107 protein-coding genes (1 of these 107 running past the window's edge) are annotated in these 115343 nt (G+C 35.4%); 57 read left to right on the top strand and 50 right to left on the bottom strand.

What is annotated here, in order from left to right; all coding sequences use genetic code 11:
• Together ICJ84_RS11030 and ICJ84_RS11025 are read right to left on the bottom strand one after the other, a co-directional pair.
• A protein-coding gene (locus tag ICJ84_RS11030) for a glyceraldehyde-3-phosphate dehydrogenase (protein WP_188216454.1) crosses the window boundary here: on the bottom strand, positions 1 to 621 show its 5' end (the start). Its footprint begins 828 nt before the window's first position; 621 of the gene's 1449 nt are visible here — the first part of the coding sequence; its start codon is at positions 619 to 621; its stop codon lies off the left edge, out of view.
• A 140-nt stretch (positions 622 to 761) separates the two neighbouring features.
• Positions 762 to 2165 carry a trypsin-like peptidase domain-containing protein gene (locus ICJ84_RS11025; protein WP_188216453.1) on the bottom strand — a complete coding sequence of 468 codons (1404 nt, stop codon included), beginning with the start codon at positions 2163 to 2165 and terminating at the stop codon, positions 762 to 764.
• A gap of 239 nt (positions 2166 to 2404) precedes the next feature.
• Here ICJ84_RS11025 and dapF point away from each other — a divergent pair, with 239 nt between their 5' ends.
• The 5 genes from dapF to ICJ84_RS11000 all read left to right on the top strand — a co-directional run bounded on the left by dapF (position 2405) and on the right by ICJ84_RS11000 (position 6440).
• Positions 2405 to 3178: a diaminopimelate epimerase gene (dapF, locus tag ICJ84_RS11020; protein WP_188216452.1), complete on the top strand. Its 774-nt coding sequence runs from the start codon at positions 2405 to 2407 to the stop codon at positions 3176 to 3178.
• Complete coding sequence (locus ICJ84_RS11015) at positions 3175 to 3699, top strand: GNAT family N-acetyltransferase (protein WP_188216451.1); 525 nt, start codon at positions 3175 to 3177, stop codon at positions 3697 to 3699. Before dapF ends, ICJ84_RS11015 begins: the two co-directional genes overlap by 4 nt.
• Entirely contained in the window at positions 3700 to 4743 is a 1044-nt protein-coding gene (gene mltG, locus ICJ84_RS11010; RefSeq protein ID WP_188216450.1) for an endolytic transglycosylase MltG, read from the top strand. It begins immediately after the preceding gene.
• 14 nt (positions 4744 to 4757) lie between these two features.
• Positions 4758 to 5669, top strand: coding sequence for a DUF2279 domain-containing protein (locus ICJ84_RS11005; protein ID WP_188216479.1), 912 nt, complete (start codon positions 4758 to 4760; stop codon positions 5667 to 5669).
• A 111-nt stretch (positions 5670 to 5780) separates the two neighbouring features.
• Positions 5781 to 6440, top strand: coding sequence for a peptidoglycan-binding protein LysM (locus tag ICJ84_RS11000; RefSeq protein WP_188216449.1), 660 nt, complete (start codon positions 5781 to 5783; stop codon positions 6438 to 6440).
• A 9-nt stretch (positions 6441 to 6449) separates the two neighbouring features.
• Here the strand turns inward: ICJ84_RS11000 and ICJ84_RS10995 are convergent, their stop codons facing one another.
• Genes ICJ84_RS10995 through dnaA form a run of 3 tightly spaced genes read right to left on the bottom strand, consistent with a single transcriptional unit; the run spans position 6450 to position 9057 of the window.
• Positions 6450 to 7106 (bottom strand): SAM-dependent methyltransferase, encoded by a 657-nt coding sequence (locus tag ICJ84_RS10995; RefSeq protein WP_194408557.1) that lies wholly within the window; start codon positions 7104 to 7106, stop codon positions 6450 to 6452.
• A 58-nt stretch (positions 7107 to 7164) separates the two neighbouring features.
• A complete protein-coding gene (locus ICJ84_RS10990) occupies positions 7165 to 7617 on the bottom strand; it encodes a low molecular weight protein-tyrosine-phosphatase (RefSeq protein WP_188216447.1) in 453 nt (150 codons plus the stop codon).
• A 12-nt stretch (positions 7618 to 7629) separates the two neighbouring features.
• Positions 7630 to 9057 carry a chromosomal replication initiator protein DnaA gene (gene dnaA, locus ICJ84_RS10985; RefSeq protein ID WP_188216446.1) on the bottom strand — a complete coding sequence of 476 codons (1428 nt, stop codon included), beginning with the start codon at positions 9055 to 9057 and terminating at the stop codon, positions 7630 to 7632.
• Between the two features lie 184 nt (positions 9058 to 9241).
• On the opposite strand from dnaA, the gene ICJ84_RS10980 reads away from it, so the two are divergent.
• Positions 9242 to 9640 (top strand): acyl-CoA thioesterase, encoded by a 399-nt coding sequence (locus ICJ84_RS10980; RefSeq protein WP_188216445.1) that lies wholly within the window; start codon positions 9242 to 9244, stop codon positions 9638 to 9640.
• Between the two features lies 1 nt (position 9641).
• Here ICJ84_RS10980 and ICJ84_RS10975 read toward each other — a convergent pair whose 3' ends face one another.
• Genes ICJ84_RS10975 through ICJ84_RS10960 form a run of 4 tightly spaced genes read right to left on the bottom strand, consistent with a single transcriptional unit; the run spans position 9642 to position 12323 of the window.
• Complete coding sequence (locus ICJ84_RS10975; protein WP_188216444.1) at positions 9642 to 10250, bottom strand: IMPACT family protein; 609 nt, start codon at positions 10248 to 10250, stop codon at positions 9642 to 9644.
• Positions 10251 to 10255: 5 nt separating this feature from the next.
• Complete coding sequence (locus ICJ84_RS10970; protein ID WP_188216443.1) at positions 10256 to 10867, bottom strand: HAD family hydrolase; 612 nt, start codon at positions 10865 to 10867, stop codon at positions 10256 to 10258.
• A complete protein-coding gene (ribD, locus tag ICJ84_RS10965) occupies positions 10860 to 11864 on the bottom strand; it encodes a bifunctional diaminohydroxyphosphoribosylaminopyrimidine deaminase/5-amino-6-(5-phosphoribosylamino)uracil reductase RibD (protein WP_188216442.1) in 1005 nt (334 codons plus the stop codon). The genes ICJ84_RS10970 and ribD overlap by 8 nt, the downstream gene beginning before the upstream one ends.
• Before the next feature lie 6 nt (positions 11865 to 11870).
• A complete protein-coding gene (locus tag ICJ84_RS10960) occupies positions 11871 to 12323 on the bottom strand; it encodes a hypothetical protein (RefSeq protein ID WP_188216441.1) in 453 nt (150 codons plus the stop codon).
• Between the two features lie 157 nt (positions 12324 to 12480).
• Here ICJ84_RS10960 and prmC point away from each other — a divergent pair, with 157 nt between their 5' ends.
• The 4 genes from prmC to ICJ84_RS10940 all read left to right on the top strand — a co-directional run bounded on the left by prmC (position 12481) and on the right by ICJ84_RS10940 (position 17003).
• Positions 12481 to 13344 (top strand): peptide chain release factor N(5)-glutamine methyltransferase, encoded by an 864-nt coding sequence (gene prmC / locus ICJ84_RS10955; protein WP_188216440.1) that lies wholly within the window; start codon positions 12481 to 12483, stop codon positions 13342 to 13344.
• A gap of 10 nt (positions 13345 to 13354) precedes the next feature.
• Complete coding sequence (ligA, locus tag ICJ84_RS10950; RefSeq protein ID WP_188216439.1) at positions 13355 to 15355, top strand: NAD-dependent DNA ligase LigA; 2001 nt, start codon at positions 13355 to 13357, stop codon at positions 15353 to 15355.
• 128 nt (positions 15356 to 15483) lie between these two features.
• Positions 15484 to 16149, top strand: a complete 666-nt coding sequence (locus ICJ84_RS10945) for a hypothetical protein (protein WP_188216438.1) — start codon at positions 15484 to 15486, stop codon at positions 16147 to 16149.
• Between the two features lie 116 nt (positions 16150 to 16265).
• Positions 16266 to 17003: a hypothetical protein gene (locus ICJ84_RS10940; protein WP_188216437.1), complete on the top strand. Its 738-nt coding sequence runs from the start codon at positions 16266 to 16268 to the stop codon at positions 17001 to 17003.
• Here ICJ84_RS10940 and ICJ84_RS10935 read toward each other — a convergent pair.
• A complete protein-coding gene (locus tag ICJ84_RS10935; RefSeq protein ID WP_188216436.1) occupies positions 17000 to 17917 on the bottom strand; it encodes a bifunctional metallophosphatase/5'-nucleotidase in 918 nt (305 codons plus the stop codon). The genes ICJ84_RS10940 and ICJ84_RS10935 overlap by 4 nt on opposite strands.
• 9 nt (positions 17918 to 17926) lie before the next feature.
• Entirely contained in the window at positions 17927 to 18643 is a 717-nt protein-coding gene (locus tag ICJ84_RS10930) for a 5'-nucleotidase C-terminal domain-containing protein (RefSeq protein WP_241748740.1), read from the bottom strand.
• 103 nt (positions 18644 to 18746) lie between these two features.
• Here ICJ84_RS10930 and ICJ84_RS10925 point away from each other — a divergent pair, with 103 nt between their 5' ends.
• The 14 genes from ICJ84_RS10925 to ICJ84_RS10860 all read left to right on the top strand — a co-directional run bounded on the left by ICJ84_RS10925 (position 18747) and on the right by ICJ84_RS10860 (position 32189).
• Positions 18747 to 19265, top strand: coding sequence for a DUF6913 domain-containing protein (locus ICJ84_RS10925; protein ID WP_188216434.1), 519 nt, complete (start codon positions 18747 to 18749; stop codon positions 19263 to 19265).
• 2 nt (positions 19266 to 19267) lie between these two features.
• Positions 19268 to 20146: a 4-hydroxy-tetrahydrodipicolinate synthase gene (gene dapA / locus ICJ84_RS10920; protein WP_188216433.1), complete on the top strand. Its 879-nt coding sequence runs from the start codon at positions 19268 to 19270 to the stop codon at positions 20144 to 20146.
• Position 20147: 1 nt separating this feature from the next.
• The gene (locus ICJ84_RS10915; RefSeq protein WP_188216432.1) at positions 20148 to 21071 is read left to right on the top strand and encodes an ion channel; all 924 of its coding nucleotides are present in this window, start codon (positions 20148 to 20150) and stop codon (positions 21069 to 21071) included.
• 191 nt (positions 21072 to 21262) lie between these two features.
• Positions 21263 to 22072 carry an outer membrane protein assembly factor BamD gene (locus ICJ84_RS10910; RefSeq protein WP_188216431.1) on the top strand — a complete coding sequence of 270 codons (810 nt, stop codon included), beginning with the start codon at positions 21263 to 21265 and terminating at the stop codon, positions 22070 to 22072.
• Between the two features lie 25 nt (positions 22073 to 22097).
• Positions 22098 to 22424, top strand: coding sequence for a DNA-directed RNA polymerase subunit omega (locus ICJ84_RS10905; protein WP_188216430.1), 327 nt, complete (start codon positions 22098 to 22100; stop codon positions 22422 to 22424).
• Between the two features lie 11 nt (positions 22425 to 22435).
• Complete coding sequence (gene coaBC, locus ICJ84_RS10900; RefSeq protein WP_188216429.1) at positions 22436 to 23647, top strand: bifunctional phosphopantothenoylcysteine decarboxylase/phosphopantothenate--cysteine ligase CoaBC; 1212 nt, start codon at positions 22436 to 22438, stop codon at positions 23645 to 23647.
• The gene (porD, locus tag ICJ84_RS10895) at positions 23640 to 24527 is read left to right on the top strand and encodes a type IX secretion system protein PorD (protein ID WP_188216428.1); all 888 of its coding nucleotides are present in this window, start codon (positions 23640 to 23642) and stop codon (positions 24525 to 24527) included. Before coaBC ends, porD begins: the two co-directional genes overlap by 8 nt.
• Before the next feature lie 65 nt (positions 24528 to 24592).
• On the top strand, positions 24593 to 26245 hold the full coding sequence (gene recN / locus ICJ84_RS10890) for a DNA repair protein RecN (protein ID WP_188216427.1): 1653 nt from the start codon (positions 24593 to 24595) through the stop codon (positions 26243 to 26245).
• 55 nt (positions 26246 to 26300) lie between these two features.
• Positions 26301 to 27119, top strand: coding sequence for an enoyl-ACP reductase FabI (locus tag ICJ84_RS10885; RefSeq protein WP_188216426.1), 819 nt, complete (start codon positions 26301 to 26303; stop codon positions 27117 to 27119).
• Positions 27120 to 27288: 169 nt separating this feature from the next.
• On the top strand, positions 27289 to 28299 hold the full coding sequence (locus tag ICJ84_RS10880) for a glycosyltransferase (RefSeq protein ID WP_188216425.1): 1011 nt from the start codon (positions 27289 to 27291) through the stop codon (positions 28297 to 28299).
• The gene (locus ICJ84_RS10875; protein WP_188216424.1) at positions 28293 to 29261 is read left to right on the top strand and encodes a CdaR family protein; all 969 of its coding nucleotides are present in this window, start codon (positions 28293 to 28295) and stop codon (positions 29259 to 29261) included. Before ICJ84_RS10880 ends, ICJ84_RS10875 begins: the two co-directional genes overlap by 7 nt.
• Positions 29258 to 29842 carry a dephospho-CoA kinase gene (gene coaE / locus ICJ84_RS10870; RefSeq protein ID WP_188216423.1) on the top strand — a complete coding sequence of 195 codons (585 nt, stop codon included), beginning with the start codon at positions 29258 to 29260 and terminating at the stop codon, positions 29840 to 29842. The genes ICJ84_RS10875 and coaE overlap by 4 nt, the downstream gene beginning before the upstream one ends.
• Positions 29843 to 29910: 68 nt before the next feature.
• Positions 29911 to 31482: a sensor histidine kinase gene (locus ICJ84_RS10865; RefSeq protein ID WP_188216422.1), complete on the top strand. Its 1572-nt coding sequence runs from the start codon at positions 29911 to 29913 to the stop codon at positions 31480 to 31482.
• Between the two features lie 2 nt (positions 31483 to 31484).
• Positions 31485 to 32189, top strand: a complete 705-nt coding sequence (locus ICJ84_RS10860; RefSeq protein WP_188216421.1) for a response regulator transcription factor — start codon at positions 31485 to 31487, stop codon at positions 32187 to 32189.
• 55 nt (positions 32190 to 32244) lie between these two features.
• On the opposite strand, the gene ICJ84_RS10855 is transcribed toward ICJ84_RS10860, so the two are convergent.
• The 5 genes from ICJ84_RS10855 to ICJ84_RS10835 form a co-directional block, all read right to left on the bottom strand.
• Positions 32245 to 32904, bottom strand: a complete 660-nt coding sequence (locus tag ICJ84_RS10855) for an alpha/beta hydrolase (protein ID WP_188216420.1) — start codon at positions 32902 to 32904, stop codon at positions 32245 to 32247.
• 1 nt (position 32905) lies between these two features.
• Complete coding sequence (locus tag ICJ84_RS10850) at positions 32906 to 33235, bottom strand: hypothetical protein (protein WP_188216419.1); 330 nt, start codon at positions 33233 to 33235, stop codon at positions 32906 to 32908.
• 7 nt (positions 33236 to 33242) lie between these two features.
• Positions 33243 to 34496 carry a dihydroorotase gene (locus tag ICJ84_RS10845; RefSeq protein ID WP_188216418.1) on the bottom strand — a complete coding sequence of 418 codons (1254 nt, stop codon included), beginning with the start codon at positions 34494 to 34496 and terminating at the stop codon, positions 33243 to 33245.
• A complete protein-coding gene (locus tag ICJ84_RS10840) occupies positions 34493 to 36418 on the bottom strand; it encodes a BatA domain-containing protein (RefSeq protein ID WP_188216417.1) in 1926 nt (641 codons plus the stop codon). Before ICJ84_RS10840 ends, ICJ84_RS10845 begins: the two co-directional genes overlap by 4 nt.
• A 78-nt stretch (positions 36419 to 36496) precedes the next feature.
• Positions 36497 to 37504 carry a glycosyltransferase family 2 protein gene (locus ICJ84_RS10835; RefSeq protein WP_188216416.1) on the bottom strand — a complete coding sequence of 336 codons (1008 nt, stop codon included), beginning with the start codon at positions 37502 to 37504 and terminating at the stop codon, positions 36497 to 36499.
• Positions 37505 to 37611: 107 nt separating this feature from the next.
• On the opposite strand from ICJ84_RS10835, the gene ICJ84_RS10830 reads away from it, so the two are divergent.
• Positions 37612 to 39504, top strand: coding sequence for a M61 family metallopeptidase (locus ICJ84_RS10830; RefSeq protein WP_188216415.1), 1893 nt, complete (start codon positions 37612 to 37614; stop codon positions 39502 to 39504).
• 53 nt (positions 39505 to 39557) lie between these two features.
• On the opposite strand, the gene ICJ84_RS10825 is transcribed toward ICJ84_RS10830, so the two are convergent.
• The 4 genes from ICJ84_RS10825 to ICJ84_RS10810 form a co-directional block, all read right to left on the bottom strand.
• Entirely contained in the window at positions 39558 to 41276 is a 1719-nt protein-coding gene (locus ICJ84_RS10825; protein ID WP_241748739.1) for a cytochrome-c peroxidase, read from the bottom strand.
• A 99-nt stretch (positions 41277 to 41375) separates the two neighbouring features.
• Complete coding sequence (locus ICJ84_RS10820; protein WP_188216413.1) at positions 41376 to 42845, bottom strand: PhoX family protein; 1470 nt, start codon at positions 42843 to 42845, stop codon at positions 41376 to 41378.
• Positions 42846 to 43156: 311 nt separating this feature from the next.
• Positions 43157 to 44653 (bottom strand): S10 family peptidase, encoded by a 1497-nt coding sequence (locus tag ICJ84_RS10815; protein WP_188216412.1) that lies wholly within the window; start codon positions 44651 to 44653, stop codon positions 43157 to 43159.
• A 32-nt stretch (positions 44654 to 44685) separates the two neighbouring features.
• Positions 44686 to 45450, bottom strand: a complete 765-nt coding sequence (locus ICJ84_RS10810) for a TIGR02757 family protein (RefSeq protein WP_188216411.1) — start codon at positions 45448 to 45450, stop codon at positions 44686 to 44688.
• A 219-nt stretch (positions 45451 to 45669) separates the two neighbouring features.
• Between ICJ84_RS10810 and ICJ84_RS10805 the strand changes: the two genes are divergently transcribed.
• On the top strand, positions 45670 to 46482 hold the full coding sequence (locus ICJ84_RS10805) for a hypothetical protein (protein ID WP_188216410.1): 813 nt from the start codon (positions 45670 to 45672) through the stop codon (positions 46480 to 46482).
• A gap of 82 nt (positions 46483 to 46564) precedes the next feature.
• On the opposite strand, the gene ICJ84_RS10800 is transcribed toward ICJ84_RS10805, so the two are convergent.
• Positions 46565 to 47230 carry an ABC transporter ATP-binding protein gene (locus tag ICJ84_RS10800; protein WP_188216409.1) on the bottom strand — a complete coding sequence of 222 codons (666 nt, stop codon included), beginning with the start codon at positions 47228 to 47230 and terminating at the stop codon, positions 46565 to 46567.
• A gap of 116 nt (positions 47231 to 47346) precedes the next feature.
• Between ICJ84_RS10800 and folE the strand changes: the two genes are divergently transcribed.
• From folE to ICJ84_RS10785, 3 genes are read left to right on the top strand one after another with little or no spacing between them, the layout of a single operon-like run.
• Positions 47347 to 47934, top strand: a complete 588-nt coding sequence (gene folE / locus ICJ84_RS10795; protein WP_188216408.1) for a GTP cyclohydrolase I FolE — start codon at positions 47347 to 47349, stop codon at positions 47932 to 47934.
• 41 nt (positions 47935 to 47975) lie between these two features.
• On the top strand, positions 47976 to 48404 hold the full coding sequence (locus ICJ84_RS10790) for a hypothetical protein (protein ID WP_188216407.1): 429 nt from the start codon (positions 47976 to 47978) through the stop codon (positions 48402 to 48404).
• Between the two features lie 27 nt (positions 48405 to 48431).
• The gene (locus ICJ84_RS10785; RefSeq protein ID WP_188216406.1) at positions 48432 to 48701 is read left to right on the top strand and encodes a hypothetical protein; all 270 of its coding nucleotides are present in this window, start codon (positions 48432 to 48434) and stop codon (positions 48699 to 48701) included.
• 45 nt (positions 48702 to 48746) lie between these two features.
• On the opposite strand, the gene ICJ84_RS10780 is transcribed toward ICJ84_RS10785, so the two are convergent.
• The 8 genes from ICJ84_RS10780 to ICJ84_RS10745 all read right to left on the bottom strand — a co-directional run bounded on the left by ICJ84_RS10780 (position 48747) and on the right by ICJ84_RS10745 (position 56537).
• A complete protein-coding gene (locus ICJ84_RS10780; RefSeq protein WP_188216405.1) occupies positions 48747 to 51002 on the bottom strand; it encodes a TonB-dependent receptor in 2256 nt (751 codons plus the stop codon).
• 85 nt (positions 51003 to 51087) lie between these two features.
• On the bottom strand, positions 51088 to 51396 hold the full coding sequence (locus ICJ84_RS10775) for a hypothetical protein (RefSeq protein ID WP_188216404.1): 309 nt from the start codon (positions 51394 to 51396) through the stop codon (positions 51088 to 51090).
• Positions 51397 to 51422: 26 nt separating this feature from the next.
• Complete coding sequence (locus ICJ84_RS10770; RefSeq protein WP_241748738.1) at positions 51423 to 51935, bottom strand: DUF6787 family protein; 513 nt, start codon at positions 51933 to 51935, stop codon at positions 51423 to 51425.
• A gap of 18 nt (positions 51936 to 51953) precedes the next feature.
• Positions 51954 to 52394, bottom strand: coding sequence for a DUF6146 family protein (locus ICJ84_RS10765; protein WP_188216403.1), 441 nt, complete (start codon positions 52392 to 52394; stop codon positions 51954 to 51956).
• A gap of 150 nt (positions 52395 to 52544) precedes the next feature.
• On the bottom strand, positions 52545 to 53183 hold the full coding sequence (locus ICJ84_RS10760; protein ID WP_188216402.1) for a DUF937 domain-containing protein: 639 nt from the start codon (positions 53181 to 53183) through the stop codon (positions 52545 to 52547).
• 113 nt (positions 53184 to 53296) lie between these two features.
• Positions 53297 to 54247, bottom strand: coding sequence for a D-2-hydroxyacid dehydrogenase (locus ICJ84_RS10755; RefSeq protein WP_188216401.1), 951 nt, complete (start codon positions 54245 to 54247; stop codon positions 53297 to 53299).
• Between the two features lie 82 nt (positions 54248 to 54329).
• The gene (gene serC, locus ICJ84_RS10750) at positions 54330 to 55394 is read right to left on the bottom strand and encodes a 3-phosphoserine/phosphohydroxythreonine transaminase (RefSeq protein WP_188216400.1); all 1065 of its coding nucleotides are present in this window, start codon (positions 55392 to 55394) and stop codon (positions 54330 to 54332) included.
• Positions 55395 to 55478: 84 nt separating this feature from the next.
• Complete coding sequence (locus tag ICJ84_RS10745) at positions 55479 to 56537, bottom strand: acyl-CoA reductase (RefSeq protein ID WP_188216399.1); 1059 nt, start codon at positions 56535 to 56537, stop codon at positions 55479 to 55481.
• A 185-nt stretch (positions 56538 to 56722) separates the two neighbouring features.
• On the opposite strand from ICJ84_RS10745, the gene ICJ84_RS10740 reads away from it, so the two are divergent.
• On the top strand, positions 56723 to 57076 hold the full coding sequence (locus tag ICJ84_RS10740; protein WP_188216398.1) for a 4Fe-4S dicluster domain-containing protein: 354 nt from the start codon (positions 56723 to 56725) through the stop codon (positions 57074 to 57076).
• 73 nt (positions 57077 to 57149) lie between these two features.
• On the opposite strand, the gene ICJ84_RS10735 is transcribed toward ICJ84_RS10740, so the two are convergent.
• A complete protein-coding gene (locus tag ICJ84_RS10735; RefSeq protein WP_188216397.1) occupies positions 57150 to 59840 on the bottom strand; it encodes a TonB-dependent receptor in 2691 nt (896 codons plus the stop codon).
• Positions 59841 to 60147: 307 nt separating this feature from the next.
• On the opposite strand from ICJ84_RS10735, the gene ychF reads away from it, so the two are divergent.
• Complete coding sequence (ychF, locus tag ICJ84_RS10730; RefSeq protein ID WP_188216396.1) at positions 60148 to 61242, top strand: redox-regulated ATPase YchF; 1095 nt, start codon at positions 60148 to 60150, stop codon at positions 61240 to 61242.
• Positions 61243 to 61334: 92 nt separating this feature from the next.
• On the opposite strand, the gene ICJ84_RS10725 is transcribed toward ychF, so the two are convergent.
• Positions 61335 to 63248, bottom strand: a complete 1914-nt coding sequence (locus ICJ84_RS10725; RefSeq protein ID WP_188216395.1) for a peptide-N-glycosidase F-related protein — start codon at positions 63246 to 63248, stop codon at positions 61335 to 61337.
• Positions 63249 to 63287: 39 nt separating this feature from the next.
• Positions 63288 to 64574 (bottom strand): transglutaminase domain-containing protein, encoded by a 1287-nt coding sequence (locus ICJ84_RS10720; protein WP_188216394.1) that lies wholly within the window; start codon positions 64572 to 64574, stop codon positions 63288 to 63290.
• A gap of 289 nt (positions 64575 to 64863) precedes the next feature.
• Here ICJ84_RS10720 and ICJ84_RS10715 point away from each other — a divergent pair, with 289 nt between their 5' ends.
• The 3 genes from ICJ84_RS10715 to ICJ84_RS10705 all read left to right on the top strand — a co-directional run bounded on the left by ICJ84_RS10715 (position 64864) and on the right by ICJ84_RS10705 (position 70656).
• The gene (locus ICJ84_RS10715) at positions 64864 to 65769 is read left to right on the top strand and encodes a DMT family transporter (protein WP_188216393.1); all 906 of its coding nucleotides are present in this window, start codon (positions 64864 to 64866) and stop codon (positions 65767 to 65769) included.
• Positions 65770 to 65893: 124 nt separating this feature from the next.
• On the top strand, positions 65894 to 67744 hold the full coding sequence (locus tag ICJ84_RS10710; RefSeq protein WP_188216392.1) for a DNA topoisomerase IV subunit B: 1851 nt from the start codon (positions 65894 to 65896) through the stop codon (positions 67742 to 67744).
• Between the two features lie 314 nt (positions 67745 to 68058).
• Positions 68059 to 70656 (top strand): DNA gyrase/topoisomerase IV subunit A, encoded by a 2598-nt coding sequence (locus ICJ84_RS10705; RefSeq protein ID WP_188216391.1) that lies wholly within the window; start codon positions 68059 to 68061, stop codon positions 70654 to 70656.
• Here ICJ84_RS10705 and ICJ84_RS10700 read toward each other — a convergent pair.
• The gene (locus ICJ84_RS10700; RefSeq protein ID WP_188216390.1) at positions 70653 to 71450 is read right to left on the bottom strand and encodes a TerC family protein; all 798 of its coding nucleotides are present in this window, start codon (positions 71448 to 71450) and stop codon (positions 70653 to 70655) included. The two genes, ICJ84_RS10705 and ICJ84_RS10700, sit on opposite strands and share 4 nt — an antisense overlap.
• Positions 71451 to 71562: 112 nt before the next feature.
• Here ICJ84_RS10700 and bshC point away from each other — a divergent pair, with 112 nt between their 5' ends.
• The 5 genes from bshC to ICJ84_RS10675 all read left to right on the top strand — a co-directional run bounded on the left by bshC (position 71563) and on the right by ICJ84_RS10675 (position 78597).
• Positions 71563 to 73164, top strand: a complete 1602-nt coding sequence (bshC, locus tag ICJ84_RS10695; RefSeq protein WP_188216389.1) for a bacillithiol biosynthesis cysteine-adding enzyme BshC — start codon at positions 71563 to 71565, stop codon at positions 73162 to 73164.
• A 9-nt stretch (positions 73165 to 73173) separates the two neighbouring features.
• On the top strand, positions 73174 to 74547 hold the full coding sequence (locus ICJ84_RS10690) for a pyridoxal phosphate-dependent decarboxylase family protein (protein ID WP_188216388.1): 1374 nt from the start codon (positions 73174 to 73176) through the stop codon (positions 74545 to 74547).
• Between the two features lie 60 nt (positions 74548 to 74607).
• A complete protein-coding gene (gene guaA / locus ICJ84_RS10685) occupies positions 74608 to 76143 on the top strand; it encodes a glutamine-hydrolyzing GMP synthase (protein ID WP_188216387.1) in 1536 nt (511 codons plus the stop codon).
• Between the two features lie 276 nt (positions 76144 to 76419).
• Positions 76420 to 78342, top strand: a complete 1923-nt coding sequence (locus ICJ84_RS10680; protein WP_188216386.1) for a PBP1 and LysM peptidoglycan-binding domain-containing protein — start codon at positions 76420 to 76422, stop codon at positions 78340 to 78342.
• Between the two features lie 24 nt (positions 78343 to 78366).
• A complete protein-coding gene (locus ICJ84_RS10675) occupies positions 78367 to 78597 on the top strand; it encodes a DUF3820 family protein (protein WP_188216385.1) in 231 nt (76 codons plus the stop codon).
• Here ICJ84_RS10675 and ICJ84_RS10670 read toward each other — a convergent pair.
• A complete protein-coding gene (locus ICJ84_RS10670; protein WP_188216384.1) occupies positions 78587 to 78982 on the bottom strand; it encodes a hypothetical protein in 396 nt (131 codons plus the stop codon). The two genes, ICJ84_RS10675 and ICJ84_RS10670, sit on opposite strands and share 11 nt — an antisense overlap.
• Before the next feature lie 314 nt (positions 78983 to 79296).
• Between ICJ84_RS10670 and ICJ84_RS10665 the strand changes: the two genes are divergently transcribed.
• The 3 genes from ICJ84_RS10665 (at position 79297) to ICJ84_RS10655 (ending at position 83720) form a co-directional block, all read left to right on the top strand.
• Entirely contained in the window at positions 79297 to 80937 is a 1641-nt protein-coding gene (locus tag ICJ84_RS10665) for a CTP synthase (RefSeq protein WP_188216383.1), read from the top strand.
• Between the two features lie 77 nt (positions 80938 to 81014).
• Positions 81015 to 82910, top strand: coding sequence for a membrane protein insertase YidC (yidC, locus tag ICJ84_RS10660; RefSeq protein ID WP_188216382.1), 1896 nt, complete (start codon positions 81015 to 81017; stop codon positions 82908 to 82910).
• A gap of 138 nt (positions 82911 to 83048) precedes the next feature.
• The gene (locus ICJ84_RS10655) at positions 83049 to 83720 is read left to right on the top strand and encodes a toxin-antitoxin system YwqK family antitoxin (RefSeq protein WP_188216381.1); all 672 of its coding nucleotides are present in this window, start codon (positions 83049 to 83051) and stop codon (positions 83718 to 83720) included.
• 72 nt (positions 83721 to 83792) lie between these two features.
• On the opposite strand, the gene ICJ84_RS10650 is transcribed toward ICJ84_RS10655, so the two are convergent.
• Positions 83793 to 84767, bottom strand: a complete 975-nt coding sequence (locus ICJ84_RS10650) for a fasciclin domain-containing protein (protein ID WP_188216380.1) — start codon at positions 84765 to 84767, stop codon at positions 83793 to 83795.
• 235 nt (positions 84768 to 85002) lie between these two features.
• Between ICJ84_RS10650 and mnmA the strand changes: the two genes are divergently transcribed.
• The 6 genes from mnmA (at position 85003) to ICJ84_RS10620 (ending at position 91328) form a co-directional block, all read left to right on the top strand.
• On the top strand, positions 85003 to 86190 hold the full coding sequence (gene mnmA / locus ICJ84_RS10645) for a tRNA 2-thiouridine(34) synthase MnmA (RefSeq protein WP_188216379.1): 1188 nt from the start codon (positions 85003 to 85005) through the stop codon (positions 86188 to 86190).
• Between the two features lie 26 nt (positions 86191 to 86216).
• The gene (locus ICJ84_RS10640; protein WP_188216378.1) at positions 86217 to 87821 is read left to right on the top strand and encodes a S8 family serine peptidase; all 1605 of its coding nucleotides are present in this window, start codon (positions 86217 to 86219) and stop codon (positions 87819 to 87821) included.
• Positions 87821 to 88762: an NAD(P)H-dependent flavin oxidoreductase gene (locus ICJ84_RS10635; RefSeq protein WP_188216377.1), complete on the top strand. Its 942-nt coding sequence runs from the start codon at positions 87821 to 87823 to the stop codon at positions 88760 to 88762. Before ICJ84_RS10640 ends, ICJ84_RS10635 begins: the two co-directional genes overlap by 1 nt.
• Positions 88763 to 89038: 276 nt before the next feature.
• Positions 89039 to 90415 carry an MATE family efflux transporter gene (locus tag ICJ84_RS10630; RefSeq protein ID WP_188216376.1) on the top strand — a complete coding sequence of 459 codons (1377 nt, stop codon included), beginning with the start codon at positions 89039 to 89041 and terminating at the stop codon, positions 90413 to 90415.
• A gap of 9 nt (positions 90416 to 90424) precedes the next feature.
• On the top strand, positions 90425 to 90652 hold the full coding sequence (locus tag ICJ84_RS10625; RefSeq protein WP_188216375.1) for a hypothetical protein: 228 nt from the start codon (positions 90425 to 90427) through the stop codon (positions 90650 to 90652).
• Between the two features lie 100 nt (positions 90653 to 90752).
• A complete protein-coding gene (locus ICJ84_RS10620; RefSeq protein WP_188216374.1) occupies positions 90753 to 91328 on the top strand; it encodes a phosphatase PAP2 family protein in 576 nt (191 codons plus the stop codon).
• Here the strand turns inward: ICJ84_RS10620 and meaB are convergent.
• Both meaB and ICJ84_RS10610 read right to left on the bottom strand, forming a co-directional pair.
• A complete protein-coding gene (meaB, locus tag ICJ84_RS10615; RefSeq protein ID WP_188216373.1) occupies positions 91325 to 92407 on the bottom strand; it encodes a methylmalonyl Co-A mutase-associated GTPase MeaB in 1083 nt (360 codons plus the stop codon). The two genes, ICJ84_RS10620 and meaB, sit on opposite strands and share 4 nt — an antisense overlap.
• Before the next feature lie 52 nt (positions 92408 to 92459).
• A complete protein-coding gene (locus tag ICJ84_RS10610) occupies positions 92460 to 93017 on the bottom strand; it encodes a DUF2911 domain-containing protein (protein WP_317173664.1) in 558 nt (185 codons plus the stop codon).
• 190 nt (positions 93018 to 93207) lie between these two features.
• Here ICJ84_RS10610 and ICJ84_RS10605 point away from each other — a divergent pair, with 190 nt between their 5' ends.
• From ICJ84_RS10605 to ICJ84_RS10595, 3 genes are read left to right on the top strand one after another with little or no spacing between them, the layout of a single operon-like run.
• On the top strand, positions 93208 to 93759 hold the full coding sequence (locus tag ICJ84_RS10605) for an RNA polymerase sigma factor (protein ID WP_188216371.1): 552 nt from the start codon (positions 93208 to 93210) through the stop codon (positions 93757 to 93759).
• Positions 93743 to 94324 carry a hypothetical protein gene (locus ICJ84_RS10600; RefSeq protein ID WP_188216370.1) on the top strand — a complete coding sequence of 194 codons (582 nt, stop codon included), beginning with the start codon at positions 93743 to 93745 and terminating at the stop codon, positions 94322 to 94324. The genes ICJ84_RS10605 and ICJ84_RS10600 overlap by 17 nt, the downstream gene beginning before the upstream one ends.
• Before the next feature lie 10 nt (positions 94325 to 94334).
• A complete protein-coding gene (locus ICJ84_RS10595) occupies positions 94335 to 95837 on the top strand; it encodes a DUF4097 family beta strand repeat-containing protein (protein WP_188216369.1) in 1503 nt (500 codons plus the stop codon).
• A 7-nt stretch (positions 95838 to 95844) separates the two neighbouring features.
• On the opposite strand, the gene miaA is transcribed toward ICJ84_RS10595, so the two are convergent.
• From miaA to ICJ84_RS10565, 6 genes are all read right to left on the bottom strand, one after another.
• Entirely contained in the window at positions 95845 to 96753 is a 909-nt protein-coding gene (miaA, locus tag ICJ84_RS10590; protein WP_188216368.1) for a tRNA (adenosine(37)-N6)-dimethylallyltransferase MiaA, read from the bottom strand.
• A complete protein-coding gene (locus tag ICJ84_RS10585) occupies positions 96746 to 97603 on the bottom strand; it encodes an ion transporter (protein ID WP_188216367.1) in 858 nt (285 codons plus the stop codon). Before ICJ84_RS10585 ends, miaA begins: the two co-directional genes overlap by 8 nt.
• Positions 97604 to 97638: 35 nt before the next feature.
• Entirely contained in the window at positions 97639 to 99003 is a 1365-nt protein-coding gene (locus ICJ84_RS10580) for an exonuclease domain-containing protein (protein WP_188216366.1), read from the bottom strand.
• Between the two features lie 31 nt (positions 99004 to 99034).
• Positions 99035 to 99703, bottom strand: a complete 669-nt coding sequence (locus ICJ84_RS10575) for a YggS family pyridoxal phosphate-dependent enzyme (RefSeq protein WP_188216365.1) — start codon at positions 99701 to 99703, stop codon at positions 99035 to 99037.
• An 18-nt stretch (positions 99704 to 99721) separates the two neighbouring features.
• Positions 99722 to 100612 (bottom strand): 3-hydroxybutyryl-CoA dehydrogenase, encoded by an 891-nt coding sequence (locus ICJ84_RS10570; protein ID WP_188216364.1) that lies wholly within the window; start codon positions 100610 to 100612, stop codon positions 99722 to 99724.
• An 87-nt stretch (positions 100613 to 100699) separates the two neighbouring features.
• A complete protein-coding gene (locus ICJ84_RS10565) occupies positions 100700 to 101659 on the bottom strand; it encodes a Gfo/Idh/MocA family protein (protein WP_188216363.1) in 960 nt (319 codons plus the stop codon).
• Positions 101660 to 101820: 161 nt separating this feature from the next.
• Between ICJ84_RS10565 and ICJ84_RS10560 the strand changes: the two genes are divergently transcribed.
• Complete coding sequence (locus ICJ84_RS10560) at positions 101821 to 102462, top strand: protein-L-isoaspartate(D-aspartate) O-methyltransferase (RefSeq protein WP_188216362.1); 642 nt, start codon at positions 101821 to 101823, stop codon at positions 102460 to 102462.
• Here ICJ84_RS10560 and ICJ84_RS10555 read toward each other — a convergent pair.
• From ICJ84_RS10555 to ICJ84_RS10535, 5 genes are all read right to left on the bottom strand, one after another.
• Positions 102459 to 102842, bottom strand: a complete 384-nt coding sequence (locus ICJ84_RS10555) for a YybH family protein (RefSeq protein WP_188216361.1) — start codon at positions 102840 to 102842, stop codon at positions 102459 to 102461. The two genes, ICJ84_RS10560 and ICJ84_RS10555, sit on opposite strands and share 4 nt — an antisense overlap.
• A gap of 70 nt (positions 102843 to 102912) precedes the next feature.
• Positions 102913 to 104712, bottom strand: a complete 1800-nt coding sequence (locus tag ICJ84_RS10550) for a Xaa-Pro dipeptidyl-peptidase (protein WP_241748737.1) — start codon at positions 104710 to 104712, stop codon at positions 102913 to 102915.
• Positions 104713 to 104754: 42 nt separating this feature from the next.
• The gene (locus tag ICJ84_RS10545; RefSeq protein ID WP_188216359.1) at positions 104755 to 105309 is read right to left on the bottom strand and encodes a hypothetical protein; all 555 of its coding nucleotides are present in this window, start codon (positions 105307 to 105309) and stop codon (positions 104755 to 104757) included.
• Between the two features lie 93 nt (positions 105310 to 105402).
• Positions 105403 to 105861, bottom strand: a complete 459-nt coding sequence (smpB, locus tag ICJ84_RS10540) for an SsrA-binding protein SmpB (RefSeq protein WP_188216358.1) — start codon at positions 105859 to 105861, stop codon at positions 105403 to 105405.
• Positions 105862 to 105974: 113 nt separating this feature from the next.
• Positions 105975 to 106184 carry a dodecin gene (locus tag ICJ84_RS10535; RefSeq protein ID WP_188216357.1) on the bottom strand — a complete coding sequence of 70 codons (210 nt, stop codon included), beginning with the start codon at positions 106182 to 106184 and terminating at the stop codon, positions 105975 to 105977.
• Between the two features lie 272 nt (positions 106185 to 106456).
• Here ICJ84_RS10535 and lpdA point away from each other — a divergent pair, with 272 nt between their 5' ends.
• The 5 genes from lpdA to ICJ84_RS10510 all read left to right on the top strand — a co-directional run bounded on the left by lpdA (position 106457) and on the right by ICJ84_RS10510 (position 112506).
• A complete protein-coding gene (gene lpdA / locus ICJ84_RS10530) occupies positions 106457 to 107857 on the top strand; it encodes a dihydrolipoyl dehydrogenase (RefSeq protein ID WP_188216356.1) in 1401 nt (466 codons plus the stop codon).
• A 259-nt stretch (positions 107858 to 108116) separates the two neighbouring features.
• Entirely contained in the window at positions 108117 to 108683 is a 567-nt protein-coding gene (locus ICJ84_RS10525; protein ID WP_188216355.1) for an RNA polymerase sigma factor, read from the top strand.
• 224 nt (positions 108684 to 108907) lie between these two features.
• Complete coding sequence (locus ICJ84_RS10520) at positions 108908 to 109735, top strand: mechanosensitive ion channel family protein (RefSeq protein ID WP_188216354.1); 828 nt, start codon at positions 108908 to 108910, stop codon at positions 109733 to 109735.
• Between the two features lie 137 nt (positions 109736 to 109872).
• Positions 109873 to 110787, top strand: coding sequence for a DMT family transporter (locus ICJ84_RS10515; RefSeq protein ID WP_188216353.1), 915 nt, complete (start codon positions 109873 to 109875; stop codon positions 110785 to 110787).
• A gap of 228 nt (positions 110788 to 111015) precedes the next feature.
• Positions 111016 to 112506, top strand: coding sequence for an MFS transporter (locus tag ICJ84_RS10510; RefSeq protein WP_188216352.1), 1491 nt, complete (start codon positions 111016 to 111018; stop codon positions 112504 to 112506).
• A 234-nt stretch (positions 112507 to 112740) separates the two neighbouring features.
• Here the strand turns inward: ICJ84_RS10510 and ICJ84_RS10505 are convergent, their stop codons facing one another.
• Both ICJ84_RS10505 and ICJ84_RS10500 read right to left on the bottom strand, forming a co-directional pair.
• Complete coding sequence (locus ICJ84_RS10505; RefSeq protein WP_188216351.1) at positions 112741 to 113529, bottom strand: S1/P1 nuclease; 789 nt, start codon at positions 113527 to 113529, stop codon at positions 112741 to 112743.
• A gap of 15 nt (positions 113530 to 113544) precedes the next feature.
• On the bottom strand, positions 113545 to 114858 hold the full coding sequence (locus tag ICJ84_RS10500; protein WP_188216350.1) for a voltage-gated chloride channel family protein: 1314 nt from the start codon (positions 114856 to 114858) through the stop codon (positions 113545 to 113547).
• Between the last annotated feature and the right edge of the window lie 485 nt (positions 114859 to 115343).

The raw sequence follows: 115343 nt of genomic DNA, 5'->3' as shown, positions 1-115343 counted from the left end.
GCCATTAATATTTAAAGCGTTTTTGGCTACATCAACTGATACAGTTCCTGAAAATTCTCCGTGAACCGAATCGTTACGCAAAAGTGCTGCTCTTTTTTCTAAAACCTGAGCATCAATAGCACCGCGCGTTACAATCGCTCTTAATCTCAACTGACTACCTTTTCCGGTACGAGCCATGATTTCGCGAGCTACCAAACGCCCAATTCTACCAAATCCGTAAAGAATAACATCTTTAGGAAGCAGTGAGCTGTTTTTATTCGCATCTTTTAATTTGTCGACAATAAAGCTGCTTGCGTTATTGTATTTGGTATCTTCTAAATGATATTCATAGGTTAATTTGCCTATGTCTAGTTTAGCAGGGGCAATGTCTAACGATTTAATCGCCTGAGCAATTTCAACAGAGTCGAAAATAGAGATGGGTTTTTGAACAAATTTACCTGCGTATTCATGCAGATTTAAAATTTGACTCACGTTTCTGTCGATTAGTTGGTTGCGAAAAAGAACAAGTTCTATGGACTTGTCGTACCATAAGTCACTAACGATTTTAATGAATTCTACAGTGGCTCTTCTACGGTCTGCTTGAAAGGCTAATTCCTTTTCATAGTTTTTGTTAAAAGACATCTTTGAGATAGTTTAGTTTTATAAATGTTTTGGCAAAAGTATCATATTTCAAACGTTTTCGTAGGCTATTTTAACAAAAAAATAACCTCTTAAAAAAGACTTTTTAAGAGGCTAAATGACAATTATTATTCGAGTACTTTTTATCTAAAGTTGTAACGTTCTTTTTCACCTTTAGAATTGATTAATTCAATTCGAAGCGGTTCGTAAGACGATCTGTTTTTAATGGCTTCCTGAGCGTCATCCACCGAATTAATTTTTACGTCGTTAATAGAGGTGATAATGGCACCTTCTTCAACGCCATTTTTCTTCCAATAAGCTTCATATTCTTTGTTTAACTCAATAATTTTAACGCCATTTGAAGCGTTTAACGATTTTAAATCTTCTCTTTTGGCATTTTTCACCATCCCTACTAAAGGCAGATTTAAGGTTTCATTTCTGGTTAATTTAACTTTTACCGTTTTAAGGTCGCCGTTTCTTGAAATTTTAAGCTCAACGACATCATCTACTCGTTTAGCACCGATATGTCCGGTTAAATCAGAGAACTTAGAAACTTTAATGCGGTCAATTTCTTTGATGATGTCTCCTTCTTTAATTCCTGCTATGTCTGCTCCGGAATCTTCAACAACGCTGGCTACATAAATACCTTCGGTGTCGTTAACTCCTAACTCCTCGGCAGCAGTACTGTTTAAAGCACCTCCGGAAATTCCAAGAATACCGTTTTGAACATAGCCATATTCCATAATATCTTCAATAACCCGTCTGGCAATATTACTAGGTACAGCAAAGGAATACCCTATGTAAGATCCGGTTTGAGATGAAATTGCAGTGTTAATACCTATTAATTCTCCATTTGTATTAACTAAAGCACCTCCTGAGTTTCCTGGGTTTACAGCGGCATCAGTTTGGATAAACGATTGGGTGGAATTACCCGATAAATCTCTGGCTTTCGCAGAAATGATTCCTGCAGTAACCGTAGAGGTTAAATTAAATGGATTACCAACAGCTAGTACCCACTCGCCAATTCTGGCTTGATCAGAATCTGCAAAAGTGACATATGGTAAGTCTTCTTCGGCATCAATTTTTAGTAAAGCAATGTCGGTTTTTGGGTCGGTTCCCACAATTTCGGCATCATAAGTTTTATTGTTATTTAGTGTGACTGTAAGTTTGTCAGAGTTGTTAATCACGTGATTATTGGTAATGATATATCCGTCAGAGTTAATAATAACTCCCGAGCCAGTTCCCATTTGAGCGCGTTGCGGACTTCTTCCTAAAAGCAAATCCTGAAAGGTCATTTGTCCGCTACTAATGGTAACGTTTTTAACGTGAACTACTGCATTAACAGCATTTTCTGCCGCGATGGTTAAATCAGGAGCTTCAGCAGCACTGTTGAATACATTGCTAATATTACTTGTAGGTAAAAATGATGGATTAGAGTCTGCTGTGATTTCAATTTTGTTTTCAGGCTCTAAAAAAAGTTTGTAAGCACCAAGAGTTAAAGCGCCTCCTAATGCCGAAACTAGTACTAATGAGAAAATCTTCTTCATAATGATCCTTTATGTTTAATTATTGTTTTTATTTGAAGTCTTCTTTATTTAAAATTCTCAGGATTTTAATACTTGTTCTGAGATTTAAATAAACAAGCTGTTAAAATTTTATTTTAAGAACGATTAAAATTAATTATTTATTGAGTTCCTTTTTTGGTTTTAACGATTTTTAACGTCAATTTTAACGCGTGTTTAACACGTGAAAAAACGGTTAATTATTCCTATATTTGCCCTCTATTATGCAACAGACTTTTTATAAATATCAAGGAACAGGAAACGATTTTGTGATGATTGATAATCGTCAGCAAACGTTCGACAAAAATGATACCAAACGCATCGCATTTTTATGTGACAGACGTTTTGGCATAGGTGCAGACGGATTAATTTTATTGGAAAACCATCCTGATTTAGATTTCAAGATGGTTTATTATAACGCCGATGGAAATGAAAGCACCATGTGTGGGAACGGTGGGCGTTGTTTAGTGGCTTTTGCTAAAGACTTGGGAGTTATAAAAGAACATGCTGTTTTTGAGGCCATTGACGGGTTGCATCATGCCGAAATTAATAATGGGATTGTAAAACTTCAGATGATGGATGTTGATACTGTGGAACAATACGAAAACCACATGTTTTTAAACACAGGATCGCCACATCATGTTCAGTTTGAAGAAAAAATAGAAGACTTCGATATTAAAACTAAAGGCGCTAAAATTCGTTATGGAGCTCCTTATAATCAAGAAGGAACGAATGTTAACTTTGTAAGTAAGGTTAACAACGATACATTTAGAGTGAGAACTTACGAGCGTGGCGTAGAAGATGAAACCTTGTCTTGTGGAACCGGTGTAACAGCCGTTGCTATAGCTATGAATAGGTTAAAGGAAACTGATGAAACCTTAGTTAACTTAAATGTTGAAGGTGGGAAGCTACAGGTAAGTTTCGATATAGATAATGGCGTCTATAAAAACGTTTGGCTTATTGGGCCGGCAACCTACGTTTTCAAAGGAACGATATGATTACCCTAAAAGGAGAACATATTTATTTACGAGCACTGGAACCAGAGGATTTAGAATTTATTCATGCCATTGAAAATGACGAATCCATCTGGGAAGTCAGCTGTACACAAACCCCGTATTCCAAATATTTAATCAAGCAGTATTTAGAGCAGGCTCATAAAGATATTTTTGAGGTGAAGCAGTTGCGTCTGGTTATCTGTAATTATGATAATGCCGCTTTAGGGTTAATAGATTTGTTCGACTTCGATTTTAAAAACAAACGTGCCGGTGTTGGTATTCTGGTTAAAGAATTAAAAGATCGCTCTAAAGGCATCGGTAGTGAAGCCTTAAATCTTTTGGTAAATTATTGCTTTACTCATTTAGATTTACATCAGTTATACTGTAATATTTCAGAAGATAACGAAGCAAGCATTAAACTTTTTTCCAAACAAGGGTTTAAAGAAGTAGGGCTTAAAAAAGACTGGATTCATTTTAATGGATCTTTTAAAAACGAATATTTATTTCAGCTTATTAATATTTAAATGTACATAAAAAAAATACTTGTTGCCATAGCCTTACTCGGTTTAGTTGGTGCTGCATACTTTGCTTACTTTGTTTACAATGCGATGTTAAAACCTAACACAGCGTTTAATAATGATACCGCTTATATTTATGTGCGTACCAACGGAAATTATCAGGAAGTTAGAGAACAATTAGAGCCTTTACTTGAAGATATTGAATCTTTTGATGTGTTGGCGAAGCAAAAAAAGTATACTACGAATCTAAAAGCAGGTCGTTTTGCGATAAAGAAGGGGATGAGTAATAACGATATCATCAACTCAATACGAAGCAAGAATCTACCTGTTACTTTATCTTTTAACAATCAGGAGAGTTTAGAAAAGTTAGCGGGACGCATCAGTTCACAAATTGAAGCCGATAGTGTTTCTCTTGTAGAAGCTATGAATGATGCTTTATTTTTAACTGAAAATAAATTCAGTCCTGCGACTGCTTTAGGTATGTATATTCCAAATAGTTATGAGTTTTTCTGGAATTCTTCAGCGAAATTGTTCAGAGAACGTATGCTTACCGAGTATAACCGTTTCTGGAATGATTCGCGTAAAGCAAAAGCCAAAACTATTGGCTTATCGCAAGCTGAAGTGATGACCTTAGCATCTATTGTTTACGAAGAATCAAAACAAGCTAGTGAGCAACCAAGAATTGCGGGCGTTTATATGAACAGACTGCGCATTGGGATGCCATTACAGGCCGACCCGACGTTGAAGTTTGCAGCATATCAGTTACCGGAGTATAAAAATACAGTGATTAAGCGCGTACTAAATGTACACAAGGAAATAGATTCACCATATAATACTTATAAAAATGCAGGATTGCCACCAGGATTGATTGCTATGCCTGATATTTCGGCCATTGATGCCGTTTTAAATTATGAAAAGCATCAATATTTATATTTTGCTGCCGATGCTCAGCGTTTAGGGTTTCATAAGTTTGCCAAAACCTTATCACAACATAATGCCAACGCCAGAGAATATCAGCGTTATTTATCCTCTCAAGGCATCAATAAATAGAGTATTTATATATGATGAAACACAAAAGGCTAACATATATTATACTATTTATATTTGTTAGCCTTTTTTCATTTTCGCAATCTGCGACAGAACGGTTTCTTACTCCAAGTGATACACTTCATAAGTCAAGAAGAAATGCTGTAGTTATAAGTGAAGCTACTTTAGCAGGAATAGCACTGGTTGGGTTGAATCAATTGTGGTATGCCGATTATGAGCAGTCAAAATTTCACACCATTAACGATAATAACGAATGGCTTCAAATGGATAAAATGGGACATGCGTTTACAGCTTATCAAATGGGGAAGTTTGGAGCAGGCCTGTTAAACTGGAGCGGTGTGAGTGAAAAGCAGCAGTTAATTTATGGTTCTACTTTAGGTTTCGGGTTTCTAACCGCAGTTGAGGTTCTCGATGGTTTTTCTAAAGAATGGGGCTTTTCTTGGGGAGATATTATCGCCAATGCTTCCGGAACAGGATTGTATGTTGGTCAGCAACTACTTTGGAATGAGCAACGTATACTGTTAAAGTTTTCTTATCATGAAACAATGTTTGCCCAGCAACGTTCTGATAAGCTGGGAGAAGGTTTTTTCGAACGGATTTTAAAAGATTATAACGGACAAACGTATTGGTTAAGCCTAAATTTAAGTTCATTTTTAAAAGAAAAAAAGATTCCAAAATGGTTGAATGTAGCTTTTGGATATGGAGCCGAAGGGATGCTTTCCGGCATTTCAAATAAAAATAATCTCGATTTACCAAGTTACGATAGGTATCGTCAGTTCTATTTAAGTCTTGATGTAGACCTAAGTAAAATAAAAACAAATTCGAGTTTGTTACAAACTGTATTCGAGGTTTTTAACACTGTAAAACTACCTTTTCCTACAATAGAAATTAATCGAAATGGGTGTGCATTTCATCTATTCTACATCTAAAAAAAGTAGATAAACGATTAATTTTGAAATAATTAATAAAATTTATAATTTTGCACGCTGAATTTTCAAGCTCATCAGGTAGATGATACCGAGCTGAAGAAATTTAAGTTTATGAGAAAAAGTATTGCAACTTTTATTGCCCTAAGTGTTACAATATGTATTCTATTGTCCTTATCGTTTACAACAGATGAAACGGTAAATTTAGGTAAATACTCAACAGAAGGCTTAGAGTTAAATTATACTGTGAGTCTGGACGAAAGCATTAAAGATAATGTTTTGGCGTCAAATGATGTGAACAAAACGTTTTCTCCTTTTTTAGGGAAATCTTTTGTAGGATTTAAAGAAGCCGTTGGTTTTAAAGAGTCTGGCGGCGATTATTTTACAGTGAATACCCTTGGGTATTTAGGTAAATATCAATTTGGAAAAGGTACATTGAAATTATTAGGAATTAATAATCCTAACAAGTTTTTAAAGAATCCAGAGTTGCAGGAGCGTGCGTTTATCGCTAATGCCGAGCGTAACAAATGGGTACTTCGTAGAGACATTAAGAATTTTGTTGGAAAACGAATTAATGGTGTTTTAGTTACCGAATCAGGTATTTTAGCAGCGGCACATTTAGCTGGGCCTGGAAGTGTAAAGAAGTATTTGCGAAGCTATGGCTTGGATAACTTCGAAGACGGTTATGGTACAAATGTAGAGTACTATATGAAAAAGTTTTCGGGTTACGATACCTCTTCGTTAAAACCTAACAAGAAAGCAAAAGCAATTTAAAGCTTATTATTAGCTTTTATGAATTATGAATATCGTAGGTCTTTTATGAAGGTCTACGATATTTTTTTTCCAGCTGGCTGCCGATTGGGTTTTAATAAACTCGGTGTCTAAAGTAATATCGCAGGCCACACAAATTTGTGTGTTATTGTCCAGAATATTACATAAATCCTCCAACATTTTATTGTTTCGGTATGGTGTTTCAATAAACAACTGCGACTGATTATAATCGAATGATAAACGCTCTAAACGTTTAATTTCACTTTTACGTTCACCTTTGTCGATAGGCAAGTAGCCATTAAAGGCGAAACTTTGTCCATTCATTCCAGAGGCCATAACCGACATTAAAATAGATGAAGGACCTACCAATGGAACAACTTTAATATTGTGCCTGTGTGCCAAATTTACAATGTCAGCTCCAGGGTCAGCAACGCCGGGACATCCGGCCTCCGATAATAGTCCAATATTAATTCCGTTAAGGCAAGGTTCTATAAACGTTGGTAAATCGGCAGGGTCTGTAAATTTGTTTAAGTGAAACATCTTTAAACCAGGCTGCGATTTTTTCGGAGTTATTTTTTTGATGAAGCGTCTCGCTGTTTTATCGTTTTCAACAATAAACGTGTTTGTTTGCTCTATAACACGCTTTACAGTTTGTGGTAAAACATCCATAGGATCATTGTCGCCTAATGTGGTTGGAATTAAATATAAAACGCCTTTGGTATTCACTTTAATTTAGTTTTTTTGCTATTATAGAACAGGCTTCATCAAGCATATTATATACGTTTTCGAAACCTTCGTTTCCTCCGTAGTAAGGGTCCGGAACAGGGTGATTTTGGTTTGGGTAAGTTTCGTTAAGTATGAATTCAACCTTTGCTTTGTCGTCTTCATTACGTGCTAAAGATAACACATTTTGATAATTCGATTCATCCATAACATAGATATAATCAAAACTGTCGAAATCTGAAACTACAAATTGTCGTGCTTTTAAATTTGAAATATCTAATCCGTATTTTCTGGCTACAGCTATAGAGCGTTGGTCAGGTTGACTGCCGGAATGGTAATTAGCCGTTCCGGCGGAGTCTACTGTAAAGTTGTTTTGAGGAAGTTTGGATTTTAAAATCCCCTCGGCTAATGGTGAACGGCAAATATTACCTAAACAAACCATTAATATTTTAGTCATTTAAAAAGGTTTTTAAACAGACAGTTTCTTTGTAATATCATCGACATATTTTTTGAATTGTTTATCTGTCGATGTTAAATTATCTACGGTTTTACAAGCGTGTAATACGGTTGCGTGATCGCGTTTCCCGATTTGAGAACCAATACTTGCCAACGATGCTTTTGTGAATTTCTTTGCAAAAAACATAGCTAATTGTCTTGCCTGGACAATGTGACGTTTTCTCGTTTTAGATTGTAAGGTGCTTACATCCATCTGGAAGTAATCTGAAACCACTTTTTGAATGTAATCGATAGATACTTCTCGTTTGGTATTCTTAACGAATTTTTCAACAACAATGCGAGCTAAATCTAAAGTAACTTCTTTTTTGTTGAAAGAAGATTGAGCAATTAAAGATATGATTGCTCCCTCAAGCTCACGTACATTCGATTTAATATTCTTCGCTACGTAATCTATAATATCGTCTGGCATATCCACACCATCACGATATAATTTATTTTTCACGATAGAAACACGCGTTTCAAAATCCGGTGTTTGTAATTCTGCCGAAAGTCCCCATTTGAAACGAGATAATAAACGTTGTTCAATATCCTGCATATCAACCGGTGCTTTATCACTCGTTAAAATAACCTGCTTTCCGTTTTGGTGTAAGTGGTTAAAGATATGGAAGAATACATCCTGTGTTCCTGTTTTACCAGAAAGGAATTGAACGTCATCAATAATTAATACGTCAATAATCTGATAGAAGTGAATAAAATCATTTCTGTTATTCTTCTTAACCGAATCAATATATTGTTGTGTAAATTTCTCAGCCGAAATGTATAATACGGTTTTTTCAGGATACTTATCTTTAATGTCTACACCAATAGCGTGTACAAGGTGGGTTTTACCTAAACCAACACCTCCAAAAATAAGTAAAGGGTTAAACGAAGTTCCTCCGGGTTTAGCAGCTACCGCTAATCCGGCACTTCTAGCTAAACGATTAGAATCACCTTCTAAAAAGTTTTCAAAACTATAATTAGGATTTAATTGCGATTCAATCTTAACGTTTCTAATCCCTGGAATTACGAACGGATTGCGTAACTCTGGGTTTTTGTTCTTTAAAGGAATATCAACTTCCTGTGATTTTACAGCACTACGATTCGAACTTGGAATCTTCTCAGTAAACGGTTGCTTGTTGCCATAGGTGTTTTCCATTTTAATAATGTAAACCAGCTTGGCTTTTTCTCCCAACTCTTTAGTTAAAGATACTTTTAAAATCTTAACATAGTGTTCTTCAAGCCATTCATAAAAAAACTTACTTGGGACTTGAATACTCAGGGCATTGTCAGTGAGTTTAACTGCGATGATAGGTTCAAACCATGTTTTGTAAGCTTGCGGTTGGATGTTATCCTTTATGAATTCTAGACAATTATTCCATACCGTTTGCGCAGTTTTACTCATTGTTTATTTCGTGGGTTTTAGTAGTTTTGTGATCGAGAAAAAAACTTTCTCTTGTTGTTCTTTGGCTCGGCAAATATGTGAACAAAAATCTTAAAAAAAAAATCAAAAGGGTATTGAATTTTTCCAAAAAATTACTCATGTTCGAGCCTTTGCCGAAACTACAAAAAAATATTTAATAATCCTTATGAAAATCGACGAAATACAAATTAGAGTGCGATATGGCGAAACCGACCAAATGGGAGTCGTTTATCACGGAAATTACGCACTATATCTAGAGATGGGACGCATTGAATGGCTCAGGAAACTTGGGATTTCTTATAAGTCTATGGAAGAAAATGGTGTCATGCTTCCTGTGGTTTCAATGACTGTAAACTTTAAAAAATCAGCGTGTTATGATGATGTAATTAATGTAAAAACTCAAGTTGTAAAAACCCCGACAGCAAAAATTGAATTTGATTATGAAATTACAAATGAAGCTGGTGAACTTTTAACAACGGCGAGCACGACTTTAGTGTTTATAGACATGAAAACTAACCGTCCAATGCGTGCTCCACAATACATTTTAGACGCTATTAAGAAGTAGTCTAAATTTCTTTTATTTTTATTTCAAAAAGATGATCGAAGGTGTTAAAAACAGATTCGGCTTCGGTCTTCCTAACCGAGATGGTTATTTGACAATCTAATTCCAATTTTTGATGCGTGATATTTAAGTTTTTTTCCTTAATAACACGCATCACTGTGTTCATGTTTTTATAATCAAAAGTGATAAGAAAATCGACGTTGATGGTTTTTTCGATAATGGTTGCTTCGTCAAGTGTCATTTGTGCAGTGGTGCGATATGCACTTATTAAACCGCCGACCCCTAATTTAACCCCGCCAAAATAGCGAACAACTACAATTAAAGTGTTGGTAACGTCAAAGGATTGTATTTGTCCGTAAATTGGCATACCAGCTGAATTACTCGGTTCGCCGTCGTCGTTAGCTCGGTAACTTATGTTTTCTGTGCCTATTTGGTAGGCGTAGCACCAGTGTCTGGCAGAATGGTGTTCTTTTTTTAAAGCTTCAATATGCGTTTTAATCTCGTCGTCGTTTAAAACCGGATAGGCATAACCGAAAAACTTGCTGTTTTTGTCTTTGTATAATATGCCTTCGACAGGGGCTTTTATGGTTTTGTATAAATCTGAGTGGTCCAAATCAATTAAAATAAATTGGCTTTTGTTTTAAATAAGGTGGTTACATCCTCGGCTTCGGGGTTGATATTCCATGTTTTTATGCCTAAAGCTTCAGCGGTCTTGCAATTATCTGTATTATCGTCAATAAAAACACATTCATTTGCTTTAAGATTGTTTTGACTTAATACAAATTCGAAAATGTCTTGATTAGGTTTTCTTAACTGAATTTCATGAGATAGGTAAAACTGATTGAAACAGGTTTTGAAATCTTCAAAAAATGGTACGTGTTTTTTAATCCAATCGATATGTAAATCGTTTGTATTGCTCAACAGGATGAGATTGTATCTCTCTTCTTCTTTTAATCGCTGAAGGAACTCTAAGCGATGTTTTGGGAAATCTTTCAGCATGTAATTCCAGATATCAACAAGCTCTTCGTTGGATAAATGTGGAAAATTGTCGCTGTAAAATTCGATAAGTTCTTCGGTTGAAATTAAGCCTTGTTCGTAAAAACTGTTGAAGGCGAGCATTTCTTCAGAAAAAGCGTCGATTTTAAATTTTTCTAAGGCATGTTTTAAGTTGCCTTCAATATCTAGGTTAATGAATACATTCCCGAAATCGAAAATCAGGGTTTTAATCATTGGTGTATATTTTTAAGGTATCGTTAATAATGGTATTTTCAAATGTTAATCGCTCTGAAAGCTGTGGTGCTTTAGTCCCGCTTTTAAATATGGTGTTTCCGGTGAATACACGTGCTTCGTCCCAGAAATTCTCATCAATGAAGGTTTGAAGGGTTTTTGCGCCGCCTTCAATAATAATGGAGGTGATGTTTTCTTTGTAGAGTAATTCACAAATTTGTTGCGCTACATTACTAGAAAAATCAATATCCTTTTTAGTTATGGTAATGTTTTTTGCTTCGGTATTAAAAACCGACAAGTCTTTCGAGAGTTTGTTTTCAGCATCTATAACTACGCGAATCGGATGTTGTCCGGTCCAGTTTCTGGTCGTTAAACTCGGGTTGTCCTGTAAAACCGTATTCGTGCCAACAAAAATAGCCTGTTCTTCGGAGCGCCATTTATGAACCAGCTGTCTGGAAAAAGTGTTTGTAATCCAAACTGGTTTTTGTTCTTCCTTTGTTTTCGGAGCGATGTAGCCATCAGCAGACTCGGCCCATTTTAAAATAATGTAAGGACGTTTTTTATTATGAAAGGTGAAAAAACGCTTATGGTGAGCTTTACATTCATTTTCTAAAACACCCACCGTAACATTGCATCCAGCTATCTTTAATTTTTCAATCCCTTTGCCAGCGACTAACACATTATCGTCTAAACAGCCAATTACCACATTAGGGATTTGGTGTTTGATAATTAAATCGCTGCAAGGCGGAGTTTTGCCGTAATGCGAACAAGGTTCCAACGTTACATAAATAGTAGCTTCTTTTAAAAGAGTTTTATCTTTTACTGAATTGATGGCATTAACTTCGGCATGATTACCACCATAAGCACTCGTGAATCCTTCTCCAATAATTTTATTGTTACAAACAATCACACTGCCAACCATGGGGTTTGGTCGGGTAGAGCCTAAACCGTTTTTGGCGATTTCAATGCAGCGTTTTATATAGTATTCGTGGGTATTCAAAAGTGGTTATTTAATTTTTATCTCGTCGGTTTTGTCTAAATTATAAGTATATGAAAATCCAAACACTTTATAGGTAATGTCTCCTTTGTATTGCACCTTTACTTTTCTACTGAATAAACTACCTAAAAGTCCGCTCAGGCTTTTATCGCTAAAAAGACTGTCTGTTGGAATTTCGGCTCGTAAGGGAATGGAGAATTCTTTTTCGGCCGGAACATCAAAGCGCTCGGCAGATACCTTGCCCATTTCATTGTCGTTTACAAAAATCTTGATGGCGTCGGTTTCTAAAGCGCCTCCAATAATATTCGGATTTAAAAATAAGGCTTCAGCTTTTAATATGATGTGTTTTGAAGTAGATTCTGTAACGTGTATGTTTTCAACTCTTAAGAATTCAGGTTTTTCTTTTACAGAACAGCTTGAAAAGGTGGTTAATATTGTTGATAAGATTATAAGGCGTTTCATGGTCTTTTTTTCAGGATTTAAGTATCTTCACTTGCGCAAAATTAACATTTTAAAGTTAGTAAAGGACTATGGTTACGGTGTTAAATAACCTGTTGATATTATTGGATTTAACCCTGTAAGTAGTCGTTTTTCAACTTGCACAGTGTATTTTTAAACTATGAAATTAAAAGAAATACAACAGCAGTTTCATCTGGAATTAGATGCGATTTACGGAAAAGAAGAGGTTGATAGCTTCTTTTTTCTGTTGATAGAATCGTTTTATAATGTCTCCAGAATTAAACTGGCGATGGATACTGATTTTGCAGTTGAAAACTATTCATCCATGTTTGATGCTTTAGAGCAGTTAAAAGACGAACAACCGATTCAATACATTTTAGGGGAAACGGAATTTTACGGATTGTCATTTAAAGTGAATCCTTATACATTGATTCCTCGCCCTGAAACAGAAGAATTGGTGGAGTGGATTGTGAACCATCAGCCTAAAACCAATTCTGCCGAATTAAATATTCTGGATATTGGTACGGGGAGTGGCTGCATTGCTATTTCGTTAGCTAAACATATACCGAATGCCAAGGTTTATGCTTTAGATGTGAGCGAAGGTGCTTTAAAAATGGCTAAACAGAATGCTGAGTTGAATGATGTTTCAATAGAATTTATTGAGGCTAATATTTTAAAGCCTGAAACCTGGAGCGACACTTTTAAAAATTTAAAATTTAGTGTTATTGTGTCGAATCCACCATATGTACGAGAACAGGAAAAGCAGTTGATGAAACCTAATGTGTTAAATAATGAACCGCATTTAGCGTTGTTTGTAAAAGATGAGAATCCGTTACTGTTTTACAAAGCGATTGCGCAATATGCTGTTATAAATTTGGAACGCGGTGGTGCTTTGTTTTTTGAGATTAATGAATTTTTAGGTCGAGAGATGATTCATTTATTAACAGCTAACAATTTTGTAAATATTCAATTAAAACAAGATATCTTCAAGAAAGATAGAATGATAAAAGGAGAAAAGCATTAGATAATTACTTATGAGTGCAGAACAGCAAATAAAGAAACTTAGAGACGAGTTAAACATACATAATCACAATTACTACGTATTAGATAATCCTACCATTTCAGATTTTGAGTTTGATGCTATGCTGAAAGAACTTCAGGAGCTGGAAGCTAAACACCCTGAGTTTTTTGATGCAAATTCGCCAACGCAACGTGTGGGCGGAGCGGTGACAAAAAATTTTGAAACCGTTGCGCATGAGTATCGTATGTATTCTCTGGATAATTCGTATTCTATAGAAGATTTGCAGGATTGGGAAAACCGTATTAAAAAGTTGGTGGATGGTGATCTTCAATATACTTGTGAGTTAAAATATGATGGTGCTTCGATTAGTTTGACTTATGTAGAAGGTAAATTGATTAAAGCAGTAACCCGTGGCGATGGGTTTCAAGGCGACAATGTAATAGCTAATGTGCGTACTATAAAATCGGTGCCTTTGCAGTTAAAAGGGGATTATCCGTCTAAATTCGATATTCGTGGTGAAATTGTTTTGCCATTTGACGGTTTTAATAAAATGAATGAAGAGCGTATTGAGATAGGAGAAGAACCCTATCGAAATCCTAGAAATACAGCTTCAGGTAGTTTGAAGCTTCAGGACAGTGCGGAAGTAGCTAAACGTCCGTTGGAATGTTTACTGTATAATTTAACCGGAACCAATTTAGGAGTTGCCTCTCAGTTTGAAGGTTTGGAAAAAGCGAGACAATGGGGCTTTAAAGTGCCAGGAGCAGCAAAACTTACCAATTCTTTAGAAGAAGTTTTAGAATTTATTAATTACTGGAACGAAGAACGTCATAATTTACCGTACGAAACCGATGGTGTTGTTATTAAGGTAAACAGTTTGCAACAGCAGGAAGAATTAGGGTATACTGCAAAAGCGCCGCGTTGGGCAATAGCTTATAAGTTTAAAGCTGAGCAAGTGTCTACGCGATTGAATAGTATAACCTATCAAGTTGGGCGAACCGGAGCGATTACTCCTGTGGCTAATTTAGAGCCGGTGGAATTAGCAGGAACTACAGTTAAGCGTGCATCGTTGCACAATGCAGACCAGATTGAAAAACTGGATATTCGAGTTGGAGACGAAGTGTATGTAGAGAAGGGGGGAGAAATTATTCCTAAAATTTTAGGGGTAGATTTATCGATGCGTTCTTCTGAATCAGTGCCGACACAGTATATTACGCATTGTCCGGAATGTCAAACCGAGTTGGTGAGACAGGAGGGTGAAGCTCAGCATTACTGTCCGAATTATAATGGTTGTACGCCACAAATCATCGGGCGTATTCAGCATTATATCTCCAGAAAAGCTATGGATATTGAAGGTTTAGGAGCAGAAACGGTGACTTTGTTGGTTAAAGCGGGTCTTATTGGTAATTATTCAGATTTATATGAATTAACCAAAGAACAGGTTATTCCGTTAGAACGTATGGCGGAAAAGAGTGCTGATAATTTAATTAACGGTATTGAAGCTTCAAAACAAATTCCTTTTGAACGGGTGTTGTATGCTTTAGGTATTCGATATGTGGGAGAAACGGTCGCTAAAAAACTGGCTAAGCATTATAAAAGTATCGATGCGATTGCTAAGGCAACTCAAGAAGAACTGATTAATGTTGATGAAATTGGTGTAAAAATAGCTGAAAGTGTTCTGGCATTTTTTGCTTCCGAAGACAATCTTCAAATAATTAATAGATTGAAATCTTTTGGAGTACAATTGGAAATTTCGGCTGAAGAACTTCAGGGACAAACCGATCTTTTAAAAGGGCAGAGTATTGTCGTTTCCGGAGTTTTTGAAATGGTTTCAAGAGATGAATTGAAGAAACTTATTGAGGATAATGGGGGGAAAGTGAGTAGTTCTATATCTTCTAAAACAAGTTTTTTAGTGGCCGGTGATAAAATGGGACCAAGTAAATTAAAAAAGGCGGAAAGCTTGAATATAGTGATTAAAACCGAGTCTGAATTCTTACAAATGATAGGTGTAAATTGATTTTTATCGATAAAAAGTACTTTTTTACCGTCTAATTGCATTATTTGTTTATATTTGCTTTTAAGAATTTGATTGCTATCATGCTTAAATCGAAAATATTAGAGGGTTTGGTTATATTAATTTACATTTTGTTTGTACTCTTTCAGGTTACAGGTCGTGATGAATTGGCGCATTATGCTAGCTCGTTAATCCTGCCAGCCATTGCAGTTGTTTACTTTGTTAAGGTGAAAAACAAATCTTTATTTTTTTCTTTGTTTTTAGTCTTGTATTCTGTTTCTGAACTGTTAGTATTTGGGGAAGATATAGTATTATATAAGAGAATAGATTATTATTTAGGTAACAGTCTTTATATATTGGCCTATACTTGTTTATTGATTGAAATTTGTAAATCAATCAGTATTAAACAGCTTATAAGGCACTATTTTATTCATATATTGGTCTTGTCTGTATTGAGTGTTTATATTGTTTATGTTTTGCAGAATATTGTAAAACCTTTTGTATCGGTAACTAATGAGTATTATGTAGAACTAGTTTACAATATGGTGTTGTTATCTTTGTTGTCTACAGCCCTGTTAGGGTATTTTTATAAGGACAATGTCAAGTCGTTGTATTTGTTTTTAGGGGTTTTATGCGTGGTCTTTGCAGAAGTGATGTGGGTGGCTTATACTTATGTAGCAGAACGAAACTTACTTAATTTATTATCAACTACATTGTACTTGGTTGGTTTCTACTTCTTTTATCTGCAATCCAAATTGTTAGACGTGAAACGAGAAGAATTAAATATGGTATCTTAAATAGATTTTCTCTTTAATATTTAAAATATTGAGGTATTTCATCGATTAAGTGTTTGTTTTTTCGTATGAAATGTAAAATTTCATTAAGTTTGGTATAACCTACTTATGAAATCACCATGAAAAACTGGATTGCAAATATCAGCGATAAAGTCTTTGTGTTGGCTTTGTCGTTATTAATAGCTGTAAGTTTTATAGCGGTCATGACGTCGAGTACTTCGCTCATGACTTATAGCTTACTGTTGTTTATACCTTTATTTTTAATACTCTACTTTTCGAAATACAAATATTTAACGTTCAGTTTTATTGCATTTTTGCTCTTTTCTTTTTTAGGTGATGCCTCTTGTTTGTTCTTTGAAGACGATGCGTTAATTAAAGCGTCCAGTGTTTTTTATTTTTTAGGCTTCATGTATTTGTTGATAATGGTTTTGCCGAAGTTTAAATTATCGGAAGTGCAGTCTTTAGTTGGAGGATATTTAATAGGTGTATTTTCTATTGTATTGTTTTTTTTATTTCAGATTTATCAAGTATTACAAGACTTGGTTAATAGTATTATCGAATTGCAGTTGTTCGGAGCAAAAAGCCTTAGCTTAGTTTTGTTGGGCTTTATTTCATTCGGAGTTTACTTGAATACACAAACTAAAAAATCGGGACAATTTTTAATAGCAACAGTTAGCTTGTCGTTTTCTGTAGCTTTAAATTACGTAAGCCTTTATTATGTGCATCATTTAGAATTTGTAGTTATTGAACGTCTTTTATACGCGACAGCTCTATACTTTTTGTTTAAGTATACAACTACTAATGAAGAAGATGTTTCATTAGGGAGTGCTTTTAACAGAAATAATGTTTTGGTTTAAACGATTATAGAAGTTCCGTTAGCCGATTTATTTTTATCACAGTCAAAATAAAAATCTATTCTCCCCAGGTTAATTCCCCAATAGCCAACTTGGTTAACCAGCATATTTTGTCCTTCATTATTTTTAACTACTGTTGGTTTGGGTAAAAAAGTATGTGTATGTCCGCCAATAATTAAATCGATGTCTTTGGTAAGTTCAGCTACTTTTAAATCACATAAATGATCTGGTTTTTCCTTATAAAAATATCCCAAGTGTGATAAGCAGATAACCAAATCGCAGTGTTGCTCGGTTTTTAAAATGCGCGTCATTTCTTGAGCAGTTTCAATAGGATCTAGATATTTTGTTTCTTTATAGTTATCGCTATCTACAAGTCCTTTCAATTTAATACCTAGGCCGAAAATTCCGATTTTTATACCATCAATCATAAAAACTTTATAAGGTTTGGTATGTGTGTCCATTATCGTATTTGAAAAATCGTAATTAGAACAAATAAAATCAAATTTGGCATGGGGTAGTTGCGCATAAAGTCCGTCGATACCATTGTCGAAATCGTGATTCCCAAGAGTTGCAGCATCATATTTTAGCATGCTCATGAGTTTGAATTCCAGTTCACCTCCATAATAATTAAAATAGGGAGTCCCTTGAAAAATATCACCGGCATCCAGTAATAGAGTATTCGGGTTTTCTTTTCTGATGGATTCAACTAAACTTGCACGTCGGGCAACACCACCCATATTCGGGTATTTACCGTCCTCAGGACCAAACGGATCGATATGGCTATGCACATCATTGGTGTGAAGTATGGTAATTTGTTTTGTGTTTGGTTTTCTTATAAACGATTGAAGTCCGACACCGCCTAAAGTTATTAACGCTGTGGTAGTCGAAGCTTGTTGAATAAAATCTCTACGTTTCATAATAGGTGCTTAAAGGGTGAGTTGCGTGAATCGGTCGTCAATGCTTGGGCTAATAGTGTCAACTTTTTTTAAGTAGTCAATTAAAGCATTTCTTACTTTGTAGTTAAGTTTGTATAGACTATCGTTTGGTTTAAAAAAAGTCATATTATCACCACCATTATATAAATAATCGTGTGTGGCGACATAATAGATTTTGTTTTGGTCTATAGGTTGGTTCTTAATCGTGGCGTTTATAATTTGGTAATCCTGATCTACGGTTAATTTAAGTTTTGAGAATGGATGGGCTTTTTTTGCTTTGCATAAATACTGTATCATGGTGTTTATTTGTGAAGCATTCATAGCAACTACATAAATAGTATTTTCAAAAGGCATGAGCTCAAAAGCAGTTCTAGTAGTTATATCGCCTTTTGACACAATAGTACGTACACCTCCGTAACTAAGTAAAACCATATCGATATCTTTTCCGGTTCGACTTTTAAAAACAGGATTAGCTTGTTCGTAAATCATATCAGCCATTAAGTTTCCTATAGGGGTGTTAAGCTGTCCGTCATCTCTGGAATACGTACCTGCCGAATATGCTAAAACACTATCTAAATCTCGATTAATATGAGCTCGGAATGGAGCTATGAAGCTATCAATTTTCTGTATTTCGCTTAGAGTATCAGAGATTGGTATTAGCTTACCTTCAATTTTTTTTAGATGGTATTCCGGTTGTTTGCAACTCAAAAAAAGTGATATATATAACAAATAAATTAAAAATGTAAACCTCATAGTTTTAGTAGATGTTTTGAATCTAGTTTTGTTACCTTTGCGCAAATTTTAAAGATAAATGATTTTAAAAGGTTTTAAAGAAAAATCTAATAAAAAGTACTTAAACAAACTGTTAAATGAACGACAGGGTAGGGTTGATGATAGTAAAATTGAAAGTTTAGGTATTATCTTTAATTATGATGAGGCGGAGAACTTCGAGCAATTTAGAATCTTGGCCGATAAACTAAATGTGCGCCCTGATAGGTTGAAAATCATCGCTTTTTCACAGCGAGAAATAGAATTACAAAGTACTTGGGATGTTTGTTATAATTTTAAAGATTTTGGTTGGAAGGGGTCAGTGAATAATTCAGAATTACAGGCTTTTATAAAAACAGAGTTTGATGCTCTTGTAAGCTTTTACAGCAAAGATGTTTTAGAATTAAAATTGATGACTGCCTTATCGAAAGCAAAATTTAAAATAGGTGTTTTGCAAAACGATGAGCGTTTAAACGATTTAATTATTAAAACCAAAATGAATGAATTTGATGTATTTAAAAATGAGCTTTTTAAATACTTAACTATATTAAATAAAATTTAAAAATGAATAGTAAGTTTCTAGGAACTGGAGTTGCTTTGGTTACGCCGTTTAAAACAGATTTAAGTGTGGACCATGAGGCTTTGATTAATATCGTGAATTTCAATATTGAAAATGGTGTTGAGTATCTTGTAATTTGTGGAACAACTGGAGAAGTTGTTACATTAACAAAAGAAGAGAAGAAGGAAGTTGTTGAAACGGTAGTTAAAGCAAATAATGGTCGCGTGCCTATGGTTTTAGGTATTGGCGGAAATAACACAGCTCAGGTTGTAGAAGAAATAAAGTCGACTGATTTAAGTGAAATGGATGCTATTTTATCGGTATCGCCATATTATAGTAAGCCAACTCAGGAAGGTATTTACCAGCACTTTAAAGCCGTTGCTGAAGCTTGCCCGATTGATGTGATTCTTTACAATGTACCAGGACGTACCTCTAAAAATATGGATGTGTCTACAACCCTACGTTTAGCTAACGATTTTGCTAATGTGGTAGCCGTTAAAGAAGCTGGAAATAATATAGCTCAATATTATGAGTTACTAAAAAACAGTCCAGAAGATTTTGCTATTATTTCAGGTGACGACGACTTAGCTTTAGGTGTGGTTTTAGCAGGTGGAGCGGGAGTGATTTCTGTAATTGGTCAAGGATTTCCTAAAGAATTTTCAGAAATGATTCGCTTAGGATTGGCAGGAAATGCTAAAGATGCTTTTAAACTTCATTATAAATTAATGGATGTTATTGGATATATTTTTGAAGAAAATAATCCAGCAGGAATTAAAGGTGTTTTTGAAGCTTTAGGCCTTTGTCAAGACACGGTAAGATTGCCATTAGTACCAGCATCTGATGCGTTAAAAGCTAAAGTAAAATTGTTTTTAGCAAACTGTTAATGTGATACATAAAATAAAAGATCCGGGAGTAGGGAATGCCTCTGTGCAGGATGCCAAACGTATGCTTAATCCTGATGGATCTTTTAATTTAAAATATCAGAATAAACCACGAAAATTTTCCGAAGCGTATCATTTTTTGGTAAATATTTCGTGGTTTTATTTTTTCAGCCTATCCTTTTTGGTAGGCTTTTTAATTAATGCCGTTTTTGCTTTAATTTATCTTGTAATCGGCATCGAAGAAATTACAGCTTTATCAGGTAGCCCTGTTCAGGATTTTTTCAATGCTTTTTTCTTTAGTACACAAACCTTCACTACGGTTGGTTATGGGGCGCTAGCACCACAAGGATTGTTGAGTGGTATGGTAGCGTCTATAGAATCCTTTTTAGGGTTAATGTTGTTTGCCTTTGTAACCGGTTTAATTTACGGTCGGTTTTCTAAGCCACGATCGGCAGTCAGGTTTAGTGACCATTTAATTCTTCGTGATTTTAAAGATCATCGTGCCATCATGTTTAGGCTGGTTAACGATAGAAAATCGGTGATGATTCAGCCTAAAATTTCGGTAACATTAATGCTTTCACAACCTAATAATTCAGGTGTTTACGAGAATAATTTTTATTTGTTAAATCTCGAGCGTGATGCCATAGATTATTTACCAACGACATGGACAGTTGTTCATGAATTGGATGAAGAAAGTCCGCTATTTCATTATTCCAACGAAGAGATTAAAAATCTACATGGAGAATTAATTATTATGATAAGTTATTACGACGAATCTTTCAATCAGGAAGTTCATAAAATTCATTCCTACGATCTAAAGAACACTCAGGTAGATTTCAAGTTTGTTAAGGCTCAAAATTTTAATAGTGAAGGTACTCTAATTTTGGATTATGACCTTTTTGATGTTATAGAACCATACAAAAGTTAAATATTACTTAATCCTTGTGGTTCCTTTAAAGCTTCAAGTATTTTAGCGTTAAATAATATTTTTTAAATCCATATTATTAACTTAATTTTGCATCTTGTTTTAAAACAATGAAATGTGCATATTTACAATAAATTAAATATGTTTATGTTATGCATATAAGATTTGATAATAAAAACAGGTAATAACAACAAATGAAAAGATTTCTTTATTTATTATTAACAATCACAATTTTAAGCTCTTGTAGCGAATATCAGAAAACCTTAAAGTCTGAAGATATTGCGGCAAAGTATAAAATGGGAGAAGAACTTTATAACGAAGGTAAGTATGCCAAAGCTAACAGGTTGTTTGAACCGCTTATTGCAAGTTATAGAGGAAAACCTCAGGCTGAAAAATTAATGTATTTATATTCTAAATCGTTATACGAAATAGGAGATTACTATACAGCAGGATATCAGTTAGAGCGTTTTGCAACAAGCTACCCAAAAAGTGAGAAGTTAGAAGAAACCTCTTATTTAGCAGCAAAAAGTTATTATATGAGATCGCCTGTTTACTCTAAAGATCAAAAAGAGACAAAAGAAGCGATTGATAAATTACAGGCCTTTATTAACCAGTTTCCAAAATCGGAGTATTTATCGGCGGCTAACGAATTGGTGAAAGAGTTGGATTTTAAATTAGAAAAGAAGGCGTTTGAAATCGCGAAACAATATAACACGATTTCAGATTACGAAGCATCAATCAAATCATTTGATAATTTTGTAATTGATTTTCCTGGGTCGTCGTTAAGAGAAGAAGCGTTTTATTACAGATTAGATTCTGCTTATAAATTAGCGATTAATAGTTTTGATTATAAAAGAGGAACTTTAATTCCATTAAAGAAACCTCGTTTAGAACAAGCGAAAGAATATTGCGAGTCCTTTAAACAATCGTATGCTGCTTCAGAACACATTGAAGATGTAAACGAAATTGGAGTTGTAATAGATGAAGAGATAAAAAAGTTATAGCATAAAAAGTTAAATTATAAAGACGATGGATTTAAAGAAAACCAATGCTCCTGTTAATACCATTACGTACGACAGAAACCAAATTGACGAGCCAACAGGCAACATTTATGAGTCAATTTCTATCATTGCAAGACGTGCTGAGCAAATTAACACAGAGATTAAAAAAGAGCTTATCGATAAGTTAGAAGAGTTTGCAACTTATAACGATAGCTTAGAAGAGATCTTTGAGAACAAGGAGCAAATTGAGGTGTCTAAATTTTACGAAAAATTACCAAAACCTCATGCTTTAGCCGTTCAAGAATGGTTAACAGATAAAGTTTATTTTAGAAACACTGAGGAAGATAATCAGTAAACGTTTTTAAAATGTCAATATTAAGCGGCAAGAACATACTATTGGGAATTAGTGGTGGTATTGCCGCTTACAAAACAGCTTCTTTAGTAAGGTTATTTATAAAATCGGGTGCTAACGTAAAAGTCGTTATGACGCCATCTGCAAAAGATTTTATCACCCCGTTAACCTTATCTACACTTTCAAAACATCCGGTTTATTCATCATTCACTCATGACGACGACGACAATGCCGTTTGGAACAATCATGTCGATTTAGGCCTTTGGGCCGATTTGTTTATTATTGCGCCAGCCACAGCCAATACTTTGTCTAAAATGGCCAATGGTGTTTGCGATAATCTTTTGTTAGCAACGTATTTGTCGGCTAAATGTCCGGTGTATTTTGCGCCAGCGATGGATTTGGATATGTATAAACATGAAAGTACCTTGCGTTCTTTCAAAGTTTTGAAATCTTACGGAAATATTATGATTCCGGCCACCAGTGGCGAACTAGCCAGTGGGCTGGTAGGTGAAGGTCGTATGGCAGAGCCGGAAGATATTCTATCTTTTGTAGAAAATGACATTCTCAATCAATTACCACTTCGAGGGAAAAAAGTTTTAATCACAGCAGGTCCAACCTACGAGGCTATCGATCCGGTACGTTTTATAGGCAATCATTCCAGTGGGAAAATGGGCTTCGAAATCGCAAAATCTGCAGCTAATTTTGGAGCAGAAGTCATTTTGGTTTCCGGGCCAACCAGCCAAAATGTATCACATAGCTTAATTCAGGTGATACCGGTTGTTAGTGCGCAAGACATGTATAATGCTGTGCATGAATATTACGAAACTGTTGATATTGCGATATGTTCGGCAGCAGTAGCCGATTATAAGCCAAAAGATGTGGCTTCTCAGAAAATAAAAAAGAGCGATGCTACGTTAACATTAGAGTTAGAAAAAACTCAAGATATTTTAGCATCCTTAGGAAAAGCGAAATCCAAGCAGTTTCTTGTAGGCTTTGCTTTAGAAACCAATAACGAATTGGAAAACGCAAAAGACAAGCTAAAAAGAAAGAATTTAAATTTAATTGTTTTAAATTCGTTAAACGATAAAGGTGCCGGTTTCAAAAGTGATACTAATAAAGTCACTTTTATAGATGATGAATATACTGTTGAAGAACATCAGTTAAAATCGAAAGCAGAAGTAGCTAAAGATTTAATACATAAAATTTTAAAACAAATTAATGCGTAACATTCTAGTCGTTTTAATATTCAGTTTAAGTGTTTTTGGGTTTGCTCAAGAATTAAATTGTAATGTTGTTGTTAATGCGCAACAAACCGGAAATGAAAACTTCCCCATCTTTAAAACGTTAGAAAAGCAATTAAACGAGTTTGTAAATAACACGAAGTGGACGGATAAGACCTTCGCGTTACAGGAGCGCATCGATTGTAGTTTCATTATTAATGTTACGAGTTATAGCGGTGAAGCATTTCAGGCCTCGTTACAAATTCAATCGTCAAGACCAGTTTACGGGTCGTCATTCAGTACTCCCATTTATAACTTTAATGATAAGGATTTCAACTTCCGATATCTTGAATACCAGAATCTGATTTTTAATCCAACACAATATCAGTCTAACTTAGTATCTGTTATTGCATTTCATGTGTATATGGTTTTAGGTTTAGACGCCGATTCCTTTGCTGAAAATGGCGGTGATCCGTATTTTAAGCAAGCGCAAATTATTACTAATTATTCGCAGCAGGAAAACTATAAAGGCTGGAAGGTTGAAGATGGTTTACAAAGTCGCTTTGCGTTAATCGATAATTTGTTATCACCAACATTTAAAGAATACCGTCAGGTGATGTACGATTACCACAGACAAGGTTTGGATGTGATGAGTGATAATGCAAAATCAGGAAAAGAAGAAGTAGCAACGTCTTTAACAAAGTTTAAAACGATGAATTCTCGCCGTCCGAATTCATTTTTGTTGCGTACGTTTTTCGATGCTAAAGCTGACGAAATTGCACAAATTTTTAGCGACGGACCTAATGTAAATATTACAGCTGTTAAAGAAACGCTTCAAAAAGTAGCGCCGACTTACAACAGCAAATGGCAAAATATAAAGTTTTAAACCTGCCTTAGTTTTAGCCTTTTCATTATCTTTAAATTCATAATTCTAAATCGTATTTAAAAGTTTTGCTAACATCACTTTCAATAAAAAATTACGCATTAATCGATCAGTTAAACGTTAATTTTAACGATGGTTTTTCAATTATTACGGGTGAAACCGGTGCCGGGAAATCTATTCTTTTGGGAGGTTTATCATTAATTCTAGGGAAACGCGCCGATTTAAGCAGTTTAAAAGATACCTCTGTCAAATGCGTTATCGAAGCGGTTTTTAATATTTCAAATTACAATTTAAAAGCCTTATTTGAAGCTGAAGATTTTGATTATGACGAGCAAACCATTATTCGTCGTGAAATTTTACCATCAGGTAAATCCAGAGCCTTTGTTAATGATTCTCCAGTCAACTTGAGTAGTCTACAGCTGTTGGGAGAGCGTTTAATCGATATTCATTCACAACATCAAACGATGGCTTTAACAACTGATGAATTTCAGTTTCAGGTGATTGATGCGTTGGCAAATAACGAAGAAACACTTCAGCAGTATACTTCAGAATTAAAAGTGTATAAAACTTTAAAAAAAGAATTAAAATCGCTTTTAGAGTTTCAGGCCGATGCCATTAAAGAGCACGATTACAATAGCTTTTTATTGAATGAATTGGTTGAAGCCAATTTGGTTGATGGTGAATTGGAAAGCTTGGAAGAAGAGTATGAGAGCCTGAATAATGTTGAAAGTATAAAAGACAAACTGGGAGAGGCTTATCAGTTGCTGACAGATGAACAAATAGGAGCGATTTCAACCTTAACGGCTTTAAAAAATACACTTCAAAAACTAACGACTTATTCTTCAAAATACGAAGATTTATATAACAGAATAAATAGTAGTTTAATTGAATTGGACGATGTTTATAGAGAAGTTGATGTGCTTCAGGATACTTTAGAGGCAGACCCAAATCGCCTAGAGGTTGTTGATGCTAAATTGCGATTACTTCATAACCTAATGCAAAAACACGTTGTAGAAACGGTTGCAGAACTTATTGAGATTAAGAATCAGTTAGAAGAAAAAGTTTCGGTTACTGAAAACTTAGACGAGTCCATTCAAAACAAAGAGAGTCAAATTGACGCACAAGCCAAAACTTTAGATGCTATTGCTAAAACCATCAATGATAAGCGCTCTAAAGTTATACCAGAATTAAAAGCGCAGTTAGAATCCATTTTGGGTGGTTTAGGTATGCCTAATGCGCAGTTTAATATCGAAGTGAGCCTTCAAAAGGAGTATTTAACCAACGGAAAAGACAACTTATCGTTTCTTTTTTCAGCGAATAAAGGCGGAAATTATAACGAATTGAAAAAGGCAGCATCCGGTGGAGAGTTATCCAGAATTATGCTGGCTATTAAATCCGTTTTGGCAAAATACATTCAGTTACCAACCATCATGTTTGACGAAATTGATACCGGAGTTTCTGGAGAGATTTCAAATAAAATGGGGGATATTATGTTAGAAATGAGTAAGTCTATGCAGGTATTTGCTATTACGCATTTACCACAGGTGGCCGCTAAAGGACACTCGCATTTTAAAGTGTATAAGGAAGATAAAGACGAGGTGACACACTCCAATTTAGTGAAGCTTAAGCACGACGAGCGCATTGTAGAAATCGCCCAAATGTTGGGCGGTGTAGAAATGTCTTCATCTGCTATTGCACATGCCAAAGAATTATTGAATTAATTAGTATCTTTGTCCACCAATTAGAAAAAAAGAAAACAATATAATAACCAAGAAAATGTCTTATAATTTATTAAAAGGAAAAAAAGGAATCATTTTTGGAGCGTTAGACTCAAATTCGATTGCATGGAAAACTGCAGAACGTGTTCATGAAGAAGGTGGACAATTCGTTTTAACTAATGCCCCTGTAGCTATGCGTATGGGACAAATTAACGAGTTAGCTGAAAAAACTGGTTCTCAAGTAATTCCTGCCGATGCTACTTCGGTTGAAGACTTACAAAAGTTGGTAGAGCAATCTATGGAGATTTTAGGCGGAAAAATAGATTTCGTACTTCACTCTATTGGTATGTCAATTAACGTACGTAAAGGTAACCACTATACAAACCAAAATTACGACTGGACACAAAAAGGAACCGATGTTTCTGCCATGTCTTTCCATAAAGTTATGCAAACGCTTTATAAGGCTGATGCTATGAACGAGTGGGGTAGTATTGTAGCTTTAAGTTATATGGCTGCACAACGTGTATTCCCAGATTATAACGATATGGCCGATAACAAAGCATACTTAGAAAGTATCGCGCGTAGTTTCGGGTATTTCTTTGGTCGCGATAAAAAAGTACGTGTAAACACCATTTCTCAGTCGCCAACGCCAACTACTGCAGGTAGCGGTGTTAAAGGTTTCGACGGATTTATCGCTTACGCAGATAAAATGTCGCCTCTAGGTAACGCAACAGCTTTAGACTGTGCTAATTACTGTGTTACTTTATTTAGTGATCTTACAAAACGTGTAACCTTACAAAACCTTTACAACGATGGAGGTTTCAGTAACATGGGGGTAAGTGATGCGGTAATGAGCACTTTCGTAGGAGAAGAATAAAAATTGATTTTTTTATATAACAAGAGCCACCTTTTTTAAGGTGGCTTTTTTGTTAGGAATCGTTACATTTGTTATAAAATAATTTGGGCGTTACCACGCTTAAGCGTGGTCGGGCTTTCCGCGCTACACGGTAGCTTGCTTTAATCCCTAACGCAAAACACAAACATTGATGCAATTACAGTTTTCCTTTATTATACCTGTTTATAACCGTCCGGATGAGACGAAGGAACTTTTACAAAGTTTTGAAGCTTTAACAACAAGTATGCCTTTTGAAATTGTAATAGTAGAAGATGGATCGTCAATATCTTCAGAAGCCGTTGTCGACAGTTTTAAAGATAAACTGGATATATCTTATTATTTTAAGGAAAATTCAGGACCCGGAGATTCCCGCAATTACGGGATGCGCAAAGCCAAAGGAAATTACTTTATCATTTTAGATTCCGATTGTATTTTACCACCACACTATTTAACAGAAGTAGAAAAGAGTTTAACCGAAAACTATGTCGATTGTTTTGGCGGCCCCGATGCCGCTCATCAATCGTTTACCAATTTACAAAAGGCCATAAATTTTTCGATGACATCATTTATTACCACAGGTGGTATTCGTGGAAATAAAAAAAGTGTCGATACATTTCAGCCTCGTAGCTTTAATATGGGGATTTCTAAAGCCGCTTTTGAAGCTTCAAAAGGTTTTGGATATATTCATCCAGGTGAAGATCCCGATTTGTCCATTCGTTTATGGAATTTAGGTTTTAAAACCAAATTGATTCTCGAAGCTTATGTGTATCATAAACGCAGAATTTCATGGAAAAAATTTTATATTCAGGTTAATAAATTTGGAATGGTACGTCCGATTTTAAATGTCTGGCATCCACAAACCAAAAAGTTGATGTATTGGTTTCCTACGGTGTTTACTTTAGGTTTAGCCTCCAGTTTAATTCTGTTGTTATTCGGGGTAACCATATTTTTTCAGCTTTATTTATTTTACTTTAGTCTAGCATTTATTACTGCATTAATATCAACAAAGAATATTGTGGTTTCCATATTGAGCTTAATAGCCATTTCCGTGCAATTTTTTGGCTACGGTTATGGCTTTTTAAAATCGACATTGGCCATAGATGTTTTGAATAAAAATCCGGAAGTTCATTTCCCTAAACTGTTCTTTAAACCGACATGCTAAGAGAACTTAAATCTAAAATATTAGCCTCAATAAAAAGCAAACGTCTTAACGTATTTGTGTTGTTTTTACTGTCGGCCTTTATTATTTTAATGTTCACCAAACTGTCAAAAGATTATACAAATACATTATCTTTTGGTATAAAAAAGGTGAATGTATTGGATGAAGATGTGATTTTAAACGATTCAATACATTTAGATGTTACTTTAAAAACGCATGGTTTTAAGTGGCTGAAATACTATTTTTCAAATCCAGAAATTACGGTTGATTTTCATAAAGACGTTTACAAAAAAGATTCTGTGTTTGTCTGGCACAAAACAGTAGCTTATTTGCAAAACACGCAGTTTGGGAGTCAGGTTGATGTGCTTAACATTTCACCAGATACTTTGGTTTTCAGATACGATAAGAATATGGTCAAGAAAGTTCCTGTGGTTTTACAGTCTGATATCAAATTTAGTCCGGGATACGACAGGGCTTCTGAATTTAAATTGAAACCCGATTCTATTACTATCATCGGTCCGGAGGTTAAGGTATCGAAAATTCATTTTATAGAAACAGAATCTTTAACTTTAAAAGATGTTAGAGCAGATGTTTTACAACGTGTTAAATTAAAGTTACCGGAGAGTAAGCAGAACCGTCAGGATTTAAAGTTTTCAGCAGTTCAAACGCTATTGAATGTTAAAGTAGATAAGTTTACCGAAGGGATTTTAAAAATTCCGGTACAGCTCGTCAACGTACCTGAGGATGTCACTTTAAAGTTCTTTCCAAAAGAAGTTAATGTAGTGTATTATGTGAGTTTAAGTGATTTTAATACCGTCACTGCGAAAGATTTTAAAGTGGTTTGCGACTTTAGTAAAATCGTTAATAATCAGTTTTTTTTAGTGCCGGAAGTAGCGCAGTATCCTGAAACGGTTAAAAATGTAAAAATCAATCAAAAACGAATCGAGTTTATAATTACAAAATGAAGGTAGTCGGTCTTACAGGTGGAATAGGTAGTGGAAAAACTACCGTAGCAAAAGCATTTGAAGCTTTGGGTATTCCGGTATATATCGCCGATCTGGAAGCTAAAAAGCTCATGGTGACTTCAGAAGTTATCAAAACAAAGCTTGTTGAATTGTTTGGAGAGGAAGTTTATCTAGATAATGAATTAAATAAGCCGTTTATAGCGAATATCATTTTTAATGATAAAACCTACTTGCAGAAAATGAATGCCATCGTACATCCAGAAGTTCATAAACATTTTGATGCCTGGAAATTAAAACAGAAAGCACCTTATGTGATTAAGGAAGTGGCGATTTTGTTTGAAAATGGAGGAAATAAGCAATGTGATTTGGTGATTACCGTAACGGCTCCGTTAGAGTTGCGTATAGAGCGTTTGTTAAAGCGCGATAATACCACAAAAGAAAAAATTGAAGCCATTATGAAAAATCAGTGGAGCGACGAAGATAAAATAGCTTTGTCTGATTTTGTGGTAAACAATGTAAATTTAGAAAAAACTAAAGCGCAAGTTGTGAGAATACACGAGCAAATTGTGAATGCTTTATAATTTTAACATTTTTGTTAATGTAAGGTTAAAACCAATAATTCTAAATGTTAAAATGTTAAATTTGGATGATGAGTAAGAGAATATTTGTCCTGTTAATACTTTTAATGACCCTGTCTTTAGTAGGTATTATTTTCGTTCAGGCATATTACATTAACGGATCGTTAAAAACCGAAAAGGCCCGTTTTAGATTTACAGTAATTGGGGATGTCACTAATGTGGCAAACACGTTATCAAGAGAAGAAGTAGCAAAATACTATAATGAATATCAAAGTCTGGATAAAGAAAAAAAATCAGACTCGGCTACAGTATCTCAGCTATTAATTTATCAGCAAAATAATAGCACTAAGGAAACGCTTATTTATAAAAGTAGTATTCTCGAGGAAAATTATAAATTAACATCAACGCTCTTTGACATTGGTTTAGATAGTCTAGATATAAAAAATATCATTGGGACGTCTTCAACTGAAATTTATAGAAATGATGATTTAACCGATAAGGATTTTAAGGAAAATCCTATAAAAAGTATTATGGAAAGCGGAGCTATGCCAGATGCACAGTTTTTATTGTTTGAAAAATCATTTAAAGCATTACAAAAATCGACACCTATACATAAACGTGTATCAGAAAATGAAATTCGAGATTTGTTGACCAAAGCATTTCAAGAAGATAGTATTAATCTGGATTTTGAATTTGCTATTTACGATAGAGATTTAGCGACAAAAGTGCAAAGTGACGGTTTTGAGTATGATAAAGAGTCAAATTTTTCGGCTGGAATTTTTCCAGATGAAGGTGATAAAACACGTTACAGGTTGCTTGTGAATTTTAAGAATGATAAAAAGTTTATATTATCTTCTATGTTAAGGATGATTTTATTATCATTTCTTTTCACAATAATTATTATGATTACTTATGGTGGTGCTTTATACCAATTAATAAAGCAGCGTAAAATATCTGAAATTAAAACAGATTTCATTAATAATATGACGCATGAGTTTAAAACGCCCATTGCGACCATAAATTTAGCATTAGATGCTATTAGAAATCCTAAAATTATTGAAGATAAAGAGAAGGTCGTGCGTTATCTGGGCATGATTAAAGAAGAGAATAAGCGCATGCACGCCCAGGTAGAAAATGTATTGAGAATATCTAAACTAGAGAAAAACGAACTGAATATTAGTAAAGAAAGGTTAAATTTACATGACTTAATAGAAGATGCTATTACGCATGTAGAGTTAATTGTTGAAGACAGAAAAGGGTATATTAAAACCTTTTTAAATGCCGAAAAAACATCGGTCTTAGCCAACGAATCACACTTTACTAATGTAATTGTTAATATGCTGGATAATGCTGTGAAGTATTCTCCGGAAGCACCAGAGATAGAGGTGTATACAGAAAATGTTGGAACTAACATTTTATTAAAAATAAAAGATCATGGTAGCGGAATGAGTAAAGCTGCCGTAAAACGTGTGTTCGAAAAATTTTATAGAGAACACACCGGAAATATACATAACGTTAAAGGTCACGGGTTAGGTTTAGCTTATGTGAAACGTATTGTAGAAGACCATCAAGGTCATGTTTCTGTAGAAAGTGAAAAAGAAAAGGGAAGTATATTTACCATAAAGCTTCCGCTAATATCATAAATATGGAAGAGCAAAAGAAAAGAATATTACTAGTAGAAGACGATCCTAACTTTGGAACCGTTCTAAAGGATTATTTAATGATGAATGACTACGATGTCACTCATGCTAAAAACGGTATGGAAGGCTTCGAAAAGTTCAAAAAAGACGATTTCGATTTATGTATTTTAGATGTAATGATGCCTTATAAAGATGGCTTTACATTGGCTAAAGAAATACGAGAAAAGAATAGCGATATTCCTATTGTTTTCTTAACGGCTAAAACCATGAAAGAAGACGTTTTAAAAGGCTATAAAGTAGGAGCAGACGATTACTTAAACAAACCGTTTGACAGTGAAGTGCTTTTAATGAAAATTAAAGCAATCATGCAACGTAAGGCTACCGAAACCATTTCAGATAGTAAGCAATTTGAATTTAAAATTGGTAAATTCGATTTAAATTCAAAGCTACGTTTTTTACGTTATAATGGCGGAGAACCGGTGAAGCTATCACCTAAAGAAAATGAGTTGTTACGTTTGCTAGCTTTACATGAAAACGATTTGATGCCTCGCGAATTAGCTTTGACCAAAATATGGAGAGACGATAATTACTTTACCTCTCGTAGTATGGATGTTTATATTGCGAAGTTACGTAAGTATTTAAAGCAGGATGAAAAAGTAGAAATCTTGAACATCCATGGTGAAGGTTTCCGATTGGTAATAAATGACTAATTGTTTAGTTGTTTTATGATAGAAAAAAAATCCAGCTTTAAGCTGGATTTTTTTTCTATAAAATGAGGTTTTTCAACCAGTCTTTGAATTCAAAAAAGTTTTGTGGTGCTATACCATGGCCCACAGGAAACTCCGAATATTTATGCTTAATATTTAGAGCATTTAAAAGAGAAGGCGTTTGTCTGGCCCATTCGACAGGAATCACCTGGTCGACACTACCATGCGAACAGTAAAAATTCAGATTCGAATAATCGGTTTCATGAATCGATTCCGGTAAAATATCTTTATTAATGTAACCACTTAAAGCAATAATGTTTTTTACCTTTTCCGGGTAGGTTAGAGCTACGGCATAACTTAAAATACTACCCTGACTAAAACCTAAAAGCGTTACATTGTTTTTATCAACTGGATAGGCTTCAAGAGCTTCATCAATAAATTTGGCAATTAAATCTCGTGATTGAACAGCTTGTATATTATCGTTCCATTTGCCTTTTTCAGCATCAAAATTAATCGCATACCAGGCATTTCCGTAAGGCTGTAACTCGTAAGGTGCTTTTACAGAAATAATAAATAATTCCTCTGGTAATTCTGAAGCAAATGAAAATAAATCATTTTCATCACTACCATAACCATGCATCATAATTAGTAATGGTGCATTTTCAGATAATGAGGAAGGCCTAGTGATGTGGTATAAAGAAAGATCTGTATTTGTCATATTATCGGCCAATATTAGCAAACCATTCTTGAAATTTTTCTCCAACATACGGTAATGGTTTTAATTTACCTTGTAAAATATTGATGAAAGAATATAACCAGGATACCGCCGAAATCAGCCAGAAAATATAGCCTAGCGTACCATTTAAATATTTATCGGTTATTTGAGCAATAAAGAGCATGATGATAAGTCCTAGCATTTGACGATTATAAAATGCAGTGTAAGCATTTTTTTTATCAGCATTCATAATGATAGCGATGATTAATCCAACGAAGGTAATATGGCTGATAATTGCCATTGTTTTTCCGTTTTGTATTGTCGTGTTATCCATGGTCGTATTATTTTAAAGCGATAATATTATTGGCAATGATACCGTAAACCTGACCTTTTAAGGTTTCATTTTCAAAAATAGCGTTGTTTGATTTTGAAACCATATCGGCTTTAGAAAACACATATTCAGTATTCGGGTTGAATAAAGTCGCATCTAAAGGATTTCCAACTGAAATTGAATGTTCTGAAATGCCAAATCGACCTTTACCTTGCGTTAATAGTTTAACGGTTTGTTCAGTGTTGAACAATGTTTGTAAAGCTCCGAAGGCAGATTCTAAACCAATTGTACCATAAGCAGCATGATCAAACTCTACCTTTTTATGTTCGACGTCTAAAGGGTTGTGGTCGCTGGTTACCATATCGATGGTGCCATCAACCAAACCTGCTTTAAGGGCGTCACAATCAGTTTGCGTACGTAAAGGCGGCAAAACTTTAAAATGCGTATTGAAGTCGGTTAAGGCTTCATCTGTAAAGTATAAGTTGTGAATAGCCACGCTACAGGTAACGTCTAAACCTTTAGCTTTGGCTTCACGAATCAATTCCACTGATTTTTGAGTAGAAATGGTAGGAATATGTAATTTACCTCCGGTATATTCCAATAAAAATAGATCGCGTACTATTTGTAATTCTTCTGCTAAAGCTGGAATACCTTTCAAACCTAATTTGGTACTGATGATATGTTCGTTCATAACCCCATGACCAACAACTTTATTTTCCTGAGGAAATGAAAATACTAATCCGTTGAAATTCGATGCATACTGCAAAGCAATTTTCATTAAGTTCGGATTAGAAATCGATTTTTTATAGTCGTAAAACGCTACCGCACCAGCCGTATTCATGTCGAATAATTCGGCTAAATCCACACCTTTACTTTCTACGGTTAATGCGCCAACTGGTAATAAAGAGGTAGCTTGGTTTGCTGCTTTGGCTTTTGCAAACGTAACATCGGCATTACAGTCAATCACCGGATTGGTATTCGCGTTCATCGCTACTGCGGTAAAACCCGAAGCGGCCGCTGTTTTTAGTCCGTTTTCAATGGTGTCGCGTTCTTCAAAACCAGGTTCGCCAAAACACACGCTGCTATCAAACCAGCCCTGTGAAACATGCAGGTTATCTAAGGTTATTTCTTGGTAATTTCCGGGATTTGTAAGGTTACTTTCAATCTTGGTAATGACACCATTTTCAACTAATATATCCTGAGTTGTATTGTGAAACTCGCTTTGAGGATCTATAATGGTGGCAGATTTTATAAGTATGTTCATTTAAAGTATTTTAAGATGCCCATTTCGATAATCAAAAATGCTAGTGCAAAAATAACAAACCATTTCCATAAGGCGTTAACTTTTGTATCACTTTTTATGCTATCGAATATTTCGGTTATCGAATTACTTATAGTGATGTGTTTTGCAGATGCTAAGGTCATGTAAGTCAGATTACTTTCGCTACGATCGTAGTTGTAGCTTACTTTTTTAAGAGTTTCTTTTTTATTCATCACCCTATAAATATGGGCAATATCTGGTGTTTCTGAAGTTGATATAGCCACTTTAGAATTGAAATATTGCTGTTTAGGAATGATGTTGATGTCGTCTTTCACCAACGATAAAATAGCATCTTGTTGTAAGGTGGTCGCCACATCAAATGTATTATCTTTGCCAATGGTGTAATACAATTTTGGAAGTTGTAAGCTAAATTTTCCAATATTATACAAGGTTGGAACAATTAAAGGCGAACTTTTAAAATTCGAGATGTCTTTATTCAACGCCGAAGTGAACACGTAAGCTGTTTTGTTTTGATATAGGAATGGTTTGCTATCTTCAAATTGTAAAACAGACGAAGCATTATTTGAGGAAATATCATAGAAGCTTTCCGTTTTAGGGTACTGAAAATTATTCACCTGTTTTTCAAAAACACCACTATTGTATAGTGGATGTGCATAGCTGATGGTGGTAATCCGTTTTTCAGCTTTAGTAACTGAATGAAAACTAGAACCGTAATTTCCCAATAAAGCATTATATGAATTGATATTAGCTTCATCAGAGGGGATGATTAATAATGAACCACCTTGATTGGTAAACGATTTCAATGCAGCAACCAAAGCATTCGGAATGTCTTTTAATTCATTTAACACAATGAGTTGTTGTTGCTCAATATCGTTATAATTTAACTGTTTTTCCAAAACCGAAGAGTAAATGAATTCATCTTCGGTATAGATGCGTTTTAAAAAGTCGTCGTCACTAGCATTAATACATAAAACCTTAATTTTAGAGGTGTCGTTAATATTAAAGTATAAGGTGTTATCGAATTGTAGACTGGCATCATCAATTGTAATTTTTCCATTGATGATTTCATTCGCCGGAAGCGAAAAGGTGGTTTCAGCTATATCTTCTAAGGACACTGAAGTTTTCGCTATTAATTTATCATCATTAAATAACGAAACAGGTAAGTTTTCTATAGTCTCACCGCTGTTCGTTAATAAAACTTTTAATATGATTGTTGTGGCACTACTTTCCGAAATATAAGCCGAATCTATAGCTACATTGTTACCGTTTACGGGATTCAGTTTAACTAAATGAATGGTTGTTAGACTATCTGTTTCAGGAGTGAAAGCTGATTCACTTCGCTGATAATCTGATACAAACACCAAATGCTTTAAAATGCCCTTTTGCTTGCTAAATAAGGTTTTACTTTTAAGCAAAGCAGCATCGAGCGTTAAATTGTTGGCGGTATAGTCTAATTGCAATAAATCGTTTTTAACGGCTTTAATGTTGGTGTTTCTAAATGTATTATTGTTAGTTAAAATCGACACGGTTTCATCTTCCGGGACATTGCTAATCACATCCTGAACAGCACGTTTTAAAAGTTCACCGTTATTGCCTTTAGCCTGCATACTAAAAGAATTATCTAAATAAATAACGGTTTCTTTTTTTGTGTTAAAATTATCGTAGTTCGATGTAAAAGGCTGTGCAAATGCCAGTACGATACAAGCTAAAAGTAGGAGTCTGGCAAATAATACTAGCCATTTTTTTATTTGTGAACTTTTACGGGTTTCAATGGTAACGCGTTTTAAAAAGGCGACATTGGTAAATTCAACTTTTTGAAATTTTCGAAGTTGAAATAAATGAATGATAATAGGGATGAGCAGTAAAAATAAAGCGTAAAGAAGTTCGGGGTGTTTAAACTGCATACTTGTCTATATAGATTGAAAAGTACATAAAAGTACATGAATTTTTTGTAATTGAAAATTCAGGAAGCGAAAACTAAATTAGCAAAAGAAAAAATAGTCGGTCATTGGAAACATGTTTTGGTTTTTGAAGTAGGCTTTTATTTTAATTTGCGCGTTAGGGTTAGCCACCGTTACAATACTTTGTGGCTGATTTATAGCTTCTAAATGTCTGAATGGTTTCATTTCCTGATCGTAAATGTGTTTACCTATTTTATTAGGGTTATCGCAAATCCATTCAAACGGAATATTGTTTTTAATAAGCGTTTTAGCTACGGTTTTTCCTTTCCACCCAGCACCCCAAACCACTAGAGGTCTGGTTTTATCGTAATCCAACTCTAAGAAATAATGCATTTTAATATCTAAAAAGGTGTTTTCGGCGTAATTATCATGTGTTCTTGAGGTTCTTGTTTGGTAATCACGCCAGTAATGCAGGAGTTTATCACACGGAATAATTTTATAATTGTTTTTATAAAATCGGAAGGTTAAATCGTAATCTTCAGGATAACGTCTGGGATTAAAACCATCACAGGCATCGAAATCCTCGCGATGTATCATCCAGCAAGGCGAGGGAATTACACATTCTTTATAAATTTCAGTATAATTAGTTCCGGTTTTTGTGAGATTGTTAAGCCAGGTTTCATATTTACTATAGCCGTCGCTAATGCCTTGTTGTGAAAAATAATTCACCAAACCCGTTGCCACATGTTGTTTGCCGTGTTTTAAAAGGTTATTCAGTAAAATTTCAAGTTTATTTTTCGGCATGATATCATCACTATCCATACGCGTGATATAATCACCAGAACTTTTACTATATCCCAATTGTAAAGCATCAATTATACCGCTTCCAGAATTTTTAAAAAGTTTGATTCTGGCATCTCTTTCAGCAAACGATTTAACCAGATTATAGCTGCCATCAGTAGAACTATCGTCGATAATAAGTAGCTCCCAGTTAGAATATGTCTGATTTATTACAGACTCAATGCAATTTGTAAGGTATTGTTCTGTATTTTTGAAAGGCGTTAATATACTTATTAGTGGCTTATACATGCGGCGAATATACGTAAAACATCATTTTAACAAAACCTTATGAGCTTAATGTGTAACAGAAATAGTAATTTGGACGTCACGTTTAAAAAATCAAAAAAATCAACTTAATGAATACAAAACCTATTGCCGCGCTATTTGCGGGTATTTTGATGGCTAGTTGTGGTACTTCAAAAAATTCAAGTAACGATTTAGCAGTAAACACTCCAATTGAAACATTTATAAATTTATCACATATTGTAAACGATAAAGCGCCAGTAACCATTAATCCGGGACGTTTTACTAATGAAACGGTAACGTATAGATTGCCTCGAGTTGTACAGGGAACTTATTCCGTAAGTGATTTTGGGAAATATGTAGATGATTTTAAGGCGTTCGATTACGATGGTAATGAAATGCCGGTTGAAAAAGCAGACGTGAATACCTGGACGATAACCAATGCAAAAAAGTTAGATAAGATTACGTATCTCGTTAATGATACTTTCGATATTGAAGAAGTAGGAGGGATTGGTGGAGAACAACCATTTTCACCTGCAGGAACCAATATAGAACAAACAAACGATGTGTTGAATTTACACGGCTTCATCGGGTATTTCGATTCATTAAAAAATAACCAATATAAGTTAGATGTTACGGCGCCTTCAAACTTTACAAGAAGTTCAGCGTTACAAGAAGTAGCTTCTAAAACCAGTGAAGACGGACGTTTTGTAACAACAAGTTATTTTGCAACGCGTTATTTTGATATTACTGATAACCCAATGTTTTATGGGAACTTAACGGTTGAAGAATTTCAGGTAGGCGATATTAAAATAGTATTGAGTGTATATTCGCCAAACAAAGTGCATTCGGCAGCATCTTTAAAAGATGCGATGTATAAAATGATGAAGGCACAAAAAGCGTTTTTAGGTGATATCAATTCTACACCTCGTTACGATATTTTCTTGTATTTATCTGAAGGGTTACCCGAATCTCCAAAAGGTTATGGGGCATTAGAACACCACACGTCGACTGTAGTGGTTTTACCGGAAGCATCAAGCGACGAAGAGTTAGCCGAAAGCATGGTAGATGTGGTGTCACACGAGTTTTTCCATATTGTAACTCCGTTAAGTGTACACTCTGAAGATGTGCATTATTTCGATTATAACAATCCAACGTTTTCAAAGCATTTATGGATGTATGAAGGCGTAACTGAGTATTTTGCAACCTTATTTCAAGTGAATCAAGATTTAGTAAGTGAAGCTGATTTTTATAATAAAATCATCCAGAAAATTCAAGGGGCTAAAAATATGGATGATGCTATGAGTTTTACCATTATGAGTGAAAATGTGCTAAAAGACCCGTATAAAGATCAGTACCTAAACGTGTACCAAAAAGGCGCTTTAATTGGTATGTGTATCGATATTATTTTACGAGAAGAAAGCAACGGACAGCGTGGAATTTTATCACTAATGAAAGAATTATCGAGTAAATATGGGAAAGATAAACCGTTTGAAGATGATAAATTAATAGATGAGATTGTCGCTATGACTTATCCATCGTTACGTGCATTTTTCGACACTCATGTTATTGGAGATACTCCAATTAATTACAACGACTATTTTAACAAAGTAGGTTTAGAAATTGGAGAAGGTCGTATTGAAACCAACTATGTATTTAATGGTGGTGCTTTAATTTTTGCTGCCGACCCTCAAGCAGGTAAAATATTTTTCAGTGAGGCTGTAAAAGATAACAGTTTCTGGAATGATAATGGTGTACAACCTGGAGATGTATTAAAAGCCGTTAGCGGAACTGAAATGACGATGCAAAATGCTAATCAATTACTACAATTAATGTTTAGCTGGAATCCAGGACAAGCCATTGATGTGACTTTAGAAAGAAATGGCGAGGATGTTGAGCTTAAAACAACCACAACACAATCGTATACTTTTGGTGAAGGTATTATTGAAAAACCAGATGCTACTGAAGCACAAAAGAAACTTCGTGAAGCCTGGTTAAAAGGATAATTTTAAAATAAATTAATATAAAAGCCTGATAAAATTTATCAGGCTTTTTGTTTTTAGATGGATGATGGGGTGTTTTCCTTTTCGTCAGTAAGACTATTTAAAAAGGCAATTATATCCTTAATTTCGCTAGAAGTTAGATTTAAAGCATCGGGAGGTAGGGTCTGATTTTCCAATGCAATACCCAATCCTGCACCACCGCCTTTGTTGTAAAAGTCAAGGACTTCCTCTAGAGTGTTAAAAACACCGTTATGCATGTATGGGGCCGTTTTCGCGACATTTCTTACGGTAGTGGTCTTAAAAAAGTGTTTACGTTCCGGTGTATGAAACAAATCATATCGTCCTAAATCATCATCTATTTCTACGTTAATAGAATCATTGGTTTTAGGAACACCAATCAATTCCATTTCGGTTTCCTTAAATGTTGTAGGTACGGTTCCGTTAAACAAGGGCGCAAAATGACAAGTTGTACATTTCGCTTTTCCGGTAAATAAGTTAAATCCGTTAATTTCAGAGGTCGTTAACGTGTTATCTAAATCGTTTATGTTATTATCGAATTTAGAATTAAACGGCGCCAGACTACGAATAAAGCTTGCAATAGCATGCCTGATATGTTCTTGGTTTATAGAGTCGTTAAAGGTTGTTTTAAAAGTTTCAACATACCAAGTATTATGTTTAATGGTGTTTTCAAAAGCTTCTAAATCGCTATGAAACTCATTTTCATTATTGATAACCGAAACAATTTGTCCTTCCAGACTTCCAGAGCGATTGTCGTAGAAAAAACCTTTTTGCAATCCGGCATAAAGCAGGGTAGGGCTGTTTCTGGTCACGCCTTTTGAAATGGTTAAACCATCGGAATAGCCTTTTTCAGGAATATGGCATGTGGCGCAACTTATCGTTTTTGATGCTGACAGTTCGGTTTCAAAAAACAGCTTTTTACCTAAGTTTATTTTAACCTCCGTTAGGCTATCGTTGTAATCGGAAAAATGGTTGAGGTTAAACGTGTTTTTTGAGAATAAAGACGTAGCGTCGTTATTTATAGCTTTAGTAAACGGAAATTTCACCTTCCAGTCGCTTACGGTTTTATTCCAAAGTTTGAGATTGTTATGTGTGTTATTTTTAATGAAGGCGTAACGGTTAAAGCTATTAAACTCGCCGGTCAGTGCGTTAAGGGCTTTTTCAATAGCCTGTTCCCATGCTTTATAAAGGGTCTGATCATTAAATTCATCTTTATAAATGTCTAAATATGCTTTTAAAGCTGAATAGGTGATTTGACCTTCAGAAAGTGAATGCTCTAAAACCGGAGAATCGAAACCTGTAATTCCGGTTAAAGCGGTTCTGATAATTTGGTCTCTAATCATCCACAATACATGATAGGGCTTGATGTAATTAAAATTCAGATTCTTTTCAATAAGCTCTAATCTGCTTTTTGTTTTTATAGCATGGTCGGTTATCGTTTTAATGCCAGGTGCATCGGTAAAAATTTCTTCTTCTAAAACCTGAAATCCGGTGGGATTGTTAATTTTTATATCGGTGGCATCTTCTTCTTCAATCTTTAAAATATTGGGCTGATTTAAAAATTTATAATTTTCAGAATCGACAAAAGCCAAAACAGGTTCGGCCTTTTTAAAATGTAATCTGGCTTGTAAATAATGTTTTTCTAAATCTTTTGCGTTTTCTGATTTAGATAAACTATCTAAATAGTTTATTGTTAGTAATAATTCATTTGAAAATGTCTTTTGAAGTATTTCGTTTTTATGTTCTTCCTTGTTCAAGTAAGCCGTTTTTTGCTCTTGTAAACAGGAAGTTAATAACAGGGAAAAGAGGCCTATGAAAACGTAAGCCTCTTTTTTAAATATAAATTTCATAGGATGTTATCGCTTTAAGCCTTGAATTACGTACAGCATACTACCTTCGTTTGAAGCAGGATTTGGGTTTGCTAAAGGATCTGTAAAGTTAGCATCTGTCCAACCGTGGTTTTGAGTAATTAATAAAAAGGTTCTGTCTACACCAACCGTTTCAGAAATGTCAATCATACCGGTGATTTCCCAATCATTGCTTGTAGACCCATAACCTGCACTAGCAGCCAATTCCTGATCACACTCTAAAACTGTTTTAAGGTTTTTAGAAACAATGTTGTATTCGTATAATTGCGCAAAGTGACTTTTTGCAGGAGTATCAGGGTATCCGTTAGGATCCTCTTGGATATACACATAGTTTTCAGTAACTACTAAGTTATCAGGGCTGTGGAATTCTTTGGCTTTACCGTCTAAAATATCTCCATCTAATACACAAGTAATAGTTCCAGATAACGGATTGTTTTCATCTAAAATAACATGATAGATTCTTCCGTAAAAAGATCCCTTATTAAGTAAAGCATCTTTTTTTCTTCCAGTTACAGCAAAGAAAAACTCTCTATTATTTTCCACAGAACCTTTTCTCCAGTCAATATCTTCAACTCGTGAAAAGCCCATAATGCCTTTAGCTCTAGATTCTGTTTCTAGTTCATCAAGGGTTCTTTCACTGTATTCTTCGAAAGTAATATCGTAAGACACACCTTCTTTCATATCCATTTCGTAGTTAATACCTTCGGTAAGTACTTTTAAACCGTAAAGGTTACCATTTTCTAAATCAGCATGTTCGCCAACATACATCGCTAATTGACCAGAAGGGATGTTGTTATCGCTGGTATCATCGCCAATTAAAACCACCGTTTTTCCAGGGAATGCATTTTTATGCATGGCAACGGCATTTTCTGTAGACCATTGCCCTAAAGCAGGTAATAAGTTAGCCATTGAAGCTTCGCTGGCATCTTTAAAAGGATTTGTAACGAATACACCTTTAGAAGCACCACCCCATTCACCTCCAGAAAGGTATAATGGCCCAAACCCATGCTCTTCAGGAGTGATTAAAGATCCAGAACATTGTGCCGTATTTGCCGTAGCAGCAGCGTTTAAGATATATTCTCCGTGAACTGGTTTGAAGGTTTCGTCTAATGTTATTCTTGCGATTGAATAATCGGCTTCTATATTATTGATAAGTGTAAATGTTCCGTCTTCGTTTTTCATCAAAGCAGCGCCATCGGCCATACTTCCGTAAACGAAATTAGGAGACTCAACTAAAACATCTTCTGAAGATAAAATAGGATAAACAGATAGGTTTTTGAATCCTGGTTTTAACTTTAAAAAGTTTGGTGTTACTGAGTGAGCCTGTAATGTGACTTTGTTTCCTTTTAGAGGCATTGAAGCATTGGCTGTAGTTAAAGCTTCTTCCTGAGTTGTTAAATCGTTGTTGCAACTGAAAAGTGAGGTAGCTACAACCGACGCAAGGACTAATTTTTTCATTGGTTTTATGTTTGATTAATTAACAATGTAAAATTATGTCGATAATAGTTTGACCATGTTAATTGTACATTGGCTTTAAATGAAGATTTGGTTAATGCAGTGTTACCAATGTAAATTAATCTTCAACATTTAAAAATGATTTTTATTTTTTTGTGATTGATTGATTGATTGATTGATTGATTGATTGATTGATTGATTGATTGATTGATTGATTGATTGATTGATTGATTTTGATGTTTTTTTAAATAAAAAAGCGATTGATAATTTGGGCTTATCAATCGCTTTAATGATTTCGTAAATATATATGTTTATTAATCTACTTCGTATTTAGCAGCTTTTCCATTAGACAGAGAGTTACTTATAAACTCACGTAAATCGTCGTTTGCCGTTTTTAAGTCTTCATTTCTAATGTACATCATATGGCCGCTTCGGTAACCTTTAAAAGAAAAACGGTCTTTCATTTTTCCACTAGGATCAATTTGCCACATAGTGTATTTTGCTCCGAAATAGGTTGTTGCACCATCATAATACCCCGATTGCACCAATACTTTTAAATACGGATTTTGCGCCATGGCTTGTCTTAAACCATCTCTGGTGTTATCGTTGGTGTTGTCCCAAGGATGCACATCGCCAAACATATTGTATTTAACATCAGTTTTAAATTTAAGATGTTCTCTAATGTAATAATTAATAGCAGGCGTAAAGGCATGATTCCACGTGGTTAACTCTGGACTGTAGTCAGGCCTAATGCCAATGTCTTTTTTGTCTAAACCAAGGTACCTGGAATCTAAACGACCGATAATATGTCCGCTTTCATCACGTAACAAGTCTTTCCAAAAGAAATTTGTAGGTACATCTAAGTTATTCTGAAGAATAGCTGTTTTGCTTAATCCTGTATATTTAGCGTATTGCTCTGCGATACTGTTTTTCTCAGTTTCTGAAATAAATCCACCTTTGGCAATAGCTGGTATTAGTTTGTTGATTGCAAAATCTTCAACCTCAGGTAACACTTCTAATAAATCTTTTTGCTGTAAATCTGAAGGTAATTTATCATGATACCAAGCTGTCGCCGCATAATATGGAACGTTAAGTGCCGAGTATTCCGGTTGACCTGTGTTGTATTGTTTGTAATCGGCAGGTGAAACCATAATCACACCATTTAAGTACATCCACTGGCTGTTTTGTAATGCATTAGCTAAGCCCATAACACGAGTACCGCCATAGCTTTCACCAATCAGGTACTTAGGCGATTCCCAGCGATTTTTTCGAGTTACAAACGTGTTAATCCATTCTGCCAGATATTTAATGTCGGCATTAATTCCGAAGAAGGTCTCTCTGTTAGGTAGTTTGCCTTCTTTGTTCTTTATCATTCTTGAATAGCCTGTATTTACCGGATTTACATAAACAATGTCGGCAACATCTAAAATAGAGTGCGGATTATTTTTTATACCATAAGGTTGAATTGGATAGCCTTCTTCATCAAGATTCAAAACTTTAGGTCCAGTGTAAGCAATGTGCATCCAAACGGAAGCAGACCCTGGTCCGCCATTAAAAGAAATAACCAAAGGTCTGTTGGCTCTGTCTTTTACATCATTACGTTCGTAATAGGTGTAAAATAAGGTCGCAATAGGCTCGTCATTTGTATTCCAAACAGGTTGTGTGCCTGTGGTAGCCGTATATTGAAAACTTTTTCCATTAATAGTAGCAGTATCGGTCGTTACGACGGTGGTATCTGTTGGGATTTTTCTGTTTTGAGCAAAAAGAGTAATTACAGAAACCGAAAGAAGCAGGGTAAAGAGTTTTGTCATAGATTATTAGTTTTATTATGATTGATTAATTTTTAAAAGCCTTCAAATACACCTAGTCCAAATAAAGCAAAGTCGTATTTTACAGGGTCTGTTGGATCTAATTTTCGTAATGCTGTATCGAGTTCAAAAAGGGCTTTTCCATCGTTTTGTTTTCGGTTTAATAAGCCTAATTTCCGGGCAACATTACCAGAGTGAACATCTAACGGACAGGATAATTGAGCGGGAGTGATACCTTTCCATATTCCTAAATCTACACCGGTATTGTTCGGCCTTACCATCCATCTGAGATACATGTTTATACGTTTGGCTGCCGAATTTTTTAACGGGTCGCTCACATGCTTTTGTGTTCGCTGTAAATGGTCTATCTCAAAAAAAGTTTTTTTAAATTCCGAAATGGATTGTTGAACCGAATCTGGTTTAGCATGTTTACTAAACAAGGCTTCCAGTCCGTGATGCTTAGTATAAATATGTTTTAAACACTTAATAAACTGAATCGCATCATCGCCGTTAAACGTACGATGTACAAAATGTTCCAGTTGTTCCAAGTCGGTTTTAGAATGATTCATAACAAAATCGTAGGGAGAATGACCTAACATATCCATTAACTTATTCGCATTAGTGATGATGCTTTTGCGATTTCCCCAGGCAATGGTTGAGGTTAAAAAGGCAGCAATTTCAATATCTTCTTTTTTAGCAAACAGATGAGGAATTTGTATAGGGTCGCTTTCTATAAACTTAGGGCTGTTGTATTGTTCAACTTTAGCGTCAAGAAATTCTTTAAGTTCAGATGAATTCAATATGAAAAAATGGATTTTGGTTTTTGTCGAAATCAAAAATACCAATTAATACCTGAAGAGCTTATTATAAATATGTTAAAACCCGAATAGCAGGAATGTATTTGTTTGTTGAAATTGCCGATGAAATGCATAAATTAACTTTGAAATGTTATTTTTTATTGTTTTTTAAGTGAGAATTAAATTTTATGACGTTAATTAGTTCATCAAAAATAATGTATTATGAAAAAAATTATTGCCCCAATTTTTGCCATTTTATTAGCCAGTTGTGACGGAGAGACTGTTAAAAATACTCTGGATACAACGGTTGCTATCGAAGCTTTAACTGAATATTCAACAGTAAATAAGGTGTTTCAGGATATTGGTAACAATAGTGGAGATGCTGTTTTAACATCCGAGGGTACGGCGTCAGCTTCAGCAAAATTAACATCAACTAAAGCCGATGGTCCTGTAATTACTATAGATCCTATGGATTTTACAAGCTTCCCAAAAACAATTACTATCGATTATGGAATGGGTGTATTGTGTAAAGATGGTATTACTCGTAAAGGCATTGTAACCATCGTTTCCTCTAATTGGTATGGCGTGGAAGGAAGTATGCATACATCAACATTTACCAATTATTATCATGAGGAGTATAAAGTTGAAGGCACTCACGTTGTTGAAAATTTAGGAGAAAATACAGATGGTGATTTAGAATATAGCGTAACGATTACCGATGGAAAAATAACAACTTCAACTGGAGCTACTATTGAATATACAGAAGATTCAACCAGAACATGGGTAGCAGGAAGTGATACGCCCTTAAATATTTGGGATGATGAATATTTGCTAGATGGTATACAACATGGAAGAAGTTCTAAAGGTGTTGATTATAGCCTAACTGTGGAAGAGTCACTACATTTTGCGTTATTACCAAGAAGTATCAAGGCAGGTATTTTAGATATTGATGTGGCAAGTATTGAAGATATTAAATTAAATTATAATACTAAAATGGTAACTATTTTAGGTAAGAACTTTCCTTTTGGAATTTAAGAGTTTAAAACTAATTCATATAAAGAACGGCTTATTGAATTTCAATAAGCCGTTCTTTTTTAATATCGGCAATTTTAGGAATTTATTGATTTGTAATATTACCATCTACCATGACCAGTTTTCGGTCGGCTAAGTTGGCCAATTCTTCATTATGCGTAACAATAACAAAGGTTTGTCCGAATTCATCACGCAGTTTAAAAAATAGGCTGTGTAGGTTTTCAGCAGTTTCACTATCTAAATTACCGGATGGTTCATCGGCAAAAATTAGATCCGGATTGTTAATTAAAGCGCGAGCTACAGCGACACGTTGTTGCTCTCCGCCAGAAAGCTCATTGGGTTTATGGTCGTAACGATGCGATAACCCTAAAAAGTCCAGTAATTCCTTGGCGCGTTTTTCGGCATCTGCCTTTTTAGTGCCTTTAATAAAGGCAGGTAGACAAACGTTTTCTAAAGCCGTAAATTCCGGAAGTAGTTGATGAAACTGAAAGATAAAACCAATGTGTTCATTTCTAAACTTTGCTAAGGCTTTATCTTTTAAATTTGCAATTTCAATACCATTAATAGTTAACTGGTAGTCTTCCTTAGAAGAGGCTTTGTCTAGTGTGCTTAATATTTGTAAAAGTGTTGTTTTGCCAGCACCAGACGCACCTACAATAGAAACCACTTCGCCTTTTTTAATATGCAGGTTAACTCCTTTTAATACTTCTAAATCGTTATAAAATTTATGTATGTTTTTTGCTTGAATCATCTTTGTGAAATAGGAGCCGTGAATTTACTACTTTAAGCCGTTCTGTACAATTAAGAATTGTTTTTTATTGCCAAATGCGATTTAAGCTATATCTTTATTCTTCAAAAAAAATTGAAATGCATTACAAATCATTCGAAGAATATAACGACGAGCTAACCGAAGATATTAAAGATAATTACAATAAAATTATCAGTAATTTAGGGGAAGATACCAGCCGTGACGGATTATTAAAAACACCAGAACGTGCCGCTAAAGCCATGCAGTTTTTAACTCAGGGTTATCATCAGGATCCGGTGGAAATTCTTAAAGGCGCCATGTTTGAAGAGAGTTATAACGAGATGGTTATTGTTAAAGACATCGAGTTGTATTCTCTTTGCGAGCACCATATTTTACCGTTTTTCGGAAAAGCACATATTGCCTATATTCCTAACGGACATATTGTAGGCTTAAGTAAATTACCACGTGTGGTTGATGTGTTTGCGAGACGTCTTCAGGTGCAAGAGCGTTTAACTGAACAAATTTTAGATTGTATTAATAATACCTTAAAACCTCAAGGCGTTGCGGTGGTTATTGAGGCGTCTCACATGTGTATGATGATGCGTGGTGTGCAAAAACAAAACTCATTAACAACGACTTCAGGTTTTCGCGGACAATTTGAAAAAATAGAAACCAGAAACGAGTTTTTGAAATTGATAGGTAAATAATTCGTGGTATATTTCTTGATGTCTTGAAGAAAAGACATGTTATGAAGCGAATTACATTCATTTTAATTTTTGTATTTCAATTAAATTCTTTTGCTCAATCAAATGATTTGGTAGGTGATTACAAGCTTACACTTGGAAAAGAAGAAAGTCATTTAATAGAATATACATTGACATTAAATCAAGATGGTACATTTGTTTTTCATTCTTATAACGATATGAAATCAGGCAAACCACCAGTGGTCAACAAATATGGAAAAGGAATCTGGTTGTATGAAAACAAAGTGGTTTCATTTTTTACGGATAAAGAAAAACACTTTGATGAAAAATATACGTTAGATTTAAACAATTCAAAAGCAAGGTTTGTTGTTAAATCAGCAAGAGATAAATCAGATCGGATAATAAAAACTAGACTCCAATTTTTTGCATCTGAATTATTTTGGATAGAAAGTATTGAAATGTTTAAATTGTAATTTTAAAGTCTATATAAGTTTTATTTAATGGGTAAATACAAAAAATTAGCATTAGGTATCTTGTTTGATGCCTTGGGATACGTGTCATTTTTAATTCCTGGAATAGGGGAGTTTTCAGATATTGTTTGGGCGCCACTTTCAGGATGGTTAATGACTAAATTATATAAAGGGAAAGCAGGTAAAATTGCAGGAGTTGTAACGTTTGTGGAAGAGGCTTTACCGGGATTTGATGTAATTCCAACCTTTACCTTGATGTGGCTTTATACTTATGTATTTAAGAAAGAATCTAAAGATTAAAAATAAAAAAAATCCCTTTCTAACAAGAAAGGGATTTTTTGTGGGTTATAATTGGTATTTCAACCCGATATTAATGTTTCTGCCCATATTGAAAATACCATCGGGTTTTAAACGCGACAGGTGGTTGATATAGGTTTTATTAGTTAGGTTGGTTCCTGAAATACTAAGAGTAGCTTCATTTTTAAACAGATTGAAACTTCCTCCAAAACCAGCACTTAGTAAATTATAACCATCAGTTGAGGTTTCAAACGTACTTACATTATTTTGGTTAAAGGTACTCACTAGTTTTACAAACGTATATCCTTTTTTAAGCCAAGGTCTTTCAAACTCAACTCTAAGCACATTACTTAAAGAATTAGCTGGAATTAACGGTAAATACTCATCATTGGCCTGTTTTCCGGTAACGGTTTCAAAACTCGATTCAATGTGAAGCCAGTGGATAGGGTGCGGGTGAATGTGCACACCAACTTCACCACCGTATAATCTGGCATCATTTTGAATGTAGTCGAAAACAGGAGTGTTATCAACAATATTACCATTTGGTGATAAGTAAATATAGTCGTTTACTTTGTTGTAAAATCCGTTTACAAAAAACTCAACGTGCTCATTTTTAAATTCTAAAGCAATATCGGTTTGGAAGTTTTGTTCGTTATTTAAATTAGCATTTCCAACTTCGTAACGGTTTGAACCATGATGAATACCATCAGAGGTTAACTCGGCTAAATTGGGTGCTCTGAATCCTGAAGCAAAATTGACACGTGCTGTTAGATTTTCAAATAGATTGGTTTTAAATCCTAAGGCACCATTAAAACTATTAAAGTCACGATTTAATCCTGAAACAACATTGATATTACGGTTGTCGTAACGTACACCAAGTTGAATGTCTATAGTTTCAAAGTGAATGTGTGAAGTTGCCATAACCCCGAAATCGTTGGTCGTCGCATCAGGAATTAATTGTTCTTCACCATAATTCGTATTCACCTGATTCATACCTTGAATCCCTACGATAGTTTCAAATTTCCCTAATTCCGGTAAGGTGTATTTAACGTCGTAATTAGCTGTTTTTAGTTTCATTTGAAGCGATGGAACTAAGATTTCATGCTCTTCGCCATGTTCATCCTCATGGTGTTCTTCTTCCTCATGTTCTTCTTCATGAGCTTCTTCATCTTCCTCATGATGATGTTCATCTTCAAATTCTTTTCTATCGTTATAAATGTATCCTAAGTTGATATCTAATTTAGAGTTATTAAAGAAGATGGTAGATTTTGAACTTAATACGTGATTCGTAATGTTTTGATACGGAAGCAAAGGCGCTTTTAAGGTGGATTGTACGCCAATCTCTTCAGGAATACCTAATTTAGAATTATTCACATTGTATCTGAATTCTGTTTTAAAGGTGTTGACCTGATACCCGATACCGGCTTTAAAATCCTGTTCTCTAAAACGGGTATTTGTCACGCGATACTCTTTCGTATCATAATCGGAATGCTCGGTAAGGCTTCCTCTAAATAAAAATTTAAAATTATTTTCAGAAGCTTTGTAGCCCGCACCTGTATTGAAACCTTGTGTGTTACTGTAATAATTGCCACTTAAATCGCCACTGGATGTATTTTCTTGAGCAAATTTCTCAGGGTTAAGATATAAAACTCCACCAAGCGCATCGCTACCATAAAGCAGTGAAGCAGGACCTTTTATAACCTCGACACTTTCTATACCATTGCTGCTAACCCCAAGACCGTGTTCACTACCAAACTGTTGATTTTCTAAACGTACGCCCTGAGTATAAACCAAAACTCGGTTAGAGCTTAAACCTCGAATTACGGGTTTACCAATACTTAATCCTGTCGTTACGCTTTCAACACCTGCAATATTGCTGATGCCTTCGGTTAGATTTACGGCTCCGCTTGCGTTTAAATCTTCTACAGAAGCACGTTCTACTTTCATGACGTTTTCACTCTGTAGTTTATGGAATGGTGTTGAAATGATAATGTCTTCCATTTCTATAGCCGAATATTCCAAGCGTATTTCAATATATTGCAGGTTAGGAATGTTAATGTTTAACGATTTTGTTTCGTACCCTAATAAAGAAACCACCAATTTATAGTTTCCGGATGGCAGATTGTCTAAATTAAAATTTCCGGTTTCGTCTGTAACAGTCCCTTTTTCAAGGTCTGATAAATATATATTTGTAAATGCCAAGCTTTCGTTTGTTTTGTTATCGACAACAAGACCTTTTAACGAATTTTGGGCAAACACATTAGTAATTGCTAAAAGCAACAATGTATTTAATAATAATCGCATGTTATGTGTGTTTAAATAGCCCTAAAAAGGGCTTTTAATTTAATAATATGTTAGCACTGAAAATATTCCGTGTGTTTGTTCATTATTAAACCAGGGCAGGAGGACCGCGTAGGGCGATTTGTAAACGTTGGTAGTCGCTTAAAAATTGATATTGAGAGACAATCTCAGGCGATTGTTCTTTTGTACTGAATATATGGTACTCGAAAAGAGAAAACGCATATTGATGGTGAACCTGATATTTGTAAAAATCACAATCGGTATTCAGTTCGTGAAGGTGTGTTGTTTTTTCACCTTTACAAATATCGTGCTCGTGGTTAGCGAAAAGATGGGCGAATTTAGTAACAGCAGGGTATAGCAGCGAAACTGCCAAAAGCAAAGCTACCATTCTAACCATAATATGACCTTTAATTTCTTGTTTCACTACTCTAAAAAACGCTTGAATCCGATACGTTTCAATAATTTTTTTACAAAGGTCCAAAAAAAGTCGAATTGACCAAAGATCCAGCCTATAGAAACCAGTAAAATTTGATAAAAAATAAGTCCGATGATGATGTAAAGCACCCAATATAACGCCGAGCCCAGATTTTCTTTAGTAATTCCGATGAGTTTTATTAAGGGTTTGCTTACAAATAATGAAGATGACCCAGTTACAGCAAAAACAATGTAAATACGAATAAATTCCCATCGATAATCGACTTTCCATTTATGCTCCAGTTTTTTAAAAGTAAATAGAACAAACTTAACGAGCATAAAATAAATAATGGCTCCCAATAATATATTGAACGCCATATGAGCATCTTTGATAAAGATATAGGATAATTTAAACGCTGAATACGCCAAAATAAGCACTCCTAAAACAGGAAAGAGGAGTTGCCAGTTATGTTGTATTTGCCAACGTTCTTTAAATTTTTGCACCATAAAAGTCTTGTACAACAAATGTAGTTAAAGCATTTAAATTCTGGGAACAAAACCAGCTAATTGTTGCTTGTAGGTTAATTGAAAATAGATGAAATAATTGTAGAGTTTGTAGTTTACCTCGTAACCATAATCGATTTGAGGCTGGTAGTCGATTTGCATCTGGTATAAATTGGAATTATAGCGTTGAGGTTGTAAAACTCGATTATTCCATTCGGTGACGTAAATACGATTTCTATTTTCTAAATATTCTTGGGAGTAGAAGCCTTCAGGTTTTGCTATACTGGCTAACCAAAAATTAAACCCAGGTTCTATAATAATGATTTCGTATTCTAAATCATCATTGGCAATGGTGACGGTATCGCTAAGTTTTTCAGCATCTAATTGTTCTTCTGAATTTGAAGCAGCGACAGGTTTGGTAGAATGGCATCCTATGATGAAACTAAAAACGACCAAGATGTAAAGTATTGTTTTCATAAGATGTCAGGTGTTGGTTTTAACTCAGTCTGATTTATTAACTTAAAATTACAAAAACTTAGATATTTAATGCTGAGTTATTCCGGTTTTTAAAAATAAAAAGCCAAACGAGACGGTTTGGCTTTTTTAATATGAATATATGTTTTTTGATTATTTTCCGAAGAGACCTCCTAATAAACCACCAAGTCCACCTTTCTTTTTATCGCTACCTAAAACCATACCGGCAACATCGTCTATAACGCTGCCATCGCCATCGGCGTCTAAAATGGCGGTAAGGAAGTTCTGTTCGCTTTGCACTGAATTTCCGCCTAGTAATCCGCCTAAAAGATTTTCTAATCCGTTAGAATTATTTACGTTTTGTTGTTTCGCCTGATTTCCTAAAAGACCCATTACAATGGGAGCAGCGACTTTTAAAATTTGTGCTACAGATTCAGCGTCAATTCCGGCCTTAGCTCCTAAAGCTGTTTCTACGTGCTGTTGCTTGCTGCCTAAAACGTGATTTAAGATTTTACTACCATCTTGGATAACATTATCATCGACACCTCCGTTGAATAAATCGCCCAGATTATCTAAAATGCTGCCGTCGTGTTTTCCACTGTTTAAAGCTCCTAATAAGCCTTCTGCTCCTTGTGGCGTTGCTGCATTACGTTTCATGGCCTGCATCAAAACCGGTAAACCCATGGTTAAAACATCCTGAGTTTTACTTTCCGGTTGGTTGGTTTGACTGGATACCCCGTTAATAATGGTTTTACCTATATCGCTGTTTAATAAGTCTAATATACCTGACATGATTCTTATTTAGATTTTAAAATTAATATTGAAATTCAGTTTTCAAGGTACAAAAAAAAAGTCCCATACATATGTATAGGACTCAAATATAACCTAAAGGTCACATTAATATTTTAACCAAGAATGCTGATAATTTGTTCAGCTAACTCAGTTCCAATTCTATCTTGAGCTTCGTTAGTCGCCGCACCAGTATGTGGTGTTAATGATAAAGAAGCATTCATTAATAATTGAATTTCCGGTGTTGGTTCTTTTTCAAAAACATCTAAAGCAGCACCAGCAACTTTACCAGATTCAATAGCGTTTACTAAAGCAATTTCATCTACTACACCACCACGAGCAGCGTTTGCGATAAACACACCGTCTTTCATTAATTCAAACTCAGGCGCTCCAATAACGTATTCTTTTTGAGCTGGTACGTGTAAGGTAATGAAATCGGCTTGTTTTAAAACCTCTTCCTTAGAAATCGTATTGATTTCGAAGTTTACTTTTTGGCCATCGAAAAATTCTAACTCTACGTTTGCAGTTTCAATAAACGGATCGAAAGCCACAACTTTCATTCCTGCTCCTAAAGCTACTTTTGCAGTGGCCTGACCAATACGACCAAAACCTAAAACACCTAAAGTTTTACCTTTTAACTCTACACCTTTACCGTAGGCTTTTTTAAGAGTTTTAAACTTAGTATCACCTTCAAGAGGCATTTCTCTGTTCGAGTTGTGTAAAAAACGTGCTAAACCATAGAAATGAGCGAATACCAATTCAGCAACCGAGTGTGATGAAGACGCCGGTGTATTGATTACAGAAATACCTTTTCCTTTAGCGTAATCAACATCAATATTATCCATACCAACACCACCACGACCAATAATTTTAATGCTTGGACAAGCATCGATAAGGTCTTTACGTACTGTTGTTGCACTACGTACTAATAATACACTAATTTCTTTTTCGTTAATATAGTTTATTAACTGCTCTTGCGCTACGGTTGTAGTAATTACTTCAAACCCTCCTTTTTCAAGAGCTTCAATACCACTGTTTGAAATACCGTCGTTTGCTAATACTTTCATTTTATTTATTTTTTGTTTCCTTACAAATGGAAACTTTTAATTGTTTTGGTTTATTAATTGTTTAGTCAGATTGATAGAGAACTTAAGCTTTGTTTTCTAATTCGCTCATAACTTCTACTAGTGCCTGAACACTCTCGATAGGTAAAGCGTTGTACATAGAAGCTCTGTAACCACCAACACTACGGTGACCATTAACGCCACTAATTCCTGCTTCTTTAAGCATAGCATCGAAAGTTGGTTTTAAAGCTTCATCTGCTAAGTTAAAAGTAGCGTTCATAGTCGAACGATCTTCTACAGCGGCGAAACCTTTAAATAAAGGATTAAGGTCTATTTCGGAATACATTAATGTAGCTTTCTTTTCGTTAGCTTCTTCAATAGCAGTAATACCACCTTCTTTTTTAAGCCACTCTAAGGTTAGTAAAGATGTATACACCGCAAATACAGGAGGTGTATTTAACATACTATCTGCACCAATGTGTTTTTGGTAATCTAAAATAGCAGGAATGTTACGAGACACTTTTCCTAAAAGGTCTTCTTTAACAACTACTAAAGTAGTTCCTGCAGGTCCCATATTTTTTTGAGCTCCGGCATAGATTAAATCGAATTGCGTAAAATCTAACACACGAGAAAAAATATCACTACTCATATCACATACTAATGGTACAGGTGTAGTAGGGAACGATTTAATTTGTGTTCCGAAAATCGTATTGTTCGATGTTAAGTGTAAATAATCTAAATCTGAAGGTACGTTGTAACCTTTAGGAATATAATTAAAGTTAGCATCTTTAGATGATACTACTTCGATAATTTCACCAATTTTTTGCGCCTCTTTAATGGCTTTTTCACTCCAAGCACCAGTATTTACATAACCCGCTTTTTTCTCTAAAAGGTTCATTGCGGTCATTAAAAACTGTAAGCTAGCACCACCTTGTAAAAATAATGCTTGGTACCCTTTACCCTCTAAGCCTAATAATTCTAAAACTAAGGCTCTTGCATTTTCCATGATATCAACAAAAGCTTTACTTCTGTGTGACATTTCAATTAAAGATAACCCTTCGTTATTATAATCAATTACAGCTTTTGCAGCTTGTTGCAACACTTCTTGCGGTAAAATGCTTGGTCCAGCACTAAAATTATGTTTTTTCATTTCTGTTGTAGAGTTGTTGATTTTAAAGATACAAAGTTGCTAATTAATTGAGTATTTAGTACTGAAAATTCAATAATTTTTTCGTCAAATTGATAATAAAAATTCAACAGAATCGACACTATCCGCATAATCCCAAAGTTCAGGTTTTTGAGTGGCTCCAAAAGCGATTTCGTTTTCACTGAATCCTTTAGCTACGATACACTGAATTTGTTTTTCTTCGACTTCTAATTTTTCTTTCAATTGGTCCAGACTGTCGTAATATTCATAAAAAACAGTGGCAATAGGCGAGGCGTAACTTTGGTCTTCTTTAATCATTAAAAAACCGTTTTCAAGCATATCGAATTCGCTCATTAAATACACGGCTTTATTATAGTCGTAGTTATTGGCGTATTTGGCTTTTTCAATAATAGGGTGCCAGCTGTACATGGCATTAAAAAAAGCATCGAAATTATAGCCTTTTGGAAGAAAAAGTTTCGATACGTTTCTGCAACCTAAACCATAGTATCTAAAAATATCTTCACTCAGGTTTTCAAGTTCTTCCTCGGTTTCCTGTCCTGTTAACACCGCAACAGAATTACGGTTATTACGTATAATAGAAGGCTTGTCTTTAAAATAGTATTCAAAGTAACGCGCCGTATTGTTGCTTCCGGTTGCAATCACAGCATCGAAATTTTCAACCTTATCTTCTGTAAAAGTGATTAAACCCTTAAATTCAGGTTCAACAAATTCCAGGTACTTTGCTAAATAAGGGAGAAGGTGTTTATCGTTTGAGGATTGTTTAACCAAAACTTTATGCCCTGTAATTAAAACTGTAATAAAGTCGTGAAACCCAACTAAAGGAATATTTCCGGCCATAATAATAGCCACCTGTTTTGGGTTTACAGTTTCTATATTATAGGGTTTAAGCCAGGTATTTAGTTTCTCAAGCGTTAATGAGTCACTCCAGCCTTTTAAGGCAAAGCTGATGTTTTCAGGAGTAAACCAACCGTTGTGTTCTTCGGCTAATTTTAACTGATGTTTGAATCCGTCGAAAAATATATCGTTGAATTCAACAGTATTTTGTTTTTCAATAGTATCGTTAGAGAATTGACGTATAAAATCTCCTAATTTTACAAAAGCATTAATTCTTTGCTGTAAATTCATTCTGAATTTGGTTATGAATAGTTTTGGCGTTATTTTTGCTCTGCAAAGTTAGAAAAATGTAGTGAATGAAGTTTTTTAATTCCCGATTATTTAAAGGGTTACATTAGACTTCGAAAAACCTGTTAAATTATGGTTTTTGTATGTTTTTCTATTTACAATATAAATTAATTGAACTATAGAAAGTTATGGCTATTATTATAACAGATGAATGTATTAACTGTGGAGCTTGTGAGCCGGAATGTCCAAATACTGCAATTTACGAGGGAGCAGACGATTGGCGTTATAAAGATGGAACAAGTTTAACAGGCACTGTTGTATTAACAAATGGTACAGAGGTTGATGCAGACGATGCACAAGAACCTGTAAGTGATGAAATTTACTACATCGTGCCAGATAAATGTACAGAGTGTAAAGGGTTTCATGATGAACCACAATGTGCTGCAGTTTGTCCGGTAGATTGTTGTGTGCCTGATGATAATCACGTTGAAACCGAAGAAGAGCTTTTAGCTAAGCAACGCTTTATGCACCCGGAAGATTAATTAAAAAAATCTATTTATATAATGAAAACCCAAGCTTAATGGCTTGGGTTTTTTTATGTTATTTTTTGTTGGTTTACAGTTTAAAACTTAATCTTCCGAAGGCATAAGTTCCATCAGAACCCATTTGAACAGAATCGGCTAAACCACCTTGGTCTGTCCATCCATCAAATTGAGGGGTTGGATATTTGTTGAGTAGATTATTCACTCCAATACCAATATTTAGTTTTTCTGAAATATTGTATCCTAGGCTAATATCTAAAACTAATGCAGCCTTATAAATATCGGTAGCGACTTCATATAAGGCATCTGCTTCAGTTTGTGTTGTTGCTGGAGAATCTACCCACTGAAAATCCTGCAATTCAACTTTGCTAAACTGCGTAAGGGTTAGGTTGGTATTAAACTTAGAGGTCGCATATCCTAAATTTAATCCGAATTTATAATCTGGTGCAGCCGCTTTCAAATAGGCTTGAGAGAAGGGGCCAAAAAATGTAAATTCATTTAAATCACCGTTGTGGATATCTTTAATTTTTAAATCATTAATATTTCCAATTAATCCGATTTTAATGTTGCCATCACTTCCTACAGAGGTGTCGTAACCTAAAACAATATCTAGTCCGCTGGTTCTTGTGTCAACGCCATTAGCAAAAAATTGAGCGGCATCAACTTTTAAAGGGCCTAGAATAGCTTGGTCAGTGAAATTGTCTGTTAAAATAATACGGTCATTCACTGTAATGGAGTATGCATCAACTGTAGCTGTAAAATTGCCTGTTTTAAACGTGAAGCCTAAACTGACATTAAATGCTTTTTCTTCGTTAAGCTCACCAATACCGAAGGCTTTGGTTACGGTACTGTTATTGGCAGATAGAAGTGAAGGTACAGATTCTCCTGCTACGATATTATTAAAAATAAGATTGTAATATAATTGTGCTAATGAAGGTGCTCTGAACCCCGTAGAAATTGAACCTCTTAAAGAAAAATCGTCACTTATTTTTAGTCTGCTGGCTAATTTACCGTTAAAGGTGTTTCCAAAATCGCTGTATGTTTCAAATCGCACAGCTCCAGCCAACATAAAAGCTTCACTAATATTTATTTCAGAATCTAAATAGATTCCGTAATTGGTTCGGCTGCGATCTACTTCATTAGCAGGGCTATATCCAGGAAATCCTTGAGATCCACCAGGTAAATCATCACCGTTGGCATCGGTAGCAACGGTTTGAATGGCAGGGTTTGTAATTACAACACCATTTTCATCATATAATCCATAGGAAGGAATTTCACCAGAAAAAATTCCAAAGTTTTCGGTACGGTATTCAAAACCGAAAGCTAAACTAACTCCTGAAAATATATCATCGTAATATTTGCTAAAATCCAGTCCTGTAGTGTTTTGTGATAAATAATGACCGCCAGCATCGAAATCTACAGGAGAGGCGTTCTTCATAGAAGCGTTATTACTGTTTTTAATGTAGTAATGAAAATTGTTTTTTCCGTAGGTATTGTTAAAATCAACGTTCCAGCCATTGTGCATTTCATGTCTTACGCCAATCGATACTGAAGCATCAGTAATATTGGAGGTGATTCTAGGAGTAAATCCATCAGGATATAAACTTGGCACCGAACGATTGTCGCCATCGTCGAAAGCGTCTCTTGAAAATGCGTTAGCATTGGTGTCTCTAAAATTCCGACCCCCAAAGGCGTAAATTTCTGTATTATCATTAACAGGAATAGAGGAATTAATCATGAAATTAAATCCATCAACACCTGCGCTACCATAACCTTTTCGCCATGAAAAACCGGGTCTTAGTGTGTTGTCTTTTGAAAGAAATTCGGTGGTAATGTTTAAGTATCCACCATCATTGGTTAATGTTAGACCATAATTGGCATCAATTTTAACCGTTTCACCGTCCCAGTTTTTATTTTTTCCGTCTAAACGATTTTTACCTTCCACATTGTAGAGTGTTTCCCCAGTAGCTTCTTCCCACCCGTCACCAATAGCTGTGCTATATGCACCATAGGTTATTCCTCCAGAAAATCCATCGGTATTATCTCTCAGAACAATATTTATTACCCCTGCAATGGCATCGGATCCATACTGAGCCGAAGCACCATCTCTTAATACTTCAATTCTTTTTATGGCATTCGCAGGAATAGCATTTAAATCGGTTCCAGAATTGCCGCGTCCACGAGTCCCGAATATATTAACCAACGACGATTGGTGTCTGCGTTTACCGTTGATAAGCACTAAAGTTTGGTCGGGCCCCAAACCACGCAAGGAGGCAGGAACAATATGGTCGGCACCATCGGATCCCGATTGTTTACTTGCATTAAATGAAGGAGCCGCGTATTGTAAAATATCGTTAACTTCAACTTTTCCGGTTGCAGCAGCTATTCCAGAAACATCTAGGACATCAATAGGAACTGGTGTATCGGTAGCTGTGCGTTTTGGGCTTCGGGAACCCACCAAAAGCACTTCGTCAAGACTAACGCCTTCTTCTAAAACGATATTGATTTTTGTTTGATTGTTAACTTCAACTTCCTTAGAATCATAACCTACAGAGCTAAAGACTAAAATGGCATCGCCATTTGCATCAATTTTATATTCCCCGTTAAAATCGGAGGTCGTTCCGTTGCTAGTTCCTTTAATAACAATGTTAACCCCCATAAGAGGAGAGCCTAAATTGTCTGTTACTGTACCTGAAATGCTGAGTTGAGCAAAAGAAAATGTTAAGCAGCAAAGGCTTAACATGAGCGTAAAAATACTTTTCATATTTAACAAGGGATTGGTTAGTAATATAAAGATAGTCAAAAAGTTAATAGGTTTTTGCCTACGAGAAATCATTTAAAAGTATTGATATTGTTATTTGTTTTTGATAAAAGAATTTGTTGTCATGCAGGTGAGGTTTTATAGAATAAAATTTAGGTGTTGAGATTCTAGGATTATTAAAATCTTAATTATCTGGTAAATTTTACAGATATTAAAATGTTATACTTTAAATGATGTTAGAATTAACTACATTTGCACTCGCAAAAATTAAAGACTTTAGTCTTCATACTTATATCTAATAATTAAATACATGAAAGCAGGTATTGTAGGATTACCAAACGTAGGGAAATCAACTTTATTCAATTGTTTGTCTAATGCAAAAGCGCAAAGTGCGAACTTCCCGTTCTGTACTATCGAACCTAATATTGGTGTGGTGAATGTGCCAGATCCGCGTTTAGAAAAATTAGAATCTTTGGTGAATCCGGAGCGTGTATTACCTGCAACTGTAGAGATTGTTGATATTGCCGGTTTAGTAAAAGGTGCTAGTAAAGGAGAAGGTTTAGGAAATCAATTCCTTGCAAATATTAGAGAAACCGATGCAATTTTACATGTATTACGTTGTTTTGATAATGATAATATTGTTCATGTTGATGGTAATGTAAATCCTATTCGCGATAAGGAAACTATTGATATGGAGTTACAGTTAAAAGATCTTGAAACGGTAGATAAGAAATTAGAGAAAGTAAAGCGTGCTGCTAAAACAGGTAATAAAGATGCTCAAAAAGAAGAAGCTGTATTGCTACAAATTAAAGCGGCTTTAGAGGCTGGAACTTCGGTTAGAGCTTTAGAGTTTTCTGAAGATGATTATGAAGATTTTGTGAAGCCGGCTCAGTTTATTACCGAAAAGCCAGTTATGTACGTTTGTAATGTAGATGAAGGTTCGGCAGTTTCAGGAAATGAATATGTTGAAAAAGTGCGTGAGGCTGTAAAAGATGAAAAGGCAGAGGTTTTAGTACTTGCTGTTGGAACTGAAGCTGATATTAATGAGTTGGAAGATTATGAAGAACGCCAAATGTTCTTAAGTGATATTGGTTTGGACGAACCAGGATCTTCTAAATTAATTCGTGCGGCTTACAAATTATTAAATCAACAGACTTATTTTACTGCTGGTGTAAAAGAAGTACGTGCTTGGACAGTAAATATTGGTGCTACAGCACCTCAGGCCGCTGGAGTAATTCACTCAGATTTTGAAAAAGGTTTCATTAGAGCTGAGGTTATAGGTTACGAAGATTATGTAACTTACGGAAGTGAAAGTAAAGTAAAGGAAGCTGGTAAAATGCGTGTTGAAGGAAAGAATTACATTGTTAAAGATGGCGATGTTATGCACTTCTTATTTAATGTTTAATTTGAAATAAATTCAATAGCAGTCTTAAAGGATTGCTTTAAAATATAAAATCCTGTATTGACAACAATACAGGATTTTTTTTATGATTAAGTTTAGGATTGAATTTTGTTAAATCGGCGATTCATCAAATGCGTTCCGTTTAGGTGAATTTCCATGACATATCGTCCTTCTTCTAAATGACTAACGTTTAGGTCGGTTTTAGAGTTTCTAATATTTTGAAACTCGTGTTCTTCAATAAATACACCATCTTTTGTTAAAATAATTTTCATAGTTCCCGATTTGTTTCCAGTTGTGAAAATACTAAGACTATCTTTGGTCATTCGAGGATAGATATTTGCGGAGTAAATAGATGCTTCAGTTCTAGGTTTAAAGTTGTCGTTTACACGGAAATCATAAGATAATACATTTCCAAAATCACTTTCAAAAACATGTATGATTTGTCCATTTGTATCTTTCAACTGGAGTCTTCCAAATCCAGCTTTTCTATTATACCAGAACTCCAGGCCGTCACCAACTGTGTCGGTAAGTTTTAGACTGTATTTTCCTTTAGGAAGCACTAAAGTATCGTAGTATTGCGTAGCAGGAGTCATGACTTCAGGCTTTTTTTCAAAAATAATATGGTTGTTCTTATTATTAATAGTTAGATGATTTTCACCAGGATTGTTATTCGTTAGAAAATCAACAATTAAAGAGGGTGGGAGTGTTGGGATATCTTCAAATTCAGATGTTAGCTGATTATCGCCCAACCATTCATCATGCATTCCATTAGGTTTAATAAGTGTAACGCTAAAAGTATTGATTCCAGCATTAGAATCTATTTCGTCAGGAATGGTAATAACGGTAGATTCGTTGAATGCGAGATTGCCTTTCCAATCAAAACTTTTTTCTTCAAAGCCATTGGTTTTGTATTTAACGATTACCGAAATTAATGGAAACTTTCCTAAGTTTTTGATCTTAATTTTCGGGTTAAATGCAGCAGGGTTTTCACGGTTGAAGGCATCATCGTTATTTGGAGTAATGATTTCTTCAATAGCGACATCATTAGTATTGTTGGGTTCTGAATATTGAAAAAAGTATGAAGTAATCTGTTCTTTAGGTTGATCTATATTGTTGGCAGTAAATGGTTCCAAATTTAAATCTAAAACATGGTTGTTTTTGGATAAGGGGATATCAATAATATCAGGAAGTTGTAAATCACCCGGACACCAGTAACCACGATCGTAAATCCATGTGCCTCCTTGTGGATATAAAGGATTGTCGCTGCATTCTTTCCATAAATCGCGTTTATCAATGGTTTTCTCATCTACTTTTAATTCGCGCCATCGGCTGCAAAATTCACTACATCCGCTAGGCCTGTCCATACCATGACCAGTGTGTTGGATTCTGAATCTCCCGAAGGCAGCATTCTCTTCTTTGTTAATAGTTATTGGTGTTAAGCTGTTTTCAATATCATTTTTAGGGTTTCCATATTGAAAATTACCTTGCCACATATCTTGAACAGAAATAAAATTGGCTGCCGGAGGTCCAAAATCTATTTTAAATCCTATGGTTAAATCCCAACCGGTATCGGTTGATTCGTATCCGGAATGTTCGTAAACCACTTTAATGCTATCTCTTAAAAACGGAGCAAAATCGGTCACATCGGTTTTCCATGTGTAATTCCAGTCTTCTTTAAAACTGCTACCATAAGGTGTTAACATGCGTCCGATTTCGAATTCTCGTTCTTCGTTTTTATCATCTTTGCAAATGATTTTTACGCGATCCATATAATCCCAGTGGGCAATTTTAATATTTTCTGGATAGGCTAAAGTAAGATGCATCATTATTTTTCTAATCTCTTCAGATTTTGAAGGGAATTTAGCCCATGCAGCAAATGAATTTAAACCTTCTTTAGGATTTGTTATTATAGTGATTTTGTTATGAGCAATGACTTCGGTGCTATTTTTTACTTGTGTTTTAGTACATGCGACTAAAAAGGAAATAAGGATAAGTGATGCATATTTCATGGATATACTATAAGTTGTTATCAAATAAATGAGACAGAATTATTTTAAAATAAATTTAAATTCTTCGTCAGGTTTATCGGTTGTTGTCATAGAAAAACTTTGCTCAATATTGTTTTTCGGGTTACTTATAACAGCTTTGTATTTGGTGTTCTTTTTTAGTTTAATTTTTAAAAACTTGTTCATGTCGTCAGTAGGTCTTGGCGAATAGCCAAAGTCAACAATTTTGTCATCTAAATAAATATCAACTCTACAGTCTAATCTGGCATCGCTTGTAGAAGTGTTGTCGTTTTTAAAAACAACTATATTGCTCATAAGTTCATCTTCTTCGAGTTTGGAATCTGCTAAGGATTTTTCATACAAATCGATATAGCGCTGTGTAACATTCACTCCATGAATATAGGGTTTGTCATTGCTTTTGTCAGCCCGTCGTTTCCATTCGCGTAATTTTGAAATTGTAACTGAATCCAACATAGTAGTATCTAATTCTCTTAAAAGGAATTTTGCTGCTCTTCCTGCATAATAATACTGGCCTGTAGGTTTATAAGAAACGGCATAAATCCAGTGTAGTGGATTGTTAGGGTCTGCTTTACCGGCATCAGCTAAAAACCATGATTTATTTAAATCATCTGGATAGTATTCAATAAATTTCCATTCGTTGTCGATATAAACTTCGCACCAGGTATGGTTACCTTTCATATTAGTCCACATTGGGGTTCCTGCTAATCGTGAAGGAATACCAACAGCACGAAAGGCATCGGTTAGAATAATGGATAAACCGGTGCAGGTTGCCATGTTTTCTGCCATGGCTTCTTTTGGGCTGGAGTCTACAATAGATCGTTTAATGTTGTATTCTACGTTAACCTCTTTATTGATAGGTTTTGCGATAGAGAAAATGGCATCTTTTAAATTGGTTTCGTATTCCACATACTTTGAAAAGCGTTCGTAGAAGTCCTTGCGCCAGGGATCTCTGGTTTCGGCTACATTAATATAAGGTAAAACTTCATTGAAGAAAATAGAATCAGGCAAGGTTTTACACCAAGGAAATCGTTCTCGAGCTTTATAGGCGTATTCGGCATTTTCTAAAAGAAAATCGGCCTTTAAAGAAATTAAATCACGTTCTGGCATGTAACTAATTAAAAACGCCATGCCTTCCTTTTGGTTTTTGGGTGCATCGGTTAAAGCTTTTAAAATTTCTGGTGCATTGGTGTTTGCTTTAACTAGTGCACTATCTAACAGTGCGTAATAGTTTTCAGGAACATCGGGATATTTTGATTGACAACCAAGTAATGTGGTTGTAATGATAAGTGATAAAATTAAATGTTTCATGTTTTTGGGTTGATAAGTGTAAAGCTGTAAATTATGAAAAATAGGGAGGACGTACTGTGTATTTTCGACTAACAACATGTTTTTGATTCTGAACATCGTAATATTTTGTTACAGTTAGGTTTTCTTTCAAAACGACCTCTTATTTTCGCTTAATGAAAAGTGACTTGTAATCAAGTTGAAGTGAGTAGATGTATTGATGGTAAAACATAAGTTTACGAACTCATATCGCAAATTATGTTTGCGATTTGAGTAATTGCATCTGAAAATAAAGTTAAATAGAGATTAATAGATGAAATCAACACAATCTTTCATTTACGGTGTTTTAATAGGGGTTTTAGCGGTCGTGCTATTTTCGTCTAAAGCAGTGATGGTGAAATTAGCTTATCAATACGAAGTGGATGCTATTAGTGTTTTATTGCTTCGTATGTTGTTTTCGTTTCCGTTTTATCTTGTCATTATCTATTTGTATAGAAATGAAAAGCCAACCATGGATGTCACTCGTAAAGATTATATGTGGGTCGTGTTTTTTGGTTTTGTAGGGTATTATCTGGCGAGTTATTTTGACTTTGTAGGCTTAACGTATATAAAAGCCAGTTTAGAACGCATTATTCTGTTTGTGTATCCTACCATAGTCTTGTTTTTTAATAAATTGTTTTTAAAGAAACCAATTACTAAAATACAGGCGGGTGCTATTGCTCTAACGTATTTGGGAGTTGTAATTGCGTTTTGGGATGAGGTTAATATTTCGGGAGCCGATACCGTTTTAGGTGGTTTTCTTATTTTTTTGAGTGCTGTAACCTATGCTTCATATCTGGTGGGTACGGGGTGGCTGATTCCTAAATTTGGAGTCGTAAAGTTCACTTCTTACGCTATGTTAGTGTCTTGTTTGTGTGTGTTTATTCATTATGGATTTATAAAAGAAGCAGATTTGTTTAGTTTTCCATGGCAGGTGTATGGTTACGGATTTTTAATAGCGGTTTTTGCTACTGTTATTCCATCGTTTTTAGTGTCCACTTCCATAAAAATGATTAGTTCTTCAAACTTTGCTATCGTAGCAGGAGTAGGGCCTATCTCGACAATTATACTGGCTGCCATCTTTTTAAATGAAAAATTAACCTTGCTACAATTTTTTGGTGCTTTAATCGTAATAATTGGTATCTTGGTGGTCTCTTTAAAAAAACAAGGCAATCAATAGTTTAGAGGTTTTTAACAAAATACAAGGGGTATTTTGTTAATTAATTTTGTGAAAAGGAGGTTTCATTTTTTAAAGTGTTGTATTATATTAGCATCAAATCTCAATAAAAACTTACTGAAAATTTATGGTAGAAGAAACCAATTACACCGAAGATAATATACGTTCGTTAGACTGGAAAGAGCACATTCGTATGCGACCAGGAATGTATATCGGTAAACTTGGTGATGGTTCTTCACCAGACGATGGTATATATATTCTTCTTAAAGAGGTGCTCGATAACTCGATTGATGAGTATGTTATGGGCGCCGGAAAAACCATCGAGATTTCCATTCAGGGAAACAAGGTGATTGTTAGAGATTTCGGTCGAGGTATTCCGTTAGGTAAAGTAGTAGACGTGGTGTCTAAAATGAACACCGGGGGTAAGTACGACTCAAAAGCCTTTAAGAAATCAGTAGGATTAAATGGGGTAGGTACCAAGGCGGTAAATGCCCTGTCATCTTACTTCAGAGTAGAATCGACACGTGATAATAAATCAGCTTCAGCAGAGTTCGAAAAAGGGGAGTTAACCGACCAGGAGTTTTTAGATGAAACCTCACGCCGCAAAGGAACCAAAGTATCCTTTGTTCCAGATGAAACTATTTTTAAAAACTATAAGTTTAGAAACGAGTATATCGTTAAAATGCTTAAAAACTATGTGTACCTGAATCCTGGTTTAACCATAGTTTTTAACGGAGAAAAATATTTTAGTGAACATGGTCTTAAAGATTTATTATCTGAAAATATTAACCCTGATGATCGTTTGTATCCTATCATTCACTTGCGTGGCGACGATATTGAAATAGCTTTAACGCATAGTAAAACACAATACAGCGAAGAGTATCATTCGTTTGTTAACGGACAAAATACAACGCAGGGAGGTACTCATTTAAATGCGTTTAGAGAGGCTTTGGTAAAAACTGTTCGCGAATATTATGGTAAAAATTACGATGCTTCCGATATTAGAAAATCGGTAGTAAGTGCCATTGCCATTAAGGTGATGGAACCTGTCTTCGAAAGTCAAACTAAAACGAAATTGGGATCGACCGACATGGGTGGCGATTTGCCAACGGTAAGGACCTATGTAAACGACTTTGTAAAAACCTATTTAGATAACTATTTACATAAAAATCCAGAGGCAGCTGATAAGCTTCAGCGTAAAATATTGCAAGCCGAGCGCGAACGAAAAGAACTTTCTGGTATTCGTAAGTTGGCTAAAGATCGTGCGAAAAAGGCGAGTCTTCATAATAAAAAATTACGCGATTGTCGGGTGCACTTTGGCGATACCAAAAACGAGCGCAACTTAGAAAGTACTTTGTTTATCACCGAGGGAGATTCGGCTTCAGGAAGCATCACCAAATCACGCGATGTCAATACCCAGGCGGTATTCAGTTTAAAAGGAAAGCCTTTAAATTGTTATGGATTAACTAAGAAGATTGTTTACGAAAACGAAGAGTTTAACCTATTACAGGCGGCTTTAAATATTGAAGAGTCTTTAGAAGATTTACGATATAACAATGTTGTTATCGCAACCGATGCCGATGTTGATGGTATGCACATTCGTTTGTTATTAATCACCTTCTTCTTGCAGTTTTTCCCGGAAGTGATTAAAGAAGGGCATTTATATATTTTACAAACCCCGTTGTTCAGGGTAAGGAACAAGAAAGAAACTATTTATTGCTATACCGAAGAAGAACGAATCAATGCCATTGAAAAACTAAAACCAAAACCAGAAATCACCCGATTTAAAGGTTTAGGGGAGATATCGCCAGACGAGTTTAAACATTTTATAGGTGAGGATATTCGTCTCGATCCTGTAATGCTCGATAGTAACATGTCTATAGAAGAATTATTGTCTTTTTACATGGGTAAAAATACACCAACAAGGCAAGAGTTTATAATTGATAACTTAAAGGTTGAATTGGATATTATTGAATAATCAGCTTTTTAAATTGTTAATAAATCATTATTTCAGCGTTAAAATAAGAATTTGATGATAAAGTTTCGTTAAAGAGCATGCTAACATTATAAATTTAGAATTAATTTTGTAGTACAAAAATTAATAAACCCCTGTGTTAAACAGGCTAAAAAATAAAGATAATGTTGTATACTAAAGAAAGAACAAACGAGATAAAAAGAGATTATTCTTATTTACACATTGAAGAACCAAATATTGTAAATAGAAAACGAGTAATTAAAATTAAAGGGCGAGTGACGCTTAGCGGAAAGCCTAAAGAAAACTAACACATTTAAATGATTGAAGAAGGCGACGATTTAATTAACGAACAAGACGAACCACAGGAAACAATTACTCGTGTTACGGGAATGTATAAAGACTGGTTTTTAGATTATGCCTCGTACGTTATTTTAGAACGTGCCGTGCCTGCAATTGAAGACGGGTTTAAACCTGTACAGCGCCGTATCATGCATTCTATGAAGGATTTAGATGATGGGCGTTATAACAAAGTGGCCAATATTGTAGGGCACACCATGCAGTACCATCCTCACGGAGACGCAAGTATAGCCGATGCTATGGTGCAAATAGGCCAAAAAGATTTGTTAATCGATACTCAGGGAAACTGGGGAAACATTTTAACAGGTGATGGTGCTGCTGCTTCTCGATACATCGAAGCGCGTTTATCTAAATTTGCGCTCGATGTTGTTTACAATCCTAAAATTACTGAATGGCAGGCATCTTACGATGGCCGCCGAAAAGAGCCTATAAATCTGCCGGTTATGTTCCCGCTGTTATTAGCACAGGGAGCAGAAGGTATTGCCGTAGGACTTTCTACAAAAATATTGCCTCATAACTTTATTGAACTTATTGAGGCTTCCATAAAACATTTACAAGGTAAACGCTTTACTTTGGTTCCTGATTTTCCAACCGCTGGAATTGCCGATGTATCAGGGTATAACGACGGTATGCGTGGTGGAAAAGTGCGTGTACGCGCAAAAATTTCGCAATTAGATAAAAACACTTTGGTAATTACCGAATTGCCATTCGGTACCAATACCTCGTCGTTAATTGATTCTATTCTTAAAGCGAACGAAAAAGGGAAAATCAAGATTAAAAAAATTGAAGATAATACAGCGGCCCAAGTTGAAATTTTAGTGCATTTGCCTTCTGGATTATCGCCAGATAAAACCATCGATGCTCTATATGCGTTTACCAGTTGCGAGAGTTCTATTTCGCCATTAGGTTGTGTTATTGAAGATAATAAACCGTTGTTTGTTGGGGTGAGTGAAATGCTTCGCCGTAGTACCGATAATACAGTTCAATTATTAAAACAGGATTTAGAAGTAAAGCTTGGTGAATTTGAAGAACAATGGCATTTTGCTTCGTTAGAGCGCATCTTTATAGAAAACAGAGTCTATCGCGACATTGAGGAAGAAGAGACCTGGGAAGGCGTTATTCAAGCGATTGATAAAGGACTTCAGCCACATATAAAACACTTAAAACGTGCAATTACCGAAGAAGATATAGTCCGTTTAACAGAGATTCGCATTAAGCGTATTTCAAAATTTGATATTGATAAAGCACAGCAAAAAATAGATGCTTTAGAAGAGCAAATTGCTCAAATAAAACATCATTTAGAACATTTAATCGATTATACCATTGCTTATTTTACCAGACTTAAAAAAGAATATGGTGAAGGGCGTGAACGCAAAACCGAAATCCGTGCGTTTGATGATGTTGATGCGACTAAAGTGGTTATTCGTAATACAAAATTATATGTTAATCGTGAAGAAGGTTTCGTAGGAACGTCTTTAAAGCGCGACGAATATGTCTGCGATTGTAGCGATATAGACGATGTGATTGTGTTTACTAAAAATGGTAATATGATTGTAACCAAAGTAGATTCAAAAACATTTGTTGGTAAAGATATTATTCATGTTGATGTCTTTAAGAAAAAGGACAAGCGTACCATTTACAATCTTATTTATCGAGATGGTAAAAGCGGGCCTTCCTATATAAAACGTTTTGCTGTAACCGGAATTACGCGTGATAAGGAATACGATTTAACGAACGGAAACAAAGGTTCTACTCTATTGTATTTTTCAGCGAATCCAAACGGAGAAGCCGAAGTGGTAAGTATTTTTCTTAGACAGGCCGGAAGTATTAAAAAGCTGAAATGGGATATCGATTTTGCCGATATTTTAATTAAAGGAAGGCAGTCTAAAGGAAATTTGGTAACCAAATACGCTATTAAAAAAGTAGAACTTAAAGAAAAAGGTGTTTCAACTTTAAAACCACGTAAAGTGTGGTTTGATGAGACTGTTCAGCGTTTAAATGTTGACGGTCGAGGGGAATTACTTGGAGAGTTCAGAGGAGAAGATAAGTTACTTATCATAAATCAAAAAGGTATTGCCAAAACGGTAACACCTGAGGTGACTTTGCATTTCGATAATGATATGATTGTTCTGGAGAAATGGAATCCTAAAAAGCCAATTTCAGCTATATATTATAATGGCGAACGCGAATTGTATTATGTAAAGCGTTTCTTGATTGAAAACGAAGGAAAAGAGGAACTATTTATATCAGAACATGAAAATTCACGATTGGAAATTGTTTCAACCGATTGGTTGCCAATGGCCGAAGTGGAATTTGTAAAAGAACGTGGTAAAGAACGGAAAGATAATTTGGAGGTTAATTTAGAAGAATTTATTTCGGTAAAAGGCATTTCAGCTATCGGAAACCAATTAACCAAAGAAAAGGTAAAGCAAATTAATTTGCTTGATCCGTTACCTTTTGAAGAACCGGAAGAAGTTCATGCAGACGACTTAGAAGTTATTGATGAAGATGTTGTAGATGGCGACGAATCAGACGATTCTCAAACCACTTTGTTTTAATCTGTTTTTTTCTGTTTTTTCTGAATTCTGAAGTTTATAAATTCTACGAATAACGAAAACGCAATAGCAAAATACAGATACCCTTTTGGTATGGCACCAACTGTATTACCAAAGAGTTGGGTGTGTGATAAGTGAGCCGATTCAGTAATCAGCATAAAACCAATAAGAATTAGAAAGGCTAAGCCTAGTATCTGCATACTCGGATGTGCATTGATGAATTTCCTAATCGGGTTAGCAAACCCAATCATAATAAAAATAGAGATAACCACAGCTATAATCATTAACATGAGATTGTAGTTGTGGTTTTCATGTAAACCGTTGGTCATTCCTACAGCTGTTAAAATGGAATCGACAGAAAAGATAAAATCGATGAGTAGAATTTGAACAATGGCCTGAGATAAACTCTTTAGTTTCTTTTTACTCAGATTGTCTTCATTGTGATGAGGTGTTTCTACTTTTTCGTGAATTTCCGAGGTGCTTTTAAAAATTAAAAATAATCCACCGCAGAATAAAATAATGGCCTGCCAACTTATCGAAATTTGAAGCCATGACAATTCTAAAGTATAAAAAGGTTCTTTTAAGCCAATTAAAAAGGTTACGAAAAACAATAAGATGATACGTTGAATCATGGCTAGTAATAAGCCTATAGTTGTGGCTTTAGATTGTTGTTTTTCAGGAAGCTTATTGGCAGCTATCGAAATAAAAACAATGTTATCTATTCCTAAAATTATTTCTAAAAAGGTTAATGTTAGTAGCGCCATGATGGCGTCGCTGGTTAAAAGAAAATCAAGCACGGTATAAAGTATTAGATTATAAATTTAAACAAAAACTCTTAACGAAATTTTTAGATTTTGCCACTATATTAACTATATCTTTGCAACTGCGTTTCAATTTTTAATATAAACTATGTTATTAGACGGTATTTCATTTAAAAACACAGGATATTTTTCAAGTCTTATCTGCGATTATCTGGATGAAAACCCTCAATTGAAACCCTTTTACAATCGCTTTCCTAATCTTGAAAATTTCAAGGAACAAATAGAAGAAAAAGCTTTGAGCTTTAGTTTGGAGTCTAGAGAAACTTTAGTCAAAGCTTTGAAAAGGCAGTATAAAAAGGTTGAAACATCAGAATTGACCTTGAGTCATATTGATGCGTTACAAAACGAAAATACGTTTACTATTACCACAGGACATCAGTTAAATCTGTTTACGGGGCCTTTGTATTTTCTGTATAAAATAGTCTCGACCATTAATCTTTCCAGAGATTTAAAGGAAGCTTATCCCGATTATAATTTTGTTCCAATATATTGGATGGCGACCGAAGATCACGATTTCGAAGAAATTAATTATTTCAATTTCAACGGTAAAAAAGTTCATTGGAATAGAACAGCCAGTGGACCGGTAGGTGAATTATCTACTGAAGGTTTAGAAGAGGTTTTTAACCTGTTTGCTTTAGAATTAGGAACTAGTAAAAACGCCGAATATTTAAAAAAGCTATTTAAGAAATCGTATTTGGAACACGATAATTTAGCTAACGCGACACGCTATTTGGCCAACGAATTATTTAAAGATTACGGTTTAGTCATCATTGATGCTAACGATAAAACTTTAAAGCAACAATTCATGCCTTATGTAAAGGAAGAATTATTTAGTAATACATCGTTTACAAAGGTTACAGAAACTAACGAACAGTTAAATGCTGTAAACAGCGATTACACCATTCAGGTGAATCCAAGAGAAATTAATGTGTTTTACATTAAAGAAGGATTGCGTGAACGTATCGTATTTGAAAATGAGACCTTTAGTGTTTTAAATACTGATATTGTTTGGACGACAGCCGAAATAGAACAGGAACTTCAGGAGTTTCCGGAACGCTTTAGTCCTAATGTGATTACACGACCGTTGTATCAGGAAGTGATTTTGCCAAACTTGTGTTATATTGGCGGTGGCGGTGAGTTGGCGTATTGGTTTCAGTTGAAGCAATTTTTTAATAAAGTCAACGTGACATTTCCGGTTTTATTACTGCGTAATTCGGTATTGATTGAAACTCAAAGTCAGTATAAAAAGCTTCAGAATTTAAATATATCAACGAGCGATATCTTTTTAAAGCAGTCAATATTAATTAATAAAAAAGTACGCGAAATATCGAATATAGATATCGATTTTTCAGCTCAAAAGGAAACACTTCAAAAACAATTTGAAGACTTATATACTTTGGCCGAACAAACCGATAAATCGTTTATTGGGGCGGTAAAAGCTCAGGAAGTAAAACAACTAAAAGGCTTAGAACATCTTGAAAAACGTTTGTTAAAAGCGCAGAAGAAAAAACTTGCAGATCAGGTGTCAAGAATGACCGATTTGCAAAATGAACTATTCCCAAATCAAAGTTTACAGGAACGCAATACCAATTTCTCTCAATTCTACATGGAGTACGGTACGAAATTGATTCCTACACTAATTAAATATCTTAATCCTTTAAATAAGGAATTTTCTCTTTTAAAATTATAAATAGTAAGCATGCATAAAATTGACATGGGACTTATTGAAATGACACTGGATGTCATGAAATATGTCATTGGACGAGTATCAGAAGTAGAGCATCCAATCGGGAAGCCTAAAAAGTATGAAGAGTTAAAAGCATTAGTAGGAGAAACCATTACCGAGAAGGGTGTTGGTGGCGAATATGCCTTTAACCTATGGAAGGAGCACTTATCTAAGGCGAATGTGCCGGTAGACCACCCAAGAAATTTGGCGTTTGTACCAGCCTCGCCAACCAGAGCGGCCATTATGTTCGATTTAATTACAGCTGCATCAAGTATTCATGGTGCTTACTGGATGGAAGGTGCCGGGGGTATTTTCTGTGAAAATGAAGCAATGAAATGGATTGTGTCTTTAACAGGTATGCCTGAAGGCGCTTTTGGAGTATTTACCAGTGGTGGTACATCTGCTAACCTTTCTGCAATTGTTACGGCTAGGGAAAACTGGCGTACTAATGATCCTAGTCATAAAGGTCAAAAAGGATTAATTATTACATCTATTGGTGCACATTCATCGGTTAAAGCGATGGCAAAAGTAGCCGATATCGATGTGCATTTAGTAGACACAGAAGATCGTTTAGAGGCTTCAGCATTAAGAGCTACGATTGATGGTTTATCTCCAATTGAGCGCGAGCGTTTATTTGCAGTTGTAGGTACCGGAGGAACAACCAATGCAGGTATTGTTGATGATTTAGATGGAATAGCAGATATTTGTGCTGAAGAAAATTTATGGTTTCACGTCGATGCCGCTTACGGTGGGGGGGCTTTATTAGCCGATTCTGTAAAACATTTATTCAAAGGCATTGGTAAGGCTGATAGTGTCACTATCGATCCGCATAAATGGTTATTCTCACCATACGATTGTGGTGCGGTAATTTATAAAGAACCGGAATTGGCAAAACAGGCGCATTCACAACAAGGATCATATTTAGATATTTTTAAAGATGAAGGCGCACACGGATTTAATCCAACCGACTACCAAATTCAATTAACCAGACGGGTTAGAGGATTACCTCTATGGTTTTCTCTAGCGATGCACGGAACCGATAAATATAAAGAAGCGGTTGAACGCGGAGTAGAACTGGCACAAATCGCTGGTAAAATGATTGAAGAAAGCCCATATTTAGAATTGGTTAGAGAGCCAAGTTTATCTTGTGTATTATATAGAAGAAAAGGTTGGTCGCCTCAGGATTATACCGACTGGACTTTTGAAAATCATAAAAAAGGCTTTGCTTTAGTAGCGCCAACAAAATGGAAAACAGGTGATGGTTTTGAAACCGTTTCTCGTTTCTGTTTCATCAATCCTGATACCACCGAGCGTGATATTGAGATGATATTGGAAACAATGGCCTAATTAATTTAAAAAAAAGCAGACACCTAATTGTCATTATAAAATCTATTATTATTTTTGCGCATGCAACACGATAAGGTATTAATTTTAGACTTCGGATCGCAATACACACAGCTTATTGCACGTCGAGTAAGAGAACTCAACATTTATTCCGAAATACATCCATTTAACAAAATCCCAGAAGATTTAGCGTCTTACAAATCGGTAATCCTTTCGGGGAGTCCTAATTCTGTTAGAGGAGAAGACGCGTTACACCCAAACTTAGACGGTATTAGAGGTGTGAAACCAATGCTAGCCGTTTGTTATGGAGCTCAGTATTTAGCGCATTTCTCAGGAGGAAATGTGGCGCCTTCAGACACTAGAGAGTATGGTCGCGCTAATTTATCATTCATAAAAAATGATGAGGAATTCTTCGCTAATATTAATGAAGGAAGTCAGGTTTGGATGAGTCACAGTGATACTATTAAAGAATTACCAACCAATGGCGTATTAATAGCAAGTACAAAAGATGTAACCAATGCGGCTTATCGTATTGAAGGAGAAGCAACTTATGCTATTCAATTCCATCCAGAGGTATATCACTCAACAGATGGTAAGCAATTATTAGAAAACTTTTTAGTAAAAATTGCTGGAGTAAACCAAGACTGGACACCAGATTCTTTTGTTGAAGAAACTGTCGAAGCGATTCAGGAAAAGGTTGGAAATGATAAAGTGGTACTAGGGTTATCTGGGGGAGTAGATTCTACCGTAGCTGCAGTACTTTTAAATAAGGCCATTGGTAAAAACTTATACTGTATTTTCGTAAATAACGGTTTATTACGTAAAAACGAATTCCAAAGCGTATTAAATCAGTATGAAGGTATGGGGCTTAATGTAAAGGGAGTAGATGCATCAGAGCGTTTCCTTGCTGCATTAGCAGGTCTTGAAGATCCGGAGTTAAAACGTAAAGCTATCGGTAAAACATTTATCGAAGTTTTCGATGATGAAGCTCACAAGTTAACCGATGTAAAATGGTTAGCTCAAGGAACGATTTATCCAGACGTTATTGAGAGTGTTTCTGCTACTGGAGGACCTTCTGCAACGATTAAGAGTCACCATAACGTAGGTGGATTACCAGATTTCATGAAGCTTAAAATTGTTGAGCCACTACGTGCTATTTTTAAAGATGAGGTGAGACGTGTTGGAGCAACTTTAGGTATCGATCCTGAATTATTAGGACGTCACCCGTTCCCAGGGCCAGGTTTAGGTATCCGTATTTTAGGTGATATCACCGCTGAGAAGGTTCGTATTTTACAAGAAGTTGATGCCATTTTCATTAACGGATTAAAAGAATGGGGACTTTACGATAAAGTTTGGCAAGCAGGCGCTATGTTGTTACCAGTAAACAGTGTAGGTGTTATGGGAGATGAGCGTACTTACGAAAAATGTGTAGCGCTTAGAGCCGTAGAGAGTACAGATGGAATGACAGCCGATTGGGTAAACTTACCTTACGAGTTTTTACAAAAAACTTCAAACGAGATAATAAATAAAGTTAAAGGCGTTAATAGAGTAGTATACGATATTAGCTCAAAACCGCCAGCAACTATAGAGTGGGAATAATTCTCATTTATAAATAAACCAAATAAAATGGTTTGTATTGGGTTACGTTTGTTAATTCGATACAAACCATTAATTTTTTATGTAGTTTGTCATTTTTACAAACAATATTTTTAGTTTAGCGGTATCTTATTGTCGTATACGAAACGTATATAGTAAGAGTTTTATATAATATTGTTAATCATGGGGTTTCAATTTTGGCATATTATATGTGACTAGATAGAAAAGAAGTGTATCTAACAAGAGGAACTTATCCTTAACAAAATAAAAGTAGATTAAATGTTTAAACATCTTTCCGTTTTAGGTTTTGCAGTGTTATTTGGTATAAATACAGCAAACGCACAAAATTTTAGTACACACCAGGTAAAAAAGGGAGAAACTGTTGAAGCGCTTGCTAAACAGTATTATGTAACACCTTCACAGATTTATGCGCTTAATCCTGATGCTAAAAAAGAGCTGAAACCTAATACGATTTTAATTATTCCAATTTCTAAAGCGAACAAGCCTGAAGTTGAAGAAACTAAAGAATTGGTTGGGTTTAAACCGCATCGTGTTAGTAAAAAGGAAACTTTATATAGTTTAGCTAAGGAGTATGATGTTTCTGAAGAGGATATTAAAAAACATAATAAATTTTTATATGCAGAGCCTTTACGTAAAGGTGATAAATTACAGATTCCGGTATTTAAAGTAACTCGAATAACAAAGGAGAATGATGCTGTAACCACCTATATTGTTAAGCCTAAAGAAGGAAAATGGCGTGTAGCGTATAAATTTGGAATTACCTTGAAAGAATTTGAAGAATTGAATCCGAATTTAGGTGATTCGCTTCAGGTAGGACAACAAGTGTATGTGCCGAATATTGCGAATAAAGATCAGAAATCGGTAGACGAACAATATAGTTATTACAAGGTATTGCCTAAAGAAGGTTTTTATCGTTTAAAAGTAAAATTAGGTTTAGAACAAGACGCTTTAGAAATGTTAAATCCCGAATTAAAGGAAACCGGTTTAAAGGAAGGTATGATTTTAAAAATACCATATTCTGCAGCCTTGAATGGCGAATCTGCTAGTGGAATAAAGCGTGTCGATTTAACTAATAAAATCTCAGATTTCAGTACGAAGCATATTGCAATCATGTTGCCGTTTCGATTGAATCGTGTCGATTACGACTCGGTCGCCGACACTAAACGTAGCATTAAAAGTGACCCTTATTTAAATGCTTCCTTAGATTTTCATTCAGGGGTATTAATGGCAGTAGATTCATTAAAGAAATTAGGCGTTTCTTTAAAAGTTGATGTCTACGATACCAAACATGAAGTAAGTGAAGTTGCAAGAATCATTAATAATAACGATTTTGAAACTGTTGATGCCGTTATCGGACCTTTAACTTCTAACACTTTTGAAAAAGCGGCAACCGAATTAAGACGATACAATACGCCAATTGTGTCACCAATCGGGACCAATTTAAAGCTTTACGATAATGTGTTTCAATCTCGACCTTCAGATCATTTATTGAAATCTAAAATTGTAAACTACGTAAAATCAGATTCAACCGCGAAAAACATTGTGGTGATTTCAGATACTAAAAATACGGCAATAGCTAACGAGTTAAAAAGTGAATTTACTTATGCCAGATTAGTCTTTTCACGTAAAGACAAGGACGGTAAAGATGCAAATTATGTTATGCTTGATGATATACAAAATGTATTAAAACCTGGTAAAAACTATGTGTTTTTAGAAACGCAGAGCGAAGGTTTAGCATCCAATGCAACCAGTATTTTAGCGTCACTTAATCAAGCAAAGAATGGAAACTCTGGAATTGAAATTATTTTAGTTACAACCAACTTCAATGAAGCTTTTGAAGGCGATGAGGTGTCTAACGAGCAATTGTCAAGATTACATTTTCACTATGCAACAACAGCGAAAAGTTATAGTGAGACCGATAATAATACCTTTGTAAAGGCTTACGAAAAGCAATATGGTATCACACCTAACAAACGCGCGGTAAAAGGATTTGATTTAACTATGGATGTGGCGTTACGATTAGTAACTTCAGAAAATTTATATACTTCGGTTAATCAGTCACCGCTTACAGAGTATGTTGAAAATAAGTTTGCTTATAATAAGGAGCTTGTTGGCGGGTATTATAACAATGCGGTCTATGTCGTGAAATATGATAATTTAAATATAGTTGTTGTAGAATAATCTACGACATCAGAAAACATCTTTATGCTTGCAGATAACAGGTTTTTAATAGACTTAGCGCATACTAAAATGCCATACGGAAAGTATAAAGATCGCTACTTAATAGATTTACCTGAGCACTACATTGTTTGGTACCATCAAAAAGGTTTTCCAAAAGGAAAACTGGGTGATATGCTTACGCAAGTGTACGAGTTAAAATTAAACGGATTGGAAGATTTAATTCGAAACATAAGAAAGCAGTACCCTAAACCGTAACTTTAGAGTACTGCTGACTCCACTTTAACAAAAATTGCTTGAAGCGATCGCTTCTTTCTTTGTAGGTCAAGGTCCATATAATAGACCATATCGAAGATGCAATAAAAATGCCTAAACCTAGTTTTGTGTCGTAAAACGATATGCCATAACTAATAACAACGCCTAAAATAAGGTTGAATATAAAGGCATGTTTTAGCTCCATTTTTATGAATCCTGTCAGGTAATTCCAGGAATTTAATTTATTTGAAATATGAATAGCTTCATCCTGAGCGAAATCCAACGAGATATATTGTGATAAAGGCATCTGTACCATTAATTCATTATTGTCTCGAGTAAAGTTGTAACCAAACTTTATTAAAAAGGTTTCAGTGTTTTCAATAGTCATGATTTCTGAAATTTTAATTGTTCCTAATTGATTGCAAGTAGGTTACAAGTGGTTAAATAAAGGTAATTCTTTTCGTTTAAAGTATTACTAACAAGAATGTTAAGTTATTGTAATGTTTCAATTTATGAGAATTTAATGTTTTTTCTGTTTAGATTTTAAGCATCTTTTAAGGTTTTTTGAAAAATTCAATCAGATTCTAGTTTAGCTGAAATTAGATTTCTTTTGCTGTTAATAATAAGCTGTTAAATAACTAAAAAACTATTCGGTAATAACTATTTTAATTTTGTAAATTTGCCTGCGTTTATAAGCGCATCATGACAAGTACAGCAAAATACATTTTCGTAACCGGAGGAGTTACATCATCATTAGGAAAAGGAATTATAGCGGCATCTTTAGCTAAGCTATTACAGGCCCAAGGATACAGGGTAACCATTCAAAAATTAGATCCATACATTAACGTAGATCCAGGAACCTTAAATCCATACGAACACGGTGAGTGTTATGTTACGGAAGATGGTGCTGAGACCGACTTAGATTTAGGTCATTACGAGCGTTTTTTAAACGTGCCTACCAGTCAGGCTAACAATGTAACCACAGGAAGAATTTACCAAAGCGTAATTCAAAAAGAACGTCGAGGCGAATTCTTAGGGAAAACAGTTCAGGTGGTTCCTCACATTACCGATGAAATTAAAGAACGTATTCAGATTTTAGGAAAATCTGGAGATTACGATATTATCATTACTGAAATTGGAGGAACTGTTGGTGATATCGAGTCATTACCTTATGTAGAGGCTGTACGTCAGTTACGTTGGGATTTAGGAGATAATAATGGTATTGTAATTCACTTAACTTTAGTGCCTTTCTTGGCTGCTGCTGGTGAGTTAAAAACAAAACCAACGCAACACAGTGTCAAAACCTTGATGGAAAGTGGAGTACAGGCTGATATTTTAGTGTGTAGAACAGAGCACGATTTACCATCAGATATTCGTCGTAAACTGGCATTATTCTGTAATGTTAGAGAAGAAGCAGTAATTCAGTCTATCGATGCTTCAACCATTTACGATGTTCCAAACTTAATGTTAGAGGAAGGTTTAGATAAAGTGGTTCTTAAAAAATTAGGATTAGCTTCTACAACTCCAGACATTTCAAAATGGAACGAGTTTTTAACGCGTTTAAAAAATCCAAAAACCGAAATTACTATTGGTTTAATTGGTAAATACGTAGAATTACAAGATTCATATAAATCGATTTTAGAAGCTTTTATTCACGCAGGTGCTGCTAACGAAGTAAAAGTAAATGTAGAATCGGTTCACTCAGAATATATCAATAAAGACAACGTAGCACTTAAATTAGGTCACTTAGATGGTATTCTTGTGGCACCTGGTTTTGGTGAGCGTGGTATTGAAGGTAAAATTGATGCTGTACAATATGTACGTGAAAACAATGTACCATATTTTGGTATTTGTTTAGGTATGCAAATGGCAGTAATCGAGTTTTCTAGAAACGTACTTGGTTTAAAAGATGCCGATTCAACCGAGATGAACTCGAAGACATCTAACCCGGTTATCGCTTTAATGGAAGATCAGAAAACTGTTACCGATAAAGGTGGAACCATGCGTTTAGGAGCTTGGGACTGTGACTTGAAATTAGGAAGTGCTGTACGAGATATTTATAAGTCTGAACATATTTCAGAGCGTCACCGTCACCGTTACGAATTTAATGGCGATTACAAAGAAGCTATTGAAGCAGCAGGTATGAAAGCAACTGGATTAAATCCTGAAACCGGATTGGTAGAAATTGTTGAAATTCCTACACATCCTTGGTTTGTTGGGGTTCAATATCACCCTGAATATAAGAGTACCGTTGCAAACCCGCACCCATTATTTGTGGCCTTTGTAAAAGCAGCTTTAAATCATAAAAAGAAGACATCAAGTGCCAGAATGGCACAAAAGTAATATTGGTGAGCTTATTGCTATAAGGTTGTTGGTTTTAGCTAACAACCTTACGTATTATATAGATATAAACAGAATTCATGGAAGAAAAAAAATTAGATCTTAATTCGATAGTAGGTTTTATACTTATTTTCGGAATTTTAATGTTCATGCTTTGGAAAAACCAGCCAACGCCTGAAGAACTTGAAGCACAAGAAAAGGCAAAGCAGGAACAGGTAGTAGCTGAGAAAAAAGCTAAAGAAAAGGACGCTTCGTTTGTAGAGGCAGCCGAAGATTTTTCGGCAGGATCAGTATCCGATTCCTTAAAATTAATTGCATTAAAAAATAAATTAGGCGCTTTTGCCTATTCTGCAGTTAATACTTCAAATGAAGAAACTTTAGTAGAAAGCGATTTATTAGCTTTAAAGTTTAGCAATAAAGGAGGATATCTTTCAGAAGTACGATTAAAAGAATTTGTAGATTTCAAAGGAAATCCTGTCTACATAGTAAAAGATAACAATGCCTCTTTTAATATCAATTTCGGTACAACCGACAGCAGAATATTAAACACTAAAGATTTAATTTTTGCACCAACCATCACAAAAAATGGAGATGTTACGGTGGTTTCTATGAAACTTAAAGTGTCTGAATCTAAGTATTTAGAATACCGTTACGAGTTAAAAGATGGTGATTATATGATGAATTTCACTATCCGTTCTCAAGGCTTAAGTGAAGTTATTAATGCTTCTCAAGAGATTAATTTAGACTGGAATTTAAAAACCTATCGTCACGCAAAAAGTATTTCTTATGAAAATCGTTATACCGAAATGGTGTACGAGTACGAAGATGGTAAAGACAACTATTTAGGGCAACGTGAATTAAGTGATGATACGGCTGAAGATGTTACCTATGTAGCTTTCAAACAGCACTTCTTTACCTCGGTATTATTATCAGATGAGCCAATTAAAATAGCAACTTTAGAGTCTCGTAACTTAGTTCAAGACGAGGATATTGATACGGTTTACACGAAAGCCTTCACTGCTAAAATGCCTTTACAGTTAAAAGGAGGTGAGTTAAGTCAGTCTATGGATTGGTATTACGGACCAAGTGATTACAAAATATTAAATAAATACGACAGAAATTTAGATGAGATTGTTCCGTTAGGATGGGGTATTTTCGGTTGGATTAACCGTTACTTATTCATTCCGTTCTTCGCTTTCCTAAGTAGCTTCTTACCATACGGTATTGCTATTATTGTTATGACGATTTCTATTAAATTAATCATGTCGTTTGTACAATACAAGCAATTCTTATCTCAGGCTAAAATGAAAATTTTAAAGCCGGAATTAGATGAGATTCGTGAAAAGTACAAAGACAATAAAATGAAAGCGCAGCAAGAAACCTTAGCGTTACAAACTAAGGCAGGAGCGAGCCCAATGGCAGGATGTTTACCAGCGTTAATACAATTACCGGTATTCTATGCGCTGTTCCAGTTTTTCCCATCGGCTTTCGATTTACGTCAAAAAAGTTTCTTATGGGCAGAAGATTTATCGTCTTACGATACCATTGCAGAATTGCCATTTAAGATTCCGTTTTACGGCGATCACGTAAGTTTATTCCCGTTATTAGCGTCTATAGCTATCTTTTTCTATATGCGTTTAACAACGGGGCAACAAATGGCAACACAGCCACAGCAAGAAGGTATGCCTGATATGGGTAAAATGATGAAGTACATGATGTATTTCTCACCAATCATGATGTTATTCTTCTTCAACAACTATGCGTCAGGATTAAGTTTATATTACTTTATTTCTAACTTAATTAGTATTGGTATTATTTTAGTGATTAAGAATTTCATTCTTGATGAAGATAAAATTCACGCTCAAATTCAGGAAAATAAAAAGAAACCTAAGAAGGAGAGTCGTTTTCAGCAAAAGATGAAGCAAATGATGGAAGAAGCTGAAAAACAAAAGCAAATGCAACAAAAACGCAAATAATTATTTGTAATTATATTAAAAAGCTGCCATAATTTTATGGCAGCTTTTTTGTTTTTAAAATAGGAGTAAAAGCAATACTTTCGTTGTTTTGTAGTTAATTCAATAACCTCAAAATCTACTATAATTAAATTTAGAATTATGAAATTATTACATCTCACTTTAGTTTTATTCATAACATCTTTCGTTTCAGCACAAAGCATCAATCAATTAGATGCTAATGGAAAACGCGATGGCATCTGGAAAAAGAATTTCGATGGTACTAATGTGTTGCGCTACGAGGGAGAATTTACCCATGGCAAAGAAACCGGACTTTTTAAATTCTATAAAAACATCAAAAATAAAGCGGTTTTAACAGCAACGAAAAAGTTTAATCCGCAAACCAATATTGCCGAAGTCACCTTTTATGGGTCGACAGGAAAAGTGATAAGTGAAGGGAAAATGAACGGTAAACTATATATTGGTGAATGGAAATATTATCAGAAGAACAATAATAATCTTTTAATTCTGGAGCATTATAACTTAAAAGGCGAGCTGGAAGGTGAACGTGTTGTGTATTATGAAAATGGTGTTATGGCCGAAAAACAAAACTACAAAGCCGGCGTGTTAGATGGCGAGGCTTTGTCATATTCAGAAAGCAATAAACTAATTAATCGGTCGCATTATGTAAATGGTGTTATGGACGGAAAGTATGTTGTTTATGCTCTTGATGGAACAGCAGAAGTAGAAGGCCAGTTTAAGCAGGGACAAAAATCCGGAATTTGGAAATATTACGAGAATGGAAATTTAAAAGAACAGAAAAATTTCGATTAAAACATAAAACCTCCTTAGTAAGCTAAGGAGGTTTTTTTCTAATAAAGATTTAAAACTACTAACCAATCAATATTAGTTCAGAGGAAATAAAATAACTTTATCTATAACGTGTACCACACCATTAGTGGCTTGGATATCAACTAACGAAGTCACAATATTACTCACCCTACCATTGGAATCAGTTAAAGTAAAAGCTGAGGCATCTGCGGTAATGTCGCCTCCAAGTGTAGTGACAGTTCCACTTACTAATTGCGAAGATTGCAAGTTGGCATTCACAATATGATGTAATAAAACAGCATCAACAGTATCGGTAGCTATATCAGTTAAAGCACTAACATTTAATTCTGCTAGTAAAGAAACAAAGGCATCGTTTGTTGGAGCAAATACAGTAAACGGTCCTGCGTTCGGATTCGATACGGTTTCAATATATGGCACCGTAGGCATTCCTGTATCGGCGTAAGCTAGAACATCAACCAAAGTCGATAATGCTGCGTTTGATGTTGCAAATGTAGCTATGGTTGGTAAATCGATAACACCATTCACAACGTGTATAATTCCGTTAGAGGCTTTAATGTCAGGAACAGTTACCGAAGAGCTACCATTAAACATCACTCCAGAAGTTCCGTTGTAATATAGACTTAGTTTTGTGTTATTTGGGCCATCAGCTAGGGTGTTAGTGTATCCCATGTTTCCAATCAGGTCAGAAGACATGATATTTGAACCGCCAATAACGTGATTCAAAAGAATTTGAGTTAGAACATTTGTAGGTACTGCGTCTAACGAAGCAAAACCTTTTGCAGATAAAAACGCAGTGAATGCGGTGTTAGTCGGAGCTAGAACGGTTTTGTCGCCAGCAGCAGAGAGCGCGTCTACTAAATCGGCTTTAACAACAGCTTCCACCAAAAGACTTAATTCTGGAGTGGCTTGAGCAATTTCAACAATGTTTAAAGGCTTTTGCATTTTGTCATCATCATCGTCACTACACGATGAAAATACAATTACAGCCAATAATAACATAAGTACTTTTAAGGTTTTTAAGTTTTTCATTTTCGTCAGGATTTTAATTTGTTTAACAAATATACTAAATGATTAAACAAAAAATATTAATCTAGTTTAACTTTTTGCATAAAAGTTTAAACAAGATAATTGTTTAGGGAATTTGATATGTATCTTATAGTACGATATTAAAGGATAAATATGTGTATCTTTGTGCCCTCATTTCAAGAAAATGAAATCGTACAATGTGTACAAAGTGTAATTTTTAAAGGAAATTTTAAGACTGATGAAACGAGTTATTATAGGACTTTCAGGAGGTGTAGATTCGAGTGTTGCTGCGTATTTGTTACAGGAGCAAGGTTATGAGGTTATTGGCTTGTTTATGAAGAATTGGCATGACGATTCTGTAACCATTTCAAATGAATGTCCTTGGTTAGACGATAGTAATGATGCGATGCTTGTTGCTGAGAAATTAGGAATTCCTTTTCAAACGGTCGATTTAAGCGAACAGTATAAAGAGCGCATTGTCGATTATATGTTTAAAGAATACGAAAAAGGCCGTACGCCTAACCCTGATGTGTTGTGTAACCGTGAGATTAAATTCGATGTTTTTATGGATATCGCTTTGGGTTTAGGAGCCGATTATGTGGCAACTGGTCATTATTGTAGAAAAGGAACCATCGAAAAAGAAGGAAAAGAAGTCTATCAGCTTTTAGCCGGTGTCGATAATAATAAGGATCAGTCGTATTTTCTATGTCAGTTATCGCAAGAACAATTGGCAAAGTCGTTGTTCCCAATTGGCGAATTAACAAAACCTCAGGTACGTGAAATTGCTACTAAATTAGATTTGGTAACTGCGGAAAAGAAAGATTCTCAAGGTTTATGTTTCATAGGAAAAGTGAAATTGCCAGACTTTCTTCAACAGCAATTAAAACCTAAAGAAGGTGTAATTGTTGAAGTATCAAGAGAGCAGGATATTTTTAAAACGGAAATACCCGAATTCCATTCAGAAGAAGGAAAACTGGAATATTTATCTCGTAAAATCGATTATAAAGTAGACTACGGAAAAGTAGTTGGTAAACATCAAGGGGCGCATTATTTTACTAAGGGGCAGCGTAAAGGTTTAGGTGTTGGAGGTACCGTTGAACCGCTATTTGTTATTGATACCGATGTTGAAGAAAATGTAATTTATACAGGTCAAGGAAAAGAGCATCCGGGATTATTAAAAAAAGCATTGTTTATTAGTAACGAAGAATTACACTGGATACGCACCGATTTAGCTTTAGAAACCGATGAAACTATGGAAGTCATGGCAAGAATTCGTTACAGACAGCCATTACAAAGGGCTACTTTGCATAAAGTAAGCAGTGGTTTATATGTCGAGTTTGAAGCGTTTCAATCGGCAATTACCGAAGGGCAGTTTGCAGCTTGGTATTTAAATGATGAGTTAGTAGGTTCTGGGGTAATTTCGTAAATTGCAGTAACTAAATTACTGCTGCAATGAAAAATCACCTACTCTTCTTTTTGCTGTTTGGCTATTCATTCACAGTTTGGGCACAACAGGATGCGTGGGTATATCTTACCGATAAAGGAACTACCTATAATGTTAGCACACCTTCGGGTTTTTTAACTCAAAAAGCAATTGATAGAAAAGTCAGACATGGTGTGATTATTGATGAACGCGACATTCCGGTTAACGAGGCTTACATCAGTCAAATTAAGATTGCAACCGGTATAACGGTCATGGCGAAATCGAAATGGTTTAATGCTGTTCATGTTCGTGGTAGTCAAGCCGATATTTTGAATTTAAAATCGAATTATACTTTTGTCGATTATATCGATTTTGCAAATAAGAGCCTTAATACGTCTAAAATAGCCAAACCAAAGGAGATAAGTAAGTTGGAATCTTTGGCTACAGCTTTTGAATACGGTACTTCGGAGAATCAGGTAAGTATGATTAATGCAAACGATTTGCATTTAGCCGATTATTCCGGTACAGGCATGACTATTGCGGTTATGGATGCAGGTTATCCCGGTGTGAATTCTATTGGTGGTTTTCAAAGACTAAGGGATGCGAATGGTATTTTAGGAACTTACGATTTTGTGAATCGCGATGTTGATGTTTACACAAATACAACAAGTAATCATGGTACATTAGTGTTAAGCACTATGGCTGGTTATATTGAAAATCAGTACGTCGGCACAGCTCCTGATGCATCTTATTATTTATTCATTACTGAAGATGGTCCAAATGAAAATCCGGTAGAAGAAAGTTATTGGGTGGAGGCTGCTGAAAGAGCCGATAGTCTGGGTGTTGATGTCATAAATACGTCTTTGGGTTATGGAGCCTTTTATGACAATTTAAATTATAATTATTCAGCTGCTGAATATGACGGAAAAAGTATTTATATAACGAAAGGGGCGAATATCGCTTTTGAAAAAGGCTTGTTGTTGATAAATTCGGCAGGAAACGAAGGAACCAATGGGGTTAATGCACCAGCAGATTCTCCTAATGTGTTTTCTATTGGTGCAGTGGATGCTTCCGGGAATTATGCGAGTTTTAGTTCTGTTGGAAGTCCGGTGCAACCCACACAAAAACCTGATGTTGTAGCTCAGGGTTTGGGGAGTGCTGTAATAACAGAAAACAATACTCTTGCTAGCGTTAACGGAACCTCGTTTAGTTCACCTGTTTTGGCGGGTGGTATTACGTGTCTGTGGCAGGCCTTATATGATAAGACCAATGCTGAAATTATGAAATTGGTGCGCGAATCGGCATCGCAATATAGTATGCCAGATTATCAGTTAGGTTACGGCATTCCAAATTTATTCGCAGCATTAAATAACGTATTATCACTTCATAAAGATGAAATTAATTCCATACAGGTTTTTCCCAATCCGGTAAAGGATTTAGTTCATTTTCAATTACCCGATTCAACTCAAAACTACGCCGTTTCCTTTTATGATGTATTGGGGAAATTAATCAAACAAACTTCGGTCTCTTCCGAAGATAATCAAGTGGACTTGTCTTCATTATCAAAAGGACTTTATGTATTAAAAATAAACGGAGCAACACAAATAATCACACTCAAAATAATCAAACAATAATGTCGAATAGAATAACTGAATTATTCCAGATTAAATACCCCATTGTTCAGGCGGGTATGGTTTGGAATAGTGGCTGGCGATTGGCTTCCGCAGCTAGTAACGCCGGAATTTTAGGTTTAATCGGGGCTGGTTCTATGTATCCGGATGTTTTGCGCGAGCATATTCAAAAATGTAAGCAGGCTACTGATAAACCTTTTGGAGTCAATGTCCCCATGTTGTATCCGAACATAGAAGACATTATGAATATTATTGTGGAAGAAGGCGTAAAAATTGTTTTTACTTCGGCTGGAAATCCGAAAACCTGGACATCTTGGTTACAAGAACGAGGCATTACGGTCGTGCATGTCGTAAGTAGCGTAAAGTTTGCTTTAAAAGCACAGGAGGCCGGAGTAGATGCTATTGTTGCGGAAGGTTTTGAGGCTGGAGGGCATAACGGTAGAGATGAAACCACAACGTTAACTCTAATCCCTATGGTTAAAGAGCAAATTAGGATTCCATTAATTGCAGCAGGAGGGATTGCAACAGGAAAATCCATGTTAGCGACCATGGTTTTAGGAGCCGATGGTGTACAAGTAGGAAGTCGTTTCGTGGCAAGTGAAGAAAGCTCGGCACATCACGCATTTAAGCAATTGGTAGTGGATGCTAAAGAAGGAGATACACAACTTACCTTAAAAGAATTAGCACCTGTACGTTTGATAAAGAACAAGTTTTATAACGATGTTCAGGAACTTTACAAACAATCGCCATCGGTTGAAGATTTAAAAACCTTGTTAGGGCGTGCCAGAGCCAAACGGGGGATGTTTGAAGGCGATTTGGAAGAAGGCGAACTTGAAATTGGCCAGATAGCAGGACTCATTCATGACATAAAACCTGTGGCTACTATTGTAAAGGAAATCGTTTTAGAATTTGAAGAAGCTAAACAGAATTTAAAAAATCTTTAAAGGCTTAATAAAAAAGGGAAACGCGAGTTTCCCTTTAATATATTGAAACGTGAAGTATTAATTTTTTAATCCCAATAAAAATAAAAGCTAAATGTTTCAATATGCTGTAAATTCTTAAGTGAGAGGTTCCGGTTAAGGAAGTGCTAATTTACAAAATAACAGAGGTTTATGTGGAATAAACACGAGGTAAGTTATTAACAAATGTTAAGGAATCACTTTTTTGAAAATCACTTTTAAAAGTTAGTCTATACTAATCTTAAAGATTATTTTTGCCGTATGAAATTAGTAGACTACACCAAAGAGTTCAAATACAACTGGACTTTAGCTGCACCTGTAATGTTGGGTATGCTCGGGCATACGTTTGTGAGTTTTATTGATAACATTATGGTTGGGCAGTTAGGGACAGCCGAGTTGGCAGCCGTATCTCTTGGTAATAGTTTTATGTTTATTGCCATGTCTTTGGGTATTGGTTTTTCAACGGCTATAACACCTTTAATAGCCGAAGCCGATGCAGCTAAAAATTTTGAAAGCGGAAAATCGTCATTTAAACATGGTTTATTTTTATGCACAGTCATAGGCGCGCTCTTGTTTTTAGTGCTGTTATTAGCCAAGCCTTTAATGTACCTCATGAAACAACCGGTAGAGGTTGTAGAATTAGCCATTCCGTATTTAGATTTGGTGGCTTTTTCCTTAATTCCTTTAATCATATTTCAAGGGTTTAAACAGTTTAGTGATGGCTTATCTATGACACGTTACCCCATGTACGCTACAATTTTAGCCAATTTGGTGAATGTGGTTCTGAATTATTTATTGATTTTTGGGAAATTCGGTTTTCCTGAAATGGGTATTGTTGGAGCGGCCTACGGAACATTGATTTCTCGATTTGTTATGGTCGCTTATATTTATCTGTTATTAAAACGAAATAACAAATCTCAAGGCTATGTTACGCAGATTAAATTATTTGTTTTGCATAAGCTGGAGCTAAAAAAGCTAGTAAACCTTGGAGCGCCTAGTGCCATGCAAATGTTTTTTGAAGTAGCCATATTTACGGCAGCAATCTGGTTAAGTGGACTTTTAGGAAAGAATCCACAGGCAGCAAATCAGGTGGCTTTAAACCTCTCGTCTATGACCTTTATGGTGGCTACTGGATTAAGTGTGGCAGCTATGATTCGTGTCGGTAACCAGAAAGGGTTAAAACAGTATATTGATTTACGTCGTATAGCCATTTCCATCTTTTTATTAGGAACTATTCTGGCGTTTGCTTTCGGACTCATGTTCTTTGCATTACATAACCATTTACCAAAATTGTATGTTGATTTTGATGATGTGAAAAACCTGGCCGATAATACCGAAGTGGTTTCCATAGCGTCGAAATTATTAATTGCTGCGGCCATTTTTCAAATTAGCGATAGCGTACAGGTTATTTTTCTTGGGGCCTTACGCGGTTTGCAAGACGTTAAAATACCAACCATAATTACCTTTATCTCGTATTGGTTGGTAGGATTTCCAATAAGCTGGTTTTTAGGAACGGAAGACGCTTTCGGAAGCTTTGGGATTTGGTTGGGGTTACTTGCCGGATTAACCACAGCTGCTATTTTATTATATATTCGATTCAATTATTTAACGAAAAAGTTAATTTTGTCTAATAACTAAAAACAAATCATGTCACTACCTAAATTTATACTTGGCGATAATACAGAATACCCGAATGCTATTTTTGTAATTCATACTGAATTTCCTAGATTTATTATTAATCTGGAAAATGATGAAGTAGAGTGGTTCGAAGAATTTGATGAAGAAGATCAGAAAGAATTAGAAATCGAAACCGAGAATGCCATTAAATTAGCAACCGACTTTTACGATAGCGAAATTGCTAAATACGAAGAATAATTGCGTTAAGGATGGTAGCGGTATCCTTTACTTAATAAAGTAAAGATTTAGCGAACAGCCTGACGAATGCGAAGCATTAGTAACGCCCAAATACACTTTGATGATTGATAAGCTTATACAATTAGACACTGAGTTATTTTTATTTTTAAACAATTTAGGATCCCCGACTTGGGATGGTTTATGGTTGGCTATAACAGCTAAGCTAACCTTTGTACCTTTGTACGCTATTTTGTTGTATTTATTGTATAAAAAGTTTGGATTACGCTCATTATTAATTTTTGTAGTGGTAATTGCTTTAATGATTACTTTTACCGATCAGGTGACTAATTTGTTTAAGCGTACGTTCGAGCGACCAAGACCTTGCCGAGCCGATGGCGTTATGGACCAAATGCGATTTATTGCTGAGCGTTGTGGTAAGTATGGGTTCTTCTCTGGTCATGCTTCGAACTCTATGGCTGCAGCGATTTTTGCGGGTTTGATGCTTAGAACATATTACAAAAATTTAGTTTTTATTTTATTGCTTTGGAGTGCTGTTGTAGCGTACAGCCGAATTTATGTAGGTGTGCATTATCCATTAGATCTTATTTGCGGATTAACCTTTGGAGCTATTTCCGGATTTATGTTTTACAAGCTGACGTTGTATTTGTTAAAACGTTATAATAAGCAAGGAGACTAAGCTTTAGGATTCATTTGTAATATAAATTCGGCGGCAGCGAAAGGTGTTGTTTCGTTTTGTTCGATACGTTTTAATTGATGTTGCAATTCGGTTTTTACGGTATCGTTATTAAAGAATTTATGAGTCAAAGCATTTTTTATGGTTTCTAAAAGCCAGAATGTATTCTGTTCGTTTCGTTTTGTGTTGAAGTATTTATTTTTGGTTGTAACTTCAATATATTCCTGAATAATGTTCCAGATATCGGTAATGCCTCTGTTTTCAATTGCACTACAGCTACTAACTTTAGGTGTCCATCCGGAAGGTTTGTCATTGTATAGATGAAGCGTTTTACGGAGGTCAGATTCGGTTGTTTTTGCTAAGTTCAGATTAGTCCCATCGGCTTTATTAATTACAATAGCATCAGCCATTTCAATAATACCACGCTTTATACCTTGCAACTCATCGCCGGCACCTGTAAGCTGTAATAATAGAAAGAAATCGACCATACTATGCACGGCTGTCTCACTTTGTCCGACGCCAACGGTTTCAATTAAAATCACATCAAATCCGGCAGCTTCACATAAAATAATACTTTCTCTAGTAGTTCTGGCAACACCCCCCAAAGCGTCACTGGCAGCCGAAGGTCTTATAAAAGCGTTTTTGTCTTTCACCAAAGCTTCCATGCGTGTTTTGTCTCCTAAAATACTACCTTTTGAAAGGCTGCTACTGGGGTCGACAGCTAATACCGCAACACGTTTGCTTATTGAAGTTAAAAATGTTCCAAAAGCTTCAATAAAAGTGCTTTTTCCAACACCGGGAACACCAGTTATACCAATTCTAATGGACTTATTGGCGTGAGGTAAGCAGGATTTTAATAATGTATTGGCTTTTTCAGTATGTTCAGGATTAGTACTTTCAATTAAGGTGATGCCACGACTTAAAGCCGAAATATCGTTATTTAAAATACCGGAAATTAAAGCATCAACATCAAGACTGGTTTTGCGTTTACTTTTAATTTTAGCAATAGAAGTCACGTTAGTAATTTCAGAATTAGAAACCCCTTGACTTTCCTGTAAGGCCGATGTTTTATGTTTTACCAAAATTGAACAATTAAGGTATAAGTTACAAAAAGGAAATCAAATTTAGAAAAGATTATTCCTTTAGAGGTACCTGTATTTTTACGTCGTCCCAAGCCATAGTTAAAAACAGATTATCTGTAGAATTATCGAAAGCTATAGTAAACTGTTCTACAGTAGAATCTAATTTTTTAACAGGAACGTCAATATTAACAACATCGTAATTAGGATCCCACATAGGTTTCATTTCTGAGTTTACACCCCAGGAATACTGCTTAGAATTGAAAATAACTGTCCACACCGTGTCTTTTGGAACCGTCCATAACGTATATTTTCCGGAAGGGAGTGAGAAAGAGTCATCTTGATTTGTAATCTTTAAAGATTTATTGGTTTCAAAAGTAGTTGCTTCGTTCGCCCCAGTACGCCAAACCTGATCGTAAGGTACTAAAGCGCCAAATATTTCACGGCCTTTTTTAGAGGGTCTGTTATAAAACACTTCTAATTCTAATTCATTAAGTTTAAACTCTACTGTATCTTTAGGACTCAGTCGTTTAGCGAAAATGTTTTCGACAAATATGGTGTATGCAAGTAAACCAAGGGCTATAACAGAAAAAAGAATTAAAACGCGTTTCAAAAAGGTGTTCATTTAATAAATAGTATTTGAGAATCAAATATACTTTAAAAAGTAATAATTAATAAACTGCAAACGTACATTTATTAGGTTTTGTTTTATTGATGGAAAAAATTTTAATGTTTTTTGCAACACTTTAACTTTTATGTCGTCTTTTTAAATGAACTAACTTAAGCCAAAAGTCAAAACCAGCATGTTTCAAGCCGATATTATTGAACAATGCAAGCAAAATAATCGTAAAGCACAACTGCAGTTGTACAACCAGTACTGCGATGGGATGTATATTGTTGCTAAGCGATTTTTGAAAGATGCCAGCGATGCTGAAGATGTAGTGCAGGAAGCGTTTATCAAAGCGTTTTCCAAATTGCACCAGTATCAGGCAGAAGTGACTTTTGGGGCCTGGTTAAAACGTATTGTCGTTAATAAAAGTATCGATCTTTTAAAATCTAAAAAACAACAGTTGGTTGAATTGGATGAGGTGCACCTGAAAGTAGTTGAAACACCACAGGACGACAAATGGTTGGTAGAAGACGCAATTACATTAAACGATGTAAAACAGGCGATTAGCAATTTACCCGATAAATATCAATATGTGGTGATGCTTTATTTAATTGAAGGCTACGATCATCAGGAAATTTCAGAGATTTTAAGTATTTCAGAAGTAGCATCACGAACCCAGTTATCGAGAGGAAAAGCAAAATTACAAGATCTGTTGACACTAAAACAAAATGGCACGAGATATTAGAGAATTACTGAAAGAAGACGTTGTAAGTAAAGAAGCTATGCCTAAACATCATGAGGCTCGCTTTTTAAAAAAGCTTGACCAAGCTATGCCAGTATCAAAACCAAGACACCATTGGTTACGTATTGCAGCCAGTGTGATTGTGCTGTTAGGGTTCAGTTTTATGGCGTTTCAGTTTTATAATTCCAATCAAAAGCAAATTGAAATTTCGCCTGAAATTATTACAAATACCCCTTCTAATGATATGAAAACTCTGGGAGATGTGTCTCCCGGACTTAAAAAGGTAGAAGATTATTATTTAGCGAGTATCAATTTAGAGTTGGCAAAAATTAAGTATACACCAGAAACCAAGGAGCTTTTCGATGGTTATGTAAAACAATTGGAGGAACTCGACAACGAATATCAGCGTTTGTCGCAGGAATTAACCAATTCCGGGCCAAGTGAGTTAACCGTTAATGCGCTAATTGATAATCTAAAATTTCGTTTAAACCTATTGTATCGCTTAAGAGCTCAGTTACAGGAGTTAAAACCATCAAGTGAATTTGAAAATCAAAATCAATCCATCTAAAAATCAAAAAATGAACAAATCAATTATATATAAAGCACTTTTTCTGTTAAGTTTTTTCATGGCAGGGCATGGTATTGCTCAGGAAAAACAAACTAAACTATCACAGTCTATTTATGTAGATAAAGATGTTACGGTAAATTTGAATACCAGTTACAGTAATATCGTTATTGATACCTGGAGTAAAGACGTTGTTGAAATAGAGGCTTATTTAGAAGGCGAAAAGCTTAGTAAAGAGGAATTAGAAGAAGTTTTAAAAGCTTGGAATGTAGATGTAGATGCTACGAAAAACGAAGTAACAATTTCAACCAAAGGTAATACGCCACATGTTTGGGCCTATCGATACAGCAGAGATGACGACGATGAGGCGGTTCATGCTGTTATTAAAGAGTTAAAGTTTGAATTAGCCGATTTGCCGGATATACCTCAATTTGTATTTATTCCGGAGATTCCTGAAATCCCGGAAATTCCAGAACTACCTCCGTTACCAGTTTTGCCGGAAGGTATTGGGAAAGTTCATTTTGATTACCAAGCTTATAAAAAAGACGGTGAAAAATATTTAGAAGAATATTCAAAGCAGTTTGAAAAGTCTTTCGGAAAGGACTATGAAAAGAAAATGGAAGCCTGGGGGAAAAAGTTTGAAAAGGAGTGGGGAGAGAAGTATGCCAAACAAATGGAAGAATGGGGTGAGCATTTTGCCGAGCAAATGGAGCGTGATGCTAGTAAACGTGAAGCTGATGCCGAACGAATTTCAGTAGAGATGGAAAAACGTTATGCTAAACAACAAGAGGAACGGGAACGAGCTATGGAGATCCGTATGAAGGAAAGAGAAAAGCATATGGAAGAACGCCAAAAACACATGGAAGAACGAGAGCGATTGGCCGATGAGAGACGTGTGGTTATTGAAAAAATGGTAAGCGATAAAAACATGTCAGGAGTTAAAAAGACCATCAAAATTAAATTGCCTAAAAAAGCAAAATTAAAAGTCAATGTAAGACATGGTGAAATTGAATTAGCGTCAACTATTGATAATTTAAAAGCCAATTTAGAATACACCAAATTTAAAGCGAGTAGCATTAATGGAAGCCAGACTTCCATTAATGCATCGTATTCACCTGTTATGGTAACCCATTGGAATGTAGGTAGCTTAAATTTGAATTATGTTAAGAAGGCGACTATTAATAACGCAAAACAATTGGTGATAACATCTAATTCATCCAATGTGATAATTGATCACTTAGAGGGCAATGCCATTATTAACGGGTCGATTGGCGATTTAAAGATTTTAAAAATAGCTGATGAATTTTCAAACTTAAATGTAACGCTTCAAAATAGTGAAGCCACAATTATTTTACCTAAAGTGGATTATAGTATGCAATATGTAGGTAGCCATTCACGATTTAATCATCCTAAAAAAGCAACACCAAATAACGTGTCGAGCTTTTCAACAGGTAACTTAAGCAGTGGTAAGAATATAGTTATTAATGCAAAGTACAGTTCGGTGGATATGAAATAAAGCTTGCTTACCTTCTCATATGCTCTTCACAATCTGTAATAATCTTTTTTACATCGGTTTGGTAATCAAACCATAATGCATTTTCGGTTTTTTTAAACCAGGTGAGTTGCCGTTTAGCAAAACGTCTGCTATTTTTCTTAATTTCAGAAACGGCAAATTCTAAGTCCCATTCGCCATCCAGATAATTAAATAATTCCTTATATCCTACAGTATTTAGGGCGTTCAGGTCTTTGTAAGGAAGAAGTTGTTGGACTTCATCCAGTAAGCCTTCGTCCATCATGATATCTACCCGTCGATTGATGCGATTGTATATGATTTCTCTATCTGCAGTTAACCCAACAGTTAAGGTTTTAAACGAACGCTTGTTTTTTCCTTTATTTAAAAATGAAGAATACGGTTGTTCGGTTCCAATGCAGATTTCAAGAGCACGAATCACCCGATGCGGATTATCGATAGCAATGGTATTATAGGAAATAGGGTCTAAGGTTTTTAATTGTGTTTGTAAATGCGTTAATCCTTTGGTTTCTAAATCGTTGTTTAGAGTGGTTCTAATGGAAGGATCTACATCAGGAAAATCGTCTAATCCTTTAGTAACGGCATCGACATACAATCCCGATCCGCCTACCATAATAACTATGTCATGCGTTTTAAAAAGCGTTTCTAGGCAAGACAGCGCATCTTTTTCAAATGATCCTACACTGTAATTTTCCTGAATAGATTTATGATGAATAAAATGATGTCTTGCTGCAGCTAATTCCTCAGGAGAAGGAGCAGCAGTGCCAATTTGCATTTCTTTAAAAAACTGTCTGGAATCTGCCGAAATGATTTCCGTATTAAAGTGATTGGCCAGTTTTATACTTAAGGCCGTTTTTCCAATAGCCGTTGGACCGATTATAGAAATAAGAAATTTACTCATCGTTTAATTTATGGCCGCAATGATAACAAAATTCGGCGTCATCTCTATGCTTTTCAGTTGAACAGTTTACACAAACTTGGGTGTTGAGGTGCAAAGGCTTTTTAATCTTATCTTCTTTTTCATCTTTTCTACTCTGGCTGGTATATTCAGCAGAAACAATGCCGGTAGGAACAGCAATAATACCATATCCTAAAATCATAACTAACGACGCAATAAATTGCCCCAATGGTGTTTGGGGAGCAATATCTCCAAACCCAACCGTAGTAAGGGTTACAATACACCAATACACACTTTTTGGGATATTGCTAAAGCCGTTTTCTTCACCTTCAACCAGATACATAATGGTGCCTAGAATAATAGAAACAATGATGACTGCAAACAAAAACACCGATATTTTAGCTCGGCTTGCTCGTAATGCCGACATAAGACGAAGAGAAGCACCCAGATAGCGAGCTAATTTTAGAATTCTAAAAATTCGTAATAACCTTAAAGCGCGTAATGCAGCCAAAGCATGAACACCACCAACAATGAGTGAAATGTACTTTGGAACTGTTGATAAAAAATCGATAATACCATAAAAGCTAAAAATGTATTTAAGTGGTTTTTTTACAGTTATCACTCTGGCAATGTACTCAACAGTGAATAAAACGGTGATAATCCATTCAGATATGTTTAAAATATCATGATACTTACTGTCTATACTTTTAACACTTTCCAGCATAACTAGTAAAATACTAGCCAGAATAACTATGAGTAAAACCACATCGAACAACTTGCCTGCGGGTGTGTCGGCTTCATAAATAATTTCATGAAGTTTTGATCTCCAGTTTTTGTCTTGCGGTTTTTCCATATAATCAAAGATATGAAAAGAAACCTTTAATGTTTCTAATCAAAATTTACAACCTTTAATTTCTTATTCTTTCTTAAGTAACTCTGAATGATATGCTGAGTATCTCTATTATTTTGCATAGGAGTAATAATAGATTGCAGAATCTCAATATTGTTGATTTGATAATTTAAGTTGAAAAAGCTTATGCCTTTAAATACGCCGTTTTCAATTAATATAGCACTGCGTTCGTCGACATCACGACCTCGGTCGATAATAACCATATTCTGGTTGGCGTAACTGTTTTTGGATATTAATTTAGAAACACGCTGGTTATAGCTTTCAGGAGATTCTTCACCTACACAGGCGCCATAACAGCTTTTAATATCGTAGTTAAAGCAACTGCTTTTGGTTTTATAGATGCCAGCTAATTTCTGGCAAAGATTGTATGCTTCGACGGCTTGATTTATAAAGCTTTTACCGCTATCTCTGTTACTAAACGTTGTGATTGGTTTTTTACGACCGTCGGCAACATCAATTTTAAGGTTGATATAACCATTATTGTCTGTAAAACTATAAAGGGCATGGGTAAATCGCGTTCTGCGAAGGGCACGATTGAACTTTGGTTTGATGTTTTTAATAGCTTCACTTTCCTTTAAAAGTGCCACTAATTCACTTCCGGTCGTTTCATAAGTTACCGAATCTACTAAATTCTGAATTTGTTTAGACTTTCGGTTGGTGTTGGTAAAATGTTGATTAATGCGTTTTTTGATGTTGTTACTTTTTCCAACATAAATAATGTCTCCCTCTGAATTATGAATATAATACACACCAGTTTCCGAAGGTAAGCTGGCTAAAATATCTATATGTCTTGGCTCCAATTGGTGCTTCGGACTGAGTTTTATAGATTGCTGGATAATAGTCTTCGAGCTGTCTTTATCTAACAGAAGCTTAAACAGTTTTAAGGTCGCTAAAGCGTCACCAGAAGCACGATGTCTGTCGGTAACCGGAATTCCTAATGAGCGGACCAGTTTTCCCAAACTATAAGAGGGCTGACCAGGAATTAAATCTTTAGCTAATTCAACAGAACATAACGAGGGGCGAACATAGTCATAACCCAACCTTCTGAATTCGGTACACAAAATGCGGTAATCGAATTGCGCATTATGTGCAACAAGAATGCAATCTTCGGTAATTTCTACAATACGCTTGGCAATTTCATAGAACTTAGGAGCGTTTCGAAGCATGTTATTGTTGATACCTGTTAGGTTAACCACAAAGGGTTGAATTTCACGTTCAGGATTTACAAGGCTGATAAATTGGTCGACAATGTCGTGCCCATCGTATTTATAGATTGCAATTTCTGTAATGCCTTCTTCGTTATACTTACCTCCCGTAGTTTCTATGTCTAGTATTGCGTACAAAAAATGTTGTTAAGTTTAGGCTTATAATGTCTTAGTTGTAGTTTCGTTCTCCAAATATACTACTTCCAACGCGAACCATAGTACTTCCGCAGGCAATTGCTAATTTATAATCGCCACTCATTCCCATACTAATGGTTTCAAGTTTGCAATTTGGGGCTTCAATGGTTTTTAATGTATCGAAAGTTTGTTTCAATCTGGTGAATTCCTGCTTTACCTGGGTTTCATCTTCGGTAAAAGTAGCCATACCCATTAAGCCAACAATCTTGATATTTTGTAATTCTGAAAAGTCTTGTGATTGTAATATTTCTGAAGCTTCAGCGGCCGTCATCCCAAATTTACTGTCTTCTTCAGCAATTTTTATTTGAAGCAGGCAATGAATGGTGCGTCTGTATCTGGCCGCTTGTCTGTTTATTTCGGTTAGTAATTTAAAATTATCGACACCGTGAATTAAACTCACAAAAGATGCCATGTATTTCACTTTATTCCGCTGTACATGACCAATCATATGCCATTCAATATCTTTCGGCATAACCTCATGTTTTTCGACCATTTCCTGAATTTTATTTTCGCCAAAAATGCGTTGTCCGGAATGATAAGCTTCCATTAAATCTGTTACAGGTTTGGTTTTCGATACTGCAACAAGAGTGACATGTTCTGGTAAACTGGACTTTATATGATTGAGATTCTGTGCTATTGACATGATTTTAAATACAATAAATTACTTTGAGAATTGAGCTGAAATGGTTTCTGCTTTTTTGCTTTCGGAATAATCATAAAATCCTTCTCCAGATTTTACACCTAGTTTTCCGGCACGTACCATATTAACTAATAATGGACAAGGGGCGTATTTTTGATTTTTAAATCCGTCGTACATTACGTTTAAAATGGATAAACAAACATCCAAACCAATAAAATCGGCAAGTTGTAGCGGCCCCATTGGGTGTGCCATACCTAATTTCATAACCGTATCGATTTCAGAAACTCCGGCAACGCCGTTATAAAGTGTTTCGATAGATTCGTTAATCATAGGCATTAAAATACGGTTGGCTACAAACCCAGGATAATCATTTACTTCTACAGGTGTTTTACCTAAGTTTGCAGAAAGCTCCATGATGGTTTTGGTTACGGAATCACTAGTGTTGTAACCACGAATCACTTCAACCAATTTCATAATAGGTACGGGGTTCATAAAGTGCATACCAATTACTTTATCAGGTCTTGAGGTAACCGCTGCAATTTGAGTTATGGAAATCGATGAGGTGTTGGTTGCCAGAATCGTATTTTCAGCGCAAGCTTGATCCAATTGTTTAAAAATGTTAATTTTTAAGTCGATATTTTCAGTAGCAGCTTCAACAACTAAATCGGTTTTTTTTACGCCTTCAGCAATACTTAAAAAGGTGGTAATGTTCGATAACGTCTCCGTTTTATCAGCTTCAGAAATGACTTCTTTGGCAATCATTCGGTCTAAGTTTTTAGAAATGGTTGCTAATCCTTTTGCTAACGACGCTTCACTAATATCTATAAGGTTAACTTTAAAGCCGTTTTGTGCGAAGGTGTGAGCAATACCATTGCCCATGGTGCCCGCACCAATTACTGCAATATGTTTCATTTTTAAACTGGTTGTTATCTGTTAAATACATAAATAGTTTGATATTAAAAATACCAAACTATTTGTGTTTGTAAAAACGATGCTTAATTAAAAGCAATTTATAATTTGAGTTGCCACGCGCAATGCTTCGGTACCGTCATGTAAAGTTACAATTGGTGCTCTGTTGTTGTTAATAGCATCGGCAAAGGCATTTAATTCGTCTAAAATAGAATTGTTGTTTGCCACAGGCGGATTATCGAAATAGATTTGTTTTTTCTCACCTTCGGCATTTTGTAATACCATATCGAAATCACCAGGTTGTTCCGGAGCATCTTTCATTTTAACGACTTCACATTTTTTCTCAAGGAAATCTACCGAGATGTAAGCATCTTTTTGGAAGAAGCGTGCTTTGCGCATTTTCTTAAGCGAAATTCTACTTGCCGTTAAATTGGCAACACAGCCGTTTTCAAACTCGATACGGGCATTGGCTATATCAGGAGAGTTACTGATTACCGCAACACCACTGGCACTAATATGTTTTACTTTAGATTTTACAACACTTAAAATAATGTCGATATCGTGAATCATTAAATCTAAAACCACAGGCACATCCGTTCCTCTCGGGTTAAATTCTGCTAAGCGGTGCGATTCAATAAACATGGGTGATTGAATATCGTCTTTAACAGCTAAAAAAGCAGGATTAAAACGCTCAACATGACCTACCTGACCTCTTAGTTTGTTTTCTGCCAAAAGTTCACGAATATGTTCAGCTTCTTCAACAGTATTGGTAATTGGTTTTTCAATGAAGATGTGTTTGCCTTTAGCAATGGCTTGTTTGGCACAGTCGTAATGAGAAAGGGTAGGCGTTACAATATCTACCATATCTACGGCATCGATTAAATCTTCTATAGAATTGAAAAATTTATATCCGAACTCGGCTTCTACTTTTTTACCGTTTTCTTCATTGGCATCGTAAAAACCAACAAGTTCATATTTATCTGATTGATTTAGAAGTTTTAAATGTATTTTTCCAAGGTGACCAGCACCAAGTACACCGGCTTTTAGCATAATAGTAATAGGTTTTCAACAAAAATAAGATAATTAAAGTATGATTATGATTATTATCAGTGAAAATTTTCGACTAAGCTGTAACCAGGGAAATTCTGTAAAAATTGTTTTCCGCTTTAAAATGTTTAACTAATTTTAGCCTTTACAAACACCAGCGAATATTGAAAGATACTTTTAAACATAAGGGATTACGCCAGCAATTGGTTAATGTGTTAATAAACAAAGGGATAAAAAACGAAGCCGTTTTAAACGCCATTGGAAAGATACCGAGGCACCTTTTTATGGATTCAGGGTTTTTAGACCATGCTTATGTAGACAAGGCTTTTCCTATTGCTGCCGATCAAACCATTTCACAACCTTATACAGTAGCTTTTCAAACGGAATTATTGGAGGTAAAGCGCGAAGATAAAATTCTTGAAATAGGAACGGGAAGTGGTTATCAAACTGCTGTATTACTTGAATTAGGCGCACGTGTTTATACTATTGAGCGTCAGCAGGAATTATTTAAAAAAACCAGTAAGTTTTTGCCGCCATTAGGATACCGTGCCAAGAGTTTTATTTTTGGCGATGGTTATAAGGGCTTACCTCAGGAGGCACCTTTCGACAGTATTATTGTTACTGCTGGTGCTCCGTTTGTACCAAAGCCTTTGTTGAGTCAGTTGAAAGTAGGAGGCAGGTTAGTGATTCCTGTGGGTGACGATGTGCAAATTATGAATTTGTTTATTAGAAAAGGCCCTAAGGAATTTGAACAGCATGAATATGGTGAATTCCGTTTTGTGCCTTTACTTGAGGATAAGAATTAATCCCATACAAATTTCCAGGAACCATCGTTTTGGCGTTTCCATACCGTATGGAAAATGCCTTTTGTAGTTATGTCATTTCCTGTAGAATCTTGATGCGTATAGGTATACTCGCCGTAAGTGTAAGCAAGATCACCCGATAATGCAACATCTACAAAATCGGGTGACCATTTTAAATTTTTAGAGTTTGAGTTTGTCATGTATTCAGCAAGTGCCGATTTACCTTTAATTAGTTTGTTATTTCGAAGTAGCACAGCCTCTTCAGAAGCAAAATATAGAAAAGCCTTGTTTATTCCTTCCTTTTGAGCCATTTCGGAAAATAGGTGTTCCGTATCCAAAACTTCCTGTTTCCAAAGTTGCATTTGTTTTTGATTAGGTTTCATATTTTTATTACATGAAAAAACAGATAAAAGGCACAGTATAAACAAGACAAAGGATTTCATGACATATTTATTAAAATTTTGAGGCTTTTTCTAAGGCAACAATCCCACCAACAACAGGTAGGCTCAAGGTTGTTTCGTCTAAGTCTATAGTTAATTCGGTACCCGGTTTTGGGTGTAATGTAAATTCTTTATCACTGGAGAAAATCATTAATCCGATTTGTTGTCCAGCCCTAATAATTTGATCATCCGGCATTAAATCGAAGGTTAACTCATAAAATTTACCCGGTTTTAATGGTTCACTTTCATTAATCGATTTGTGATTTTGAGGGTCGGCCCAACCACGAGTAATAATATTATCGGTTATTTTTACTTTGCCTTCATCCCAAGGTAATGACACCAACCAAACGGATAGGTTAGCAGCAGCTTTGCTACTTGCTAATTTTACAGTGACTTGCGGAACTCCTGAAATATGAATGTCTTTTGAAAGTTTAGGCGTTACATACAAAAGTCGATTTTTAGAATGTTCAGCTTTAGCTAAGGTCGCACCATCAAAATTAACATCATCAACCAAAGTTTCTTTTCCTTGCTTTTTTGAAACGCGGGCACTTAAACTTCCTTCAGCAGGATTGCCTTTTATTAAATGTAAAGTTACAGGTTTAGCTTCGGGGTTAGGGAAATCTGCATAAGCTGTAGGTTGAGATTGTTTGTCATTTTCTCTAACAATCCAAGCTTTGTTGGTTTCTTTTTCCACACCATTATCAATACCGAATAAATAATGTGTAAACCAGCGGTTCATCATCTCTACCGGAGGTGGTCCACCATGACCGTTTTGATGATAGTAAATCTGTGTTTCCAAGCCCATCTCTTTCGCTTTTTTATAAATACGGTAGCTGTGTTCAGGCATTACGTTCCAGTCGTTAAAACCGTGAGACATTAACAAAGCGGCTTTCATAGGCGCCATATCGTTTAAGTAATCGCGGCTAGCCCAGAATTCATTGTAATCACCAGTGATTCTATCCTGGTGTTTTCTTAGAATTGAGTCTCTCACAAATTGATTATTATGAGTTCGTTTCGATTCATCACCACTATGAATAAATTCATAAAGTACATCAATATCTTCGCCTAGATAACCACCTGGAGAACGTACTAATCCGTTAGAGCGGTAATAGTGGTAGTATGATGTATTTGGAGCGACAGGGATAATAACCTCTAAGTCTTCTACACCTGTTGTTGCGGCAGCTAAAGGCAGAGTGCCGTTGTAAGAAGTTCCCGTCATGCCAACTTTTCCGGTAGTCCAGTACGCTTCAACGGTTTCATTTCCGTAAGGCTCGGTATACCCTTTGGCACGTCCGTTTAACCAGTCTATAACCGCTTTGGGTGCAAGAGATTCGTTATCGCCACCAACGGTAGGTGAACCTTGGGATAGGCCGGTTCCTGGAGAAGATGAATGGACAACGATGTAACCACGAGGCACCCAGGTACTAACCTGAGAGTTAGAAATAATGGGGCGCTTGCCAATGCGTGTAACTTCTGGGTGAACATGGTCTTTTGGGGTTTCTCCCAGTTCGTGATTCACATTCCAGAAAATACCATCGATATCAGGAGCAACCCCGGCATAATACGGACTGGATTCGTAGATGACAGGAAGTTTCAGGCCTTCGGTTTCGGTTTGAGAAGGTCTGGTAACATCAACGTGCATTCTGTCGGGTTTTCCATCACCATCGGTATCGAAGTTGGTTTCTACCCATAAATCATGTCGAATCCATTTATTGGGATCGCTAAAAGCTTCAACAATTTGAGCTTCACCATCTTTAAATACAGGTTTGGTGTTTTGACTATTAATGGGAAATGCTGAAAAAAAAATGCTCATAAGAATAGAGCATTTTAGAGCGTTGTTTAATTGCAACATATATTAAGATTTTTGTTTTGGTAAGTACGATCTTGGAATTGGTGATCTTCTGGTTTCGTTGGCCCAATATATATTTAAAATCCACCAGCGTTTACCATCGTTGTACAACTGAATACTGTTGATGCCTCTCATAAATGGTTCCTCATCGTCTTTAGATTTAAAGGCTTCGAAGGTGCTGAATACCTGAGACATATTGCCAAAGGTGTTTGATGTACGGTGAATTTCTCTTTCGTGAAACCCATTCTCAACCATCCATTTACCGGAATTTTTAATGTAATCACCAGGACTCATATAATTAACCATGGCTTCACGCATTTGGTTTTTTCCGGAAGCAATTAATTTAGCATCTTTATAGAATAGAAATTTAAAAAGATTCCAGTTACGTTCTTCATCTTTATCGCCAGAAATCACATCATATAGGGTGCGTACTATATTATCTATAGTTTGTACATTTTGGGTGTAATCGGGTGCTTGGTTCTCTTCTTTAGGGGTTTCGTCCTGAGCAAAAGAAGAAACAGATAGAGCACTAAAAAAAGCAAGCAATAAGAGTTTTTTCATTCTGTAAAGTTGTAAAATTCAAGTCTAAATATAGTTGATAGGTTTTTATTTTGTTGTTAAACGCGTCATAAAAAATATTATGCTTTAGCTTTTTTACTTGTAAGCCTTTTTAATTCGGTCTAAGTCACGTTTGTTGTCGCGGTCTTTAATAGTGTCGCGTTTGTCGTGTAGTTTTTTACCACGCGCCAAAGCAATATCCATTTTAGCAAATCCTTTTTCATTAATAAATAAACGAAGCGGTACAATGGTAAGTCCTGTATTTTGAACTTCTTTATGAAGTTTTTTCAGTTCACGTTTATTTAAGAGTAGTTTACGTTCAGCTTTTGGCCGGTGGTTGTAGTAGTTTCCAAAGGCGTATTCTTCAATCGTCATATTGATAACAAAAAGTTCGCCACGGTCATTAAATTCACAAAAGCTTTCGGCAATAGAGGCTTTGCTACTTCTAATCGATTTAATTTCGGTACCAGTAAGCACAATACCGGCGGTATACTTATCCAGTATTTCGTATAGAAAGCGTGCTTTTTTATTTTGTATGTTAATCTTTTTCTGCATCACGCACAAAACTACATAATTTTACGCGATTATGGAGATTTGAAAATGTACCAGAAATGACTTGAATTCAAAATTTTATTATTTTAAAGTTCAATTGTCTGATTTGATTAGTGTTAAGGATTCATGGTGAAGCCCACTTTAAGCGTAACCTGCCACATGGCAACCTGTCCATCTTCAATATTTCCTCGAGTTTCAATAACCTCAAACCATCTGAGATTATGAATCGATCTTGACGCTTTTTCTAAAGCATTTTGTATGGCATCATCACTAGATTTTTCAGAAGTGCCTACGATTTCAATCTTTTTGTAAATATGTGCTTCCATGAGTATTTAGTTTAGAGAATTATTCTCTATAAGATACAAAAAAAGAATGAAACTGATATGTTTTTAAGTAGTATTACTTATTTTGTACGTAGTTTATTGTGAGGTTTCTTTAAAATCGGGGGCTAATCGTATTGGATTTTTGAAATATTAATAAATAGTGTTATAAAAATGATAAAATCACTTTATAATGGGGTGTTTTTTATTGTCTTCCAATAAAACATTTGTACTTTTGTTTCTCGACTTTTTAAATAAACGATTATCAAAATAATTTTATGAATTCATACGATGTAGCCGTTATAGGCTCGGGTCCTGGAGGATATGTTGCAGCTATCCGTTGCGCACAATTAGGCATGAAAACTGCCCTTATAGAAAAGTACAGTACATTAGGCGGAACTTGTTTAAATGTAGGTTGTATTCCAAGTAAAGCATTATTAGATTCGTCTCATCATTACGAAGATGCTGTTAAACATTTCGAAGAGCACGGTATTGAAATCCCTGGCGATGTCAAGGTGAATTTAGAAAAGATGATTGCACGTAAGCAAGCTGTAGTAGATCAAACTACTGGAGGTATCGATTTCTTAATGAAGAAAAACAATATCGACGTGTATCAAGGTTTAGGAAGTTTTAAAGATGCTACCCATATTAGCATTGCTGGAGAAGAAACTATTGAAATCGAAGCAAAAAACACCATCATTGCAACAGGAAGTAAACCTTCAAGTTTACCGTTTATCAATATCGATAAAGAACGTATCATTACCTCTACAGAAGCTTTAAAATTAAAAGAAATTCCAAAACACTTAATCGTAATTGGTGGTGGTGTAATTGGTTTAGAGCTAGGACAAGTATATAAGCGTTTAGGAGCAGAGGTATCTGTTGTAGAGTTTATGGATCGTATCATCCCAACTATGGATGGTGGCTTATCAAAAGAGCTAAACAAAGTATTAAAGAAACAAAAATTCAATATCAACACGTCTCACAAAGTAAAATCTGTTGAGCGTGTAGGTGATGAGGTTATCATTAAGGCTGATAACAAAAAAGGAGAAGAGGTAGAATTCAGAGGTGATTACTGTTTAGTATCTGTAGGACGTCGTCCTTATACAGACGGATTAAACGCTGAAGCTGCCGGAGTTAAATTAACAGAGCGCGGACAGATTGAAGTGAACGATCACTTACAAACAAGCGCTTCAAATATTTACGCGATTGGTGATGTTGTTAAAGGAGCAATGTTAGCGCACAAAGCAGAAGAAGAAGGTGTATTCGTAGCAGAGACATTAGCAGGACAAAAACCACATATCGATTACAACTTAATTCCTGGTGTGGTTTACACATGGCCTGAAGTTGCTGCAGTTGGTAAAACTGAAGAGCAGTTAAAAGAAGCAGGTGTAGCTTACAAAGCAGGATCTTTCCCAATGCGTGCTTTAGGTCGTGCCAGAGCAAGTATGGATATTGACGGATTTGTTAAAGTATTAGCCGATAAGGAAACCGATGAAATTTTAGGAGTACACATGGTAGGAGCTCGTGCTGCCGATATGATTGCCGAAGCAGTTGTTGCTATGGAATTCAGAGCATCAGCAGAAGATGTATCTCGTATGTCTCATGCACATCCAACCTTTACAGAAGCTATTAAAGAAGCGGCTTTAGCTGCAACTGAAGATAGAGCTTTACATATGTAATTGTAACCCTATATCATACATTTAAACCCTTTTACTTTTTTGGTAAAAGGGTTTTTTATTTTCCAATAAATACGTCTTCGTTAAAAAGCTTGTCTTAAAAATCAAGAGAAATTGATTTTTATCAATAAACACCTATAAAACTTAGAATAGATTATTAAAAAGATGCGTTTTTTTGTAATTTATTAAAAATTAATGTGACTTATGTTTCCAAGTTGTGTCTTACTAAAAAAGAACGAAATAAAATAGCAACAAGCGTACCTTGAAAAGCACCAATATTAGTACCAGTTTATCTGATGAGGATCTTGTTCGCGCCATTGTAAAAACCAATGATACCTTGTGGTTTGAAGTGCTTTATGATAGATACGCGACGCTAGTTTATAATAAATGTTTAAGTTTTTCAAAAGATGAAGATGAAGCAAAGGATTTAACTCAAGATGTATTTTTAAAGCTTTTTGTAAAGTTGTCTAGTTTTAAGGGAACCTCTAAATTTTCAACATGGTTATATGCGTTTACCTATAATCATTGTGTGAATTATGTAACGAGGAATACGGCTAAAAAAATAGAAAAGCAGTCGGTAGATCATTACGATATTGAAAGTATAACCGATGATCATTACGATGAAGATTTTAGCCAGATGAAGGTCGATAAACTAAAAGATGCATTGAACTTAATTTCTCCAGACGAGAAAATGATTTTACTCCTAAAGTATCAAGATTTTTTAACGATTAAAGAAATTGAGAGCGTGTTAGGAATTGGCGAAAGTGCGGTTAAGATGCGAATTAAACGCGCGAAAGAAAAGCTTTTAACAGAATACAACAATCTTTGATAATGGATAATCCGTTTCAATATATTAATAAGCCCCTAAAAGAAGTTCCCCCAGAACTCAAGTCTAAGGTGATGAACGACATCGCCGTAGCGAAACTACTTATGGAAATGGCGAGTTTGTTCTCCTTTGATATTGCCAAAGTGATAGAGCATACCGTAAAACAAAGAAAAAAATAAATGTAAAAGAACACTAAACCAAATAAAACCTAACGCTAAAAATAAAACATGGATAAATTAACGGAATGGAATGATAATGTGATGAATTCATTATCTACTATGACAAATGAGGTGGCTAAGGTCGTGCCGAATATATTGGGGGCTCTGGCTGTTTTAATTATAGGCTGGTTAAGCATAAAACTAATCGTTTTTGTAGTTAGAAGAGGATTGAAGTTTGCTAAAGCAGATAAGTTAGACGATAAACTAAATGAAATTCAGTTTCTGGGAAATAGCAGCCTTAATTTTGATGTGATTAACATTATCACAAAGTTTGTGAAGTGGGTAATGTATTTAATCATCATTATTGTTATCACCGATATTTTAAATCTAACTATTGTTTCAGAGGAGATTAGAAACTTTTTACGATATATTCCGCAGCTGTTTTCAGCATTAATCATCTTTACCATAGGACTGTTATTAGCGAATTTCATTAAAAAAGGAATTCAATCCTTTTTTGATTCTATGGATATGTCTGGCTCTAAGTTTATTAGTCAGGTAGTCTTTTTGGTGTTACTGGTGTTCATTTCTATTACAGCATTAAATCAGGCTGGGGTAGATACCGAAATCATTACCAGTAATATCACCATGATTTTAGCGGCGTTTTTACTAGCGTTTGCCATAGCCTTTGGTTTGGGCGCACAACGGGTGGTAAACGATCTGTTAAGAGCTTTTTATGCCAGAAAAACATACGAAATAGGTCAGATTATAGAATTTAACGATATCAAAGGTGAGGTCGAACGTATTGATAATACCTCAATCACCATAAAAACATTGTCGGGAAAATTGGTAATACCTATTAAAGATATAGTAGAGAGTCAAGTAAGAATACGGGAATAACTTTAAGTTAGGGTTAAAATTTGGTTGGTTACTTTTCTGTAATCCGAACGCTCTTTACTCATCCCTTTCCATTAATTTGGGAAGGGATTTTTTTATTGGTTTTAATCGGCTAAATTAGCCCGGTAATTTATCTTTAAATGAACAGGTCGTATTTAGAATTGCATGTTGCTATTATTTTAGCAGGCTTTACTGGTTTATTTGGAAAACTGGTAACACTTAATGAAATGCTGTTGGTGTTTTACCGTGTATTATTTTCATCTGCAGTATTACTTATTTTGCTGAAGTATTTGCAGCGTCGTAAAACCTCTGTGCCATTTTGGAGTAAAACCAATGGATTAATGTTAGCTAATGGGGTATTACTGGCTTTACATTGGGTGTTCTTTTTCGGGAGTATTAAAGCCTCAACCGTGTCGCTTGGTATTTTGTGCTTTTGTCTTACCAGTTTTTTTACGGCCATATTAGAACCTTTAATAAACCGAAAGCGTTTCTCGATTCGGAATTTAGGATTAAGTACCCTTAGTTTAATTGGTATAGCTCTAATTTTTGGTTTCGATAGTTCGTATCGACTAGGCATTGCACTAGGGGTGATTTCTTCAATATTTATATCGGTATTTACTATTTTTAACGAGCGCTTTATTCATAGACATGATACGCTTAAAGTAACCACGTTTCAAATGGTGGGTGGGTTTATAGGATTAGGATGTATTATTCTCTTGTTTACGCAGTTTACCGATTTTGTGTTTCAGCTGCCCAACACCTCAGATTTAGGGTATTTATTAATCCTGTCCTTGTTTTGTACAGTGTTGCTGTGTTTGTTACTAAATAATGCCTTGCGTCACATCAGCTCGTTTACTGTGAACTTAAGCTTTAATTTAGAGCCTATTTATACCATTATACTTTCGGCTATTATTTTTAATGAAGCAGCCGATTTTACCTTATCCTTTTGGGTAGGTTTAAGTTTTATCGTGCTTTCTATTTTGCTACAAACGTTGTTTGCACGGGCCTCTCGTAAACGTATTAAGGCACAGACTTTGTCGGAATTACCAACCTAAACCGCTTATTTTGAATATTTATAGAATTAAAACTACGTATTTTTACGTAGTTTTTAGGTTTTATTAACCTTCTAAAACCATTATATTTACTGCTGTTTCGCAGTTTTTATACATTTTTATCGTAAAATTATTAATTTTTTTATTTGTTTATAAGTATATATACTTATATATTTGCGTTAGTTACGTAGTTGATACGTATTTCTGTTTTATGTTTTAAAATACATTGGTATGAAAGTAACACAAGGCGCAAATAAGACATTGTTTATTAATACTCTGGCATTTACATTCTGTTTTGCAGCATGGCTGTTGAATGGTATTCTGGTAACGTTTCTTGCAGACAACCAGGTTTTCGACTGGAGTGCAGTAGAAATCGGTTGGCTAATAGGTATTCCGGTGCTAACAGGCGCTATTTTTCGTTTACCGGCAGGAATCTTGACCGATAAGCTGGGAGGTAAGCCTGTGTTTGCTGGTCTGCTTTTAATTTGCGCCATACCAATGTATCTGTTGTCTTATGCCAACGGGTTCTGGTCGTTTGCTTTATGCAGTTTAGGGTTTGGTATTACCGGCGCTAGTTTTGCAGTGGGGATTGCCTTTTCTTCCATCTGGTATCCTAAAGAAAAACAAGGGATAGCCTTGGGAATTTTTGGAGCAGGTAATGCAGGAGCAGCTATTACAACCTTAATAGGGCCAAAACTTTTAAATTATTTAACTGATGGTAAAACCAATTTAGAGGGTTGGCGAATGATGCCCAAAATTTATGCAGTATGTTTGGTGCTGATGGCGATTATATTCTTTTTAACAACCACCAATAAGAAACCGGCATCAAGCACAAAAAGTTTGTCAGGCATGTTGCAACCGCTAAAGAGTGTGCGTGTCTGGCGATTCGGTTTGTATTACTTTTTAGTGTTTGGTTGCTTTGTGGCTTTCGCTGGATGGCTCGTGCCTTATTACACCAATGTGTATGCTCTGGATTTGGCAACTGCAGGATTATTAGCCTCGTGTTTTAGTTTACCATCAGGCGTGATCAGAGCTTTTGGTGGATGGTTATCGGATAAGTTCGGCGCCAGAAAGGTGATGTACTGGGTGCTGGGAACATCTGTCGTGTTGAGTTCGATGTTGATTATCCCCAGAATGGATATTTATGCCGCAGGTAAGGGGATCATGGCGAAGGCTTCTGGTGAGGTAACCGAAGTGAGTGATTCGCATATAGTGGTGAATCATGTGACGTACCCTGTAAACCGCCGTTCTGATGAATTGGCTTATGCCAATGAGGTATTTCATGTGTTTCCAATTAAAGAATCCTGGCAACAGGTGCGTGTGAAGAAAGGCGATCAGGTGAATAAGAAAGAATTACTTGCCGAAGGAAAAACCCATATTTACTTTCAGGCAAATGTTTGGATTTTTGCAATAATTGCCATCATTATAGGCTCGGTTTGGGGCATAGGTAAGGCGGCAGTTTATAAACATATACCAGATTATTTCCCTGAGGAAGTAGGCGTAGTAGGAGGTATGGTTGGCGTACTTGGTGGACTGGGCGGATTCTTTTGTCCTATTCTGTTCGGGTATCTGTTAGAAGGGACAGGCCTTTGGTCAAGTTGTTGGATAGTAATGTTAGTGCTGTCTGCGGTATGTTTAATATGGATGCACAGAGTGGTACAAAAAATGGCAGATAAAGCAACACCTTTATTGGTTAATAAATTCGAGAATAATGTAGATTAAAGTTGTTTCTGGTGTTGTAGAATAAAAAGTCATCTTATTAGTTAGTCTAAGATGGCTTTTTATGTTTAAAGTGCTGTAGGTAAGAAAACCTGAGCTGTGGCTTGTTGCTATTTTCTTTTCTATTTATGGAAAAATAACTGGGTACAAGTTGCTAAAACCAATGAAACGGAACAGCCGTTTCTTATGTGTTTTACAAACTCAGGAAACGGCTGTTTGTTTTTAAAAACGATAGGTTTAAAAAATATCGTTTAATACTTTTGCTAGGCGTATACCTGCAATTTGTAACTGGCTGCGAACGGTTTTAAAATGATCGTAAGAGTAACGGTATCTCAAGTTTTCATTAGGTTCAACAGATGCGTATACTTTCTTTGTGATGTTGTGTGTTTCGTTTACCCAGTCGGTAACAGAGCCTTCCTGAATGGCTTTAATTTCATCTTTAGATAAAGCATCGGCATTGTTTGCCAGCTCATCATAACCCATTTTATAGTCTTCAATCATATCAGAATCCCAAACACGGTGCAGGTTGCTGTCTTTATAAAACCATTGTACTTTTAAGTCGTTACCTCCTTTATCTTCGGCTAGGCCTACATGCATAGGCTGGTGTAAATCGCCCATTAAGTGAATCAGCATTTTTAAGTGAAAGATTTTATCCTCATCAGATGCATTTTTGTCTAATAAAACCGCTTTACAGGTTTCAATACCAGTAACTAAATCACCATCAGGGTGCTTTTCAGAAGTTTCATAGGTTTCATTAAAAGGCATGTTTACAAAGTGCCAGGTGTAATACTTATCATAAGCTTTATCCGATTTAATTTCATCGCCATAGGTCGAGGCAAACGCTAAAGAATGTTGTTTCAGCAAACGGTTGACTTCACGTTTCGCTTTTCCTTTTAAATATTTCTGAGCGATTTCGCCAACCACACGGTGGCCGGTAGCTCCCCAGTCGTCTACTGTTGAGGCATTAAGATTTAAGGAGGAAATAAGAATAGTTAAAAAACAAAGGTGAAGGGAGAACGATTTCATAGGTATGTATATATGTTATTTTGGTTTATTCTGGTCGCGACGGTCTTCCACATCAGACAAATGCAGACCTTTTTCACGTAAATAATAATTGTTTTTCGGACTTCCAATGATCTGAGAGGCGTACACTCCGGAATGTCCGGAAAATAAATAGGCCGTACTGCAGGCCAGAGCAATAAAGACCCCAGATTCTATCCCGAAAAGCTCTATACCCATTATCGTACACGCAATAGGGGTGTTGGTTGCTCCGGCAAATACGGCTACAAAGCCCATACCAGCCAATAGGCCCATAGGTAAGGGGATAAACCATATTAAAGCGTTACCCAGTGTCGCGCCAATAAAGAATAGCGGGGTAACTTCGCCGCCTTTAAATCCGGCACCTAAGGTGAACGAGGTAAACAGGACTTTTAATAGGAAATCGTAAGAGTTTAAGTCGACACTAAAAGCATCTACAATGGTTGGAATACCTAAGCCTATATATTTTGTAGTGCCCATAAGATAAATGACGACAGCCAATACCACACCACCAATAACCGGACGCAGGGGCGGATAGTTGATGTAATTTTTAAACAGGTCGCCCCAAAAGTGTGTGGATTTGGAGAATAACATGGCTACCAGACCAAAAATGATACCGGCAAGCAAAGCCCATAGCAGGTTAATCGGAGTCATTTCGGCGACGCTATCAATATGATAATGGGTGTGGGGTACGCCCCAAATTTTACAAAAATAATCGGCAAAAACGGCAGCCATAAAACTAGGTATAATAGCATCTAAGCGTAAACGTCCTAAAATAAGCACCTCTAGCGCGAAAATTCCACCAGCTAAAGGTGTACCAAATACCGAAGCAAAACCGGCACTAATACCAGCAATTAAAATGATTTTTCTATCGCGTTTCGAGAGTTTTAAAATTTTGGTAAACTGGTCGGCAATGGCGCCACCTATTTGTACTGCCGTGCCCTCACGACCAGCCGAACCCCCGAATAAATGCGTAACAATGGTCCCGAAGAGTACCAGAGGCGCCATTTTAAAAGGGATGATTTTTTTAGGACTATGGAATTCCTCCAAAAGGAGATTGTTGCCTTTTACAACACTATTGCCGTACAGATGATAAGATAACCCGATAATAAAGCCCCCTATGGGTAATAACCAGATAATCCATAGATGCGATTCGCGGTAATTGGTAGCCCACTCTAAAGCGGTAAGGAAAAAGGCAGAAACACTACCGGCTAAAATGCCTAATACCAGACAAATACAAAGCCACTTTATAAGATACAGCAGGGTGGGTATCTGTTCGATGGCAAAGAGTTGCTTTTTGATTTTGGTTAGATTCATAAGCTGCAATAAGACACAAATATAAATGAAATAATAAATTATTGTAGGCTAATGCGTATCAGGGTTTTGATTTATTTAAACGCATGGCATATTAAAGCATTGCCCTTTTGTTGAATTTGTGCATAATTGTTGTTTTAGTGCATTTTAGTTGATATTGCGTTTTTGATCCGGTTTTATCCTATTTTGTGTTTTTAACACAGCCATACTTTAAGGTGGGCTTATCTACGCTTTAACTACGGCTTTGCTATGCCTTTGATAGCGTAAATCGCGTAATCGTGAAGTGTGAAACGAGAGCGGGTATGATTAAGAATTGGTTATGGATGACTATTGATTTAAATGCTTTATTACGAGTGCTTTATATTTTGAAACGATCTTTTTTAAGCAAATCAAAAAAGAAGGGTTGTTAACCGTTAACCGAATGGCTACAATTATGATACACGGCTTTTAAGAGCGTAAAACCTTAATTTTTGTATTTATTTGTAGGA

It is taken from the genome of Aestuariibaculum suncheonense, from assembly GCF_014596935.1.
Taxonomy (GTDB): domain Bacteria; phylum Bacteroidota; class Bacteroidia; order Flavobacteriales; family Flavobacteriaceae; genus Aestuariibaculum; species Aestuariibaculum suncheonense.
The sequence above is the reverse complement of the archived record's forward strand: the minus strand, read 5'-3'. Positions and strand labels throughout refer to the sequence as shown.

Excerpts from the sequence above, each read along its gene's own strand:
- ICJ84_RS10840 (WP_188216417.1), bottom strand. The coding sequence starts at position 36,418 with ATGCAGTTTAAACACCCCGAACTTCTTTACGCTTTATTTTTACTGCTC.
- ICJ84_RS10780 (WP_188216405.1), bottom strand. The coding sequence starts at position 51,002 with ATGCGATTATTATTAAATACATTGTTGCTTTTAGCAATTACTAATGTG.
- ICJ84_RS10875 (WP_188216424.1), top strand. The coding sequence starts at position 28,293 with ATGCTAAGAGAACTTAAATCTAAAATATTAGCCTCAATAAAAAGCAAA.
- ICJ84_RS10670 (WP_188216384.1), bottom strand. The coding sequence starts at position 78,982 with ATGACTATTGAAAACACTGAAACCTTTTTAATAAAGTTTGGTTACAAC.
- ICJ84_RS10855 (WP_188216420.1), bottom strand. The coding sequence starts at position 32,904 with ATGACAAATACAGATCTTTCTTTATACCACATCACTAGGCCTTCCTCA.
- ICJ84_RS10640 (WP_188216378.1), top strand. The coding sequence starts at position 86,217 with ATGAAAAATCACCTACTCTTCTTTTTGCTGTTTGGCTATTCATTCACA.
- ICJ84_RS10585 (WP_188216367.1), bottom strand. The coding sequence starts at position 97,603 with ATGGAAAAACCGCAAGACAAAAACTGGAGATCAAAACTTCATGAAATT.
- ICJ84_RS10765 (WP_188216403.1), bottom strand. The coding sequence starts at position 52,394 with ATGAAAACAATACTTTACATCTTGGTCGTTTTTAGTTTCATCATAGGA.
- miaA (WP_188216368.1), bottom strand. The coding sequence starts at position 96,753 with ATGAGTAAATTTCTTATTTCTATAATCGGTCCAACGGCTATTGGAAAA.
- ICJ84_RS10940 (WP_188216437.1), top strand. The coding sequence starts at position 16,266 with ATGAAAAACTGGATTGCAAATATCAGCGATAAAGTCTTTGTGTTGGCT.
- ICJ84_RS10510 (WP_188216352.1), top strand. The coding sequence starts at position 111,016 with ATGAAAGTAACACAAGGCGCAAATAAGACATTGTTTATTAATACTCTG.
- dapF (WP_188216452.1), top strand. The coding sequence starts at position 2,405 with ATGCAACAGACTTTTTATAAATATCAAGGAACAGGAAACGATTTTGTG.
- ICJ84_RS10880 (WP_188216425.1), top strand. The coding sequence starts at position 27,289 with ATGCAATTACAGTTTTCCTTTATTATACCTGTTTATAACCGTCCGGAT.
- ICJ84_RS10865 (WP_188216422.1), top strand. The coding sequence starts at position 29,911 with ATGAGTAAGAGAATATTTGTCCTGTTAATACTTTTAATGACCCTGTCT.
- ICJ84_RS10830 (WP_188216415.1), top strand. The coding sequence starts at position 37,612 with ATGAATACAAAACCTATTGCCGCGCTATTTGCGGGTATTTTGATGGCT.
- dapA (WP_188216433.1), top strand. The coding sequence starts at position 19,268 with ATGAATAGTAAGTTTCTAGGAACTGGAGTTGCTTTGGTTACGCCGTTT.
- ICJ84_RS10555 (WP_188216361.1), bottom strand. The coding sequence starts at position 102,842 with ATGAAACCTAATCAAAAACAAATGCAACTTTGGAAACAGGAAGTTTTG.
- ICJ84_RS10720 (WP_188216394.1), bottom strand. The coding sequence starts at position 64,574 with ATGAAACATTTAATTTTATCACTTATCATTACAACCACATTACTTGGT.
- ICJ84_RS10635 (WP_188216377.1), top strand. The coding sequence starts at position 87,821 with ATGTCGAATAGAATAACTGAATTATTCCAGATTAAATACCCCATTGTT.
- ICJ84_RS10545 (WP_188216359.1), bottom strand. The coding sequence starts at position 105,309 with ATGAAAAAACTCTTATTGCTTGCTTTTTTTAGTGCTCTATCTGTTTCT.
- ICJ84_RS10725 (WP_188216395.1), bottom strand. The coding sequence starts at position 63,248 with ATGAAATATGCATCACTTATCCTTATTTCCTTTTTAGTCGCATGTACT.
- ICJ84_RS10570 (WP_188216364.1), bottom strand. The coding sequence starts at position 100,612 with ATGAAACATATTGCAGTAATTGGTGCGGGCACCATGGGCAATGGTATT.
- prmC (WP_188216440.1), top strand. The coding sequence starts at position 12,481 with ATGAAATTAAAAGAAATACAACAGCAGTTTCATCTGGAATTAGATGCG.
- ICJ84_RS10745 (WP_188216399.1), bottom strand. The coding sequence starts at position 56,537 with ATGAATTTACAGCAAAGAATTAATGCTTTTGTAAAATTAGGAGATTTT.
- ICJ84_RS10970 (WP_188216443.1), bottom strand. The coding sequence starts at position 10,867 with ATGATTAAAACCCTGATTTTCGATTTCGGGAATGTATTCATTAACCTA.
- ICJ84_RS10675 (WP_188216385.1), top strand. The coding sequence starts at position 78,367 with ATGCTTGCAGATAACAGGTTTTTAATAGACTTAGCGCATACTAAAATG.
- ICJ84_RS10735 (WP_188216397.1), bottom strand. The coding sequence starts at position 59,840 with ATGAAAAGTATTTTTACGCTCATGTTAAGCCTTTGCTGCTTAACATTT.
- ICJ84_RS10605 (WP_188216371.1), top strand. The coding sequence starts at position 93,208 with ATGTTTCAAGCCGATATTATTGAACAATGCAAGCAAAATAATCGTAAA.
- ICJ84_RS10535 (WP_188216357.1), bottom strand. The coding sequence starts at position 106,184 with ATGGAAGCACATATTTACAAAAAGATTGAAATCGTAGGCACTTCTGAA.
- ICJ84_RS10820 (WP_188216413.1), bottom strand. The coding sequence starts at position 42,845 with ATGAAAAAATTAGTCCTTGCGTCGGTTGTAGCTACCTCACTTTTCAGT.
- ICJ84_RS10935 (WP_188216436.1), bottom strand. The coding sequence starts at position 17,917 with ATGAAACGTAGAGATTTTATTCAACAAGCTTCGACTACCACAGCGTTA.
- ICJ84_RS10690 (WP_188216388.1), top strand. The coding sequence starts at position 73,174 with ATGCATAAAATTGACATGGGACTTATTGAAATGACACTGGATGTCATG.
- coaBC (WP_188216429.1), top strand. The coding sequence starts at position 22,436 with ATGTCAATATTAAGCGGCAAGAACATACTATTGGGAATTAGTGGTGGT.
- ICJ84_RS10705 (WP_188216391.1), top strand. The coding sequence starts at position 68,059 with ATGATTGAAGAAGGCGACGATTTAATTAACGAACAAGACGAACCACAG.
- yidC (WP_188216382.1), top strand. The coding sequence starts at position 81,015 with ATGGAAGAAAAAAAATTAGATCTTAATTCGATAGTAGGTTTTATACTT.
- ICJ84_RS10665 (WP_188216383.1), top strand. The coding sequence starts at position 79,297 with ATGACAAGTACAGCAAAATACATTTTCGTAACCGGAGGAGTTACATCA.
- ICJ84_RS10625 (WP_188216375.1), top strand. The coding sequence starts at position 90,425 with ATGTCACTACCTAAATTTATACTTGGCGATAATACAGAATACCCGAAT.
- ICJ84_RS10520 (WP_188216354.1), top strand. The coding sequence starts at position 108,908 with ATGGATAAATTAACGGAATGGAATGATAATGTGATGAATTCATTATCT.
- dnaA (WP_188216446.1), bottom strand. The coding sequence starts at position 9,057 with ATGAGTAAAACTGCGCAAACGGTATGGAATAATTGTCTAGAATTCATA.
- ICJ84_RS10990 (WP_188216447.1), bottom strand. The coding sequence starts at position 7,617 with ATGACTAAAATATTAATGGTTTGTTTAGGTAATATTTGCCGTTCACCA.
- ICJ84_RS10680 (WP_188216386.1), top strand. The coding sequence starts at position 76,420 with ATGTTTAAACATCTTTCCGTTTTAGGTTTTGCAGTGTTATTTGGTATA.
- bshC (WP_188216389.1), top strand. The coding sequence starts at position 71,563 with ATGTTATTAGACGGTATTTCATTTAAAAACACAGGATATTTTTCAAGT.
- ICJ84_RS10740 (WP_188216398.1), top strand. The coding sequence starts at position 56,723 with ATGGCTATTATTATAACAGATGAATGTATTAACTGTGGAGCTTGTGAG.
- ICJ84_RS10815 (WP_188216412.1), bottom strand. The coding sequence starts at position 44,653 with ATGACAAAACTCTTTACCCTGCTTCTTTCGGTTTCTGTAATTACTCTT.
- ICJ84_RS11015 (WP_188216451.1), top strand. The coding sequence starts at position 3,175 with ATGATTACCCTAAAAGGAGAACATATTTATTTACGAGCACTGGAACCA.
- ICJ84_RS10710 (WP_188216392.1), top strand. The coding sequence starts at position 65,894 with ATGGTAGAAGAAACCAATTACACCGAAGATAATATACGTTCGTTAGAC.
- ICJ84_RS10630 (WP_188216376.1), top strand. The coding sequence starts at position 89,039 with ATGAAATTAGTAGACTACACCAAAGAGTTCAAATACAACTGGACTTTA.
- ICJ84_RS10650 (WP_188216380.1), bottom strand. The coding sequence starts at position 84,767 with ATGAAAAACTTAAAAACCTTAAAAGTACTTATGTTATTATTGGCTGTA.
- ICJ84_RS10715 (WP_188216393.1), top strand. The coding sequence starts at position 64,864 with ATGAAATCAACACAATCTTTCATTTACGGTGTTTTAATAGGGGTTTTA.
- ICJ84_RS10760 (WP_188216402.1), bottom strand. The coding sequence starts at position 53,183 with ATGTCAGGTATATTAGACTTATTAAACAGCGATATAGGTAAAACCATT.
- ICJ84_RS10790 (WP_188216407.1), top strand. The coding sequence starts at position 47,976 with ATGAAGCGAATTACATTCATTTTAATTTTTGTATTTCAATTAAATTCT.
- ICJ84_RS10515 (WP_188216353.1), top strand. The coding sequence starts at position 109,873 with ATGAACAGGTCGTATTTAGAATTGCATGTTGCTATTATTTTAGCAGGC.
- serC (WP_188216400.1), bottom strand. The coding sequence starts at position 55,394 with ATGAAAAAACATAATTTTAGTGCTGGACCAAGCATTTTACCGCAAGAA.
- mnmA (WP_188216379.1), top strand. The coding sequence starts at position 85,003 with ATGAAACGAGTTATTATAGGACTTTCAGGAGGTGTAGATTCGAGTGTT.
- ICJ84_RS10800 (WP_188216409.1), bottom strand. The coding sequence starts at position 47,230 with ATGATTCAAGCAAAAAACATACATAAATTTTATAACGATTTAGAAGTA.
- coaE (WP_188216423.1), top strand. The coding sequence starts at position 29,258 with ATGAAGGTAGTCGGTCTTACAGGTGGAATAGGTAGTGGAAAAACTACC.
- ICJ84_RS10860 (WP_188216421.1), top strand. The coding sequence starts at position 31,485 with ATGGAAGAGCAAAAGAAAAGAATATTACTAGTAGAAGACGATCCTAAC.
- ICJ84_RS10550 (WP_241748737.1), bottom strand. The coding sequence starts at position 104,712 with ATGAGCATTTTTTTTTCAGCATTTCCCATTAATAGTCAAAACACCAAA.
- ICJ84_RS11000 (WP_188216449.1), top strand. The coding sequence starts at position 5,781 with ATGAGAAAAAGTATTGCAACTTTTATTGCCCTAAGTGTTACAATATGT.
- ICJ84_RS10960 (WP_188216441.1), bottom strand. The coding sequence starts at position 12,323 with ATGAAACGCCTTATAATCTTATCAACAATATTAACCACCTTTTCAAGC.
- ICJ84_RS10775 (WP_188216404.1), bottom strand. The coding sequence starts at position 51,396 with ATGGTTAGAATGGTAGCTTTGCTTTTGGCAGTTTCGCTGCTATACCCT.
- ICJ84_RS10785 (WP_188216406.1), top strand. The coding sequence starts at position 48,432 with ATGGGTAAATACAAAAAATTAGCATTAGGTATCTTGTTTGATGCCTTG.
- ICJ84_RS10575 (WP_188216365.1), bottom strand. The coding sequence starts at position 99,703 with ATGTCAATAGCACAGAATCTCAATCATATAAAGTCCAGTTTACCAGAA.
- ICJ84_RS10620 (WP_188216374.1), top strand. The coding sequence starts at position 90,753 with ATGATTGATAAGCTTATACAATTAGACACTGAGTTATTTTTATTTTTA.
- ICJ84_RS10885 (WP_188216426.1), top strand. The coding sequence starts at position 26,301 with ATGTCTTATAATTTATTAAAAGGAAAAAAAGGAATCATTTTTGGAGCG.
- porD (WP_188216428.1), top strand. The coding sequence starts at position 23,640 with ATGCGTAACATTCTAGTCGTTTTAATATTCAGTTTAAGTGTTTTTGGG.
- smpB (WP_188216358.1), bottom strand. The coding sequence starts at position 105,861 with ATGCAGAAAAAGATTAACATACAAAATAAAAAAGCACGCTTTCTATAC.
- mltG (WP_188216450.1), top strand. The coding sequence starts at position 3,700 with ATGTACATAAAAAAAATACTTGTTGCCATAGCCTTACTCGGTTTAGTT.
- lpdA (WP_188216356.1), top strand. The coding sequence starts at position 106,457 with ATGAATTCATACGATGTAGCCGTTATAGGCTCGGGTCCTGGAGGATAT.
- ICJ84_RS10505 (WP_188216351.1), bottom strand. The coding sequence starts at position 113,529 with ATGAAATCGTTCTCCCTTCACCTTTGTTTTTTAACTATTCTTATTTCC.
- ICJ84_RS10595 (WP_188216369.1), top strand. The coding sequence starts at position 94,335 with ATGAACAAATCAATTATATATAAAGCACTTTTTCTGTTAAGTTTTTTC.
- ICJ84_RS10925 (WP_188216434.1), top strand. The coding sequence starts at position 18,747 with ATGATTTTAAAAGGTTTTAAAGAAAAATCTAATAAAAAGTACTTAAAC.
- ICJ84_RS10910 (WP_188216431.1), top strand. The coding sequence starts at position 21,263 with ATGAAAAGATTTCTTTATTTATTATTAACAATCACAATTTTAAGCTCT.
- guaA (WP_188216387.1), top strand. The coding sequence starts at position 74,608 with ATGCAACACGATAAGGTATTAATTTTAGACTTCGGATCGCAATACACA.
- ICJ84_RS10850 (WP_188216419.1), bottom strand. The coding sequence starts at position 33,235 with ATGGATAACACGACAATACAAAACGGAAAAACAATGGCAATTATCAGC.
- ICJ84_RS10565 (WP_188216363.1), bottom strand. The coding sequence starts at position 101,659 with ATGCTAAAAGCCGGTGTACTTGGTGCTGGTCACCTTGGAAAAATACAT.
- ICJ84_RS10600 (WP_188216370.1), top strand. The coding sequence starts at position 93,743 with ATGGCACGAGATATTAGAGAATTACTGAAAGAAGACGTTGTAAGTAAA.
- ICJ84_RS10755 (WP_188216401.1), bottom strand. The coding sequence starts at position 54,247 with ATGAAAGTATTAGCAAACGACGGTATTTCAAACAGTGGTATTGAAGCT.
- ICJ84_RS10655 (WP_188216381.1), top strand. The coding sequence starts at position 83,049 with ATGAAATTATTACATCTCACTTTAGTTTTATTCATAACATCTTTCGTT.
- folE (WP_188216408.1), top strand. The coding sequence starts at position 47,347 with ATGCATTACAAATCATTCGAAGAATATAACGACGAGCTAACCGAAGAT.
- ligA (WP_188216439.1), top strand. The coding sequence starts at position 13,355 with ATGAGTGCAGAACAGCAAATAAAGAAACTTAGAGACGAGTTAAACATA.
- ICJ84_RS10500 (WP_188216350.1), bottom strand. The coding sequence starts at position 114,858 with ATGAATCTAACCAAAATCAAAAAGCAACTCTTTGCCATCGAACAGATA.
- ICJ84_RS10805 (WP_188216410.1), top strand. The coding sequence starts at position 45,670 with ATGAAAAAAATTATTGCCCCAATTTTTGCCATTTTATTAGCCAGTTGT.
- ICJ84_RS10980 (WP_188216445.1), top strand. The coding sequence starts at position 9,242 with ATGAAAATCGACGAAATACAAATTAGAGTGCGATATGGCGAAACCGAC.
- ICJ84_RS10905 (WP_188216430.1), top strand. The coding sequence starts at position 22,098 with ATGGATTTAAAGAAAACCAATGCTCCTGTTAATACCATTACGTACGAC.
- ICJ84_RS10995 (WP_194408557.1), bottom strand. The coding sequence starts at position 7,106 with ATGGATGTTTTACCACAAACTGTAAAGCGTGTTATAGAGCAAACAAAC.
- ICJ84_RS10835 (WP_188216416.1), bottom strand. The coding sequence starts at position 37,504 with ATGTATAAGCCACTAATAAGTATATTAACGCCTTTCAAAAATACAGAA.
- ICJ84_RS11025 (WP_188216453.1), bottom strand. The coding sequence starts at position 2,165 with ATGAAGAAGATTTTCTCATTAGTACTAGTTTCGGCATTAGGAGGCGCT.
- ychF (WP_188216396.1), top strand. The coding sequence starts at position 60,148 with ATGAAAGCAGGTATTGTAGGATTACCAAACGTAGGGAAATCAACTTTA.
- ICJ84_RS11005 (WP_188216479.1), top strand. The coding sequence starts at position 4,758 with ATGAAACACAAAAGGCTAACATATATTATACTATTTATATTTGTTAGC.
- ICJ84_RS10845 (WP_188216418.1), bottom strand. The coding sequence starts at position 34,496 with ATGAACATACTTATAAAATCTGCCACCATTATAGATCCTCAAAGCGAG.